Source organism: Streptomyces gobiensis, from assembly GCF_021216675.1.
Classification (GTDB): Bacteria; Actinomycetota; Actinomycetes; order Streptomycetales; family Streptomycetaceae; genus Streptomyces; species Streptomyces gobiensis.
The window spans coordinates 5386331-5501114 of record NZ_CP086120.1; the positions used below are offsets into that span (position 1 = coordinate 5386331).

The following is a 114784-nucleotide window of genomic DNA, read 5'->3' on the forward strand; positions in this document are numbered from 1 at the left end:
ATACGGTCCGTAGGCCTACGGACCGTATGCGCCGCCAGACTAACGGCCACCGGTCAACACCGGCTGAACAGCTCGCATCGCGATGGTGCGAAACTGCTGTCCCGGCGGGGTGAGGCAGGAAATTTTCTGTGTGACACATCTCTAAACCGGAGGATTTCCCGATGCTGGCCTTGAGTAAGGGAACGTCATATGCCTACGGTGTCGATACGCGACGTTCTCCCGTGGAGGGACAGTGATGACGGAGACCTTTTCGCCTGCGACAAACAAGGGCGGTGTTCTTCCCGCCGAGCCGGTGGTGTCTCACCCTGCCTGGAGTGAGCTCAAGGACGCCGTGGAGAAGATCCGGCCCTGGCAGTCCAAGGACGGCTCGATCGACCTAGAGGCCGAGGACGCGCCCACCCGGGACACCGTCGAGGCCGAGGTTGACCGTGTCATCGCCGCCATCGAGCGGATCGCTCCGCTGCTGCCGTACAACGACGCGTACCACCGGGCGCTCGTAGGTGACCTCCGCCGCTGGGCCGAGGGAGGCTTCGCCGTCCCCGACTTCCTGGACTCGCTGCTCGTCTTCCAGCCCGCTCAGCAGCGCGTCGACGGCCGCCAGCATCTGGTCGTCTTCCCGATGTACACCCAGAACGGCAACCCGGACCGCAACCTTGAGGCCGTCGTGCTGCGGATGGTCTGGCCCGACTGGCTCGCCGACCTGGAGCGCACCCGCTACGACAACCCGCTGTTCCTCGGCATCACCTTCGAGGACTTCACCAGCGGCTACGACACCAACTCCGCCGTGCTCTTCCCGGAGACCATCGCCGTACGCGAGGCGCCCGAGCGGTTCACCTGGGGAGGCATCTTCTGCGACCGCGAGGCCGCCCGCTTCCGCCGTGTCATCGATGCCGCCTGCGAGGTCACCAGCCTCGAACTCCCCGAGGAGGCCAAGGGCCTCCTCACCGACCAGGAGCGTGCCCAGCAGACCTTCGTCCTGTGGGACATGGTCCACGACCGCACCCACAGCCACGGTGATCTGCCCTTTGACCCCTTCATGATCAAACAGCGCCAGCCCTTCTGGATGTACGGGCTGGAGGAGCTGCGCTGTGACCTGACCGCCTTCCACGAGGCCGTCCAGCTGGAGGCCGACGGCTTCCCGCAGGGCCGCGATGTCCAGTACGCCGTCATACTGGAACGCCTCTTCCGCTTCCCTGTCACCGGCGAACGCAACCGCAACTACGACGGCCTCGGCGGCCAGCTCCTCTTCGCGTATCTGCACCAGAACGACGCGCTGCGCTGGCGGGACAACAAGCTCAGCATCGACTGGGACCGCGCCCGCGAGGTCACCGTACGGCTGCGCGAGGAGATCGAGACCCTCTACCGGGAGGGAATCGACCGGCCCAAGCTCGTGCACTGGCTCAAGGCCTACGAGCTGGTCTCCGCCTATCTCGCCCCGCACCCCGGATCGACCTGGGCCAAGGGCCCGGAGGCGCTGGATCTGAGCCTGCCACCGCGCAAACTCGTGGACGCGGTGCACCCGGATGAGTTTCCGCTGAGCATGTTCTACGAGGCACTTGCGAGGAAACTCCGTGGAGTGATCGCCTCCACCAAGGGCATCACCGCCGACAGCGCCGCACTCGCGGCGGCATGAGCATCAGAAAAGAGGAGGCGAGGAGCATGAGTACTGCGACCCCGGGCAACGGAAACGGCGGACCGCTCGAAGGTGCGGTAGTGGCCGTGGCCGGTGCGGGCGGGCCCGCCGGACACGCGGCGCTGCTGCGTCTCGCCGAGGCGGGTGCCGTCGTGGTGGGATGCGACTCCGACCCCGAGCGGCTGGCGCAGGGCGTGGACGCCGCGCGGGACGCCCACGGTGGGGCCACCGTCATCGGTGACACCGTTGATCTGCTCAACCTGGAGGAGACCCGGGAATGGGCTCAGCGGACCGAGAAGGAGTTCGGCCGCGTCGACGGACTGGTGCACCTGGTGGGCGGCTGGCGCGGCTCGGCGACCTTCGCCGAAACCGACCTCGCCGACTGGGATGTCCTGGAGAAACTGCTGATCCGGACCGTTCAGCACACCTCGCTGGCCTTCGAAGGCCCCCTGAACCGCAGTGGCAACGGCCGCTTTCTGCTGATCAGCGCCGCAGGCGCGAGCAAGCCCACCGCGCCCAACGCCGCCTACGCCGCCGCCAAGTCCGCCGCCGAGGCCTGGACCCTGGCGCTGGCCGACGCCTTCCGGAAGACCGGGGGCGAGGAAGGTCCGCACGCCGCGGCTGCCATCTTGATTGTGAAGGCGCTGGTGCACGACGCGATGCGGGCCGAGCGACCCAACGCCAAGTTCGCGGGCTTCACGGATGTCAAGGAGCTGGCCGAGGCCATCATTGGGACATGGAGCAAGCCCACCCAGGAAGTGAACGGAAACCGACTGTGGCTCACACCCCAGCCGTAAGGACCGACGCCCAGCGCCATCACGACCCTGAGGTGCGCGGCTTCGCCAGCGATAACTACGCGGGCGCGCACCCGGAGATCCTGGCCGCCCTCGCGCTGGCCAACGGCGGCCACCAGACCGCCTACGGCGGTGATGAGTACACCGAACATCTGCAGCAGGTCATACGCCGGCACTTCGGGGCGCGTGCCCAGGCCTTCCCGGTGTTCAACGGCACCGGCGCCAACGTCGTCGCCCTCCAGTCGGTCACGGACCGCTGGGGGGCGGTGATCGCCGCCGATACCGCCCACATCCATGTCGATGAGTGCGGCGCCCCCGAACGGGTGGGCGGACTGAAACTGCTCACCGTGCCCACCGAGGACGGCAAGCTCACCCCCGAGCTCATCGACCGGGAGGCCTACGGCTGGGACGACGAACACCGCGCCATGCCCCAGGTCGTCTCCATCGCCCAGAACACCGAGCTGGGCACCCTCTACACCCCCGACGAGATCCGGGCCATCTGCGAGCACGCCCATGAGCGCGGCATGGTGGTACACCTCGACGGCGCACGGATCGCCAACGCCGCGGCCGCCCTCGATGTGCCGATGCGCGCCTTCACCAACGTGGTGGGCGTGGACATCCTGTCGCTGGGCGGCACCAAGAACGGCGCGCTCTTCGGCGAGGCGGTCGTCGTCCTCAACCCGGACGCGGTACGGGCGATGAAGCATCTGCGCAAGCTGTCCATGCAGCTCGCTTCCAAGATGCGCTTTGTCTCCGTACAGCTTGAAGCGCTGCTCGCGGGCGATCTGTGGCTGCGCAACGCACGGCACGCCAACGCCATGGCCGCTCGGCTCGCCGAGGGCGTACGCGCCGTGGACGGTGTGGAGATTCTTCACCCCGTCCAGGCCAACGCGGTCTTCGCCCGGCTCCCGCACGATGTCAGTGAACGTCTCCAGAAGCGCTACCGCTTCTACTTCTGGGATGAAGCCGCAGGCGATGTCCGCTGGATGTGCTCCTTCGATACGACCGAGGATGACGTGGACGGCTTCCTGGCGGCCCTCCGGCAGGAGATAGCCAAGTAGCCAGGCGGGCGGCGGCGTTAGTCTTGCGGCACGCCTTGGCGCCGCTCGGCGCGGGGGCCGGGACAACGGGGAGAGGATGCTGTGACTGTACGGACGCGGGCTGAACGGGACGCCACCACAGTCGAGATGGTCTACGCCTTCGTGAGCGCTATCGTGCTGGCGGGTCTCGCCGCCCTCCTCGTGGCCGCCCCCGCGCTGTTCGCCGCTGCCCCGGGCCCCTGGCTCTCGGCCGCGCCATGGGTAGCGTGGGCCGTGTTCCTCACTCGGGTGCCGTATGTGCTGCTCCGCTGGCAGCGGCGGCAGCCCAGCCAGCCGGGGCGGGGGCGGTGAGCGGGGACACCACCGGACTGCGGGCGGCGGAGAACTGCGGCTGGGCGGGATGACGAGGGGTTTACGGCCACCGAGGTCCCGGACGACGCGAAGCCCGAGCTGTGCTGCGCGCCTGTCTGCGCCGCTGGAGGGCCGAGGTCGCCAGGGCTTCAAGGACGACGGCATTGGCCTGGATGCCACCTGAGCAGTGGCGCGCGGTCGCGCACCACTATCCCGTCTTCGCGTATCCCGTCTTCACGGCCGACTTCCGTCAGTAACCGTTACCGCGGCCGGTCCAGGGCCTCCAGCGACCGCCGGGCCATCGGGTGGCTCCGCACGATCTCGGCCAGGGTCGTCGACCCACGGGTGATCTTCGCAAAGGCGTTCCAGGCCGGACGGAAGCCGGTGAGCGCCGCGTGCAGCAGCCCGGGACGGCGGGAGAAGACCGTGAGCATCCGACGGCCGACCCCCATCTCCACTCCCAGCCCGGCCTTGATGGCGAAGGCGTAGTTGAGCGCCTGCCGACGGGCGTCGACCGCGTCGTGCGACTCGGCCATCCGGACCGCCCACTCGCCTGCCAGCCGTCCGGAGCGCAGCGCGAAGGAGATGCCCTCCCGGGTCCAGGGCTCGAGCAGCCCGGCCGCGTCACCGCACACCAGCACCCGGCCCCGGGACAGCGGGGAGTCATCGGCGCGGCAGCGGGTCAGATGGCCGGAGGAGACGCTGGGTTCAAAGCCAGCCAGGCCCAACCGCGCGGTGAAGTCCTCCAGATAGCGCTTGGTGGCCGCGCCGTCGCCCCGCGCGGAGATCACGCCGACGGTCAGGGTGTCGCCCTTGGGGAACACCCAGCCGTAGGAGCCGGGCAGTGGACCCCAGTCGATCAGTACCCGGCCCGCCCAGTCCTCAGCGACGGTGGACGGCACCGGGATCTCGGCCTCCAGGCCCAGATCCACCTGCTCCATCTTCACCCCGACATGAGCTCCTATCCGGCTGGCGCTGCCATCCGCGCCGACCACCGCCCGCGCCAGCAGCGTCTCCCCGCTGGAGAGCACGATCGCGACGGTACGCCGGTCGGGCACGGCCGGACCGTGCTGCTCAACCCGGGAGACAGTCGCGCCGGTACGCAACTCGGCACCGGCCTTCTGGGCCGCCTCGACCAGTCCCTGGTCAAACTCCGAGCGGTCGATCAGCCCGAAGAGCGTATGTCTGGAACGGCGTGTACGGGACAGCTTGCCGTCCAGCGAGAAGGTCACCGCATGCACCCGCTCCCGCAACGGGAGTTCGAAGCCGGGCGGCAGCGCGTCCCGGGAGGGTCCGATGATGCCGCCGCCACACGTCTTGTAGCGCGGCAGCTCCGCCTTCTCCAGCAGCAGTACCCGGCGGCCCGCGACCGCCGCGGCGTGGGCGGCGGACGCCCCGGCCGGGCCCGCGCCCACTACGGCCACATCCCAGACCACGCTGGACCCGGCTCCGCTGCCGTCGGCTGCGCCTGCGGTGTTCTCGCTGCTCACGATCTGTTTCTGCTCCCGCTCGACCGACCGCTTCTGGTTACCGCGGCATCCTACGACCCACGGCCGCACACCTTCCCTGTGGGAGGATCGGCAGCGTTCGCCCTGCGTCCCGTAATCCCGTACGTCCGGACATAACGCAGCACACCCAAGGAGCGTTCCCCCATGGCGCACAGAGCACTGGCGGCCACCGTCGCGTCGCTGATGCCACAGGCCCGCACCGAGCTGGCCGAGCTGGTCCGCTATCAGTCGGTGGCGGATCCCGAGCAGTTCCCCAGGAGCGAGTGCGAGGCTGCCGCCAGCTGGGTCGCCGACGCGCTGCGTGCCGAGGGCTGCACGGATGTCGCTGTGCTGGACACCCCGGACGGCACCCAGTCCGTCTACGGCTCTCTCCCCGGCCCGGCCGGTGCGCCGACCGTCCTGCTCTACGCCCACTACGATGTCCAGCCGCCACTGGATGAGCAGGCCTGGCTCTCCCCGCCGTTCGAGCTGACCGAGCGGGACGGCCGCTGGTACGGCCGTGGCACCGCCGACTGCAAGGGCGGTCTGATCATGCATCTGATCGCGCTGCGCGCGCTCAGGGCGAACGGCGGCGTCCCGGTCAGCGTCAAGGTGATCGTCGAAGGATCGGAGGAGCAGGGCACCGGAGGTCTGGAGCGGTACGCGGAGGCACACCCGGAGCTGCTGGCCGCCGACACCGCCGTCATCGGCGACTCCGGCAACTTCCGGGCCGGACTGCCAACCGTCACCGCCATCCTGCGCGGTCTGGTGGTCCTGCGGATCCAGGTGGACACCCTCGAAGGCAACCTGCACTCCGGCCAGTTCGGCGGCGCCGCACCGGACGCTCTCGCGGCCCTCATCCGGACTCTCGACTCGCTGCGCGCCGAGGACGGTTCGACCGCCGTGGACGGGCTGGCCGCCGACGCGTCCTGGGACGGGCTGCAGTATCCGGAGGACGACTTCCGGCAGGACGCCAAGGTCCTCGACGGTGTGCGGCTGACCGGCTCCGGCACGATCGCCGACCGCATCTGGGCCCGTCCTTCCGTCACGGTGCTCGGCATCGACTGCCCGCCGGTCGTCGGCGCCACTCCATCGGTACAGGCCAGCGCCCGGGCGCTGGTCAGCCTGCGGGTGCCGCCGGGCCTGGAAGCGGGCGAGGCCAGCAAGCTGCTCACCGCCCACCTGGAGGCTCACACTCCCTGGGGCGCCCACGTCGCCGTGGAACCGGTGGGCCAGGGCCAGCCGTTCCGCGCGGACACCGGCAGCCCGGCGTACACGGCGATGGCCGAGGCCATGCGGGAGGCGTATGACGGCGCCGAGATGGCCATCGCCGGGCAGGGCGGCTCGATACCGCTGTGCAACACGCTTGCCGCGCTCTATCCGGAGGCGGAGATCCTGCTCACCGGGCTCAGCGAGCCGCAGGCGCAGATCCACGCGGTGAACGAGAGCGTTTCCCCGGAGGAACTGGAACGAATGTCGCTCACCGAAGCGCTGTTCCTGCAGAAGTACGCCAACAGCTGGTGATTTACCCCAACCCCACCCCTTCCCGAAACTGGGGGCTGACGCCCCCAGACCCCACCCGCGTTGTGGGCACTCTCCCCCAGCTAACGCTGGGAGGTGCCCCCAGCCCCGCGAGGGGCGTGGGCCCGCCCTGCTACGCAACCATCCACCCGCACCAGCCACGACGCTCCGGCCCACCCCGGGGCGGAGCTCGCGACGCTTGGTGGGCACAACCCCGGCCACCGGCCCGCACCGGGCCACCCCCGGGGCCCCGGGGCGAAGCCCCGGTTTCCGGGAAGGTGGGGGCACCTCCCAGCGGTAGCTGGGGGAGGGATACGGGGATACCCACCCCCGGCACGGGTGGTCGCGCTGGACCTGGCCCAGCACCGGGGCACCCTGCCCGCACCCCTTGAGCCGTGGGTCATGGGAGCCCCACCGGGGCGCCCGCCTCAAGGTTGAGCGGGCGCCCCCACGCACGCGCCCGCAACGCCCACCGCAGCCGCTCCAACCGCACCGGCGGCAAGAGATCCGCGGCCTCGTCCTCCCGCACAAAGCGCCAGTCCCGCAGCTCCGCCCCCGGCAGCAGCATCTCCCGGGCGGCCTCCCCAGCGAGCCGGCCGCCGTCAAAGAGCAGCCGCAACCCGCCGAAGCCGGGTGGCCGGGGAGGCTCCCAGTCCACCACCAGCAGCCGTGGTTCGCTCTCCAGCCGCAGCCCCAACTCCTCAGCGACCTCCCGCAATCCGGCCCGGGCGGGCGGCTCGCCGGGTTCGACGATTCCGCCGGGGAATTCCCAGCCGGGCTTGTACGTGGGGTCCACGAGAAGCACCCGGTCTTCCTCGTCGAACAGCAGCACCCCGGCCGCCACGGTCTCGGCGGTCGGCTCAGGAGTCTGTACGATGTCGCACGCACCTACACCCTCCCGGACGCCCTCGGCGACTGTCTCGGCGGTCTCCCGCGGGGTGAGACCGGTGGTGTCGACGGTGTACGCGTCAGCGGTCAGCCAGGGCAGCGCGTCCGCGTACGGCTTGAGGTGGCTCAGACACCAGGTTCGCGTCGATTCGCCGTCCACCGCGGCCCGTTCGTCTATCCGGGCGCGGAGGATCGTTTCGTCCGCGTCAAGCAGAAAATGCCGGACTGGGATCCGCCGGGCGGCCAGTGCTCCGAAGATCTCATCCCGGTACCCCTGGCTCAGCAGGGTCATGGGAGTGACCAGCGGCCCCGGCACCTCGGTGAGGAGAGCCGCCGCGGTGTCCACGACCAGCCGCCGCCAGGACGGCAGTTCCTGGAAGTCGTCGATCTGTCCAAGCCGTTCCTTGGGCAGCATCTTCCGCAGCCCCGAGCCGACCAGCTCTGGGTCGTACAGGGTGCTGTCGGGGAGCAGTTGCACGAGTTCCTGAGCCGCAGTGGTCTTGCCGGCGCCGAAGGCGCCGTTCAGCCAGACGATCACGGTTCCCCCTCTTCCGTCGCCCCCCGTTCAGTGCCCGGTACACCCTGCCACGGAAACGCGCCGGGCTCAGCGGTGCATGCGCCGGGCGTGCGCGATGCCGGGGGTGGTCAACGGCGCACCGTGGTCAGGGCGCGGCAGGCAACCGCCGCCCCAACCAGCCCCGCGTCCGTGCCGATCCGGGCCGGGACGACCTCCAGACCGCGTACGAAGGACAAGGTGGCGTAGTCGTCCAGGGCTTGGCGCAACGGGGCGAAAAGCACGTCACCCGCCTGTGCCACGCCCCCGCCGAGCACCGCGATATCGATCTCAACGAGCGCCGCGGTGGCGGCGATCGCGGCCGCCAGGGCGCGGGCGGCCCGTGCGAAGGAGGCCCGGGCCGCTGGATCGCCCGACCGGGCCGCGGCGGCGACCGCGGCGGCGCTGGTGTCGGAGTCCGGAGCAGGACGCCAGCCAGCCGCGAGCGCACGACGGGCGATATTGGGCCCGCTGGCGATACGTTCGACGCAGCCGCGCCCTCCGCAGGGGCATCGGTCTCCGTCCAGCTCGACGCTCATATGGCCAATGTGGCCCGCGTTGCCCGTCGGCCCCGTCAGTGGTCGCCCGCCGAGAACGAGCCCGCCGCCCACTCCGGTGGAGACCACCATGCACAGGGCGTTGTCATGGCCGCGCGCGGCACCCTGTGCGTGCTCGGCGGCGGTCATCGCCACCCCGTCGCCCACCAGGGTGACCGGGAGCTCCCCGACGCTCCGCCGCACACCCTCGACCAGGGGGAAGTCGCGCCAGCCCGGGATGTTGACCGGGCTGACGGTGCCCCGTCGGGAGTCAACCGGTCCGGCGCTGCCGATCCCCAGGGCGGCGACCTCCCGCCACCGCACCCCGGCGCGCAGCTCTTCCAGGACCTCGGAGACGGCGCGCAGCACCCTCTCCCCGGACTCCTGGGAGGGGGTGGGCCGCTCAGCCCGCAGACACAGCTCGCCGCCGCCGTCCACCAGGGCCCCAGCGATCTTGGTGCCCCCGATATCCAGGGCGGCGACGAGATCGGTGTCCATGGCGGCCAAGTTTCACCCGGGCCGACAACGTTGTCCAGCTTCCCCTGGCCAGGCCGTCCAGGCCGTATGCTCGGCTGCGACAGCCGCACCGACGCAGGACGGGACCGCAGCGGCCGCTACCGCACGCCCCGCCGACGCAGCCCAGGGCCGCTACGGAAACCGCCCCACCGCGTCACACCGGACACCGAACGCCGGGTCACGGACGCGATCACCGTGCTGGGCTTCCGCCGTAATGACAGCGCCCGGGTGCTGCGCAAGGGCCGCACCGCGGCCATCGGCTTGGTCCTGGAAGATCTCGCTGACCCTTTCTACGGACCGCTGGGCCGGGCCGTGGAAGAGGTCGCCCGGGCCCATGGGGCGCTGCTCATCAATGGCTCCAGCGCCGAGGATCCAGCGCGGGAACGGGAGTTGGCGCTCGCCTTCTGCGCCCGCCGGGTAGGAAGCTGCGTCTTGCTTGATTGGCCATGCTTGGTCATTGCGGGATAAGTTGCCGGGATGGATCAAGAGATGGTTTCGGCGACACGGGCAGCCAGGATTCTGGGTGTGTCGACGCGGACGCTGCGCAGGTATACGGCTTCTGGGGTGCTGGCGGACCGCAGGTCGCCGGGTGGCAAGCGCATCTTCTCCGTGGTGGAGCTGGAAGCGCTTCGCAGCGAGAAGGGCCAGCTGCCCGATGTCGAAGGCGTGGTCATCTACGGTCGTGTGTCCTCGCAGCGCCAGCGCGTCGAGGGAGACCTTGACCGGCAGATGGCCCGGTTGCGGGAGGCCGCAGGCGGCCGACCAGTGGTCGGCGAGTTCTTCGATGTCGCCTCGGGGCTGTCGGACCAGCGCCGCGGGCTGCACCGAGCGTTGACGTTGTGCCAGCGGCCGGAGGTGTCGGTGCTGCTGGTCGAGCACGAGGAACGCCTGGCCCGGTTCGGGGCCGGCGTCATACGAGACGTCATGCTGCCGGCGTTCGGTGTCGCCCTGGAGGTCGCCGGGGTGGATGAGAATCTGGACGCTTCGCAGGAGTCGGAGCTGGCCAAGGACATGCTGGCGGTCGTCACTTCGTTCTCCGGCAGGTTGTACGGGCAGCGGTCCGCGAAAGCGCGGGCGCTCACCAGGTGCGTCAAGTCCGCTATTGTTCAGCCGGATTTGTAGGACTTGCTTGGTCAACGGGTAGTAGTGTGGTCTTGAGTTGAGAGGAGGCCAGCGAGTGGCGCGTAAGAAACGTGGAAAGCGTCTGCGTGTCCTGGCTGACCCATTCACCGTCTCGGCCCCGTCCGGTGCCCGCATACGGGACCGACTCCACGTCAGTGACGCTGATGCTGAGGTACTTGAGCTGGTCGGCCAGCACCTCGGTCACCATCAGCGGGCTGATCTCGCCCGTCGTGTCGGGATCGGCAAGGTCCCGGCGAAAGACAACCAGCGCACCGAGCGGAAACGCGAGCTGACCAAGCAGTCCTCTTCGCGTATGGCGGGGGCGATGACCCGCGCCTCGGAGGACCAATACCAACTCTCGCTGCGGTGCCTGTACGACGAGGCGTCGAACCTGCGGCGGGCGATCCGCACCATCACGCGCCGCCTGGCGGTGCCGTGCGGCAGGAAGAAGGGCAAGGTCCGCGGATGCAAGGACCAGGCCGAGGTTCCAGAAGCAGCGCCGTGTGCAGGCCCTCAAAGCCCGGCTCGCCCGCGTCGAGCAGCGCATCCAGGACGGTCGGCCAAGCATTGTGGTCGGCGGCCGTCGCCTGGCGAAGACCCGGCACAACCTGGCAGACGCCCAGCTCACCGAGCAGCAGTGGCGCGAACGCTGGGACGCGGCCCGCCTGTTCCTCACCGCCGACGGCGAGTCCGGGGCGCCGCACGGGAACTACACCATCTGCGTCGACCCGAACGACGGGTCGGTGACGATCGTGCTGCCCGAGCCGCTGCGGCACCTGGCGAACGCCCCGCGTGGCCGGTACCGGCTGGTCTGCACGGTGCAGTTCTCGCACCGCCGTGCGGAGTGGCTCGACCGCGTGGGCGCGAACCGGGCCGTCCGCTACGACATCGTGTACGACCCTGAGCGTGGGCGCTGGTACCTGGATGCGTCCTGGTCCGGGGATAAGGCCGTCCTGCCGACGCCGGAGGAAATCCGAGAGTTCGGTGAGCGCCTGATTGGCGTCGATCTCAACGCTGATCACCCCGCCGGTCACCGTGGTCGCCAAGGACGCCGCGCGGCTGGGGCAGCAGGCCGCCAAGCTGCTCTTCCGGCGGCTGGACGGTGCCGAGGACGCGCCACGGCGGCTGGTGTTGCCCACCAGGCTGATACCGCGCGGCTCCGGTGAGCTGCCGCCGCACCGCTGATCAGCAGACGGGCAGGCCGGGGACAGGGGCGTCATTGTCCCCGCCCTTGATGTAGACATCGCTGACGTACACGTTCTGGTTACCGCTGTCGTCGTCGGTCCGCGCCCACCAGACATTGGTCCACTCGCCATAGGTCTCGCGGTAGGACAGCTTCTTCTGGCAGTAGAAGTAGTTGGTGCCCGCGTAGAGCGTGCCTGCCTTCTGATGCGCGGCGTCATAGGAGTCGGCGGTGCGCCATACCTCGCAGTTGTACTTGCCGCCGCCGATGGCGGTGCAGGAGGGCTTGGGCGAGCTGCCGCCTGATGATCCGCCGCCGCTGCCGCCGCTTGTGGTGGTGCCGCCGGAGTCAGAACCCGAGGAGCCACCGCTGCCGTTGCTCCCCCCGGCGGTGTCCCCGGACTCCCCACCGGTGTCACCGTCACTGCCGTCTCCGCCATCGTCACCACCGCCACCGCTGTTGTCCTCACCGCTGGTGGAGCCCGCCGCTACGGCCGGGACCTGGCTCGGCGAGGTGAGGTCCTCAACGGGAGACGTCGTGGGCCGGTCGGGACGGTCGGCCGTGCCCGTGCCGCCCTCCGGCCGCCCCTTCGGGGCAGAGCTTTCTTCGTCGGTGGATGAGGACCCGGCCGCCGCCTCGGTCCTGCCGTCGCCGCCGGTACGGCCGACCACGGCATAGGTCACGCCCGCCCCGACAAGGAGCACGGCGGCGACAGCGGCTGCCACCAGCACCTTGCTGCGGCGCCCGGCCGGGCGGGCGGGTATGGAGCCACGGCCGGCATCCTGTCCGGGTGGCGGTACGGGTGGCGGTACGGGGGGCCCGAAGGCACCCTGCGGCGGGCGTCCACCGGCGTCCCGGACGGTTGGCTCATACGGCACCGCGGCGGCCGGGGCACGGCGGCCGGTCCGCAGCGTGGCGTTGCCGGGGGCGTCCTCCGCCACGACCGCGGCCAGCAGCGCGGCCGCGCGTTCGGCGTCGGGGCGGCGCGCCGGATCCTTGTGCATCAGCTCCCGCAGCACCGGCCCCAGCGCCCCGGCCCGGCGCGGCTCCGGCAGCGGCTCCACGACGATCGCGTTGAGCGTCGACCAGGTGGAGGTCCGGCGGAACGGTGATACGCCCTCAACGGCCGCGTAGAGCGTGGCACCGAGCGCCCAGACATCCGAGGCCGGGCCCGGCTCCTCGCCCCGGGCCCGCTCCGGGGCCAGGTAGTCCAGCGAGCCGACCAGCTCGCCACTGCGGGTGAGCCGGGTGTCGGGGCTGTCGCTGGTCTCCTCCATGGTGGCGATGCCGAAGTCGGTCAGTACCACCCGGCCGCCGTCCTCCAGCAGGATGTTGCCGGGCTTGACGTCCCGGTGCAGCACTCCGGCGCGGTGCGCGGCGGCGAGCGCGTCCAGCACCTTGGCGCCTATAGCGACGGCCTCGGCCGGGCCGAGGGCGCCACGCTGCCGCAGGACATCGTCCAGCGATGGCCCGTCGACCAGCTCCATGACGATGACCGGGCGGCCCTCGTGCTCGGTGACATCGTGTACGGCGATGACCCCGGGGTGCCGGACCCGGGCGGCGGCCCGTGCCTCGCGCTGCATCCGTCGCTGCCTGTCGGCGAGTTCGGGACCGGTGGCGTTGCTGAAGGTACGCAGCTCCTTGACCGCTACCTCGCGTCCGAGAACCTCATCCACGGCCCGGCAGACCACGCCCATACCGCCACGTCCGAGCTGGCCGACCACCCGGTACCGTCCCGCCAGCAGCCTGCCGCTGTCCTCCGGACCGTGCTTCCCCGTTGTCGCCACCGCTGGATCCCCTTGTCGCGTCCGTGTGGACGCGAGCTTACGGGGCGGCGACGGTCAGGGCGGAGCGGCGGGGGGCCGCGAAGCCGTCCAGATCGGCGCGGGTGAGGCCGGTGAGATGGGCTACCTCGGCGTTGTCGAGGGCGCCGCAGTCCAGGCCGCGCAGCAGATAGCCGCTGAGCGCCTTGGCGGTGGCGGGCTCGTCCATCACATCGCCGCCGGCCTGGTTGGCGTAGGCGGCCAGCCGGGCGGCCGCCTGCTCGTAGCCCTCCCGGTAGAAGGCGTACACGGCGGCGTAGCGAGTGGGCAGATGGCCGGGGTGCATATCCCAGCCCTGGTAGTAGGCGCGGGACAGGGAGCGCCGCACCAGGCGGTGGTGGAGCCGCCACGCCTCATGTACCTGGGCGGTGGGTCCCACCGGGAGGACATTGGTGGAGCCGTCGGAGAGCCGGACACCGGTCCCCGCGGCGGCGACCTGCATCACGGCCTTGGCGTGGTCAGCGGCCGGGTGGTCCATGGACTGGTAGGCGGCGCTGACTCCGCAGCAGGCGCTGTAGTCGAAGGTGCCGTAGTGCAGTCCGGTGGCGCGGCCCTCGGCCGCGCCAATCATCCGGGCCACGGTGGCCCGGCCGTCGGCGCCGAGGATGGACTGGCTGGTCTCGATCTGGATCTCAAAGCCGATACGGCCGGGCCTGAGGCCCCGGGCCTTCTCGAACTGCTCGCACAGCCGCACCATCGCGGTGACCTGCTCGGCGTAGGTGACTTTGGGGAGGGTCAGGACAAGCCCCCCGGGCAGCTCACCGGCTTCCATCAAGCCGGTGAGGAAGATGTCCAGGGTGCGGATGCCACGGTCCCGGACGGGGGCCTCCATGCACTTGAGCCGGATGCCCAGATAAGGCGGCACCCTGGCCGGGTCGCCGTCCGCGAAGGCCTCGGTCACCAGCGTGGCGGCGCGGGCCGCGGCGGCGTCCTCCTCGGCGTCGGGGCGGTTGCCGTAGCCGTCCTCGAAGTCGATGCGCAGGTCTTCAATGGGCTCGCGCTGCAGTTTGGCCCGTACCCGCTCATGGACCGGACCGGCCAGCTCGTCGTCCAGACCGAGGGCGCCCGCCAGCGCACCGGCGTCCGGAGCGTGCTCATCGAGCAGTGCGAGGGCCTGATCGCCCCAGGAGCGCACGGTGCCGGCGGTGAAGACATCAGCGGGGACGTACACGGTGTGCACCGGCTGCCGGGTGCCCGGGTCGCCCGGGTAGCGGCGCTCCAGCTCGGCGTCGACGGCTGCCAGCGAGGCCCCGATCTCCTCCCGTACGGAGCTCTCGAAGGTGGTCGCGACCGTCTCGCCCTGCGTCATCAGCACTCCCTGCAATCAACAAAACGTTGAAGTTGTCTCTGGGTGGACGCTAAACCTCCGCTGACCTGCGCGTCAACACCCTCAGCCCCGGAAGCCCAGCCCCCAGGCGAGTCCCAGACCCAGCGGCACGGCCAGGACACACAGCCGCAGCAGCATGTCCCCGGCCCGTGCTCCGACCCGTCCCCCGGGCCACTCAATGCGCCGTACCGCGCTCGGCTGCTCCCCGGGCAGCGGGCTGCCGGTGGCGGCCGCGGCGGTACGGGCGAGCAGCAGCGCGGCCCGGCCGGTCGGCGACAACCCGGGCGCTCCTGCGGCACCGGGCTTGTCCGGAACGGAGCCCGGTCGGTGGTCCCGGACGCCGAGCCGGTCGAGATACGGCTGCCAGCGTTCCTCCCAGAGCCCGGTCAGCGGCTCGTCCTGGTCGGGCTCCCGCTCCTCGCGCGCCCGGTCGGCGGCGGCCTGCCTGGCCAGATCCGTACGGAGCCCGTCGGCTACCGCGCCGGGGTCCAGGCCGGCGAGCGACCCGACGGTCAGCCCGTCGTAGCGGGAGGGCCAGGCCCGTACCCGGTCAAGGCCGAGGGCCACATCGCAGGGGGCGGGGACGGCGACCCCGGTGAACTCCAGCTCCAGCCGCCGGGCGCTGGCCAGCCCGGCCGCCGCCCAGGCCCGCACATCGTCGGCGGTCACCGTCAGTTCGGCGGGGATACGGCCGGGGTGCGGGGTCAGCGAGGGCACGGCCGTCCCGAGCGAGTCCGCCAGCTCCGAGAGCAGTTCGTGCCGGGACCGCCCGGTATCCCGGGCGTCGCTGTCGCCGGTGTCCTCCGCCGCGCGGGGCTCGGCGCCGCTCAGTACGGCGGCGGTGCGCTCGTCGTGCAGCACCAGCTGTGGCCCTGCGGCCCGTTCCCCGGCCGAGCCGGCGCCTTCGTCCGGAATCGCGCCGACGCCGATGGCCGCCAGCGCCTCGGGCTCCCGGTCCGCCGCGACCAGCAGCGCCCGGGCGGAACGTATCGCCGCCGCCGACCGCGTGGCACCGAGCAGCCGCACTCCGGGAGCCTCGATATCCACGCGCAGGGCCGGGCCGTCAACGTCCGCCTTCGCCGCGGGTCCCGCGGGACCCGCGGGAAACACTGCCGTGGCCCGGCCGGGCGCCAGAACGAGCCAGCCGCCGCCTTCGGGCCGGGTACCACGCCTGCGCAGCGGCCGCGCCAGCAGGCTGAGCAGAAGAATTGCCACGCTGCCGCCGGCGACCCAGTCCAGCGGGATGCCGGTGGCCCAGTGGAGCACGCCCAGGAGAACAAGCGCGAACACAAGACGTGCTCCCGTACCGGGGAGTCCCGACTCCGGCTTGCCCCACAGCCGGGCTCCCTCGGGCAGCCACACGTACATCCTGTTGTCAACTCCTCGGCGCTGAAGGGCCGGAGCTTGCAGCTCGTGTCCGTCGATGTCGCCAATGACTCAGCGTCATCCACGCCTGCGGCCGCTTCGTGCCTTCTTCGGCTCCCGAACTGCTCCGCAGCGTAGTGACGGCGTTTCGTGCCGTCCAATCGGAGGAAACCCCGCGCCAACGGCCGGGGCCGGACATGCGCGCATGTCCGGCCCCGGCCGCTGATGAGCCTGTCGAGAAACCAACTCGGTCAGCCCTTACGGGTCTTGACCTCCTCGGTGAGCTGCGGGACGACCTCGAAGAGGTCACCGACGACGCCGTAGTCGACCAGGTCGAAGATCGGGGCCTCGGCGTCCTTGTTGATGGCCACGATCGTCTTCGAGGTCTGCATACCGGCGCGGTGCTGGATCGCGCCGGAGATGCCCGCCGCGATGTAGAGCTGCGGCGAGACGGTCTTGCCGGTCTGGCCGACCTGGCTGGTGTGCGGGTACCAGCCGGCGTCCACCGCGGCGCGGGAGGCACCGACGGCCGCGCCGAGCGAGTCGGCCAGGGCCTCGATGAGGGGGAAGTTCTCGGCGCCGTTGATGCCACGGCCGGCGGAGACCACGATGGCGGCCTCGGTCAGCTCGGGACGGCCGGTCGACTCACGCGGGGTGCGGGAGACGACCTTGGTGCCGGTGGACTTCGCACCGAAGGACACCGCGAGCTGCTCCACGGTCCCGGCGGCCGGGGCGGCCTCGGGGGCGGCGGAGTTGGGCTTCACGGTGATGACCGGGGTGCCCTTGGAGACCCGGGACTTGGTGGTGAAGGCGGCCGCGAAGACCGACTGGGTCGCCACCGGGCCCTCGTCACCGGCCTCCAGGTCGGTGGCGTCGGTGATGATGCCGGAGCCGATACGGACCGCGAGCCGGGCCGCGATCTCCTTGCCCTCAGCGGAGGACGGGAGAAGGACGGCGGCCGGGGACACGGCGTCATAGGCGGCCTGGAGCGCGTCCACCTTCGGCACGACGAGGTAGTCGGCGAACTCGGGCGCGTCGGCGGCCAGTACCTTGACCGCGCCATGCTCAGCGAGTACCGGGGCGGCCGTGTCGGCACCGGTACCCAGGTGCACGGCGACCGGGTCACCGATGCGGCGGGCCAGGGTCAGCAGTTCGAGGGTCGGCTTGTGGACGGCGCCGTCCACGTGGTCGACGTAGACAAGGACTTCAGCCATGGGAATGCTCCTGCGGGGAAAGTGCGGGCTAGGGGGAGGGCTCGGGCTCAGATGAACTTCTGGCCCGCGAGGAACTCGGCGAGCTGCTTGCCGCCCTCGCCCTCGTCCTTGACGACGGTGCCCGCGGTACGGGCCGGGCGCGCCGTCGCCTCGTCGACCTTGGTCCAGGCGCCCTCGAGGCCGACCTCGTCCGCCTCGATGTCCAGGTCGTCCAGATCCAGGGACTCCACCGGCTTCTTCTTGGCGGCCATGATGCCCTTGAACGACGGGTAGCGGGCCTCGCCGGACTGGTCGGTCACGGAGACGACGGCCGGGAGGGCGGCTTCCAGCTGCTCGGTGGCGGTGTCGCCGTCGCGGCGGCCGGTCACTGTTCCGTTGGCGCCACCCTCGACCGAGACCTCCGACAGCAGCGTCACCTGCGGCACACCCAGCCGCTCGGAGAGGATCGCCGGGAGCACACCCATGGTGCCGTCGGTGGAGGCCATACCGCAGATGACGAGGTCGTAGCCGGTCTTCTCAATGGCCTTGGCGAGCACCAGCGAGGTGCCCATGACATCAGTGCCGTGCAGATCGTCGTCCTCGACGTGCACGGCCTTGTCGGCGCCCATGGACAACGCCTTGCGCAGCGCGTCCTTGGCGTCCTCGGGACCGACGGTGAGTACGGTGATCTCCGCGTCGTCGGCATCGTCGGCGATCTGCAGCGCCTGCTCGACGGCGTACTCGTCGAGCTCCGACAGCAGGCCGTCCACCGCGTCACGGTCAGTGGTCAGGTCCTCGGCGAAGTGCCGGTCGCCGGTGGCGTCGGGCACGTACTTCACACAGACAACGATCCTCAAGCTCACGCCGGCTCTCCTACTGCATCGTCATTACGGGTGCTGCCTTGTGCAGGCAGCATAGGCGCCTGTTGGGGCGGATTCCGGTCGGGTGAACCGGCTCTCCGTACAGTTTATTACTCGCCAGTACACCCAGTGGCTTCCCGGTAATCAAGGCCGGTGAACTGTGACCTTGCCAACGCGGGTCACCTGGGACAACTCAATCACGCAGGGCGTTGAAGCGCCCCTGGTGGTACAGCAGCGGACGGCCCGGTCCGGCGGGGTCGCCCACCGTGACCTCGGCCAGCACCACCCGGTGGTCACCGGCGGGCACCCGGGCCACGACCCGGCAGACCAGCCAGGCCAGCACCCCCTCCAGCACCGGCACACCACACGGCCCCGGGTGCCAGCGAGTGGGCGGGGCGAAGCGGTCGGCACCGCTACGGGCGAACGTGTCGGCCAGCTCCCGCTGGTGCTCACCCAGGATGTGTACGCCCACATGCGTGGCCTCGGAGACCACCGGCCAGCTGGAGGAGCCGGTGCCGATACCGAAAGAGAGCAGTGGCGGATCGGCGGCCACGGAGGTGAGGGAGGTCGCGGTGAAGCCGACGGGCCGACCACCGCCGCTGGCGGTGATCACGGCGACCCCGGCGGCGTGCTGCCGGAAAGCGGCGCGCAACAGATCCGGACCGGTGTCTATGACACCGGCGGCCTGCTCCGCGCTTGGCGCGCTCGTACCACTCACTGAAGGATTCTCACTGAAGGATTCGGTGACCGCATAACGTCACCGTGACGATACTCGCTGAGTACCGTCAAGTGCGCCCGGGCCGATGCGATCTCGGTCACGATCGCGGTCACGCGACGCTCACCCCGTGTCTCAGCCTGCATCTCACATGGCATCTCACATGGCTTCGCCGAGCGCGGCGATGACATCGGCCTTACGCGGCTGCCCGCTCGCGCGCCGGACGATCACTCCGTCCGCGTCCAGCACCAGCACGGTGGGCGTACGCATGATCCCCAGCTCCCGCACCAGCTCAAGACGTGCCTCGGCGTCCACCTCCACATGGGCTACGCCCCCGACCATGCCGGAGATCTCCTGAAGGATCCGCCGGGTGGCCCGGCACGGCTGGCAGAAGGCGCTGGAGAACTGCACCAGCGTGGCCCGCTCGCCCAGCCGGTCGGCTCCGATCGCCCCGGCGTTCAGCCGTGCCCGCTGGTCCCGCTCGCGCACCCGCATCCTTCCGTCGCGCCGTCGATGCCACAGCCCGAAGGCGCTCGCCGCAGCGAGCACCACCACGCACATCACCAGTCCGGTCATCGGTGAGTTCAGCGACCGGCGGTCTGGAAAGATTCCCGGGTATGGAAATCGACGCACGAGGACCGAGGTTCGCGGCGGCCGTGACGACGGTGGTGCTGGCCGTGGTGCTCATCACCGGTGGTGCCGCCTCCGGGACGGCAAGGACCGGAGCGGGCTGGCTGCTGGCCGCGCAGGCACTGGTGTTCGCGATGGGCGTGGTGTTCGGAGTGCAGCGTTCGCCCTACGGGGTGCTCTTCCGTACGGTCGTACGCCCCCGACTGGGCCCGGCGCGGGAGACCGAGGACGCCGCGCCGCCCCGCTTCGCGCAGGCGGTGGGGCTGGTGTTCGCCCTGATCGGAGTGGTGGGCTACCTGGCGGGACCGCTGTGGCTGGGACTTGTGGCGACCGCCTGCGCGCTGGCGGCGGCGTTTTTGAACGCCGTCTTTGGTTACTGCCTGGGGTGTGAGATGTATCTGCTGCTGCGGCGCGCCGGGGGAGCGACCGGGCAATGACGTGACAAGGATCTCCTACCATCGGGGGTAGCCGGGTAAGTTACGCAGACGTAGGTTCAACAGATGCCCACCCGCCGGGAGAACCCTCCCTAGGCAGCCTCAAGAAGGGTCCCCGATATGGCAGAGCTCGTGTACCCGCCGGTCATCGGCGCCGCCCGTACCTTGTTCAAGGCGCTCGATCTGCGATTCGATATCGCGGGCACCGAGAACATCCCACGGCGCGGTGGTGCCGTGCTGGTCAGCAACCACATCGGCTATCTCGACTTTGTGTTCGCGGGGTTCGCCGCCCGGCCCGCCAAACGGCTGGTGCGTTTCATGGCGAAGGAATCGGTCTTCCGTCACAAGGTGTCGGGGCCGCTGATGCGTGCGATGAAACACATTCCGGTGGACCGGGGCGCGGGCGTGGAGGCTTACAAGCACGCCCTGAAGGCGCTGCGCTCGGGGGAGATCATCGGGGTCTTCCCGGAGGCGACGATCTCCCAGTCCTTCACCCTGAAGAACTTCAAGAGCGGCGCCGCGCGGATGGCACAGGAAGCGGGAGTCCCGCTGCTGCCGGTGGCGCTGTGGGGTACTCAGCGGCTGTGGACCAAGGGCCACAAGCGGGACTTCGGCCGTAACCACTTCCCGATCACCATCCGGGTCGGCGAGCAGCTGTCGGCTGATCCGGCGGAGTCCGCGGTGAGCGTCACCGAGCGGCTGCGGGAGCGGGTTCATGAGCTGCTGGAGGCCGCGCAGCGTGCGTATCCGGCGAAGCCGAAGGGCCCCGAGGACTCCTGGTGGCTCCCGGCCCATCTGGGCGGCACGGCCCCCGCCCCGGCCCGAGCCAACTCCTGACGGCGGTGGGCTAGGGGGTGTCTGGTGGGTCTCCGTGGAGGGAGGAGCTGGGGGCACCTCCCAGCGGTAGCTGGGGGAGTCTGGTGCGTGCGATCGCAAGGCGGAGGAGGAAGCCAACCTGGTTGGTTGGCGACCGACGACAACGCGGCTGGGGGCACCTCCCAGACGAAGTCTGGGGGAGTGCGTGCCAGACGCCGCGACGCCGCGGAGACCCACCAGACACCCCCTAATCCTTGGCGGGCTTGCGCCGGACGTACAGCTGTTTGCGTACGCGCGCGACCACCGTTGCGTCCGGCGAAGTGACCGTGGACTCAAACCACGGCAGCGCCTTCGAACCGTCCGCCGTCGCCGAACGGATCTCCTCCAGACGGTCCTCGGTCAGCTTGAACTCGGCGAACACATCGCCCCGGCCGGGCGATACGAAGTCGATCTCACCCGTTTTGTCCCAGACGATGTACTCCTTGCCCAATGAATTGACCACGAGCAGCGCCCAGAAGGGGTCGTTCATCGAGAAGAGCGAGCCACCGAAGTGGGTGCCGAAGTAGTTGCGGTTGAGGCGGCTCAGCCGCAGTCGCACCCGGGCGCTGCTCCAGTCCTCGGCGATATCGAGCACCCGGATACCGGCGAAGCGGTACGGCGGCCACCAGTTCATGGCGCGGCGCAGGGTTTTCGGACTCATCCGGCGTGGCATACGGCGAAGCTACCACGCTTGTTACTCGCAGGTAACCCATGGCCAGGTAACCCATGGCCGTCTCAGATCGCTGAAGTGGTCCGCCAGAGCTCCGCGAGAGCCGGGTCGCCCTCGGTGGTGAGCCCGCTCTCATAGGGCATCCGGTTCCACAGCGCGAGGTACAGCACCTCGGCCGGACCGCTGATCTCGCAGTCCGCCGGTTCCCCGGCGCCCCGGGTGACCTCCGGCGGCTCTGTGGTGATCCGTACGGTCCAGGTCTGCTCCGCGCCCATATCCGTGGCGCGTACCCGCAGCACCTGTGGCCGTTCACTGCGCACCCGGCTCCGCTTCCGGGTGTGGAAGCCCACAAGCAGTTCATCGATACCGTCGGCCGCCACTATGGGATCCACGGGGGAGAGCGCTTGCCCCTCGGCCAGCTCGGCGTCGATGCGGTGGAGCGTAGTCTCATGTGTCTGCCGACGGGCCCAGAAGGTGCGGGGCGAGGGGGAGCCATGCAGAAAGGTCCAGCACCGCAGGTCCTCGGGTGCGGCCGTGAGCCGGTCCACCAGCCGCTGATGCCCGTCCCGGAACCAGGCTCCCAACTCCTCGTCCGGCACGGTCTCCTCACCGAACGGAGCCGCCTCCATAAGCCGCTCGACGACAAAGCGCGTGGCCCAGCGGTGGACCAGCCCCTGGTGGCGCACCAGATCCCGGACCTGCCAGTCGGGGCAGGACGGTACCTCGGCGTCGAACCCGGCCTCCTCGGCCGCGGCGATCAGAGACTGGCCCTCGCGACTGAGAGCGGTGATGAAATCAGCGGTCTCCATGACCCGGATTGTGCCAGTCCCGACTCGCCCCCTGGCTTTGTTTATAGCGGACACAAAGCAAGAATAGAGGGGTGACCCAGATTCGTACCAGGCCGGACAGGGGCCGAAGTGTGCTCGGGCCCGCGCTGGAACTCGTGCACACGGGCCGTGCGCCGACCCGCGCCGTGCTCACCGCCGAGCTCGGTGTGACGCGGGCGACCGCGGGCGCCGTCGCCGCCGAGCTGCAGGCGCTCGGCCTCATCACCGTCGACTCCCGGCCCACGATCGCCGCCGGCACCCAGGGCCGTCCCTCCCACCGGCTGGCCATCGACCCCGAAGGGCCGGTCGTACTCGCCGCCCAGGTGCACTCCGACGGCTTCCGCGCCGCGCTCGTCGGGCTCGGCGGCCGAATCGTCGCCACCGCGCCCGGCTGCGGAACCGTCGCCGCCGACCCGGCCCAAGTCCTCGGCGAAGTCGTCGAAACCGGCGCACAGCTGCTGCGGGACACCGGTCGCCGCTGTGTCGGTGCCGGGCTCGCGGTGCCGTCCGCCGTAGCCGAGCCCGAGGGCACCGCCCTCAACCCCCTCCACCTCGCCTGGCCCGTGGGAGCCCCCGTCCGTGAGGTCTTCACCCAGCGCCTGGCCGACGCGGCCATCCCCGGGCCCGCACCGGACCGTATCGCCACTGGCTTCGCCGCCAACGATGTCAACCTCGGCGCGCTCGCCGAGCATCGCCATGGCGCGGGCCGAGGAGCCCAGCATCTGCTCTGTGTCGCCACCGGCCACCGGGGCGTCGGCGGCGCCCTCGTACTCGACGGCCGGTTGCACACCGGAAGCTCGGGACTGGCCCTGGAGGTCGGCCATCTCACCGTCGACCCGCAGGGACGGCCCTGCCACTGCGGCAGCCGTGGCTGTCTGGATGTGGAGACGGACCCCCTCGCGCTGCTGGAAGCGGCCGGGCGTGACCCGGGCCCGGAGGTCTCCTTGCTGGACCAGGCCCGGGACATGCTCCGCAAGGAGTACGCCATCGATGAAGCGGTGCGCTCAGCCGCCCATTTCCTCATCGACCGGCTCGGACTGGGACTCGCCGGGCTGGTGAACATCCTCAACCCGGACCGCATCATCCTCGGTGGCCTCCACCGTGAGCTGCTGCTGGCCGATGAGGAGCGGCTGCGCGCCGTTGTCGCGGACCGCAGCCTGTGGGGGCGCAGCGGGGGAGTGCCGGTGCTGGCCTGCGCCCTGGACCACAACAGCCTGGTCGGCGCGGCCGAGTTGGCGTGGCAGCCGGTGCTGGACGATCCGCTGCTGCTGCAGGAAGACTGACCTGTATGCACGTACGCCACGGCCGCACCGGTGATCTGCCACTGTGTCAGGACATCGAACGGGCAGCCGGAGCGGCCTTCCGTGACCTGGGCATGGAGGCGATCGCTGACGATGAGCCGCCCACGCTCGATGTCCTGGACGGCTACCGGCGGGCCGGGCGCCTGTGGGTGGCCGCCGACGACCTCACCGACCGGCCGCTGGCCTGTCTGCTGGCCGCCCGGGTCGACGGCTGCACCCACATCGAGCAGCTGTCAGTGCACCCGGACAGCGCCCGGCGCGGCATCGGCCGGGCGCTGCTCGGCCACGCGGCGGCGGCCGAGGGCGGACGGCCGCTGACGCTCACCACCTTCAGCGAGGTGCCCTGGAACGCCCCGTACTACGAGCGCATCGGCTTCCGTCGGCTCGCGGAGAGCGAACTGACGCCAGGACTCAAGAAGATCCAGGCGGCCGAGACCGAGCTGGGGCTCCACCGGTGGCCGCGGGTGTGTATGCGGCGCGCGGGCTGACGTCGTCTGGCGCGCGGTCAGAGGAAGCGGCGCAGCACCCGGTTGAACTCCTCCGGGCGCTCGACACCGGGCAGATGGGCGCAGTCCTCGATCACTTCCAGAACCGCGCCCGGCACCCGGTCCCGGATGAACTCGGCGTCCCTGACCGGCGTATAGGTGTCCTCACGCCCGACGACGACCAGCGTCGGCACCGTGATGGATGTCAGCAGCCCGGTGTAGTCGGGCCGTTCCGCCCGCGCCCGCAGCGCGGCGGCCGCGCCCTCGGGCGGTGCGGCCAGCATCATCGCCCGTACCCGGGCAGTGGCTTCGGTGTGCCGGGGTGCGACCATCTTGCCGATGGCCTCGGCGGTGTAGCCGCCCAGCCCCTCACGCAGCAGCCGGTCGGCCAGCTCGTGGCGCCACCGCTTCCCGGCCTCGGACTCCGCGTACACCGATGTATCGGAGAGGATGAGCGCGCGCACCCGCTGTGGGAAGAGGCGGTAGAACTCCAGGGTGATCTGACCCCCCATCGATACCCCGCCGATGGTGGCCGTCGGCTCGCCCAGATGATCCAGCAGCGCCGCGATATCCTCCGCGAAGAGCGACCATGGCATCGTTCCCGGCAGCACGCCACTGTGCCCGTACCCCCGCAGATCCGGCACGATCACCCGGTACCCGGCCGTGGCGAACTCCTCGAGCTGCGGCGCCCAGAGTGACCGGTCGAAGGGGTGCCCGTGCACCAGCACCAGGGGCTCCCCGCTGCCCTCGTCCTCGTAGGCGATCTCTATTCCGTTGACTGACGCTGAACTGGCCATCGGGAGAGACTAGATCACAGCCCCGGCCCGCGTAGCCTCGTGGACATGATTCCTGCCGAGATCGCCGAGAGCCCCTACGTCAGCCTTGTCACCTTCCGCCGTGACGGCAGCGCTGTGCCCACCCCCGTCTGGGCCGTGGAGGACGCCGGTGAGCTGCTGGTGTGGACCCGGGACGACTCCGGGAAGGTCAAACGGCTGCGCCGGGACAGCAGGGTGACCATCACGCCCTGTGATGTCCGGGGGCGGCACAAGGAGAACGCCGTGACCGTGACGGGGAGCGGCCGACTCATGGACGGGGAAGGGGAGCTGGCCCGGGTGCGCAAGGCGATGCGGCGCAAATACGGCTGGCGGTTCCGGATCGCCGATTCCGGCGGGGCGCTGATCAGAGGCGGCAAGCGGCCGCATATGGGGGTCGCGGTCAGCCTCTGAGCCGGGTACTCCCCGGAGCACGAGAAGCCGCTGGCCGTACGATCAGCCAGGCAGGGCCCGTGCCGGATCCGGGCAGGGTTCGCGCAGTGGGGTGACCGGCGCCGCCACCGGGAGGGTGAACCAGACCACCTTCCCCTCGCCGCCCCGCTGGGCCCGCATTCCCCAGCTCTCACTGACCGCTGCCACCAGGGCCAGGCCACGGCCGCTGGTAGCCAGCGTGGTTGCCGAGCGGACTTCGGGCAGCCGGGGGTCATGGTCGCGCACAGAGACCGTCAACCGGTCCCACAGCAGCACTATTTCCACCGTGCAGTGCTTGTCGGGGCCGGTATGGCGGTGGACATTGGCCAGCAGCTCGGTGATGCCGAGCGCGGCCGTGTCGATCAGCGGGTCCAGATGCCAGTAGCGGAGCTGGGCGGAGACGATGCGGCGTACCTGGCCGATGCGTGACGGCAGTGCCTGGAACTCGACCGCACAGTGCCGACTGGGGTTGGGGCGACTGATCACGACTGCGACTCCCTGGGGCCGGGGCGGCGTGCGTGGAAGGAGGATCCGCCGGAGCAGTGATCCTTAAGTATCAGCGTGATTCAGCTCATATAATTGCGCAAATCGGACGGTGTTCAAGGGTGCACGATGCGTCGCTGTGTGGCAATCTTGGCCGCCCGCTCCCGCGCCTCCCGCACCGCCGCGAGCAGTCGTTCCCGGCTCGGGGCGGCCAGCCGCAGCGCGTAGTGGGTGCCGTTGATCGTCGCCATCGCCCGGTCCCGGGCGGCGTACCAGGGGCTGCTGACCCGCACCTGCTCCACCGGCGCGCTGTCGATCTCCCGGCCATAGCTGGTCAGGAGAACCAGCCGGCCATCGCGGACGAGTACCTGACCACCTCGGGTGAGTGAGCGCAGCCACCGCCCGATCCGCACCCCGGTCGCGTCGAACTCAGGCTCCACCATGGCGCACCGCCTTCCACCCGTGTCGCTGCTCCGCAGCCATCCATGCTTCGCAGTCTGCCCGCGAACCGGCCGGTAGGCCAGGGTCCGCTTATGATCGCCGGGTGAGCATCACCGAGCAGGCAGAAAACAACGGCTCAGGCACGGGGCCGGGCACCGCGATGGCCACCGTCGATGTGGACCGTACCGAGCCTGCCTACCGCGACTGGCTCAAAGAAGCGGTACGCAAGGTCCAGGCCGATGCCAACCGCAGTGCCGACACCCATCTGCTGCTCTTCCCGCTGCCCGAGCGCTGGGGCATCGACCTATATCTCAAAGATGAGTCCACACACCCCACCGGCAGCCTTAAGCACCGGCTGGCCCGGTCGCTCTTCCTCTATGGGCTGTGCAACGGCTGGATCCGCCCCGGCAAGCCGGTCATCGAGGCGTCCAGCGGCTCCACTGCCGTCTCCGAGGCCTACTTCGCCAAGCTGATCGGGGTGCCGTTCATCGCGGTGATGCCACGCACCACCAGCAGCGAGAAGACCCGGCTCATCGAGTTCCACGGCGGCCGGTGCCATCTGGTGGACGACCCGCAGACGGTGTACGAGGTCTCCGCCGCCCTGGCCGCGGAGACCGGCGGACACTATATGGACCAGTTCACTTACGCCGAGCGGGCCACCGACTGGCGTGGCAACAACAACATCGCCGAGTCGATCTACGAGCAGCTGCGGCTGGAGCGCTACCCCGAACCCGCCTGGATTGTGGCGGCCGCGGGTACCGGCGGCACCTCGGCGACCATCGCCCGGTATGTCCACTACATGCAGTACGACACCCGGATCTGTGTGCCCGACCCGGAGAACTCCTGCTTCTTCGACGGCTGGGTCAGGGGCGACCCGGGCGCGGTGAGCGACTGCGGATCCCGGATCGAGGGCATCGGGCGGCCCCGGATGGAGCCGAGCTTCGTGCCCGGTGCCATCGACCGGATGATGAAGGTCCCGGACGCGGCGAGCGTCGCGGCGGTACGGGCGCTGGAGGCCGCCATCGGCCGCAGGGCGGGCGGCTCCACCGGCACCGGGCTGTGGAGCGCGCTGAAGATTGTCGCGGAGATGGTCGCAGGCGGCCGTACGGGCTCGGTCGTCACCCTGATCTGCGACCCGGGCGACCGCTATCTCGACAAGTACTACTCGGACGCGTGGCTGGCGGAGCAGGGGCTGGACATCGCACCGTACTCGGCGGCCATCGAGACCTTCCTGCGGACCGGCGCCTGGCCGGACTAGCCGAACTAGCCGGAGCAGCAGGACGAGCAGGATCAGCCCTGCCCCGCGCCGGGGGAGTTCGGGCTGCGGCCGTAGGCCGCTGGCGCCCCGTCAGTTATCGCTGTCAGACAGCGCGGCAGACCCGGCGGCGGTGGTGGCCGGCGCCACCACCAGCTCGGCCACCCGGTCCTCGATCTCCGCGCGGTCCTCGGCGGTCAGACCCTCATCGGTGATCAGTGTGTCGACCTCCGACAGCGCGGCAAACGAACTGAGGCCCACCGTTCGCCATTTGGTGTGATCGGCGACCACCACGACGCGCCGGGCGGAGCGGATGAAGTGCCGATTGGTCTCCGCCTCCGCCAGATTGGGTGTCGAAAGCCCGGCTTCCACCGAGATGCCATGCACCCCCAGAAAGAGCACATCGAAGTGGAGCGAACTGATCGCGGAGTCCGCCACCGGACCCACCAGCGAATCCGAGGGGGTGCGCACCCCGCCGGTGAGCACCACCGTCGCGGCCCCCGGCGGCGTCCCCGCGCAGTGGAAGACATCGGCGACCCGCACCGAGTTCGTCACCACGGTCAGATGGGGCACCCCGAGCAGCCGCGCCGCCAGCGCATGCGTTGTGGTGCCACCGGAGAGTGCGACCGCGCTGCCCGGCACGGCCAGCGGGGCCGCCGCACGGGCGATGTCCTCCTTCGCGGAAAGCTCCAGGGCCGACTTCGCCTCAAACCCGGGCTCATGGCTGCTCGCCGCCGCCACCGGCACCGCGCCGCCGTGCACCTTCTCCACAACGCCTTGCCGGGCGAGGGCGTCCAGATCCCGGCGCACCGTCATATCGGAGACACGCAGCCTGCGGGTGAGCTCATTGACCCGTACCCCGCCCCGGCGCCGTACCTCTTCCAGGATGAGCGCGCGCCGCTGCTCCGCCAGGAGATTCTGGTTGTCCGTCACCTCGTCCTCCATTCTCCGCGCGCGGCCGCCGGTCGGGCACATCCTCGCACGGGCTCCGGTGACGGTGACTGTCCCGGCAACCGTCACGATTTCGCTTCGCATTCAACGCACAGGGCTGTGCCGGGCCCGGTGCGGCCACGATGCTGGGAGGTAGACACTGTTGGACTTCGGGGGATCTGAACATGTCTGACGTATCCGGGACAGCAGAACCGACTCCACCACCGTGCGGAAAGGAGCAACGGCTCCAACCAGCGCTGGAACTCCTGGTGCACGGGGTCGGTGGCACCACACCGAAGGACATGCTCGGCGACCCCCACACCGTCCGGGTCACCGGGGACAACACCGCGGGCATCCACCGGCGAGCGGCGGACGCCGAGGCCGAGGAGCAGCGACAGAAGTCCGCCGGGCGGCCCGTCCCGGAGGCGTACTGCTGGTCCAACCTCACCTCCGGGAACGGCGCCCGTGCCCTGTGGCTCATCCTGCTGCCGTTCATGATCGCCAACCTCGCGCACTGGATGCGCCCCGCCGCGCCGCGGAACCATCCCGCCCAGCGGATCTACTCCGTACTGGTCCGGCTCGTCGCCCTCTCGCTGACCGTGGTGCTCACCGCCGCCGCCTGCGAGATCGCGCTCGACCTCGTCGCGTGGCAGTGCGCGGGATCGGCCCGCTGTGCACAGGACAGGTCCTGGCTCTCCTTCCTCGCCGCCGACGCGGGTGGCTGGTGGAGCCTGCCCGGGCGCCGACTGGCCGTCGCCGCGCTGCTGCCGGCCGCACTGACGGGTCTGCTGTGGTGGCTCTCGCACCGCACCTGGAGCGCGTACGAGTCGGCCTCACCGCCCCCGCGCACCCCCGGCCCGGCGCACGCCCTGCCGGAGGAGGAGACCCCGCCGCTCAGCCTGCCCGGCTTCTGGTACGGCCGACGGCTGGTTTCCCGGCTGCGCGCCGCGCACACCGCCGCCGGGCTCCTCACCATCGCCACGGCACTCCGGTTCGCCGCCGCGCAGTATGACGACCGGCCGGGTGGCAGCGCCCAGCTCGCCGCTCTCGGCTGGCTGCTGGGTCTGCTCTGTGTGGCCGACTGGGCATGGGTGCTCTGGGTGGTGATCCGCCGTGGCCGTACCGAGGCCGAGGCCGACGAGAAGCTGGACCGGCTGGCCACGCAGGGACTGCCCTGGGGGACGCTGGCTCTGCTGCTGCTGATCGTGGTGCACACCGCCTGGGACAGGCCCGGCTGGGAATCCACCGCCCAACTCCCCGGCACCGAGGTCTTCGCGGTGAGCGCTCTCACCCAGGGCGTGCTGATCGCCGCCATCGCCATGGCCGCCCTGGTGCTTCATCGCCGGGCGCCCGCCGGTCACCGCAGTGCGATGTACGGGCTCGGCGGTGCGGCCGTCGCCCTGCTGGCGTGCGCGCTGGGCGGGGTACTCTCCGGTGGGCTCGCACAGCGCGTCGCCGAAGGTCTGGGCCCCCGCTCCTCCGAGGGCGGGAGCGAGGGGCCGATCGCCGGACCCCCGGTCCTGCTCACCTGGCAGGCGGCGGTGATCCCCGTCCTTGTCATGGTCGTCGCGCTCTTCGCGGTGGTCTCGGCGGTACGGGTGTGGCGGGCGCGGGCGCGCCTCGCGCCCGGCATCGTGGAGTCCTACCCAGGAGAGAACGAAGAGGTCAAGACCCGCAGCACCCGCATCGCGGGCACCATCGCCCGGGCCCGGCTCACCGACTCCGCCCCCGTGCTCATCGGCGCGATCACGCTGCTGACCCTGCTCCTTGGCGCGGGCGCCGTCCTCGGCGCCACCCTCTCCGGACAGACCCCGGGCGAGGCCGCCCGTGGCGCTGCCGCCCCGCTGCCCGCCCTGGGCGCACTGGCCCAGGGAATCGGCTCCTGGCTGATGGGGGCTCTGGTCATAGTGTTCATCGCCATGGGCCGCCGGGCCTACCGCGATCCCAGTGCCCGCCGCACCGTGGGGATCCTGTGGGATGTGGGCACCTTCTGGCCGCGCGCCGCCCACCCCTTCGCCCCGCCCTGCTACGCGGAGCGGGCCGTGCCGGACCTCAGCTGGCGGATGGGCACCTGGACCGAGCTCACCGGCGGACGGATCGTCATCTCCGGCCACTCCCAGGGGAGTGTGCTGGCCGCCGCGGCGGTCTGGCAGCTCGACCCGGCGACCCGCAGCCGGGTGGCACTGCTCACCTACGGCTCCCCGCTGGAGCGGCTGTACGGACGCTGGTTCCCCACCTGCTTCGGGCCGACCGCGCTGCGCGCGCTGCATCGGGAGGTGAGCTGCTGGCGTAATCTGTGGCGGCTGACCGACCCGATCGGCGGTCCCGTCAAGGTGGGTGGGAGCCCCGGTCCGGAGGTGGACTGCGGTCCGCTCAAGGACCCGCTGCGCTACGGCCGTACGCTGCGCCACCCGCTGCCCGCACCCATCCTCGGGCACGGCGACTACCAGGCCGACCCGGTCTTCGACCAGGAGCGAGGCGGCCTGCTGGCCCGGTTGAGTACCTGGACCGTGACCGAGCCGTACACCACGCCGGTGACCAGGACGCCCGTAACCCGGGAAGCACCACGGATTCCACCCAGCCGGCGGCCGGAGCCAACGCACCCGCCCTGGCTCTCTCCCGGTGGCGACACCCCGGGGCGCGCCGAATGGCCGACCGTTCTCGCCCTTGGGTTTGTCGCGCTGGTCGCCCTGGTCGCGGCAGGGCTCACCGCGCCCGGGGCGGTCGAGGCGGTTAACCAGCCCAGTGGCATGGCCCTTTCGGATGTCGCGCGGATCGCCGCGTTCCTCGGGGCCGCCGGACTGGCGCTGGCTACCGGCATCGCAGCGGTGATCAAAGCCACTGCCCCGCTGACCCGGGCGCGTGGGCGTCTGCTCCGGACCCGCGGTGGCCTCGCCTCCGCCGCGCCGGAGGCCGCACCCGCGTCCGAAGGAACCACCTCAGCAGGAACCAAGCCCGAAGGGACAATTCCGGGTCAGGGCAGCCCGGGAAGGTCCTCGGCGTAGAGCAGGGTCAGCTCCTCGGTACTGGGGTCAGGCAGCTGTGCGACCCGTCCCGCATGGCGCTCGACCATCGCCTCGAACGTCTGCCGGGCCGTGCGGCCGTTGCCGAAGGACGGACCCTTCGGCAACGCCGTGAAGTGCTTCAGCAGCGCTTCCGCGGTGCCCTCGCCGAGGTGGTACTCCTGCTCCTGGGCCTGCTGTTCCACAATCCGGAGCAGCTCCTCCGGCTCGTAGTCGCCGAAGGTGATGGTGCGGGAGAAGCGGGAGGCGACTCCGGGATTGACGGCGAGGAAGCGCTCCATCTCCGCGGTGTAGCCCGCGACGATGACCACCACGGCCTCACGATGGTCCTCCATCAGCTTCACCAGGGTGTCGATCGCCTCCCGGCCGAAGTCCCGCCCGGAGTCCTCGGGGGAGAGCGCGTAGGCCTCATCGATGAACAGCACCCCGCCGCGCGCCCGGTCGAACGCCTCCTGGGTACGGATCGCCGTTGAGCCAATGTGCTCACCGACCAGATCGACCCGGGACACCTCCACCAGGTGGCCCTTCTCCAGCACGCCGAGAGAGTGCAGAATCTCGCCGTACAGCCGGGCGACCGTGGTCTTGCCGGTGCCAGGAGAACCGGTGAAGACCAGATGACGGCGCACCGAGGCGGCCTTGAGCCCCGCCTGCTGACGCCGCCGGCCTACCTCGATCATGTCGGTCAGCGCCCTTACCTCACGCTTGACGCTCTCCAGACCGACCAGGGTGTCAAGCTCGGCGAGCACATCGCGCGACGGGCGCGCGGGCTCCGGCTCCGGCGGCCCGGCGGTGGTCGTGGACGGTTGTTCCGGAACGGCCGTCAGCAGGCCCGGAGTCTGTACGGCCGCTGCCCTGGCGGGCTCCGGGGCGGACACCGCAGCCGTCTCATCACCGCTGCAGTCCTGGACGACCGGGCCGTCCTCCGCGAACTCGTATCCGCCACGGGCACAGCGCTCCGTACGGCACCGGGTGAGCGTCGTACGACAGCCGTCGATCACATGGAAGCCATAACCGCGCGAGCCGGTCACCCGGCAGCCGGTGAAGGTACCGCGCCCCTCCGCCGACACATAGAAGCCCGCCTCGGCCGGGCCGGTGACCGTGCACCGCTCGACCACCGGGTCGGCGCCCTTGGTGACGATGACGCCGGTGGCGGCCCCGTCGATGGTGCAGCCCGCCAGGGTGCCGCCGCTGCCGTGGTCGCGGAACCAGGCACCGGTCGCCGCCTCCCGGATCCGGCAGTCGTCCAGCTGGACCGTACCGCCGTCGCTCACCGACACCGCGGTGCCCCGCACCTGGGCCAGATCGCTGTCGACGACATCCGCCCGTGATCCCCGGTCCAGTACGAAGATGGCGTCCGGCACCTCGTGCACCCGGCAGGTGTCCAGCACCGCGGTCGCGCCGTCGCTCACCCAGACGGCCGGGTAGTCGCCCGTACTCTCCTGGATCTCGCAGCGGTTGGCGTCCACCCGGGTGCCCGGGTCCCACACCGACAGACCATTGCGGCCGAAGCGGCGCACCGTGGAGCGGGTCAGCGTCAGCACCGAACGGGACCGCAGGTCCACCGCGTTCTCCGGGATGTCATGGATGGCGCAGTCCGCGAGCGTGAGCACCGCGTCGGTGTCCAGGGTGACACCGTCGGCGGACGTACGGTGCACCTGACAGTCGGTGAGATGTCCGGAGGCGCGGGCGGCGATCTGCACCCCGGCGCCCTTGATCTCGTAGATCTCGCAGCCCACCGCCTCCACGGCGCTGCCCTCGCCGGTCAGCGAGAGACCCGCGCCCGAGGCGTGGTGGACCCGGCACCGTTCAAGCCGTGGGTGGGCACCGTCGCGCACCGCGATCCCCGACTGCCCGGCCGCCACCACCTCGCACTCCTCAAAGAGCCCGCCCGCGCCACCGGACACACTGACGCCGTGGCCGGCCGGATTGTCCACGGTGCAGTGCCGCACGGTCGGCCGGGCACCATCGCGCACCTCGATGCCCGCGGCGGAGCGGGTCATCACCCGCAGCCCCGACAGCTCCGGCGCACAGTTCTCCACCAGCAGCGCGGGCGCCGCCGAGTCCTGCCCCTCAATCTGCATATCCCGCACGATCGCGGAAGCACGGACGGTCAGCGGCACGCCGTCGGCCGGGGTGATACGGACCGAACCGGCGCTCGGACGCTCCGGGCCGCGCAGCGTGACGGCGCGCTCGATGACCAGATTCTCGCGATAGGTGCCGGGGGCGACGGTCAGTACATCGCCATCCCCGGCTGCTTCGAGCGCCGCGGCGAGTGAGTCGTAGTCTCCTGAGCGGCCTCCTGTGCGGCGCCGCCACCGCGGTGTGCTGGTGTGCGTCACCTGGACCGAGCCCTGAGCCATGGACTGTCTTGCCCCAACCTCGTGCGATATGCGTGCTTAACTGACTGTGCCGCCAGGCCTGCTGACGGCACCACCGTAGCGTGTACGGACCGATTGGATGACCAGTCCGAGCTCGCCGAAAGCACGGCCGGGCAGCCGACGGGGCATTCAACTGGACGCGTCGGTACGGCCCCAGTCCGGCCCGACCCGCGCCCACTCCCGCTCCCAGCGCTCGTACCGCCGCCGCAGCAGCTGCCGCAGGGCCAGCCGCCGCCCCGCCTCCGTCGCCGCGGCTGCGGCCATCGCGGCGACCAGGCCCGCCAGGGCGGCGTGCGAGGCGGCGGTCCTGGCCTCCATCGGACGGGCGACGATCCGCCCCCGTGCGTCGGTCCACAGACGGAAGCGGTCACCGGGGCGGGCGGCGCGCTGGGTGCCGACGGGAGCCGTATGGCTGGTACCGTCCACGGCGGTCCAGGAGGCGATGACCCGGTACCGGGCGGTATGTTCCCAGTCCGCCTCCGGGTCAGCCGACCACCGGGGCAGGGTCCGCTGCACGGTGGCCCACACCTGGTGCCGGTGCTCATGCTGATCCCGCACCGTACGCAGCAGCGCGCGATGCGCCGCGTCACCCCCCGCCGCGCCCGTCAGCGGAGCACCGACGGCGATGGCCAGCGCGGCGGTCAAGGCCAGCCAGGACTCCGCGCGGTCGCTGCGACGGCACAGCGGATTGCGCCGCCAGCGCCACAGCCCAGCGATCGCCCGGAACACCGCGCACCCCCTATCCGCACGCTCTCCTGGTCATTGACTGCCTCGAGTCGCGCGTGGTGAATGCACGACGGGAGCCAGGAGAGATCGATGTCACGAGAACCGTACTGGGCAAGAACGCCGTTGTCCTCTGTATGCGCCCTGTCGAACGGAGCGCGCCGCGTGTGCCCCCGTGCACCAGCGGTGCATCCATGAGCTATCGGTTGCTCAGGGTGACACATCTTGGCTGCTGGTCACGGAATGTGGGCAAGGTTGTGAGGCGGGCGGCGCGATACCCGGGTGTCGGGCGGTGCATTCGCCAGCCTTCCGTCTCTTTTGAGTGATTGCGGGCGATTGCCGGGCGTGGCTACTTTCTTCCCGTACGGCAGGTGAATTCGCCGTGCTGGCCTGGAGATTGGCGGTGTCTTACATGACGACTTCGGTCGAAACGAATTCTGGCGACAACAACACTCATCCACAGCTCAGCCTTGCGACGGCAGCCGCCCGACAACTGGCGACCACGACCAAGACACCCCCGCAGATGCAGGGGATTTCCTCCCGATGGCTGCTCAAGGTCCTGCCCTGGGTGCAGGTGTCGGGCGGTACGTTCCGGGTGAACCGTCGTATGCGACATACCCTCGGTGACGGACGAGTGGAATTCATGTCGACGGGAGCCGAGGTCCAGGTGATCCCGGCGGAGCTGGGCGAGCTCGCCCTGCTGCGCGGCTATGCGGATTCCGAGGTGCTGCAGGAGCTCGCGGGCCGTTTCGTCCAACGCGACTTCGGACCCGGTGAGGTGATCGTCGAGTCCGGGCAGCCTGCCGAGCAGGTGGTGCTGATCGCCCACGGCAAGCTCCAGAAGGTGGGGGCCGGCTTCTACGATGGCGAGGCGACCCTGGGCGTCCTCGCCGACGGCGACTATCTCGGTGACCGCCAGCTCGCCGAGGAATCCCCTGGCACCTGGGACTTCACCCTGCGGTCGTTGACCAGCGGTACGGTGCTCACGCTCGACCGGCAGGCGTTCGAGGAGACGGCCGAGCGCGCCGGGAGTCTGCGGGAGCATGTGGCGGCGTTCCGCATCGCCATCCCCGGACAGCGCAACGAGGAGGGCGAGGCCGCGATCGAGCTGGCCGCCGGCCATCATGGCGAGCCCGACCTGCCGGGCACGTTCGTCGACTACGACAGCGCGCCGCGTGAGTATGAGCTGAGTGTGGCGCAGACCGTGCTGCGGGTGCACAGCCGGGTAGCCGACCTCTACAACGAGCCGATGAATCAGGTTGAGGAGCAGCTGCGGCTCACCATTGAGGCGCTGCGTGAGCGCCAGGAAAACGTGATGATGAACAGCCGCGAGTTCGGACTGCTGCACAACGCCGATCTGAAGCAGCGGCTGCACACCCGCACCGGCCCGCCCACCCCCGATGACATGGATGAGCTGCTGGCCCTCGTCTGGAAGGAACCCAGCGTCATCCTCGCTCACCCGAAGGCCATCGCCGCCTTCGGCCGGGAGTGCAGCAGCCGGGGGCTGTATCCGGCCAGCATCGACTTCCAGGGCCACGCGGTGCCCTCCTGGCGTGGCGTGCCGGTCCTCCCGTGCAACAAGATCCCGGTCAGCGAGACCGGGATGAGCTCCATCCTGGCCATGCGGACCGGGGAGAAGCTGCAGGGTGTTGTCGGCCTGCACCGGACCGGGATCCCCGATGAGTACCAGCCCAGCCTCTCGGTCCGCTTCATGGGCATCAATGAGAAGGCGATCATCTCCTATCTGGTCAGCGCCTACTTTTCGGCGGCCGTCCTGGTGCCCGACGCCCTGGGGATTCTCGAGGACGTCGAGATCGGACACTGAGAATGGCGCAGCCGCTTCAACTGCCAAATTTCTATATGCCGAATCCGCCTCGGCTCAACCCCGGGGTCGAGGCGGCCCGGGCCCATACCAAGGAGTGGGCCCGGGGTATGGGCATGCTGGACGCTCAGGATGCGCCTGGCGGCTCATCCGTGTGGTCGGAGAACGCCTTCGACGCCATGGATTTCGCGGGCCTCAGTGCTTATACGCACCCCGACGCCCCGGGGCCCAGGCTGGATGTCATCACCGACTGGTACGTCTGGGTCTTCTATTTCGACGATCACTTTCTGGACAACTACAAACGCACCGGTGACACGGCAGCGGCCAGGGAATATCTTGACCGGCTGCCCCAGTTCATGCCGCTGGACGGTGTGACCGAACCCCCGGAACCGGAGAACGGCGTCGAGCGTGGGCTGTGGGATCTGTGGCAGCGCACCGTGCCCGTGATGTCGGCCGACTGGCGGGTCCGCTTCTTCGAGTACAACCGGCACCTGCTGATGGAGTCCATGCGGGAGCTGTCCAATATCAACGCGGGCCGGGTGCCCAACCCCATCGACTACATCGAGATGCGCCGCAAGGTCGGCGGCGCCCCGTGGTCCTCCGCGCTGGTGGAGTACTCCCTCGGCGCCGAGGTGCCGGACCGTATCGCGGCCACCCGTCCCATGCAGGTCCTGCTCGCCACCTTCTCCGACTCCGTCCACCTCTGCAACGACATCTTCTCCTATCAACGTGAAACCGGGTCAGAAGGGGAGATCAACAACTGCGTCAAGGTCTTGGAGACCTTCTTCGGCTGGCCGACGCAGCGCGCCGCCGATATCGCCAATGAGGTGCTGACCTCCCGGCTGCACCAGTTCGAGAACACCACTCTCACCGAACTCCCTCCGCTCTTCGAGGAACAGGGTCTGGGCCCGGCCGAGCGCGCCGAGGTGCTGGGCTATGTCAAGGGCTTGCAGGACTGGCTCTCCGGCGGGCTCGAGTGGCACAAGCAGTCCAGCCGCTATATGAACAGCGGTGCCCGGACCTCTACCCTCGGTGACTATCTGCTGAGTATGGGTCCCACGGGGCTTGGCACGGCCGCCGCACGGCTCTTCGGCTGGGCGGTTCCCAAGGTAACTAGCACCTTCACCACCCCCGCGCTCCCCATGCCCTATACGACCCGGTGCAGCCCGCATCTGGACGCCGCCCGGAGCCACACCCGGGCCTGGGCACGGGAGCTGGGACTGACCGGCACCCTGCCCGGCTGGGACGAAAGGAGCTTCCAGGCCGCCGACCATGCGCTGTTCGCGGCGCTCACCCACCCGGACGCCCAGGGCGCGGAGCTGGATCTGATCGCCGACTGGCATATCTGGGGCTGGTACTTCGACGACTTCTTCGTCGAGGTCTTCAAACGCTCCCGGAATCCCGCCGGAGCCAGGGCCTTTATGGAACGGCTGGCTGCCTTTATGCCACCCGATCCCGCCGGGACACCGCCCCCGGCCAACCCGGCCGAGGCCGCGCTCGCCAATCTGTGGGCCCGCTCCGCGCCCGGCATGGCGCCAGAGCTGCGCAGGGAATTCCCGGGCCACGTACTGGAGTTCACCGGCAGCTGGCTGTGGGAGCTGCACAACCTTGTCCAGGACCGGGTGCCCGATCCGGTCGACTACATCGAGATGCGCCGCCGCACCGGCGGCGCCCGCTTCTCGCTCGCCCTGCTGCGGCACGCACTCGGGACGGACATCCCAGAGCGCGTCTGGGAGTCGGACCCCATGCGCGAACTGGGCGTGACCTTCGCCGATATCGGTCCACTGCGCAATGACATCCACTCCTACGCAAAGGAGATCGAGCATGAGGGGGAGAACAGCAACGGAGTCCTGATCATCCAGCGCTTTCTGGACTGTGGCCTCCAGGAGGCCGCCGACACCCTCGCGGCCCTGGCAACCGCCCGCCTCGACCAGTTCGAGCACACCGTCACCACCGGTCTCCCCGCCCTCTTCGAGGAGACCGAAGCCGACACCGCCACCCGCGAGAACGTCATGGACTACGTCCGGGCGCTCCGGGAGTGGATGGCCGGGGACCACCAGTGGTCGCTGGTCACCGGCCGCTATCGCACCACCGCCCGACCCGCCAGCCTGCTGACCTCCGGCAGCTGTCCGCCGCTGTCCCCCGGCCCCCACGGGCTGGGCACCTCGGCCGCCCGCATCACCCGCACCGTTCAGGAACGGAAGGCCCGCACCTTATGACGACCCCCGTGACCCCCGTGACTTCCGCGAACACAGCACCCACCAGCCTTGACACCACCGCGGCCCGGCAGCTGGCCACCACCACCAAGACACCGCCGCAGATGCAGGGCATTTCCTCGCGATGGCTGCTGAGGATTCTCCCCTGGGAACAGGTCACGGCCGGTACGTACCGGGTCAACCGGCGGCTCACCCATACGGTGGGCAATGGCCGGGTGGAGTTCGTCAGCACCGGTTCCGAGGTCCGGGTGATTCCGGCGCAGCTCACCGAGCTGCCCGCGCTGCACGGCTTTGAGGGCAACGAGGTTCTGCAGACGCTCGCCGGGCGGTGTGTACAGCGGGAGTACGCCCCCGGCGATCTTCTTGTGGAAATCGGCCGCCCCGTCGACGAAGTGCTCCTGATCGCCCATGGGAAGATCAATAAGCTGGGTGCCGCTGAGTATGACGGTGAGACCAACCTCGGCGTCCTCGCCGATGGCGAGTGGGCGGGTGACGAGGCGCTGGCCACCGGGCCCGGCGACTGGGACTACACCCTCAAGGCCGTCACCCGATGCACTGTCCTGACGCTGCCCGTGTCCGAATTCCAGGCCGTGGCCGAGCAGTCGGCGGAGCTCCGCGCCCATATCGACAGCCTGCTCTCCCGCCCCCAGCCCCGGCAGAACAGGCGCGGTGAAGCCGAGATCGAGCTGGCCTCGGGCCACCATGGCGAGCCGGAGCTGCCGGGCGCCTTCGTGGACTACGACACCACGCCGCGCGAGTATGAGCTGAGTGTGGCGCAGACCGTGCTGCGGGTGCACAGCCGGGTAGCCGACCTCTACAACGAGCCGATGAACCAGGTTGAGGAGCAGCTGCGGCTCACCATTGAGGCGTTGCGCGAGCGCCAGGAGCACGAGCTCCTCAACAACACCGAGTTCGGGCTGCTGCACAACGCCGATCTGAAGCAGCGGCTGCACACCCGCACCGGCCCGCCCACCCCCGATGACCTTGATGAGCTGATCTCCCGGCGCCGCAAGACACAGTTTCTGCTCGCCCATCCGCGTACGATCGCCGCGTTCGGCCGGGAGTGCAGCAAGCGCGGCATCTACTCGCCCGAAACCGTGCTGCACGGCACCGCCGTGCGCAGCTGGCGTGGCATCCCCCTGCTGCCCTGCAACAAGATCCCGGTCTCCCGGACCAACACCAGCTCGGTCCTCGCGATGCGCGTCGGCCAGAAGGATGAGGGTGTAGTCGGCCTTCACCAGACGGGGATTCCCGATGAGTACGAGCCGAGTCTGAACGTCCGCTTCATGGGGATCAACGAGAAGGCGGTCATCTCCTACCTGGTCAGCGTCTACTTCTCGGCGGCCGTGCTGGTCCCGGACGCGCTCGGCGTGCTGGAGGACGTAGAGATCTGAGCAAGCGGCTCCCGCGCGCCCGTCACCCCGGCCAGGTCCACTCGGTGACCTCTGGCAGGTCGATGCCGTGTTCACGGATGTGGTCGTGGTGGCGGGCGCGTACATCGGCCATCCTCTGCCGTACCCCGGCGGCGCGTGCCGCGAGTCCCGGGACCCTGTCGATCACATCCATGACCAGCCGATAGCGGTCCAGATCATTGCGGACGACCATATCGAAGGGCGTAGTGGTGGCCCCCATCTCCCGGTAGCCGCGTACATGCAGCCGCTCGTGCGCCGCACGTCCATGGGTGAGCCGGTGGATCAGCCATGGGTAGCCGTGATAGGCGAACACCACCGGCCGGTCCGGCGTGAAGGCGGCGCTGAACTCCGCCTCCGTCATCCCGTGCGGATGAGCCGTGCGCGGCATCAGCCGGGTCAGGTCGACCACGTTCACCACCCGCACCGCCAGCTCCGGCAGATGGGTGCGCAGCAGCGCGGCAGCGGCCAGCACCTCCTGGGTGGGCACATCCCCGGCGCAGGCCAGCACCACATCGGGCTCCCTGTCAGCCACCTCCGTACCGGCCCATTCCCAGATACCGGCGCCACGCGCACAGTGCGCGCGGGCCTCGGGCAGGCCGAGCCAGTCAGAGCAGAGCTGCTTCCCAGCGACGATCACATTCAACACATCACGGGTGCGCAGCACATGGTCGGCCACACACAGCAGGGTGTTCGCATCCGGCGGCAGATAGACCCGCACCACATCCGGGCTCTTGTTCAGCACATGGTCGACGAAGCCGGGATCCTGGTGTGAGAAGCCGTTGTGATCCTGCCGCCACACATGCGAGGTCAGCAGATAGTTGAGCCCCGCGACAGGCGCCCGCCAATCGACCGTACGAGCGCTCTGCAGCCACTTGGCATGCTGTGTGGCCATGCTGGCGACGATATGGGCGAACGCCTCGTAGGACGCGAACATCCCGTGCCGCCCGGTCAGTACATAACCCTCCAGCCAGCCCTGGCACATATGTTCCGACAGCACCTCCATCACCCGGCCGTGCCGGCCCAGATGCTCATCGGTGCTGACGGTGTCGGCCTGCCAGGCCCGCGGGGTGGCGTCGTACACCTCCTGGAGATGGTTGGAGTCGATCTCATCGGGCGCCATCACCCGGAAGTCGCGGCGCTCCCCGCTGGCGGCCAGCACCCGGCGCAGCAGCCCGCCGAGCACCCGCGTCGGCTCGTGGGCGGATGCCCCGGGTTTGTCGACCAGGACAGCGAACGGCGCCAGCTCGGGCAGCGGCAGCGAGTGCCGCAGCCGCCCGCCGTTGGCATGCGCGCTGGCACCCAGCCGCAGATCGCCGCGCGGCACACAGGCCAGCACATCGGGCAGCGGTCGGCCCTGGGCGTCGAACAGCTCCCTGGGCCTGTACGAGTGCAACCACCCTGCCAGCTGCCGCAGCCGCTCGGGGTTCTCCCGGACGCCGGACAGGGGGATCTGATGGGCGCGCCAGGTGTTCTCGACCGCCACCCCGTCGACCGTGTCCGGGCCGGTCCACCCCTTGGGTGTGCGGAGCACGATCATCGGCCAGTGAGGGCGCGGTCCGTCGCCGTTCCCCCGTGCTGTGTGCTGGACCTCGGCGATCCGGTCCAGTGCCTGGTCCAGGGCCGCTGCCAGCGCCCGGTGCACCTGCGCCGGCTCGGTGCCGGGTTCGGCGGTGACATACAGCGGATCGTGGCCGTAGCCCCGCAGCAGGGCATCCAGCTCACTCTCCGGCAACCGGGACAGCACCGTAGGGCCTGCGATCTTGTAGCCGTTGAGGTGCAGCACGGGCAGCACCGCGCCGTCATGCAGGGGGTCAAGGAACTTGTTGGCGTGCCAGGACGCGGCGAGCGGGCCGGTCTCCGCCTCGCCGTCGCCGATGACACAGACGGCCAGCAGCCCCGGGTTGTCGAAGGCGGCGCCATAGGCGTGCGCCAGCGAATGGCCGAGCTCCCCGCCCTCCTGGAGCGAGCCGGGCACCTCGGGCCCCGTATGGCTGCCCACCCCGCCCGGCCGGGAGAACTCCCGGAAGAGCCGTGCCATCCCGGCCTCATTCCGTCCGGCGTCCGGGTTCACCTCACCGTAGGAGCCCTCCAGCCAGGCCCCGGCCAGTACTGCCGGGGCGCCGTGGCCCGGTCCCCAGACACAGACGGCGGCCTGCTCACGGGCACTGATCACCCGGTTGAGATGGGTGTAGACGAGGCTCAGCCCAGGACAGGTCCCCCAGTGTCCGAGCAGCCGTGGCTTGATGTGCTCGGGGCGCAGCTCCTCGCGCAGCAGCGGATTCCCGGCGAGAAAGAGCTGGCCCGCGGCCAGATAATTCAGTGCTCGCCAGTGCGCATCGAGCTGCCCGCACTCGTGTTCGGTGAGAGAATGGTGTGCCTCCATGGGCCCTCCAGCGAATGGCAGCGGCGCATATCCGGCCGGGTCCCCAGCGGGCGGCCGGGCACACCTAGGGACAGCTCTCCAAGGCAAGGAGACAGACCGATGCGCACCATGACCGGACTGCTTGGAGCCCTCTCGTCAGAGCACGCCGAACGGCTGCGGGCCCTCGGCCGGGAGGTGTCCTTTCCCGCCGGTGTCCGGATCTTCGAGGAGGGCTATCGGGCCGACCGCTTCTGGATCATCCGCACCGGCTCGGTCACCCTTGACCAGCGTGTGCCGGGCCGCAGCGCCCAGGCCGTCGAGACCATCGGCCATGGCGAGCTGCTGGGCTGGTCCTGGCTGTTCCGGCCCTATATCTGGCATCTGGGCGCCGAGACCGGCAGCCCCGTGCGCGCCCTCGAGTTCGACGCCGCGGAAGTGCGGCGGATGTGCGAGGACGACCATGAGCTGGGCTACGCGCTCGCGCTCGCCGTCGGAGAGATCATCTCCCATCGGCTGCAGCGCTCCCGTACCCGGCTGCTCGACGCGTACGGGCCGCACGGCTACTCCGACCGGCTGTGACAGCGAGGTGATCGCCGGGCACTGACCGTTGCCGGGGCGCCGCCGCTGCAGCACGATGTTCCCGTGCTGAATCCATGGCTGGCACTGGAGGCGGGCGCGGACCCGGCTGAGCGGGCCGGAGCGGTCCGCCGTGCCCATGAGGACTTTCTGGCGGAAGGCACCATCAGTGCGCCGGTGCGCGATGTGGTCGCCGACTCCTGGCGGCGGTGCGCCGGTGCCCGCGTGGAACCGGACGGGACGGCCCGTATCGAGCTGGCCGACGCCGAGCTGGCCGCCTACCGCGCCGCACATCCGTTGGCCCGGGCCATGCCGCTCTTCCGGGAACTGCTGGGCACCATCGCCGACGACGGCGCCCATCTGCTGTCCGTCTGTGATGAGCAGGGCCGGATGCTGTGGGTCGAGGGCCACCCCCAGGTGCGGCAGCGCGCCGAGCGGATGAACTTCGTCGCCGGAGCCCGCTGGGCCGAGGCCTGCACCGGCACCAACGCCCCCGGTACCGCGCTCGCCGTCGACCACGCCGTGCAGATCTTCGCCGCCGAACACTACTGCCACCCTGTGCAGTCCTGGACCTGCGCCGCCGCACCGGTGCACGACCCCCGCACCCGACGGTTGATCGGCGCCGTCGACATCACCGGTGGTGACCATCTCGCCGCGCCACAGAGCCTCGCCCTCGTCCAGGCGACCGCCCGCGCCGCCGAGGCCCACCTCGCCGAGCTGGCCGGGCTGGTTCCCGGGCCACGCGCGTACCACCTGGAAGCGCTCGGCCGCGACGAGGCACTTCTCCATACGGGCCACGGCGCGCCGCGGCGGCTGGGGCGGCGGCACAGCGAGATCCTGATGCTGCTCGCCGCCCACCCCGACGGCCTCACCGGTGACCGGCTGGGCCTGGAGCTCTACGGCGAACGCGAGGTCCATCCCGTTACGCTCCGTGCCGAACTCTCCCGGCTGCGCCAGCTGCTGGGAGAGCTGCTCGGCTCCCGCCCGTACCGGCTGCGTACCCCCATCGGCACTGATCACGGCACCGTCAGCGACGCACTGCGCTCCGGTGATCTCGCCGCCGCGGTGGCCGCCTACCGTGGACCGCTGCTGCCGCTGTCCGAGGCCCCCGGCATCATCCGGCTCCGCGGCCAGCTGGCGGACCGGCTCCGGCAGCGGCTGCTCAGCCGCCGAGAGGTGGGCCCACTGGAGAGCTGGGTGCGCACCTCATGGGGCGAGGACGACCTGGCGGCCTGGGAGGCGCTGCTCACCGCACTGCCGTCGGCCGAGCGCGCCGTCCCGGCCGCCCGCATACACGCCCTGCGCGCCAACTACGGGCTGGGGCCCGCAACGTATCCGCAACGTTTGCCCGGCTAGCGTCCCCGGCACCAACCACACCAGGGCGACAGAAGGTAGGCAGCATGAGCCGCTACGCCGCACCCGGCACCGATGGCGCCATCGTCAGCTTCCAGTCCCGCTACGACCACTGGATAGGCGGCGGCTATGTAGCTCCCCAGCGGGGCGGATACTTTGAGAACCCCACCCCGGTCACCGGGCAGCCTTTTACGGAGATCGCCCGTGGCACCGCTGAGGATGTCGAGCGCGCCCTCGACGCGGCCCATCAGGCCGCTCCCGGCTGGGGCCGTACGCCGGCCGCCGAGCGTGCCGAAATCCTGAACAGGATCGCCGACCGGATGCAGGAGCATCTGGAACAGCTCGCCGTCGCCGAGAGCTGGGAGAACGGCAAGCCCATACGGGAGGCCCTGGCCGCTGATATCCCGCTCGCCATCGACCACTTCCGCTACTTCGCGGGGGTCATCCGTGCCCAGGAGGGCTCGCTCTCCGAGATCGACGCGGACACCGTCGCCTACCACTTCCATGAGCCGCTGGGCGTGGTCGGGCAGATCATCCCGTGGAACTTTCCCCTGGTGATGGCGGCGTGGAAGCTCGCACCCGCGCTGGCCGCTGGGAACACCGTCGTCCTCAAGCCCGCCGAGCAGACCCCGGCCTCCATCCACTACTGGCTGAGCATCGTCGCCGATCTGCTGCCGCCCGGCGTCGTCAATGTCGTCAACGGCTTCGGATTCGAGGCCGGAAAGCCGCTGGCGAGCAGCCCACGGGTGGCCAAGGTCTCCTTCACCGGAGAGACCACCACCGGGCGGCTGATCATGCAGTACGTCTCGGAGAACCTGAAGCCCGTCACCCTGGAGCTCGGCGGCAAGAGCCCCAACATCTTCTTCGATGATGTCTCGGCGCACAGCGATGACTTCTACGACAAGGCGCTGGAGGGCTTCACCATGTTCGCCCTCAACCAGGGCGAGGTCTGCACCTGTCCCTCCCGCGCCCTCATCCAGCGGGGCCACTACGGCGACTTCCTGGAGGCCGCCATCGCCCGCACCGAACAGATCGTCCAGGGCCACCCGCTGGACACCGACACCATGATCGGCGCGCAGGCCTCCAACGATCAGCTGGAGAAGATCCTCTCTTATCTGGACATCGGTCAGCAGGAGGGTGCCAAGGTGCTCACCGGCGGCGCCCGCGCCGACCTCGGCGGTGAACTCGCGGGTGGTTACTACGTGCAGCCCACCATCCTGGAGGGCGGCAACCATATGCGGGTCTTCCAGGAGGAGATCTTCGGCCCGGTGGTCGCCGTCACCGGTTTCGCGGGCTACGCCGACGCCATCGAGATCGCCAATGACACCCTCTATGGCCTGGGCGCGGGTGTCTGGACCCGGGACACCAACACCGCCTACCGCGCCGGACGCGCCATCCAGGCGGGCCGGGTATGGACCAACTGCTACCACGCCTACCCGGCGCATGCCGCATTCGGTGGCTATAAACAGTCAGGCATCGGCCGTGAGAACCACAAGATGATGCTCGACCACTACCAGCAGACAAAGAACCTGCTGGTGAGCTACGCCCCGCAGAAGCTCGGCTTCTTCTAGAAGGCACCATCAGGCACCATCAGGCACCTACCTGGGAGGCATGGTGTCCCGCGTCGACCTGACCCCCGCCGCCGCCGGGCTGCTGCGTGAACTGACCCAGCGGCACGGTCCACTGATGTTCCACCAGTCCGGCGGCTGCTGTGACGGCAGCTCGCCCATGTGTTACCCGCTGGGCGAGTTCCGCACCGGCGACAGTGATGTGCTGCTCGGTGAGCTGACCGTGACCGGGATCGCGGACCCGGTGCCCTTCTGGATCTCCGCCAGCCAGTACGCGTACTGGAGCCATACCCACCTCACCGTGGATGTGGTTCCAGGGCGCGGCAGCGGGTTCTCCGTGGAAGCGCCGGAAGGGGTGCGCTTTCTGATCCGCTCCCGACTGCTGGACGGTTAACCCTCGGTGAGCCCAGCTCGACCTCTTCCCCGCGTCAGGGCACACCAGTCGCCGGGCCGGACACTCGCGCCGTGTCAGGCCCGGTGCCGCGCCCCGCTCAGTAGCCGGGATAGGGGTGCTGACGGCCGTAGGGGTCGTCATACGTCCCTGGCGTTGGCCCCGGCATCTGCCGGGGCGGGGCGGCCTGCGGCGCGACCGGACGCATCTGCGGCGGCTGTTGCTGGTGCGGCGCCGGATATCCGTAACCGCGCGGCGCGGGGGCCTGCTGAGGGATATACGGAGCCGGCGCCTGCTGCAGCGGGGCGGACTGCGGCATGGCAGCCGGATAGCCGCGGGGCGGAGTGTGATGGGAGGGCCCGGCGGGCAGCGCGGGGAGCGCCGCCGGCAGGGCCGGGAGCTGGCTTCCGGTGTCGTACGCGGACGGGACACGGATCGGCGCGATCTGCGGGGTGCCCCGCTCGGCCACCAGGCTGTCGTAGATCGGGGTGTCAGCAAATGAGGGCGCAGCGTAGTAGCCACCGCCATAGGTGCTGCGGGGGGAGGTCATACTCCATAAGTTAAGCGGAAGATGTGCTGTATGAGGAGCCCGGTAAGAGGGTCTTTTCGTGGGCTCGGGGTGACTGTGCATCCCTAATGCGAGCGAACCTGGCAAAAACGGTCGCGTATAGCCGTCAGGGTGCTGTAAAGGGCGCGTACCGCGAAGGTGAACATCAGCCCTCGCTCTGAGTTGGCATAGGTTGAGGGCCTGACGAGCAGGAAAGTGCGCAGACCCGCACGGTCATCCCAAGGGGGAGTAGCAGCATGACGATGCGTAAAGGTACGAATGTCCCGATCCAGGCGGCCGCCGTACGGGTCGAGCTGGGCTGGAGCTCCGGATCCGGAACGCCGGACGTGGACGCGTCGGCTCTGCTGCTCGCTGCCGGCAAGGTTCGCTCGGACGGGGACCTCGTCTTCTACAACCAGCCCCAGCACGCTTCCGGGGCGGTGCGCTACGAGGGCAAGAGCCCCGCGGGCGCCGCCGTGACCGACACGCTCGCCGTGGACCTCGCTGCGGTTGAGCCCGCCATTGAGACCGTCGTCATCGCCGCCTCCGCCGATGGCGGCACCTTCGGCCAGGTGCCCGGACTGTATGTACGCGTCCTGGACTCCGCCAGCGGCGCCGAGCTGGCGCGCTTCGAGAGCCAGGACGCCTCCTCCGAGACGGCTTTTGTCCTCGGTGAGCTCTACCGGCGGCAGGGCGGCTGGAAGTTCCGCGCCGTCGGGCAGGGCTACGCCAGCGGACTGGCGGGTCTGGCCACCGACTTCGGTATCAGTGTGGAGGAGCCGCAGCCCGCGGCTCCGGCAGCGGCTCCCACGCCGCCCGCTCCCGCCCAGCCCCCGGCCCCGCCGGCGCGGCTGACCAAGGTGACGCTCACGAAGGAGGCGCCGTCGGTATCGCTCACCAAACAGGGCGGCACCTCCGGAGCGATGCGGGTCAATCTCAACTGGCAGGTGCGCAAGCAGTTCAAGGGCTGGGGGCAGAAGCTCGGCCGCGCCATGGCCATGCACTCCGATCTCGACCTGGATCTGCATGCCCTTTTTGAGCTGACCGATGGCCGTATGGGCGTGATCCAGGCGCTCGGCGACACCTACGGTTCGCTGCACCAGCCGCCGTACATCCACCTCGACGGCGATGACCGCACCGGTGCGGCCGCCACCGGTGAGAACCTCACCATCAACCTCGACCACGCCCAGGAATTCCGGCGGATTCTCGTCTTTGTCACCATCTACGAAGGCGCCCGCAGCTTCGCCAACCTCAACGCGACGGTCACCCTGCAGCCACAGCACGGCGCCCCGATTGACTTCTCCCTGGATGAGTGCACCGTTCCCTCCACCGCCTGTGCGCTGGTGCTGATCACCAACCAGGGTGGCGAGCTCGTCGTCCAGCGCGAGGCCCGCTATCTGGTTCCCGAGCCCGGCGTCAGCCCGCAGCGCACCATGGACTACGCCTACGACTGGGGCCTGCCGTGGACTCCGGGGCGCAAGTGACCGGCCGGGCGCCGCCGCGGCCCCTTCCGGCCGCACCGGTCCCGGCCTGTGCCGCGAGCTCACATCACGCCCGCGTACTCTTACCTCCGTGAAAATCGCGCTCGTCGACTCCGGAATCGGACTGCTCGCTGCCGCGGCCGCGGTGCGGCGGCTGCGGCCCGACGCCGACCTGGTGCTTTCCTGCGACCCGGACAGCATGCCGTGGGGGCCGCGTACCACCGAGGACATCACCGCACACGCGCTGGCCTGTGCCCGGGCCGCCGCCGAGTATGAGCCCGGGGCACTGATCGTCGCCTGCAACACCGCCTCGGTGCACGCGCTGCCCGTGCTGCGCGCCGAACTCGAACCCGGGCTGCCGGTGATCGGGACCGTACCGGCCGTCAAACCGGCGGTGGCCTCCGGTGGACCGGTCGCCGTCTGGGCCACCCCGGCCACCACCGGCAGCCCCTACCAGCGTCGGCTGATCGATGACTTCGCCAACGGGATCGCGGTCACCGAGGTGCCCTGCCACGGTCTCGCCGACGCCATCGAACACGCCGACGAGGCCGCCATCGATGTCGCTGTCGCCGCCGCGGCCGCGCTCACCCCGCGCGGAGTGCGCGCGGTCGTGCTCGGCTGTACGCACTATGAGCTTGTCGCCGAGCGCATCCGCGCCGCCGTGCACGCCCCCGGCGAGCCGGAACCCGTCCTGCACGGCTCAGCCGGGGCGGTCGCCGCGCAGGCGCTGCGCCGGATCGGCGCCACCCCGGCCGCCGTGAGCACTGCCAAGTCCATCGGGGGCGAGTCCATCGGGGAACTGGCGGTGCTGCACAGCGGCCGCCGGGTCGAGCTGACCGCAGCGGCCCTCGGCTACGCCGAGGGGCGGCTGCTCGCCACTCCGAGCCCGGCCGCCTGAGTTGGCTCACGACTTTTCCGGGCGCTGCGCGGTGGCGATCCCGGCCAGCAGGCCGGCGCCCATGGTGACCTGGTTGAAGCTCAGCGCGTTCCCCGCACACGCCAGCACGGCCAGCGCCGTCAGGGCGGCGGCCGCCGTGAGCACGACCGGGGTCGGCCTGGGGGAGCGGGCACAGGCGAGCAGCAGCCAGCCGTAGGCCCCGGCCAGCAGCAGCACACCCGGTACCCCCTGTTCGGCGGCGAGCTGCAAGAGCGCCGAGTGCGGCTTCCCGTCCGCATCCGCGGACCCGGACGCCGTTGGGCTTGCCTCCCCGAACCGGTCCGGACCGGCCCCGGTCACCGGATGCTCGGCGGCGATGGTGACCGCGTCCCGCCACAGCCCGGCACGGTGCTGGGTCAGCTGCCCCTCCAGCACGGCCGTGAGTCCCGGCGGCAGCGCCCGCTCCGCCACCGCCCAGGTGATCCCCGCGACGGTCATGGTGGCCAGCAGCAGCGCGACCAGAACGGGGAGCCGACGCCGCGCCCACCCGGCCGCCAGTGAGCACAGCAGCACAGCCACCGCGGCGGCACACCCCGCGATCGACCCCAGCAGCAGCGCGCTCACCGCGATCCCGGCGGCTAACAGCCACAGCGCCAGCCGGCGAAGGCGCGCCGTGGTCGCCCAGGCGGCGCAGCAGGCCGCACCCGCGGCGAGCGCCAGCAGCGCGGCCGTCTCCCCGGACCGGCCCGGCGGCGCCGTCACCGCCGAACCCGGCAGCGCCTGTACGGAGGTGAGCGCCAGCCCCAGCCCGGCGAGCGCGGCCACCGTGGCGGTGGCGGCGGGGAGCAGCGAACCGCTGATCCGCCCAACGGCGTAACCGGCCGCGACCGCCAGCACCGCGAGCAGTATTCCCTCCGGGCGGGCCTCCCGGCCGAATGAGGTGACCAGCGCCCAGGCCGCGCAGCCGCCCAGCACGATGGCACCACTGAGATCAGGGAGGGCACCGCTCTCTCGCCCCGCGGATGTGTGCAACGGTGACGCCATCCCCTGTACCCCCGTACACCTAACCCCCCGTACACCCTAAGGGCTGGACGGCCGTTGTGGACGGGTCACGCAGGGAGGGTGTGTGGCTGGCTGTCCGGAGATCACCGCGCCGGGCACGTACGCTCACCGTATGGCGACTCCCGACTTTATCCGTGAGCTGCGCGCCGGCATCGGCCACCAGCTCCTCTTTCTGCCCGGTGTCACCGCGATCGTCTTTGATGACCAGGGACGGGTCTTGCTCGGCCGACGGTCCGACACCGACCGCTGGGCGGTCATCGGGGGCATCCCGGAACCGGGTGAGCAGCCCGCCGAGACCGCGGTGCGGGAGGTGTACGAGGAGACCGCCGTGCGCTGTGTACCGGAGCGGGTGGTGATGGTGGAGACCCGGGAGCAGATCGAGTATGTCAATGGCGATATCTGCCAGTTCATGGACGTCACCCTGCGCTGCCGGGCGGTCGGCGGCGAAGCGCGGGTCAATGACGATGAGTCGCTGGAGGTTGGCTGGTTCGAGCCGGACGCCCTGCCCCCACTGGAGGAGTTCGGGCTGACCCGGATCAAGCTCGCGGCCGGGGACGCGCCAACCTGGTTCGCGCCCGTCGGCCCGTCCGAAGAACGCTGACCAGCCGGGCATCTCACAACTTGCGGTAGCTGTACGCCTCCTCAGCCGCCGCCGCTACAGCGGTGGCATCCATTCCAGTGGCGGCGGTGACCACCGCCGCCACCGCGCCCTCCACGAAGGGGGCGTCCACCAGCCGGGTGTCGGTGGGCAGTTCATCTGCCTCCGCCAGCAGCGCCTGCACGGTCAGCACCGCGCTGCCCAGATCCGCCAGGACCACGATCCCTGAGCCCTGGTCAGCGCGGTGGGCCGCCTCGATGATCAGCTCTGCGCTGGTGCCCATACCGCCGTCCTCGGTGCCACCGGCGGCGGTCACCGGGCCGGTCGCCCCGCCAGCCGCCAGTCCGGTGGCCAGCCGGGCCACGGACTCGGCAACCTCCCTGCTGTGCGAGACCAGCACCACGCCGACCAGCTTCCCGTTCTCACTCATCCGTCCGTCTCCGGCACAGCAGTCGCCACAGCACTCGGCACAGCGTTCACAACGTGCTCCTCTCTCAGCTGCCCCAGCGCAGCGCCGCCGTGCGCACCGGCGCGTCCCACAGTCGCAGCAGCTCCTCGTCCACCTGGCACAGCGTCACCGAGCAGCCCGCCATATCGAGTGAGGTGACGTAGTTGCCGACGAGCGTACGGGCCACCGGCACGCCCCGCTCGCTCAGCACGCGGTGCACCTCCGCGTTGAAGCCGTACAGCTCCAGCAGCGGGGTGCCGCCCATGCCGTTGACCAGTGCCAGCACCGGGCCATCGGGGTGCAGATCGGCCAGCAGCGCGTCCACCGTGAAGTCGGCGATCTCGCCAGAGGTCATCATCGCCCGCCGCTCCCGGCCCGGCTCGCCATGGATGCCGATGCCGAGCTCCAGCTCACCGGGCGGCAGATCGAAGGTGGGGCCGCCCTTGGCGGGGGTGGTGCAGGCGCTCAGCGCCACCCCGAAGCTACGGCAGGACTCCGACACCCGGCGGGCGATCGCCTCCACCCGCTCCAGCGGCGCGCCCTCCTCGGCGGCCGCGCCCGCCAGCTTCTCCACGAACAGCGTGCCGCCCGTGCCACGGCGCCCGGCGGTATAGAGGCTGTCGGTGACGGCCACATCGTCCTGCACCAGCACCTTGCCGACCTGTACGCCCTCGTCCTCGGCCAGCTCCGCGGCCATCTCAAAGTTGAGTGCGTCGCCGGTGTAGTTCTTCACGATGAACAGCACGCCCCTGCCGCTGTCCACGGCGGCCGCCGCCCGTGCCATCTGGTCCGGCACGGGGGAGGTGAACACCTCGCCGGGGCAGGCCGCGTCCAGCATCCCAGGCCCCACGAAGCCACCGTGCAGTGGTTCATGTCCCGAACCACCGCCGGAGATGAGACCCACCTTGTCCAGCACCGGAGCGTCGCGGCGCACGATCACCCGGTTCTCGACATCGACCGTCAGCTCCGGGTGGGCCGCGGCCATCCCGCGCAGCGCGTCAGCCACCACGCTCTCCGGCACATTGATCAATTGCTTCATCAGGGGCTCCTGTCCTGACACTCACCGGCACTGCCACTTCATTCACCGTCACTTTCGCAGCTCACCGCCGCCGGTGGAACGATGACGCCCCGGCCCTTCCCGATGGGTGAAACGCGTTCTACTCTGTGCGCCGCCGCAGGACTGTGTTGTTGACCGCCACCCAAGGAGCGGCCGTGCACCTCGAATACACCCCCGAACAGCAGCGGTTGCGCGCCGAGCTGCGCACATACTTCACCGAGCTGATGCCCGACAACGCCCATGCTGGGTACAGCGACCCCCTGGAGCAGAAGCGGTTCTACCGGGACACGGTGCGCCGCCTGGGCCACGATGGCTGGCTGGGCGTCGGCTGGCCCAGCGTGTACGGCGGCCGGGGGATGACCCCCATGGAACAGTTCATCTTCTTCGACGAGGCAGCCCAGGCGGGGGTCCCGCTCCCGCTGATGGCGCTGAACACCGTCGGACCGACGATCATGCAGTTCGGCACCGATGAGCAGAAGGCGTACTTCCTGCCCCGGATCCTCTCCGGCGAGATCGACTTCGCCATCGGCTACAGCGAGCCCGACGCGGGCACCGACCTGGCCTCGCTGAAGACCCGGGCGGTACGGGAGGGCGACGAGGACAGCGGGACCTACACGGTCAACGGCCAGAAGATCTGGACCACCAACGGCGACACCGCCGACTGGGTCTGGCTCGCGGTGCGCACCGATCCGGAGGCGCCACCGCACAAGGGCATCTCCATCCTGCTCGTGCCGACCAGCGACCCCGGCTACTCCTGCACCGTCATCAACACCCTCGCCTCGCACGACACCACCGCCAGCTACTACGAGAACATCCGCGTCCCCGCCGCCCGCCGAGTCGGCCCGGAGAACCAGGGCTGGCGCCTGATCACCACTCAGCTCAACCATGAACGGGTCACCCTCGCCGCGCACGGCACCATGGCCATTCGGGCCCTGCACAACGTCCAGCGCTGGGCCGCCGACACCAAACTCACCGACGGCCGCCGGGTCATCGACCTCGGCTGGGTGCGCCAGCGCCTGGCCCGGACCCACACCAAGCTGGCGGCCATGAAGCTGCTGAACTGGCAGATGGTGGACGCCCTGCAGAAGGGCACGCTCACCCCGCAGGACGCCTCCGCCGTCAAGGTCTACGGCTCCGAGGCCCGCCGTGCCGCCTACGCCTGGCTGATGGAGATCACCGGCGCGGCGGGCCCGCTCAAGGGGGGCTCCGCGGGGGCCGTGCTCCACGGCGAACTGGAACGCGGTTACCGCAGCGCCGTCATCTTCACCTTCGGCGGCGGCAACAACGAGATCCAGCGCGAGATCATCTCCTGGATAGGCCTGGGCATGCCCCGCGTCCGCCGCTGACGGGGTGGGGGTGACGGCGCCGCACAGCGGTGTGGAGCGCGCGAACGCTGATCTGAGCGGCGGTCCATGTTACGAAGGAGCATGCCAGCCCGCTCCCATTATGACGTTGTGATCATCGGTGGCGGCCATAACGGCCTGGTCGCCGCCGCATATCTGGCACGCGCCGGCCGCACCGTGCTCCTCCTGGAACGCCTCGGCCACACCGGCGGCGCCGCCGTCTCCAGCCGCGCCTTCCCGGGTGTCGACGCCCGGCTCTCCCGGTATTCGTACCTGGTCAGTCTGTTGCCGCAGCGCATCCTGGATGACTTGGGACTGCGCTTCACGGTACGTCAACGGACCGTGTCCTCCTATACGCCGGTGGACCGCGGGGGCCGGGTCACCGGCCTGCTGGTGAGCGGGGACACGGCCCGTACCCGGGCGGCGTTCGCCCGTCTTACCGGATCCGACCAGGAGTTCGATGCCTGGCAGCGCTTCTACGCTATGACCCGGCGCGCGGCGGGCCGGATCTTTCCCACGCTGACCGAGCCGCTGCCCACCCGCGCCGAGCTCCGTGCCCGGCTTGACGACGAGGAGGCCTGGCAGACGCTGTTCGAACGGCCCATCGGCGAGACGATCGAGGAGCGGTTCGCCGACGACCTCGTCCGGGGCGTCGTCCTCACCGACGCACTGATCGGCACCTTCTCGCACGCGCATGACCCTTCGCTGCGGCAGAACCGCTGCTTCCTCTACCACGTGATCGGTGGTGGCACCGGAGACTGGGATGTGCCCGTGGGCGGTATGGGCGCGCTCACGGACGCACTCGCCACTACGGCCCGTAGCGCGGGCGCCGAGCTCGCCACCGGCCATGAGGCCACCGCTGTCGCTACGGACGGCGCCGCCGCCGAGGTCAGCTACCGCACCGCGGACACCGAATCCACGGTTGCCGCCCGCCATGTCCTGGTGGGCGCCGCACCTCACGTCCTGGCCGGGCTGCTGGGCGAGGATCCGCCGCCGGAGGCCGAGGGAGCCCAGCTCAAGGTCAATATGCTGCTGCGGCGGCTGCCCCGGCTGAAGGACCGCTCCGTCGATCCCAGGGAGGCCTTCGCGGGGACCTTTCATATCGCCGAGGCATACGGCGCCCTGGAGACCGCGTACCAGCAGGCAGCCGCCGGTCAGCTGCCGCAGGCCCCGCCCGCGGAGATCTACTGCCACTCCCTCACTGACCCCACCGTCCTCGGAACTCAGCTGGCCCGTGAGGGTTTCCAGACCCTTACGCTCTTCGGCCTGCACACACCCGCCCGGCTCTTCGCGGCGGACAACGCCAGCGTGCGGGACGCCCTCTGCGGAGCAGCACTCGCCCAGCTTGACGCCTGCCTTGCCGAGCCGATCGCTGACTGTCTGGCCCAGGACGCTGACGGGCGCCCCTGTATCGAGGCGAAGACCCCGCTCGATCTGGAACGCGAACTACGGCTTCCCGGCGGCCATATCTTCCACCGTGATCTCGCCTTCCCGTATGCCGACGAGACCACCGGGCGCTGGGGCGTGCGGACCGCTTACGCCAATGTGCTGCTGTGCGGGGCGGGCGCGGTACGAGGCGGCGGCGTGAGCGGTATCCCGGGACACAACGCCGCGATGGCCGTCCTGGAGGAGGGCCAGGGGAAGGAGCAACGGCAAAGAAACTGACACTGCATCAGAAAATCTCTTCCCTCGGCGGCCCGGCTGGGGCATCCTGCGCCTCATGCAGACGGAGCTGAGCAAGAGGCTGGGCATAGCGCATGCCATCTTTGGCTTCACACCCTTTCCCGCTGTGGCCGCGGCGATCACCCGGGCCGGCGGGCTCGGGGTGCTCGGCGCGGTGCGGTACACCGCTGGTGAGGAGCTGGCACGCGACCTCGACTGGATGCAGAAGCACACCGACGGTCTGCCGTACGGCCTCGATGTCGTCATGCCCGCCAAGAAGGTCGAAGATGTGACAGAGACCGACGTCGAGGCGATGATCCCCGAGGGGCACCGCCGGTTCGTCAGGGACACCCTCGCCAAGCACGGCGTCCCCGACCTCCCCGAGGGGGAGGCCTCCGGCTGGCGGATCACGGGCTGGATGGAGCAGGTCGCCCGCTCACAGCTCGATGTCGCCTTCGACTATCCGGTCAGACTGCTCGCCAACGCCCTGGGCTCCCCGCCCGCCGATGTCATCGAACGGGCCCACCAGCACGACATCCTCGTCGCCGCGCTGGCGGGCAGCGCCCGGCACGCGGGCCACCACAAGGACGCGGGGATCGATATCGTCGTCGCCCAGGGCTACGAGGCGGGCGGCCACACAGGCGAGATCGCCTCCATGGTGCTCACCCCTGAAGTCGTACGGGCCGTGGATCCGCTGCCCGTCCTCGCCGCGGGCGGCATCGGCAGCGGCGAGCAGATCGCCGCGGGCCTCGCGCTCGGCGCCCAGGGTGCCTGGCTCGGCTCCATCTGGCTTACCACGCTGGAGGCTGACCTCCACTCCCGAAAGCTCACCCAGAAGCTGCTGGCCGCGGGCTCCGGTGACACCGTGCGCTCCCGTGCGCTGACCGGCAAGCCCGCCCGTCAGTTGCGCACCGAGTGGACCGACGCCTGGGAGGACGCCGGAAGTCCTGGAGCGTTGCCGATGCCGCTCCAGGGACTGCTGGTCGCCGAGGCCAACTCCCGTATCCAGCAGTACGAGGTCGAGCCGCTGCTGGGCACACCGGTGGGACAGATCGTCGGCGCCATGAACTCCGAGCGCAGCGTGCAAGCCGTCTTCGACGACCTGACCCGTGGCTTCGAGCGGGCCATCGACCGCGTCAACCGCATCGCCGGACGGCAGTGAGGAGGCCATCCACCGTGTCCCAACCACCCAATGGCTTCTGGGCGCAGGCCCAGCAGGACCCCGAGCGGGTTGTCCTCATCGCCCCCGACGGCGCGCGGTGGACGGCCGCCCGGCTGCACGCGGAGTGCAACCGCATGGTGCACGGCCTGCGCGCCGCGGGGCTCCGGCCCGGTGACGCCTTCGCCGTGGTCCTGCCGAACGGCGTGGAGTTCTTCACCGCCTATCTCGCCGCGGCTCAGGCGGGCTTCTATGTGGTGCCCGTCAACCACCATCTCATCGGCCCCGAGATCGCCTGGATCGTCGCCGACTCCGGCGCCAAGGTCCTGCTCGCCCACCAGCGCTACGGCGACGCGGCACGGGCGGCCGCCGACGAGGCCGGACTGCCCGATACGCACCGCTACGCGGTCGGTGACGCGGCCGGATTCCGCCCCTACGCCGAGCTGCTGACCGGGCAGCCGGACGGTCCGCCCGCCGACCGGACCAGTGGCTGGGTCATGAACTACACCTCCGGCACCACCGGCCGCCCCCGCGGTATCCGCCGCCCGCTGTCCGGCACCCCACCGGAGGAGACATACCTGGGCGGTTTTCTCGCCATCTTCGGCATCAAGCCCTTCGACAACAACGTCCACCTGGTCTGTTCGCCCCTTTACCACACGGCCGTGCTCCAGTTCGCCGCCGCCTCACTGCACATCGGCCACCGGCTGGTGCTGATGGACAAGTGGACGCCCGAGGAGATGCTGCGGCTCATCGACAACCACCGCTGCACCCACACGCATATGGTCCCCACCCAGTTCCACCGGCTGCTGGCCCTGCCGGCACAGATACGGAGCAGGTACGACGTCTCCTCCATGCGGCACGCCATCCATGGCGCCGCGCCCTGCCCGGATCACATCAAACGGGCGATGATCGACTGGTGGGGCCACTGCGTGGAGGAGTACTACGCGGCGAGCGAGGGCGGCGGCGCCTTCGCCACGGCGGAGGACTGGCTCAAGAAACCCGGCACGGTCGGCAAGTCCTGGCCCATCAGTGAGCTGGCCATCTTCGACGACGACGGCAACCGGCTCCCGCCCGGTGAACTCGGCACGGTCTATATGAAGATGAGCACCGGCGGCTTCGCTTATCACAAGGATGAGGGCAAGACACGGAAGAACCGGATCGGGGAGTACTTCACCGTCGGTGATCTCGGCTATCTCGACGAGGACGGCTATCTCTTCCTCCGCGACCGCAAGATCGACATGATTATCTCGGGTGGCGTCAATATCTACCCCGCTGAGATCGAAGCGGCACTGCTGACCCACCCAGCTGTCGCTGACGCGGCCGCCTTCGGTATCCCGCACGATGACTGGGGCGAAGAGGTCAAGGCCGTGGTCGAACCGGCCGAGGGGCATGTGCCGGGGCCGGAGCTGGCCCAGGCGATCCTCGCCCGGTGTGCGGAGCGGCTCGCGGGCTACAAGCGCCCACGGTCGGTTGACTTCATCGAGGTCATGCCGCGTGACCCCAACGGCAAGCTCTATAAGCGGCGCCTGCGCGAACCCTACTGGGCCGGCCACCAGCGGCCGGTGTGACCCCCGGGCCTCCCTGTGCCGGGCGCGGCCCGGGGGTGGGGTTCCCCATTCCCGCCCCTTCCCGGGGCTTCGCCCCGGACCCCGGGTTTGCCGGTGCGGCCCGGTGGGCGCGCCCCCACCCCTCCTTGACGGCCCGGGCGATCTCCGCGGCGGCGTCCCGGCCCGTACGGTTCAGCGAGCGGCGCAACCGCACCAGCTGCACAGCGGCCAGCTCCCGCGTGTCAGCAGCTCTCCGGCGCCGAGTGAAAGGCGGCCGTCCCGGACAACACCGCTAGCCGGCCGCCTCGGCCACCGACTTCGCCCAGCGGTAGTCCGCCTTGCCGCTGGGGGAGCGCTGGATGGCGTCGCTGAAGACGACCGTACGCGGCACCTTGTACCCCGCCAGCCGGGTACGGCAGTGGCGCTGGACGGCGTCCGCCGACAGCGGCGCCGCGCTGTCCCGGAGCTGTATCACGGCCGCTACCCTGCTGCCCCACCGTTCGTCCGGGACTCCGGCGACGAGCGCGTCATAGATATCGGGATGGGCCTTGAGCGCCTGCTCGACCTCCTCCGGGAAAACCTTCTCGCCACCGGTGTTGATGCACTGCGAACCACGTCCCAGCACGGTGACGATGCCCTCCTCGTCGACGGTGGCCATATCGCCGAGCAGTACCCATCGTGCGCCGTCGGCCTCGAAGAAGGTCCCGGCGGTCTTCTCGGGGTCGTTGTAGTAGCCCAGCGGGACATGCCCGCGCAGAGCGATACGGCCCACCGCACCGGGCTCGACCGGCTGGTGCGTTACGGGGTCGACCACGGCCGTACCGGCGTTGATACTGATCCGGAAGCCCTTCTCGGGACCGGAGTCCGCGGTCGCTGTGCCATTGAAACCGGACTCGGAGGAGCCGAAGTTGTTCAGCAGCATGGCGTTCGGGACCAGCTCGGTGAACTGTGCGCGCACTGTGTCGGAGAGGATCGCACCGGAGCTGGAGACGCTGAACAGCGAGGAGCAGTCGGTGTCCTTCAGCGGTCCGGACAGCAAGTCGACCAGTGGCCGCATCATCGCGTCGCCGACCAGCGAGAGGCTGGTGACCTTCTCCCGCTCGATGGTGCGCAGCACCTCCTGAGGGACGTACTTACGGTGGATGACCACCTTCTGGCCGAAGTTGAAGGCGATAAAGGCGGTCAGTGTCGAGGTGCCGTGCATAAGCGGCGGGGTGGGGAAGAAGACCAGCCCATCGCCGCCCGCGGCGACCCGCTCGGCTAGTTCTTCGGGCCGGGAGACCGGCTCACCGGTCGGTGCGCCGCCGCCCAGTCCGGCGAAGAACAGATCTTCCGAGCGCCACATGACGCCCTTGGGCATACCGGTGGTCCCGCCGGTATAGATGATGAACTGGTCGTCTCCCGAGCGTCTGCCGAAGCCCCGCCCGGGAGATCCGGAGGCCTCCGCGTCCGGGAAAGCGACTGGCGCGATACGCGGTTCAGTGGCGCCCTCGGGCGCCGCGCCGACCCGTATGAGGTGGCGCAGCCGGTCGGTGTGCGGCAGCGTGGCGGCGACCCGGGCGGTGAACTCGGCATCGAAGACCAGGGCGGCCAGATCCGCGTCCCGGTAGAGATAGACCAGCTCTTCTTCCACATAGCGGTAGTTCACATTGACCGGCACCGCGCGGATCTTCAGACAGGCGAGCGCTGACTGCAGATACTCGATGCCGTTGTAGAGATGCAGCCCCACATGCTCACCGGGTGCGATGCCGTGGTGGGCCAGGTGGTGGGCGAGCCGGTTCGCGGCCGCGTCCAGTTCACCGTAGGTCAGGCGGCGCTCCGCGCCCGTGCCGGGATGGTCGATGTACACCAGCGCCTCACGGTCGGGGACCGTATCGACGATCGACTCAAACAGATCGGCCAGGTTGTACTCCACGGCGCTCCTCCTGCCCCGATGTCCCCACTGTCCTGTGTCCCTGCTGCCCTGTGTCCCTGCTGGTTGGGCTTGGCGGTCATCAGAGCACCGACCGGGACAGGTGGGAAGAGCCGCGCAGAAGAAAACTGACTACCTGTCAGAAAACCCTTGAACTCCCTCCCCGCCTACTGCAACCTGTTCCAGGTCTGGAGAGGGAGGATTCATGGGCGGGACCGAACATCTCACCGTGGAGCGCGTGGGAGCGACACTCGTGCTCACGCTGAACCGGCCGGAGGCGAAGAACGCGCTCTCGCTGCCCATGCTGGTCGGGCTCTACGACGGCTGGCTGCAGGCCGACGCGGACGACGAGGTCCGTTCCATCGTACTGACCGGCGCGGGCGGTACCTTCTGCGCGGGCATGGACCTCAAGGCGCTGGCGGGTGACGGAAAACTGGCCGGAGAGCGCTACCGCGACCGGATGAAGGCCGACCCCGATCTGCACTGGAAGGCCATGCTGCGCCACCACCGCCCCCGTAAACCGGTGATCGCAGCCGTCGAGGGCCACTGTGTCGCGGGCGGCACCGAGATCCTGCAGGGCACCGACATCCGGGTAGCGGGGGACAGCGCCGTCTTCGGGCTGTTCGAGGTCAGACGCGGGCTGTTCCCCATCGGCGGCTCCACCGTACGGTTACAGCGGCAGATCCCCCGTACCCACGCACTGGAGATGCTGCTCACCGGACGCCCCTACGGCGCGGCCGAGGCGATGAGGATCGGGCTGATCGGCCATGTCGTCCCGGACGGCGGCGCTCTGGAGAACGCCCTGGAGATCGCCGGGCGGATCAACGACTGCGGGCCACTGGCCGTGGAGGCCATCAAGGCGTCCGTGTACGAGACCGCCCAGATGACCGAGGAAGACGGGCTCAAGGCGGAACTCGAACGCGGCTGGCCGATCTTCGCCACCGACGACGCCAAGGCCGGCGCACGGGCCTTCGCCGAGAAGCGCGCGCCTGTCTACCGGCGGTCCTGAACCCGCACCCGAAGGAGTCCCATGCCAGACATCCTCAGCGCACCGCTCGTTGTCGAGTTCCCCTTCACCCGCTCCCTCGGCCCCGTGCAGAGCGCCTTCCTCACCGGCCTGCGCGAGCGCACCGTGCTCGGCGTACGGACCAGCGACGGCAGCGTGCTGGTGCCGCCCGTCGAGTACGACCCCAAGACCGCCGAAGAGATACGGGACCTGGTGGAGGTCGCTCCCACCGGCACCGTCACCACCTGGGCCTGGAACCCCGCACCCCGCCGGGGCCAGCCGCTGGCCACCCCGTTCGCCTGGGTACTGGTCAGGCTCGACGGCGCCGACAGCGCCCTGCTGCACGCCCTGGACGCACCCGGCCCCGACGCCGTACGGACGGGGATGGCAGTCCGTATCCGCTGGGCGGCGGAGCGCACCGGAGCGATCACCGATATCGCCTGCTTCGAGCCCGGCGAGGGCCAGCCCGACACCCGGGCGCGGCCACACAGCGGGCAGTTCGCGGAGGCGGTCACCGGCATCACCGCACCCGCCCGGCTCGACTACACCTACAGCCCCGGCCGTGCCCAGACCCGCTATCTGGACGCGCTCGCCGGCCACCGGACCATCGGCGAGCGCTGCCCCGCCTGCCGCAAGGTCTATGTCCCGCCGCGCGGCGCCTGCCCCACCTGCGGGGTGCCCACGGACGAACAGACCGAGGTGGGGCCGAAGGGCACCGTCACCACCTTCTGCATCGTCAACATCAAAGCGAAGAATCTCGATATCGAGGTCCCCTACGTCTACGCCCATATCGCCCTCGACGGTGCCGACCTCGCCCTGCACGGCCGGATCGCGGGCATCCCGGCGGACAAGGTGCGGATGGGGCTGCGGGTGGAGCCCGTCTGGGCCGAGGACGGCCGCTACCCCGACCACTACCGCCCCACCGGCGAGCCCGATGCCGACTACGACAGCTACAAGGAGCTGCTGTGACGCGTGACCAGCGGTACCCACGGGAGATCGCCATCGTCGCCTTCGCACAGACGGACCACACCCGGTCCTCGGCCGAGCTGTCCGAGGTCGAGATGCTGATGCCGGTCCTGCGGCAGGTACTGGGCCAGACCGGCCTTCATACAGGGGAGATCGACTTCACCTGCTCCGGCTCCAGCGACTACCTGGCGGGCCGTGCCTTCTCCTTCACCATGGCACTCGACGGGGTCGGCGCCTGGCCGCCGATCTCCGAGTCCCATGTGGAGATGGACGGCGCCTGGGCGCTCTACGAGGCCTGGGTGAAGATCCTCACCGGTGAGGCCGAGACCGCCCTCGTCTACGCCTTCGGCAAGTCCTCGCCCGGCGAGCTGCGGGACGTCCTCTCCCGTCAACTCGATCCCTACTATGTCGCCCCGCTGTGGCCCGACTCCGTCGCGCTCGCCGCGCTGCAGGCGCGCACCCTCATCGACGCCGGGGAAACCGATGAGCGGGCCCTCGCCGGGATCGCCGCCCGCAGCCGCACCGCCGCCCAGGACAACCCGCACGCCCAGCTACGCGGCTCCGCCGCACCGGACGTGCTCCTCGAGGCGGACCACCTGGTCCAGCCCCTCCGCATCCACGACACCCCGCCCGTCAGCGACGGCGCCGCGGCCGTCGTCCTCGCCGCCGGGGACACCGCTCGCAGGCTCACCGACCGCCCCGCCTGGATCCTTGGCCTGGACCACCGCATCGAGGCCCACAGCCTGGGCGTGCGCGACCTCACCGACTCCCCGTCCACCCGGCTCGCCGCCGAACGCGCCGGACTCTTCGAGACCGGTGTCGACACCGCTGAACTGCACGCCCCCTTCACCGCCCAGGAAATCGTGCTGCGCAAGGCGCTACGGCTCGACGACACCGTCCGGATCAACCCCTCCGGCGGCGCGCTCGCCGCCAACCCGGTGATGGCCGCCGGTCTCATCCGGCTCGGCGAGGCCGCCGCCCGGATCAGCCGTGGCGACTCCGACCGGGCCGTCGCCCATGCCACCTCGGGCCCCTGTCTGCAGCAGAATCTGGTCGCCGTGCTGGAAGGAGAGGCCCAGTGAGCAGCGCGCACAAGGAACCGGTGGCCGTCACAGGAATCGGCCAGACCAAGCACGCGGCCGCACGGCGCGATGTCTCCATCGCCGGACTGGTCCGGGAAGCCGCCCAGCGCGCCCTGGACGACGCCGAGCTGAGCTGGACGGACATCGACGCCGTCGTCATCGGCAAGGCCCCCGACTTCTTCGAGGGCGTGATGATGCCGGAGCTCTATCTGGCCGACGCGCTCGGTGCTGTCGGCAAGCCGATGCTGCGCGTGCACACCGCGGGCTCCGTCGGTGGCTCCACCACCCTGGTCGCCACGAGTCTGGTCGCCGCCCGGGTCCACCGCACCGTTCTCACCGTTGCCTTCGAGAAGCAGTCCGAGTCCAACGCGATGTGGGGCCTCTCGCTGCCCATCCCCTTCCAGCAGCCGCTGCTGGCCGGCGCGGGCGGTTTCTTCGCCCCGCATATCCGGGCCTATACGCGCCGCACCGGAGCCCCCGACACCATCGGTTCGCTCGTCGCGTACAAGGACCGGCGGAACGCCCTGAAGAACCCCTACGCCCACCTGCATGAGTGGGACATCACCCTGGAGAAGGTGCGGTCCGCACCGATGCTGTGGGACCCCATCCGCTACTCGGAGACCTGTCCGTCCTCGGACGGCGCCTGCGCGATGGTCCTCACCGATACCCGGGGTGCCGCCCGCTCCCCGCGGCCCCCCGCCTGGGTACACGGCGGGGCGATGCGCAGCGAACCGACCCTCTTCGCGGGCAAGGACGCCGTCTCCCCGCAGGCCGGGAAGGACTGCGCCGCCGATGTCTACCGGCAGGCCGGAATCACCGACCCACGCCGGGAGATTGATGCCGTCGAAATGTACGTCCCGTTCTCCTGGTACGAGCCGATGTGGCTGGAGAACCTTGGCTTCGCCACCGAGGGCGAGGGCTGGAAACTCACCGAGTCGGGCGTCACCGAACTCGACGGCGATCTCCCGGTCAACCCTTCGGGCGGCGTTCTCTCCAGCAACCCCATCGGGGCTTCCGGCATGATCCGCTTCGCGGAGGCAGCCCTCCAGGTCCGCGGCGAAGCAGGCGAGCACCAGGTCGACGGCGCCCGCAAGGCGCTGGGCCACGCCTATGGTGGCGGCTCTCAGTTCTTCTCCATGTGGCTCGTAGGAGCAGACCGGCCCAGCGCCTGAGGCGCCCTCGTTCGCGGCCTGTCCGGCGCCGTCATCGGTGGCTAGGCTGAGCCGGGACGACGAACCGGGAGGAGCACGGACGTGGCCGAGAGCACCACCACCGAACAGCCGCAGCTCGATCTGACCAGCGCTCAGTGGCAGTCGAGCAGTCAGGGATCAGGCCAGGTCCAGATCGCCTTTGTCGAGGGCTATATCGCCATGCGCAACGGCCGCAATCCCGACGGCCCCGCGCTGATCTTCCCACCCGGTGAGTGGCGCGCCTTCGTCCTGGGCGCCCGCGACGGCGAATTCGACCTGACCTAGCCCAAGCGTTGTGGGCACCCTCCCCAGGCCCGGCGGCACACGGTCGATACCCGCTTTCCATAGATTCACCGTCTCCGTCATAGGCTGGTGATCATGGCAGGTGAGCGTGATCTGGCGAAGCTACTCAGTGGTATGCGGCCCGATCTGAACCCAGGCCCCTATGTGTTCACCACGGTGACCGGGGAGCCGCCCGCAGGGGTGAACCCGGTGGTGACCGTCGCGGAGAGCGAGGGGCTGACCCTGGTCGTGCCCAAGGAGGAGGCGGATGCGGCGGGGCTCGACTACGGCTATGTGGCGGGCTGGATCACGCTGCGTGTGCACTCCGCGCTGGAGGCGGTAGGGCTGACCGCGGCCGTGGCCGCCGAACTGGCCGAGGCCGGACTGAGCTGCAATGTCGTGGCGGGATACCACCACGATCACCTCTTCGTGCCCTACGAAAGGGCGTCCGTGGCCATCGCGGTGCTGGAAGACCTGGCGGGGAAATCGCGCTAGCGGTCCGCGTACCATGGCGACATGTCCTTCCTCCGCCGCCGTAGCGCCGCCACGCCCACCGGGCCGGACTTCGACGTCCTCGCGATGGACCCTGGTGACTGGCCGGGCAATCTCGGGGCCGGACTGCTGCCCGCCCCTGACGGGAGCTGTCAGGGGGTGTTCCTGCGCTATGACCTGTTCGGCGGCCGCGGCCCGGCGATGATTATCGGCAATCTGCCGGAGGGCTCCCCGGCCCGCGAGGTGGCGGAGGGCCAGGTGCCGTTCGAGGTGGCGCAGCTGCTGGTGGCGCTGGACCATGATGAGCCGGTGACCGTCACCGAGACCGAGGACAGTCCGGTCATGCAGGATGGCAATCTGCTGATCGTGCGGCGCGTCAAGTGCTCGGAGAGCCGGATCTCCTGCGTCCAGTTCGACCGCAGCGACGGCGTTCTGGTCACCATCGCCAGCTGGGACCGGCCGATCACCGATGACCTCTATCAGCTGCTTAAGCCGCTGCCGGCCGAGATGTTCCAGCAGTAACGGCCCAGCGGCTCCAGCGGCGAGTGGGCTGTTCCTAGGAGCGCAGCACATCCACATCGGCGGCCTTCACAAAGGCCGTCCGGTGCCCGAGCTGAATCTGGTAGTAGTCCTCGCCGCGGACCACCACATGGTTCGCTGGGTCGAAGGTCCGCGCGTAGTAGTACTCACTCGGCGTCTTCAGTCCCAGCACATACCGCTGGCCCGCCTGCACCCGGTACGGCAGCGGCGAGACCTGCTGCACTGGCACGCCCGCTGGGTAGGCGCTCTTCTCCGGGTAGGCGCGGCCGTAGACGGGAATCGACGTCCGGCCCTGCTTCGGTGTGACCACCTGGCCGCTGGCACTCACCGCGGTCGGCTGGCCCGCCGGGTTGTGGAACCACGCCTTCGTACCGAGATACCAGATGGCGGTCCAGTCGCCCGCGCGTTCGGCTACCGCGTACTGCTGTCCGGTGGAGGCACGGGCGCCGGTGTCATTGACCCCAGTCGTCGACGGGCTGCCGTCCGGCCGCAGCCCGATGTCCTTGATCAGCGGCGCGTCCTTGTCCGGCGCGGTGTGCAGGCGGACCGCACCGGAGCCGTGCGGCGGGCAGGGATTGCCAGAGTTGTCACAGCGGGTGTACACCGGCCGGTGTTTGCCGTAGTCCGGACGGATGGTCAGCATGCCGCTGTCCGGGCCTCCGGTGGCGTGGAAGGGGGCGCCCAGCAAGGTGAAGTAGCGCTGCCAGTCCCAGTAAGGGCCCGGGTCGGTGTGCATCCCGGGGATGTTGGCCGTGGTGACGCCGGGGACATTGTCGTGCCCGATGATGTGCTGCCGGTCCAGCGGGATGTTGTGCTTCTTCGCCAGATGCCTCACCAGCCGCGCCGAGGTGCGGTACATCGCCTCCGTGTACCAGGCGTCAGGCTGGGCGAGGAAACCTTCGTGCTCCAGACCGATGGACTTGGCGTTGACGAACCAGTTGCCCGCGTGCCACCCCACATCCTTGGTCGGCACATGCTGGGCGATATGCCCGTCGGAGGAACGCAGCGTGTAGTGCCAGGAGACATAGGTCGGGTCCTGCACCAGCTTCAGCGCACCTTCCCAGTATCCCTCGACATCGTGCACCACGATGTAGTCCACTTTCTGGGACCTCGGCCGGTCCGCCTTGTCGTGGTTGCCGTAGTCGTCGTTGCCGTCCTCGTCCTGATACTCCTGATACGGAGCGGGGACCGACTCGCAGGACACGCTCTTCGGGCACTCGACACCCCTGGCGCCGCCGGTCTTCAGCCCGAGCAGACCCAGCTGGCCGCTGTCCGGCCGCACCTCAGGGAGGCTCGCCAGCGCGACTCGCTGCCCGGCGTCCGTGGTGCGCCGCTCGCCGTCGCGGATCACCCCGAAGACCTCATCGGCGAAGACAGCGGCCGTATCGGCCCGGTCCGCGCCGGAGTAGCGGGCCACCGCGCCGTACCAGTGGGCCGGGTCCTCGCTCAGCGGCAGCCCCAGCTCCCGCTGGGCCTGCGCCAGCAGAGCCGCGCCGCCGCGCACATTGGCCGCGGGGTCGCTGCGCAGCTGCTCGGCGGAGAGCCCGCTCAGCTTCGCCGCCCGCTCCAGGGTGCGCAGCCGGACGGGCAGTTGACCGGTGTCGGGCACCGCCGCTCGGGGCGACAGAGCCCGTCGACCGGTGTCGCCGCGTGGATCCTCCGCGCCGTCGTCATGATGCCGGGAGCGGGCCAGCGCGGTGCGGGCATCGGTGAGATGCATAGGCCCGTAGCCGCCCGAGACACTGGGCGCCCCGCCGTGCCCGTCCCAGCGGGACTGCAGATACGAGACGCCCAACAGCACGCTCTCCGGTACCTTATGGCGCTCGGCGGCCGCTGCGAACGCTTCCTGGAGAGTGCCGGGCCGCTGTTGCCCGGCGGTGGCGGGAGGGCCCGCTGAGACCAGCGGGAGCAGCAGCGCCGCAGTGGCGACGACGACGGCGGCACGCAGACGGCTGGTGCGTCTGGTCGGTTTGGTGGGGCTGTGGACGTTTCCTCGCAATGCAGCCTCCTCGGGGAGCGGGCCATGGTGTGCGCGGCGCGTCGCTCACATCAACTGCATCAGAGGTATCCGCTGCCCGACGTTCCGTCAATCACCCACGCCCTTAGGGAAAGTCGCACGTCAAAGCCCGTGCGGGAGCCTTTCCCCGCACGGGCTCCATGGCCTGCGCAGCGTCACCGGTCTGGACCGGTGACGCTCCCTCAACGGGTACCGACCGCCGCCCGTACCGCACGGCGGGCCATGGACCAGTCGTCGTGCAGCCGACGCAGCAGCAGCCGCTGCTCCTCACCGGAGGCCAGCGCGCTGGTACGCTCCGCGCCGGTTACCGGTGCGGGAGCGGGGTCCCGCATGGTGCGCTGTACTGCCGTCTCACAGGTGCGGATCTCACGCGTGAGGACGAGCATCAGATTCACCAGAAAGGCATCCCGCGCCGCTGGTCCCGAGACCTGGGCCAACTGGCTGATCTGCCGCCGCGCCACCGGTGAGTCACCGAGCACGGACCACAGCGTCGCCAGATCGTACCCGGGCAGATACCAGCCCGTGTGCTCCCAGTCGACCAGCACCGGGCCGGTTGGCGACAGCAGCACATTGGAGAGCAGCGCGTCCCCATGGCAGAACTGCCAGGAGGGCCCCGGCTGGCCACCCCGGTTCGCCACCCCGTGCAGCAGCTTCTGCAGGTCGCCCATATCGCGGTCGGTCAACAGACCCAGCTCATGGAAGCGGGACAGCCGGGCACCGTAGTCGAGTGGGTGATCGAACATCCCCCCCGGAGGCCGCCAGGAGTTGAGCCGTGACACAGCGCCCAGCAGCGCCCGCAGATCCGTCCGCTGAGGGGGATCCACCGGATGCCTTTGCAGCGCCGCCGGACGGCCTGGCATCCGCTCGATCACCAGGGTGCAGTTGTCCGGATCGGCTGCGATGAGCCGGGGCACCCGCACGGGTGGGCGGTGGCGCACAAAGGCGCGGTAGGCGGCTATTTCATGCCGGAACCGCTCGGCCCACGCGGGGGAGTGGTCCAGTAAACACTTGGCCACCGCTGGGCTGCGGCCGATGGTGCCGACGAGGAGCACTGAGCGTCCACTGCGGCGCAGGATCTGCACCGGGTGAAAGTCCGGGCAGATGCGGTGGACCGAGGTGATGGCCGCGCGTAGCCGCGTGCCCTGTGGGCCGGACAGATCGAGTCTCCCGCTGATGGGTTGCTGCCCACCGGAGACGCCGGGTCCTCCCCCAGTCCTCGGGGTACCTCCCGGCCCGCCAGGGCTGGGGGAGGCCGGGGAGGCGCCCCCAGCCCAGCGCGGCCGGTCAGGAGAGACACTGCCCGGGTAGTGCTGGGGGGGCCGGGGCCGGGTCGGGGCGGACACGGGGGATGTTGCGTGATACATGGGCGAGCCAGATCCCTTCGTGCGCCGACAAGTCGCTGCGCGCCCCCGGCCCGGCCAACGGCCAGTGCACCCTGGGGAATGCCGGCGGCCGCCTGGATGGTGACCGGGCCGGGGTGGCGCGTTCCTACATGACACCCCCATGCGGGTGGCACACCATCTGGCGGACCCTGGCGAACCCTGGCGAATACTCGCAGCCCCCATGGGAGGCAGTTACTGTCAACTCAGCCGAGAACCTGGGGGCTTGACGTGAACAAAGGACCCAACACCCGCCTGTCGGATCTGTTCGGCCTCGCCGGCTGGTCCAAAGGTGAGCTCGCCCGGCTGGTGAACCGGCACGCGGCGGCCATGGGCCACCCGCAGCTGGCGACCGATACCTCGCGGGTACGGCGCTGGATCGACATGGGGGAGACCCCGCGTGATCCGGTGCCCAAGGTGCTGGCCTCACTGTTCACCGAGCGACTCGGCCGTGTCGTGACCATCGAGGACCTCGGGTTCGGCAGGCCAGGCCCATCAGGGAAGCGGCAGTCCGTTGACGGACTGCCGTGGGCGCCTGGACATACCGCCTCGGTCCTCACCGAATTCACGGGAATGGACCTCATGCTCAACCGACGCGGCTTGGTGGGCGCGGGTGCCGCGCTCGCCGCAGGCTCAGCACTCAGCAACTCACTGCACGACTGGCTCCAGACCGACCCGGCCCCGGACGCCCTGGGCGGGCTCGGGCCCGAACACCAGCTCACCGCCGACACCGCCGCCTTTGACCGCTACGAGGCGGCTCCCGTCGGCTCTGAGGAGATCGAGGCGCTGGAGCGCGCGGTCGAGGTCTTCCGCGCCTGGGACGCGTCCCGTGGTGGCGGCTTGCAGCGCAAGGCCGTGGTGGGACAGCTCAACGAGGTGGGCGGCATGCTCGCCTACCAGCACCCGGACCATCTGCGGCGGCGGCTGTGGGGCGTCGCGGCGAATCTCGCCGTGCTCGCCGGGTGGATGTCACACGATGTGGGCCTGGAGCCCACTGCCCAGAAGTACTTCGTGATCGCCGCCCATGCGGCCCGGGAGGGCGGCGACCGGCCACGCGCCGGTGAGGCGCTCTCCCGTGCGGCCCGGCAGATGGTCCATCTGGGAAGGCCGGATGACGCCCTGGACCTGATGAAGCTTGCCCAGTCCGGATCCGGGGTACAGACCTTGCCGCGTACGCGCGCCATGTTTCACACCATTGAGGCCTGGGCGCAGGCGTCGATGGGGCGGGGCCAGGCGATGCGGCGCACCCTGGGCGAGGCGGAGGAGCTGTTCGTCTCCGACAAGGGCGATGTGCCGCCACCGAGCTGGATGCAGCTCTTCAACGAGGCGGATCTGCACGGTATGGAGGGCCTCGCGTACCGTACGCTCGCCGAGCATGACCCCGCGGCCGCCACCATCGCGGAGCAGCACGCCAAGAAGGCGCTGGCGCTGCGCGAGGACGGCCGACAGCGCTCGCAGATCTTCGATCACATCTCCATCGCCTCAGCCTGCTTTATCGCGGATGACCCGGAACAGGCAGACCGCTACGCCCGGCTGGCCTTGCTCTCCATCGGGGACAACTCCTCGCACCGCACCTGGGACCGGCTGCGCGAGATGTACCGGCTCACCGGACAGTACGCCGGATACGCGAAGATCGAAGATCTGCGCGAAGAGATCCAGGAGGCCCTGCCGAAGGCCCCGAAGGCCGCCAAGGGCTCGGGAAAGGGCTCGGGGAAGGGTTCGAGGCTGAAGGGCCCGGGCAGCCTGAACATCTAGATATCCAGCAAACCTCTACCGGGCAGCGGGCTGCTGACGACTGAGCCGTAACGTTCTGCGCTGTGACGGGCTGCCGGAGATTACGCGCACACCCGGGCCACCAGGGCGCAAGCGTCGTCCTCGCGCTCCGTGTCACCGAACTCCTCGATCACGGCGCGCACGCATTCCCGTGCGGTGCGGGCCGCGGCGAAGCGCGGTGCGAGACCGAGCAACCGCGTCGCGCCCGACTGCTCCTCGGCATCAACGTCGGCGCTGCGCGGCGCCAGCCCGTCCGTGTGCAGCACGAGCAGATCGCCCGGCAGCAACTGCTCGGTGCGTTCGCCGTACACGGCCCCGCTGGTGGCGCCCAGCAGAACGCCCTCGGGCAGCGGCAGCGGGCGTCCGGCGCCGGAGCGGTAGAGCAGCGGCGCGGGGTGCCCGGCCTGGGCCCACGTCAGGGTGCGGGTGCGCGGCTCGTAGTGGCAGCACAGGGCGCTGCCCAGCGCGGGCTGTACCGCGGCGTCCAGCAGTTGGTTGAGGTGCCCCATCAGCGCGCCCGGCATAACGCCCGCTACGGCCATGCCCCGCACCGCACCGAGCAGCATCGCCATACCCGAGGTGGCCTCTACCCCATGACCGGTGAGGTCCCCAACGGTCAGCAGCGTGCCACCGTCGGGCAGTTCCAGGGCGTCGTACCAGTCACCGCCGATCAGGGCACTGGTCGCCGACGGCAGATAGTGCGCGGCCAGGTCCAGGGTCCCGGTGGTACGGGCGTCGCCGTGCGGGAACCGCAGGGAGCCGCGCCACGGCGGCAGCACGGCCTCCTGCAGCTCGACCGCGAGCCGGTGCTCTGTCCGCGCGATGTGCCGCTGGTGCTGGAGCGAGTCACGGGTCTCGCGCACCGCGCGCTCACTGCGGCGGAGCTCGCTGACATCACGAAGCACCGCCCACATGGACACGGTGCTGCCATCGCTGCCGAGCACCGGCTCAGCCACCATATGCAGCGTGCGTACGGAGCTGTCCTGGCGCACAATGCGGAATTCGCCATCGATCGGCTTGCCGTCGACCAGGCAGTCGGTGACCGCCTCCATCATCCAGAGCTGGTCATCGGGGAAGAGCCAGGTCGGCAGTTCGTCCAGGGAGAGCGGACCCTCCCCGCTCGTACGGTCGAAGATCGTATAAAGCTCCGATGACCACTCCACCTCATCGGTGAGAAGATTCCACTCGGCGCTTCCAGCCCGGCAGGGTGCCGCTCGCTCGGCCTCCGGCGGGGCGACCGGGACAGGGGCATAGGCCACCGTACTCGGCTCGGGCGGCAGGCCGTCCCGCAGCTGGTCCAGTTGCTGGCCGACATCGTCGAGTTGGTGCACGGCGAGATCGCACAGCGCACGCTGCCAGCGTCGCTGCGGGTCGGCCACCACATCGTCGTCCTCGGGCGCGGCGACCCGCCGGACCGCGTCAACTCCGCCGCGCAGCCTGCGGGTCTGTGAGATGAGGGTGTCCAAGGTGCCGCGTTCGGCCGCTGGAGCGGCGGGACGGTCCGCGGGGAGGTGGGAGGGCATCGCGTACTCCGATACGGGCGGTCTCCGGAACCCACGATCTGTCCGACCGATCCTCGCGGGCTCGTGACGATTGGCATGCCCAGCTGGCATCTCGTTGAACCCACCACGTAGATGTCCTACGAGGTTGATCCTCTGTATCGCAGCTGACGTGCCATCCGCCGCTCGCTGATCGACGATGATCGGTGGGCAGACCCTGGCGCCGGCCGGGAGGGGCCGGTAATGACTCTTGCACAGCCAGCGACGGTCCGTAAGAGATTTGGCAACACCCGATATGGTGGTGCTTCCGGCATATGTCAAAGGCTTGTGAATGAGGCTCTGTGAAGCGCCGCCTCCAAGGCCGCCTCTCAGACGGCCGGTTGGAGCCTGGTCATGATGAGGCGCTGCCGCGGCCGCGACGCATGAGCTGGTAGATGCCCGCGTAGACAAGGCCCAGGAGCAGGCCGTAGACCAAGTGGCCGGCGAGGCTCTTCCACGCCACCTCGTTCACGTCGAAGACCGGCATGCCGAGCCTGGCGGGCATCAGCCACAGCCCCCCGATCACCCACCAGATCGCGCCGTAGACCAGGCCGAGCGCGGACGCGGGGAGCACTCGGGCGGCGCGGTGGGATGCGAGAAGAAGGCCGAAGATGATGCCGAAGATCACAGAGATGATCAGGTGGATCACCCAGGCGACGCCGATGGAGTCACTTTCGACCAGCATCGCGATCATGGGCATCATGTCCATGATCTGCATCATGATGCCGAAGGCGATACCGCCGACCAGCCCGCCGACCGCACCGAACATGGCGCGGGCCGGCATGGCCGCGGTGCCGCGGGAGGATGCGTGTGCGGTGGTCATTGGTTGTGCCCTTCTGTGGGGGGTGCTATGTATCGGACGCTAGGACCGCTGTCGCGGGCGGGTATGTGAGGGTGCTTACATACGGAGAGGTAGATCACCTGACCATCGGGTGGTCTGCTCGGCGACCAGCGCCGGGCCGGTCTCAGAACGTAATGATCTGGTGCCCCTGGCTGACGAGCAGCCGGATGCTCGGGTGCCCTTCGTATTCGTCCAGCAGATGTACATGGGCCTGACGTGCGCCCTGCTCGGCGTCGAACGCCTTGGCGCAGAACCCGCAGGCTCCGGCGACCACATCCGAGACCGCCTGGTAGGCAGCGTGCGCGACGTGCCCGGAATCGGTGAGAGCCTCCGGCCACTTCGTCGCCGCACCGTCAAAGATCACTTTGATCTCGTCACCGGCTTCCTTGAACTCCTTGGCGGCGACCAGCGCATTTGTGACTCTCCCGAGGTCGGCGTGGCTCTCGGTATCGGCGAGTACGAGGATGGCGACCTTGCTCATGGAAGTCCTCCCAGCTCGCGGTGGGACGCCGGAACGCCGCTTGGGTACCCCGCGCCGGGCCGCCTATGCGCCGCTACGGGGACGCCCTGCCATCATTCGCGGTGAGGCGGGCGACGCCATCCCCGAGGGCGGCGTCCGGGCAGCAGTCTTCCGCTCCGGCGTCGCCGCGAAGGCGACGGAACCGGCAGCGCAGTGTGTGGGCGATGGCGATGAGCACGAGCCCTGCGCCCACGCTGATCAGCCAGGGATTGCCCAGCGCGGCACCCGCCGCGCCCAGGGCACCGCCAGACAGGAGCAGTGGGCCCGCGCAGCACAGCACCATCAGCGATCCCGCGTTCACGGCGGCCAGTCTGCCGCCACGGGAGGCGGGCTCATGGGGTGCGGGCATCGGAGCTCAGCCGGGCCGCGTCGTTCACTGGGGAGTCACCGGCTTCTTCTCGCGGGTGCCTTCGATGCTGACGCCCCGGCCGAAGGCGACGTGGTCCTTGATCCGTCGGGCCAGCGGGCTGGGATGCGGGTAGTACCAGGCGGCGTCGGGGTTGACCTCGCCGCCGCCGGTGAGGATGTAGTAGCGGGCCATGCCCTTCCAGAAGCACAGGGTTCTGGTGGGGCTGTCGGCGAAGTACTCGCGGTTCAGCGACTCGGGCGGGAAGTAGTGATTGCCCTCGACGAGCCTCGTGCGGGGTGCCTCGGCGAGTACGACGCCATTCCAGATCGCGCGCATCATGTGCGGTTCATCTCCTGTCGGTTGGTTCGGTGCGGGTGGGTGGCTCATGGGCGGAGCCCCGAGTGGGACTGGGTCATGGCGTATGGCCGCTGTGGAGACCGGGTGGTGTTGCCAAGTGGTCGGCGAAACGGCGCAGCCGGACCGAGGCCAACGAGGCTGGGGCGTGCTGGAGGCCATGCCGCAGGGAGGTCTTGATCAGGCGCAGCGTTTCGGCGCGACCGCTGCAACTCCAGCAGCGACCCAGATGGGTGGCCACCTGGGTGCGATGAGCGCCGGTGAGCTCGCCGTCCACATAGGCCTCGACATCACGGCGTAGCCGCAGATGGCGGACTTTCTCCCGGCACGCCGCCCACAAGCGCAGCTGTGGAGTGATCACCCTTGTCATACATCGGAAACCCGTCCACCAGGCCGGAGCATTCCGGGGGAATGCCTGACCGTGCTCCAGGGTTCCCCTGCGGCGCGAAACAGCGGCGGATCCGGCCCCGAGGAGGAGTCGGCTGCTGGCGGCTTCCGGGCCGGTGGCGGCCACGTACCGAGAGATCAAGACCGCTCTGACCCAGCGCCCGGACGGGGCCGCACCGCAGGTGACCGCAGAGTAAGGGAGTGACATCAAGAGGATGGACCCGAGGGGGAAGACCGGGGGCAAGACCGGGGGGCGGCCGCCCCCGGCGGCGCTGCGGGCGGCGGCCTGGGTGATGCGCTGTCTGGGCGGCTGCTGGCCCCCCGGTGAGCAGGAGGCCGCCGAGCTGGCCGCGCGGCTGGAACAGCGCCTGCTTGCACCCGGCCAGCTGGCCTTCGGGCAGGGCCGGATCCCGGAGGGGGTGTGGATTGTCCGCAGCGGCACGCTGGAGCTGGTCTCGGGTACCGGTCGGCACCGGGTGGTGGTCGGGGTCGTGCAGCCCTGCGGTGTCGTGGGGGATGTGCCGCTGCTGCTGGGCCGTCCGGCGGTGTGTACGGTCCGCGCGCTGACGGATGTTCAGGCCGGGTTCCTGCCCGCCACAGCGTTCCACGCCGTGCTGGAGTCCAGCCCCGCACTGGCGAGGGCCTGGCTGAGCGGGCTGGCCAGGCGGCATGCCGGGGCGCAGGAGTCGCTGGCCCAGAGCGTGGGCGGCACCGCCGAGCGCCGGGTCGCCCGGTTGCTGCTGCGTGAGGCTCGTGATGGCACCGTCGCCTGCTCGCAGGGCACGCTGGCGGCGATGCTCGGGCTGCGCCGCCCCACCCTCAACCGGGTTCTGAAGGACTTCGAGCGTGCGGGACTGCTGCGGGTGGGCTACCGGCAGGTCGAGTTGCTGGCCACCGACCAGCTTCAGCGCCGGGCCGGGGACAGCGGATGAGTAGGAATGTACCCATCCGGTCAGTGGGTTTCCCCGGGGATACGCGTGACAGACGCGATGCTCAGCGAGAGGAAGTCATCCATGCCGAGGATTCCGGTTCACACCATCGACAGCGCCCCCGAAGCGAGCCAGGAAACGCTCAGGGTGCTGGAGAAGCAGTTCGGCAAGGTGCTCAATATCCATGGCGAGATGGCCCATTCGCCCGTCACCCTGGCGGTCAACGCGGCGATGAACGCGGCCATCGCCGAGCATGGCACCTTCGACGCACGCACCCGCGAGGCGATCGCACTGGCCGTCGGCGCGGTGGACGACTGCGCGTACTGCCAGGCCGCACACACCCTCGCTGCCCAGGGTGCCGGACTCACCGAGGCACAGACGGTGGCGATCCGCCGCGGTGCTGTCGACTTCGACCCGAAACTGGACGCCCTGCTCGCGGTCGTACGGGAGATCGCCGGGGAGGTCGGCGAGGTCTCCGACGCCACCTGGGACGCGGCGCTCGGCGCGGGATGGACGGACGCTGAGCTTACCGAGGCATTCGCCCATGTCGCTGCCAACCTCTACACCAACTACTTCAACCACCTCGCCCGCACCGATCTTGAGTTCCCTGCCGCGCCCCCGCTCCAGCGCTGACACGCATCAGCCCCATGGGCCGCCGTCTCACCACTAGGCCGTTTCCTTCGGATCATCTGATCGTTGGTTGATGTGTGTCGTTGACTGATGCCCAGTGGGCACGGATCGAGCCGTTGTTGCCGGACCGGACTCCGAAGCGGGGCGGACGGTGGCGTGATCACCGCCAGGTGATCGACGCGATCGCGTTCAAGTACCGCACCGGGACACCGTGGATGGACCTGCCCGAGCACTTCGGGTCGTGGAAGGGCGCCCACAACCGCCTGCGGAAGTGGGCCGCCGACGGCACCTGGGAGAAGGTCTTCACCGCCCTGCTCGCCCAGGCCGACGCCGAAGGCGACCTCGACTGGGTCGTCGCGGTCGACTCCACCATCGTCCGAGCCCACCAGCACGCCGCCGGGGCCCGTCAAAAGGGGCCCCGGCCGGCGAGCCGGACGACCATGCCCTCGGACGCTCCCGCGGCGGACTGACCACCAAGATCCACCTCGCCGCGGACAGCCACTGCCGGCCCCTGGCCTTCGTCATCACGCCTGGCCAGGCAGGTGACGCACCCGCATTCCCCGAGGTCATGGCCCGCTTACGGGTGCCCCGGCCAATCGGCCGGCCCAGGATCACGCCGGACGTGATCCTGGCCGACAAGGCCTACTCGTCCCGCGCGATCCGGACCCATCTCCGTCGGCGCGGGATCCGGGCCGTGATCCCGCAGCCCGCCGACCAGGCCGCCAACCGCAAACGCCGCGGCAGCCGCGGCGGCAGACCACCAGCCTTCGACCGCGACGCCTACAAGCGGCGCAACACGGTCGAGCGCTGCATCAACAGACTCAAGCAGTGGCGCGGCCTGGCCACCCGCTACGACAAGACCGCCACCATCTACCTCGCCGGACTCCACCTCGCCGCCATCTTCATCTGGTCAGCGAGGTGATCCAAAAGAAACGGCCTAGGTGTATTGATCATGAGCGTTGTTGACACTCGTGGGTCTTGATCATGGCGAAGACCTCCGGTGTGGTGGAGCTGTCTAGGACTGCACCGCACGGAGGTCTTCGTGTCCCACCGTAATGCCCGACTGACTGTTCATGGCAGGCGGCTGCTGGTCGAACGTGTGTGTTCGGGCCGTCCGGTCGCGCATGTCGCGGCGGAGATGGGCGTCTCCCGCATGACAGCCCACAAGTGGGTGCGCCGCTGGCGGAACGAGGGGGAGCCAGGCCTGCATGACCGTTCCAGCCGCCCGCACACCACCCCGCACCGCACAGCACCAGCCATGGAAGCGCGGGTGCGTGAGCTGCGCACGACCCGCAAGCTCGGCCCGGCCCGCATCGGCCCGATCCTTGGCCTGCCCGCCTCCACCGTGCATCGCGTCCTCGCCCGCCACGGCCTGCACCGGCTGTCCTTCCTGGACCGGCCCACCGGGCAGGTCATCCGCCGCTACGAACGCGACCGGCCCGGCGAACTGATCCACGTGGACGTCAAGAAACTCGGCCGGATCCCCGACGGCGGCGGCTGGCGGATCCACGGCCGTAAAGACAGCCGACTGACCAAGACCGGCGCCGGCTACGACTACATCCACTCCGCCGTCGACGACCACACCCGCCTGGCCTACAGCGAGGTCCACACCGACGAGAAAGCCGCTACCTGCGCAGAGTTCCTCCGGCGAGCCGCCGCCCATTTCGCCGGGATGGGCATCCGCCGCATCGAACGGGTCCTTACCGACAACGCCTGGTCCTACCGCAAGAGCAGCCTGTGGAAGCAGGCCCTGACCGACCTCGGCGCAGTCGGCAAGCTCACCCGCGCCTACCGGCCACAGACCAACGGCAAGGTCGAACGCTTCAACCGCACCCTGCTCGACGAGTGGGCCTACCTACGGCCCTACACCAGCAACGCCGATCGAACAGCGAGCCTCGAAGGCTTCCTGCACACCTACAACTACCATCGCTGCCACACCGCACTGGCAGGCCAGCCACCCATCAGCCGCGTCAACAACCCTGCGGGTCAATACACCTAGGGGCTGTCTCCCCGGAGACCGAGGAGACAGCCCCTAGGTGAGCACATCCGGCTTGCCCTCGCTCCGCGGGTGCTCGTCGACCATGGTGCCCCAGACGATCAGACGGTATGTCGAGGTGAATTCCGGGGTGCAGGTGGTCAAAGTGATGTAGCGGCCCGGCTTGGTGAAGCCCGACTCCTGGGGCACCGGGCTGACCACATCGACATTCGACGGGGAGGTCGAAGGGAGCCGGTTGGTCATCTCGTACGTGTAGTAGGTGCTCTGCGTCTCGATGACGATCTTGTCGCCCGCCACCAGCTTGTTGATGTAGCGGAACGGCTCCCCATGGGTATTGCGGTGCCCGGCCACCGCGAAGTTGCCCTGCTCGTCCCAGGGCATTGCCGTCTTCAGACCGGATTCCTCGTCGTAATGCCCGACCATGCCCCGGTCCAGCACCGCGGGTTTGTCGATGCCCTCGGCGATGGGGACCCTGATGTCCAGTTTGGGTATGTACATAATCGCGAAGCCCTGGCCGGGAGAGAAAGCCTCGGCCTTGAGCGGTTTCTCCTTGCCGCCCGACTCCCACTCCTTCTCCAGACTGCTGGCCGCTCCGCTGGCCTGCTGGTTGGCCTGTACGTTCGTCCACCAGAGCTGGTAAGTGACGAAGAGGAGCAGCACCACGCCCGTGGTGATGAACAGCTCACCGACGACGTTGCTGACGAAGGCCGAGACGCTCTCCTTGCGCGTCCTCGCGGCCCGCGCCGCTGCCGCCCTGCGCCGTGCCGCCCGGCCTTCGACGGGCGTCCGGGTGACCTGGCGCAGCACGACGGTCTCGTCGTCGAAGACCAGCAGCGGCTCGTGGGCGGGGGTACGAGCGGCTGCCACTCGTACCCCGCCCGCAGCCTCGTCCTTTTCGGGGGCTCCACGCACCGGACACGTCCCTTCCGCAGGCTCGGTCAGGAACAGAAACCCGTCTGCCTTCACCAGACTTCCGTTCTGGTTGCTCCGATTACGACTCGGCCTTCACAGGGATCGAGCGGGAGAGCGGTGTGCCGACGGTGCGTACGGAGTCGACAGTGCCCTCATCGAGGATGCCTTTGGACAGCAGATCGAACTCCTGGGAGATGCCGTCGATATCGGACTTCAAGAATTCGATCGCGGCCTGGGCCCACCTCATACCTGCGAGATCGCGAACGCGTACGCGATGGCTCGCCCGGCGAGTACCAGGTGTTCCTGCTGCAGATCTCGGTCGAGGAACCCCAGATCCAAGTGGTGGGCCGCGACACCAGCGGCCGTGAGCGGCCAGCTCGCAAGAAAGCCGCTCAGCGGCATGCCGCCGCGCCTGGCCAGGCAGAACTCGGTGAGCTGCTGGCTGAGCAGATCGTTCGTGCCATCGAAGATGGTGAAGACTCTGGCGTCCAGGAAAGCCAGGTCTCATCCTTGATGAACACCACGTCGTAGCACCAGACCAGCGGCCCCGGAGGATTCCGTTGCGCCCGGCGAGCTGTTCGCGGAGTGCAGCCTTCAGCGGTAGTCGGGGTTGGGGTAGTCGAAGCGGCAGCCCGCTTCCCAGGCGGCGCGCTGGTTGCCGTGGGCTGGAATGCCGCCGGAGCGCTTGAGAAGGGCCGCCAGGTGCAGCAGGTTCCAGGTCATAAAGGCGGTGTTGCGGTTGGTGAAGTCGTTGTCCGGACCGCCGGAACCGGGGTCGAGGTAGGAGGGTCCGGGCCCTGCTTCGCCGAGCCAGGCGGCATCGGCCTGCGGTGGGATGGTGTAGCCCAGGTGCTGGAGGGAGTAGAGGATGTTCATGGCGCAGTGCTTGGCGCCATCCTCGTTACCAGTGATCAGACAGCCGCCAACGCGGCCGTAATAGGCATACTGGCCAGCGTCGTTGAGGATGGCGGAGCAGCCGTAGAGCCGTTCGGTGACCTGCTTCATCACCGAGCTGTTATCGCCCAGCCAAATGGGACCCGCCAGGATGAGCATATCGGCGGCCATGACTTTCTCGTACAGAGCGGGCCACGCATCGCTCTCCCATCCGTGCTCGGTCATATCCGGGTAGACCCCGGGGGCGATGTCCTGGTCGACGGCCCGGATCAGCTCGGTGGTCACTCCGTGGGCGTCCATGATCGCGCGACTGCGGTCGATCAGCCCCTGGGTGTGGCTCAGCTCCGGGGAGCGCTTGAGAGTGCAGTTGATGTACAGGGCGCGCAGATCGGTGAACTGCCAGGACTGCTCCGCGGTGTTGTCCGCCACTGCCGTCCTCCTCTCGTTCGACGTAGACGTGCGATCGGCATTGCGGCTCACAGCGGTGAGGAGAGACTGGTTTGGGGAATGCCGACCAGGAGGGTGAGAACGTAGGTGAGTGGGCTGCCGGTGTCCAGGCCGATGTCCTCAGGGCGTTCGGGCTCGGGGTCGGCGCGCAGGCAGATCGCTGCCGGGCCGGTGCCGGTGACGGTGTAGTCGAAGGTCTGCAGGTTGTCGTAGACGTCGATACGGCCTTCGCTGGGAAGTTCGCCGGGGGTGCCCTGGTTGGTGACGTTGGCGCGCATGGGGAGGAGCCGGGCGGCGCCGGTGGGGTGGCAGCGCGGTCCGGTGTAGGGCTTCCACCGTGCGGGGCCGCCGGGGAGCTGGATCTGGACGCGGGCGCCGGAGGGGACGGTCTGGGGGAGCCAGGTGCCGTTCCACCACCACAGGTCGTCACGGTGCTGCTGGGTGAAGAGATACGGCTCGTCGGCCGGAACAAGGGGGGTGACGGCGGTGGTTGCCTGGGCGGCGGGCATGAAGAGCAGCGCTGCGGTGGTCAGGGCAGCGGCGGCCAGCCGGGTTGGTGGCTTCATCGCAGGCTCCCCTCGGGGGAGATGAGGAGGTTGCCCATCATGCCGTTGTCCTCATGCGGAAGGATGTGGCAGTGGAAGACGGTTTTGCCCGTGGTGTCGGGCCGGAAGTAGGTTCGTAGCGTGAACTCGCCGCCCGGCGGCAGCCGGAAGGTGTCCCACCAGATGCGGGGATCGGTCTGCCAGGAGGTATCACCGGTGGGGATGCCCTGGACATCGATGACCTGGAACGGGTTGACGTGGATGTGCAGCGGGTGCTGGAAGACGTCCTCGTTGACGATCCGCCACTCCTCGACCGTGCCCGCTTCGACTTCCTGGTCGATGCGGTCCAGGTCATAGAGCTTGTCGTCGATGAGGAAGCGCACCCCGGCGCCATGCTTGCCGGAGATGTCGCCGGAGAAGGTCAGGGTGCGTCGGCGGGCGACGGGCAAGTCGGGCATCCGGGGCGGTTCTACCAGCTGCCTGGGGATACGGCCCGACGCGGGGGAGCCGGTGACGTGCAGGGTGCCCAGTTCCAGGTCGGGGCGGGTGCCGCCGGGGTGGCCCTGGTCGTAGCCGCGGGCATAGACGCGATACGTCCCGGGCTGGCCGCCGCGGAGGATGAACTCGGCGCGGTTGGCCGAGGAGAGCATGATCGATTTAACCGGCCGGGTGTGGCCGAAGGGGATGCCGTCCTGGCCGATCTGGTGCAGGGTGTGGCCTTCGATGTGCAGCCACATATTCCGGTGCGGGGCGGAGTTGAGCACACGCCAGCGCTGGGTCTCTCCGGGGCGGATGGCGGCGACGGGCCGCAGCTGGCCGTTGAGCAGCGACAGCATCCGGGTCGGGACGGCCGGGATGGTGGTGAAGGGGTTGTGGCCGCCGGTGGGCAGCACGACGGCGGTGGGGTTCTCGCCGTTGCCGTCGATGCGGAGCATGGAGATGACCACGGTGCGCTCGCGCATCTCGGCGATCTCGGGGACCTCGTCGATATCCCCTTCGACGACCATCGGTCCGGCCAGACCGGACCAGGCCTGGTGGGTGGTGGAACCGTGGTGGTGCGGGTGGTACCAGTGCAGTCCGGCCGGATGGTCGTCGGGGATGTCGTACTCGTACTGATGGCTGCCGAGGGGGTCGACGCGGACGAAGACATTGTCGGCGCTGCCGGTGGGCGACACCTGAAGGCCGTGAGTGTGCAGGTTGGTGGCGACGAACTGCTGGACGATGGTGTGGCCCTCGGTCATGTTGTGGGCGGCTTCGGGGATACAGCCCAGCAGGCCGTGGCCCGTGCTGTGGTCGTGTCCGGTGCCGTCCTGAGCCTTGTCGGCGCACAGCGGTGGCAAGGCGTTGAGCGGCAGCCCGCTGGGCAGCATCCGGTTGCGCAGCAGGATCCGTACCCGGTCGCCGGGCCTGAAGCGCAGCAGTTCGCCGGGGAGCTGTCCGTTGTACGTATCCAGATGGAGTTGCCGCCCGCCCACCACCGGCCGGGCCGCGGCCAGGGTCAGGGTGTGCTCCAGCAGCCCGCCCCGGCTGCGCACCTCCGGCAGATCCCGCAACGGCGCCCCCTCGTCCGTCAGTGCCGGTGCCTGCTCACCACCGCGTGAGGCATACGCCCAGCCCCCGATCCCCAGCAGCGCGGTACCGGCTCCCACCCCGCCCAGCCCGCGCAGCATCCGCCGTCGCGACATATCCATCTGATGGTCCATTCGGCACGGTTCCGTATCCGTCGGTGCTCCCATATGACGGGAAGGGGAACCCCATACGGCGGAACGCATTTCCCTCTCGCGGCCAGGTTCACCCGCTCGGGGCAGTGCCGAAGAAACAGGGAAGGTCCGCCCTCGCTCACCGGGTTCCCAGGGGCCGGTCGTCATCTCGTCGTGACCGTCCCCCGACATAGCGAGGGCCAGCGCCATGGCACTTCGTATCCGGAAAGGCTTCCGATGCCCGTAGTCCGCCGCCGTACCGCCCAGACCGACTTCGCAGCCGTTGCCGTGCTCGCCGCCACGTCACTGCTGGCCGCAGGATGCGCTGGCACCGACGAGCCGAAGGCCACGGACGGCCCCGGCCCGGCTGTCTCCTCAGCCGTCGCAGCCGACCGCAGCACCCCGCCCCCGGGGGCGCTGCGCGAGGAGCTGGACTTCACGACCGCCACGCTGGAGGGAAAAGCGTTCGAGGGTGCCTCGCTGGCGGGCAAGGACGCTGTGCTGTGGTTCTGGACTCCCTGGTGCGGTACGTGCCGGGCGGAGGCGCCCACCATCGCCAGAACGGCCGCCAAGTGGGGTGACAGGGTCACCTTTGTCGGGGTGCCGGGCAAGGCCCGCACCGCCCAGATGAAGCAGTTCGTCACCAATACCGGGCTTGGCGGCATCGTGCACGCCGTCGACACCGACGGCTCACTGTGGTTTCGCTTCGGCGTAGCCGCCCAGCCCGCCGTCGCGTTCCTCAACGACAGCGGAAAAATCGAGATCGTCCCCGGCACCATCGGCGCCACCGAACTCGGCGACCGAGTCGAGCGGCTGACCCTCAAGTGACGCTCCCGCGCAGCCGGAGTTCAGCGGAATGATCAATTCCCGGTAGGCTGCGCCCTCGCCCCTGCCCGTCTCCACAGGGTTAGACCGGCGGCCATCGGCAAGAATGCCGGTCGACGGAAATCCCGTTGCCAGCCGCATACCCGTACCGGATGCTGACCCTTATGTACGCCGAATACGTCGATCCAGACATAGCGCCCAGCGGTACGCTGCTCGGCCTCCTGCAGCGAGGCCGCGGTGACGGCACGCTGCACGCTCTGGCGGCGCCGCGCCCTGAGGCGCTCGCCGCGCTTCGTCACTGCTTGCTCCATGATCCACGGCGCGACTGGCAGGTTGAGCACCGCTCGCTCTACTACGCGCGGCTGCATATGGAGCTGGACGCCGGATTCGACGAGATCGAGCAGCACCTCTTCAACGCCGAGGACCAGCTGGACACCGGTGAGGAGCGCACCGGCCTCGCCCTGTCCGTCCTCGGCCATCTCGCCTCCTACGGCGATACGGGCGCCCTGCGGCTGCTGCGCCGCTACGCCGAGCATGGCGCGAACTGGCAATGGGCCCTGGACGAGCTCGCCGTCCGGGACGACGATGCCGGACTGCGGCAGCTCGGCCCCGCCATCCTGGCCCGCTTCCCCCAGACCCCACAGGGGGACTCCGAACTGGCTACCGCCCTGCGTGAGGTCTTCGAACCGCGTCCCTGGCGGCTGTGGGCGCAGGACCCGGCCCACCCGGGGCAGTACGAACGCCTGCGGCGCGCGCGGGAGCAGCACTCTTTCGACCGCTGGCAACGCCAGTTGCACTCGGCCGGGCCACGCCCCGGATGGAGCGTGCGCGAGGTGCTCAGCTGGGCCCAGGGCCCCCTCGCCCCCGGCACCGCGGACACCGCCCAGGCCCAGCAGCAGCGGGAGGCCGCCGCCGCCCGCTGTCTGGCCGCTGTCGCCGGCCCCGAGGACCGTGCCGATCTGCTCGCCGCCGCGCGCGGCGGCCCCGACGCATCCCGCGCCGCCGCCCTGCGGTACCTCGCTGAGCGCGCCGATCCTGCGGCCCTTGACCTCATCGAAGCCGCCTTCGCCGGTGCTCCCAGCCCCGTAGCCGAAGCCGCGCAGGCCGCCTTTGCCCGGATGCGCAGCATCGCCGCCCTGGAGCGCGCCCGGCAGTGGGTTCGCCGCGAGGACGGCCTGGGCGCTGAAGCGGCCGCCATGCTCGCCTGCCGTGGCGGCTATCAGGACGCCGACGCCGTGCTGGCCGCGCTGCGCCGTACGGTCCGTGCCGAGGGACCCGGCTCCGACGCCCTGTGCCCGCTGGTCGACGGCGTCGGACGGCTCACGGTCGGCTGCGCCGCCCCGGTGCTGCGGCATATCTACCGTGAGACGGCCTCCTCTCAGCTGCGCGGCCGCACCGCCCGGGCGCTGGCCGCCACCGATCCCTCCTTCGCCGGGTCCTTCGCGATCGAGTGCCTCTGGGACTGCGAGGAGAGCACCCGCGAGATCGCCGCCCGCTACGCCACCACCGGTGATGACCGTGTCGTAGCACGGCTGCGGCGGCTCGCCGCCGACCCGGCCGAGGAGGCCGGGGTACAGAGCGCGGTCCGCGTCAGACTCAGCCCCGGACCGGGCCCGGGCGCAGGGCACACACCTGGCACGATGGCCGGATGAGCGGACGCTGGGAATTCTGGATCGACCGTGGCGGCACGTTCACCGATGTGGTGGGCAAGCGCCCGGACGGACAGCTGGTCACGGAGAAACTGCTCTCGCACGACCCCGGCCGGTACCGCGACGCCGCCGTCGCGGGCATCCGCCGGCTGCTGGGGACCGGCCCTGATGAGCCGGTGCCCGCCGACCGTATCGACGTGGTCAAGATGGGCACCACCGTCGCCACCAACGCGCTGCTGGAACGCACCGGAGAGCCCACCGTCCTGGTCACCACCGCCGGTTTCCGGGACGCTCTGCGGATCGCCTACCAGAACCGGCCCCGGCTCTTCGACCGGCATATCGTGCTGCCCGAGGCGCTCTATGAGCGGGTCGTCGAGGTGCCCGAACGGGTTGGTGCCCACGGCGAGCCGGTACACCCCGTCGACCTGCGTACCACCGAGGAGCTGCTGCGCGCCGTCCACCGGGACGGCATCCGCTCCGCCGCCATCGTCCTGCTGCACAGCTACCGGCACCCCGCCCACGAGGAGGAAGTCGCTCACCTCGCCCGGGAGATCGGCTTCACCCAGGTGAGCTGCTCACACGAGGTCAGTCCGCTGATCAAGCTGGTGCCACGCGGCGACACCACCGTCGTGGACGCCTATCTCTCCCCGGTGCTGCGCCGCTATGTGGAGGACGTCGCCGGGGAACTCCAGCATGTGCGGCTGATGTTTATGCAGTCCGGCGGCGGACTGCGCGAGGCCACTCACTTCCGCGGCAAGGACGCGGTGCTCTCCGGCCCCGCCGGCGGCGTGGTCGGCATGGCCCGCAGCTGCGCCGAGGTCGGCCACCATCAGGTCATCGGCTTCGACATGGGCGGCACCTCCACCGATGTCTCGCACTACGCGGGCGAGCTGGAGCGGACGTTCGACAGCCAGGTGGCCGGAGTACGGATGCGCGCCCCGATGATGGACATCCACACCGTCGCCGCCGGCGGCGGGTCCGTCCTGCATTTCGACGGTGCCCGCTACCGGGTCGGGCCCGACTCGGCCGGAGCCGTGCCCGGACCGGCCTGCTACCGGCGCGGTGGGCCGCTGGCCGTCACCGACGCCAACGTGATGCTCGGCCGGGTGCAGCCGGAACACTTTCCCCGTGTTTTCGGAGCCTCCGGCGACCTGCCGCTGGACACCGGCACCGTGCGCAAGCGCTTCACCGCCCTGGCCGAGGAGATCGCCCGGGCCACCGGTGACGACCGCAGCCCCGAGGAGGTCGCTGAGGGTTTTCTCGAGATCGCCGTCCTCAATATGGCCAACGCGGTCAAGAAGATCTCCGTGCAACGCGGCCACGACATCACCCGCTACGCGCTGGCCAGCTTCGGCGGCGCGGGTGGCCAGCACACCTGTGCGGTCGCCGACGCGCTGGGCATCGACACGGTCATCGTGCCGCCGCTGGCCGGGGTCCTCTCCGCCTATGGCATCGGCGTCGCCGATGCCACCGCCCTGCGCGAACAGTCCATCGAGACCGAGCTCACCGACACCGCCATGGGCCGGATCCGGGCCGTCAGCGCCCAGCTGGCCGAACGCACCCGCGCCGAACTGCACGCCGACGGCATCCCCGACGCCGCCATCCGCACCACCGCCCGCGTCCACCTCCGGTATGCGGGCACCGACGCGGCAGTGCCCGTGGCTCTCGATGAAGCAGCCCTGATGAGGGCGGAGTTCGCCCGCGTCCACCGCGCCCGCTATGGCTTCACCATGGATAAGCCGCTGGTCGCAGCCACCGCGGTGGTTGAGGCGGTCGGCCAGAGCGGGCACCGTACACCCCACACCGCCGCCGCCCCGCCCCCGGGCAGCGGACAGCCGCGCCCGGCCGACCGGGTGCGGCTGTACACCGAAGGCCGGTGGCAGGACACCGCGCTCTACCGCCGTACGGAGCTGCGCCCCGGCGACACCGTCCGCGGCCCGGCGATCATCGCCGAGGCCGACGCCACCACCGTCGTCGACTCCGGCTGGCAGGCGAGCGCCGACGAGCGCGGCCATCTGCTGCTCACCCGGACGCGGCCCCGGCCGGCCACCAGCGCGGTCGGCACGGATGTCGACCCGGTCAAGCTGGAGGTTTTCAACAATCTCTTTATGTCCATCGCCGAACAGATGGGCGTCCGTCTGGAGAGCACCGCACACTCCGTCAACATCAAGGAGCGGCTGGACTTCTCCTGCGCCCTCTTCGACAACGAGGGCAACCTCATCGCCAACGCTCCCCATATGCCCGTACATCTGGGCTCCATGGGCGAGTCCATTAAAGAGGTGCTGCGCCGTAACGAAGGCGCCGTACGGCCCGGTGATGTCTACGCCATCAACGATCCCTACCACGGTGGCACCCATCTGCCCGATATCACCGTGGTCACCCCGGTCTTCTCGCAGGACGGCCGGGAGCTCCTCTTCCTGGTCGCTTCCCGCGGCCACCACGCCGAGATCGGCGGTCTGACGCCGGGCTCCATGCCCGCCTTCAGCCACACCGTTCATGAGGAGGGTGTCCTCTTCGACAACTGGTTGCTGGTACACGACGGCCGACTACGTGAGGCGGAGACCCGCGAGCTGCTCACCTCCGCGCCCTACCCCTCACGTAACCCCGAGGCGAACCTCGCCGACCTGCGCGCCCAGATCGCGGCCAACGAGAAGGGGATCGCCGAAGTCCACCGGATGATTGAGCAGTTCGGGCTGGAGGTCGTCCAGGCCTATATGCGGCATGTGCGCAACAACGCCGAGGAGTCAGTGCGCCGTACCATCACCTCCCTCACCGACGGCTCATACCGGTACGAGACCGACAGCGGGGCCGTCATCCAGCTCACCGTCACGGTCGACCGCGAAAGCCGCAGCGCTGTCCTGGACTTCACCGGCACCTCGCCACAGCGCGAGGACAACTTCAACGCGCCCAGCTCGGTGGTGATGGCGGCGGTGCTCTATGTCTTCCGCACCCTGGTGGCCGACGACATCCCGCTGAACAGCGGTTGCCTCACGCCTTTGCGGGTCCGGATCCCCGAAGGCTCGATGCTCGCCCCCACCTACCCGGCCGCCACCGTCGCGGGCAACGTGGAGACCTCGCAGGCTGTCACCGGCGCCCTCTACGCGGCGCTCGGTGTGCAGGCCGAGGGCTCCGGCACCATGAACAACATCACCTTCGGCAACGACCGGGTGCAGTACTACGAGACCGTGGCCAGCGGCTCCGGCGCGGGCGACGGCTTCCCCGGTGCGGACGCCGTACAGACGCATATGACCAACTCGCGGCTCACCGACCCCGAGGTGCTGGAATGGCGCTATCCCGTGCGGGTCGAGGACTTCTCCGTACGCCGGGGCAGTGGCGGCCGGGGCCGCTGGCGGGGCGGCGATGGAGTGGTCCGGCGTATCCGCTTCCTGGAGCCGATGACCATCGCGCTGCTCACCGGCCACCGCCGGGTGCCGCCCTACGGGATGGCGGGCGGCCAGCCCGGCGCGCTGGGCCGCAACGCGATCGAGCGTGCGGACGGCAGGGTCACCCGCCTGGACGGTGTCGCCGCGGCGGAGGCCGGGGCCGGTGATGTGCTGGTGATCGAGACGCCAGGCGGCGGTGGTTACGGGGCGTAGCTGTGCCCTTTCCGCTGACGGTGGCCCGCCGCCGAGCGTACGGTGCGGCAGGCCACCGCGCGGCTGCCGTCGGGTGCGGGTTGAATGGAAGCCATACCGCTGCGATGTCCCGGAGCGAGGGAGGAACGTGAGCGCGACGACGCACCCCCGTCCGTATCCGCGCTGTACCTGGCTGGCCCAGCGACCTCTCGGTCAGACCTGAGGGAAGGAGGGGCCGGTATGGACGGGGCCGGTAGGGACGCGGACGGCAGGGACGGCGGTGGCCTCCCGCACCTGGAGGGTGGGTCGGACCGGGACGGCGTCACCGCCGCGCCAGGGGGACTTCTCGACCTGCTCCGGGTCTCCGCCTTCGTGCTGGACGCCACGGGGCGGATCGTGCTCTGGAGCCCCGAGGCCGAGCGGCTGTTCGGATATACCGCGCAAGAGGCCCTGGGCTCCTACGCCGGCCGGCTGCTGGTCGCAGAGCGGCATCTGTCGCTGGTCAAGGATCTGTTCGCCCGGGTCATGGCGGGGGCGAGGTGGTCGGGGGTCTTCCCCATCCAGTGCAGGGACGGCTCGATGCGCCCCATGGAGTTCCGCAATATGCGGCTGCGCGATGTGGACGGCGAGGTGTACGCCCTGGGCCTGGCCGCCGACGCGAAGACCGTACGGCAGCTGGAAACGGACCTGGCCATGTCGAACAGCCTGGTCAACCAGTCCCCGATCGGGATGGCACTGTTCGACACCGATCTGCGCTGGCTCCGTATCAACCCGGCCCTGGAACGTATGAACGGTCTGCCCGCCGAGGCCATGCTGGGCCGCAAGCTCGCCGACGTACTGCCCACGGTGGATGTGCAGGCCGTCGAGAGGGCGCTGCAGCACGTCATGGAGACCGGTGAGCCGCTGCTGGACCAGCAGACCATCGGCCGGACCGCCGCCGACCCGGAACAGGACCACGTCTGGTCGGTCTCCTACTACCGGATCGACGACCCGCGAGGACATCCGCTGGGCATGGCCGCCTCCGCCATCGACGTCACCGAACGCCATCGGGCGGCCGCCGAGGTGGCCGAGGCGCGCGAACGGCTCGCGGTCATCGCCGACGCCGGGTTCCGCATCGGCACCACCCTGGATCTGCAGCAGACAGCCCGGGAACTGGCCGAGGTCGCCGTTCCCCGGCTCGCCGACTTCGCTGCTGTGGATGTACTGGACTCGGTGCTCAGCGGGGAGGTCGCCATGGCGGTGCAGTCCGACGGCTCCGCCCGGTTCCGGGCCCTCGCGGTGGCCGCGGCAGACGAGACGGACGCCACCCGTGCCGCCGACCGTGTCGGCGAGCTGGCGTCATACGGCCCCTCACGGGTGATCACGCAGAGCGTCAGAGAAGCGCGGCCGATTCTGCTGCCCGAGGTGAGCGCTTCGATGATGCGGCGCATCGCGAAGGATGAGGAGTCCGCCGCCATGCTCGAGGACGAGGGCGTGCACTCCTATCTCGCCGCCCCGCTGATCGCACGCGGCGATGTGCTGGGCACGGTCAGCCTCTACCGCACCCGCAATCCACGGCCGTTTGACGATCAGGACCTCACACTCGCCGCCGAACTGGCCGCGCGCGCCGCCATCTGTGTGGACAACGCGCGCCTGTACAGCCGTGAACGCAACGCCGCCCTCACTCTCCAGCGCAGTCTGCTCCCCGACCGGCCACCGGACTACGAGGGCATCGACATCGCTTCCCGCTACCGGCCCGCCGTCAGCGAGGTCGGTGGGGACTGGTTCGACGTACTTCCCCTCAAGGACAACAAGCTTGGACTGATCGTCGGCGATGTGATGGGCAAGGGAGTACACGCCGCGGCGATCATGGGCCAGCTTCGCACCGCCACCCGGGCCTTTGCCCGGCTCGATCTGCCACCCGCTGAACTGCTGCGCCATCTGGACGACATTCTGGCTGCCCTCGGTGACTCGATCGCCACCTGCCTCTACGCGGTCTGCGATCCGGTGCACGGCTGGTGCGAGCTGTCCAGCGCCGGGCATCTCCCCCCGATCCTGGTTCATCCGGACGGCCGGTCCGAACTCGTCGACATCCCCAACGCCGTGCCGCTCGGGGTAGGCGGGATCCCCTTCAGCACCGAGCGGCGGGAGCTGGCCGAAGACACCACGCTGGCCCTGTTCACGGACGGACTGGTGGAGGAACGGCGTGCCCCCATCGATGAGGGCCTGGACGCCCTGCTCCTGCTCCTGGCGGGTGAGCCCCGCCCGCTGGAGGAGACCTGCGATACGGTGCTGGCCGCTCTGCACCGGATGCCGCAGGACGATGTCGCCCTCCTCCTCGCGCGCCGGGCCTCGTCCCGGTAGTGGAACACCACCGCGGGGGTACCCGGTGCGCCATGCGGATCAAGGGACGGACAGCCGTCGTCACCGGGGCCTCCGGAGGCATTGGCAGGGCCACCGCACATGCCCTGGCCGCCCGTGGGGCCAAGGTCGTGGTGACCGCGCGGCGCCCCGAAGCGCTGGCAGCCGTGGTGGCCGAGTGCCAGGCCAGAGGCGCCGAAGCGCTGGCCGTGCCGGCCGACATCACCGACGCCCAGGCGGTGGCGGAGGTGGCCCGCACCGCCGCGGAGCGGTTCGGCGCACTCGACATCTGGATCAACTGCGCCGCGGTGACGGCGTTCGGGCCGTTCGACGCGACCCCACTGGAAATCCACCGGCGCGTGCTCGATGTCAATGTGATGGGGTACGTCCACGGCGCCCACGCCGCCCTGCCGTATCTGCGGCAGCGCCCCAACGCCGTGCTGGTCAATGTCTCCTCGGTGGTGGGAGTGGTGGCACAGCCCTACACCACGGCATACACCATGTCGAAATTCGCCAACCGCGCACTGGGCGCGAGCCTCCGCCAGGAGCTGCGGTTGGAGAACGCGGGGCACATCAAGGTGTGCTCGGTGCTGCCCGCCTCCATTGACACCCCGATCTTCCAGCAGGCGGCGAACTACACCGGCCGCCGGGTGCGGCCTATGCCCCCGGTGTACCGCCCGCAGTGGGCGGCCCGCACGGTGGTCCAGGTGATCCGGCTGCCGCGCCATGAGGTGATCTCCGGCCCGGCCGGGCGGCCGCTGGTGCTGGCGAGCAAGGTGGCGGGCGCGTGGGTCGAGCGTCGGCTGGCCGTCATCGTGGACCGGAAGCATCTGTCCCGCACCGAGGCGGCCGCCTTGGGCGAGGGCAATCTGTACGAGCCCACTCCCGGCCGTGGTGCGGTGACCGGCGGCTGGCGGGCGCGCCGCCGCGGGCGCTGAGTCAGCGGCCATCCACCCAGCGCACACCCGGATACTCATCCGCCCCCGCCAGGAACTCATCCAGCTTCTTCAGCGTGAGCGGCTCCGGCATCGGCCTGCGTTCCGGGAGCTTCCGCAGGGCTTTGTCGTACAGCGTGTACTGGGCGAGGTCACGCGGGTGGTCCTCGGCGCGCAGCCCGGCGAACCGGCCACTGCGCCGCGCCTTCGCCAGCAGCCGTCGCCACTCACCGACGGTGGGCAGCCCCACAGCCTCCACGCCGTTCTGGAACAGCGTCAGCAGAATCTCGTCAAAGGGCTCGTGCCCTTCCAGGTAGCTCTCCAGGCCCCGGTACGACCCCTCCGTATTGAAGGTCATCCAGAAGGGCACCGAGCCGGTGCGCAGCACCCACCAGGGCTCCATCACGATGAAGGACTCCACATAGAGCCGGCTGGCCGGGAACCCGCGCTGGGAGTACCACCAGCGGTACAGGTCGGCGACGAGCGGACTCGGCGACTCCGGCTGCTCGAACACCAACCGCCGGACCCGGTAGCCGTGTTCCCTGGCGAAGCGCTCGATATCGGCGCGCAGAGCTGGCTCAAAGCCCCACTCGGCCTCCGGGGCGGTACGGTCCGGTTCTGGGCCGTACCAGCGGCGCACCGGCGAGCCGTAGCGCTCCAGATACTCCGCCACGCGCTCGCTGCCGTGGTGGAACTCCTCCTCGGTGGCGCCGCCGATCGCGCCGTGCTGGAAGACATAACGGGAGCCGAGAGCCGTGGTGCCCCAGGTGCTGGTGCATTCGGCGATCACGATCGTGCCGCCGGGCGCGAGGCGTTCGGTGAGGAAGCGCTCGTACCCCGCGCCCAGCGTCCGCCGCTTGATGCGGAAGTAGGTCAGCGCCCGGACCATCAGCCGGTCCTGGTTGGCATCGTGCATATGGTGCAGCTGCACATCCGGGTTGCCACGCAGCAGCGCGCGGCCCGGCTCGATGGCCTTGATCATCGCGCCCGCGGGATCGTCCGGGTGGACCCGCTGCCGTACCGGGATCAAGAAGGTCTGCGGCAGCCAGGGAATGCCGAGCGCGGTCCACAGATGGGTGAGGGCCCCACTGGCCGACCCGATGGCCACCGCCGGATAGTGACGCTGCGGGTACTCCTCGGAGATCCACCGGGAGATGTCCTCGGTGTCGACACGGCTCATCCGCCGCGGGCTGACCGTCTCCAGGGCGCCGCTGCCGATGAAGACCTTCTCACGCAGCCTGGCGGGAAGCATCCGGGTGGCCCGGACCAGCGGCTTGAGCGCCGTCGACTCGCCCAGGGCGGGGAAGGGCTCACCGCGCAGAAAAGCGGCGTTGGCCCGGAGCATGGCCGAGGCGGAGTCGAAGCCTGCCAGGAAACGCGGAATGGTCATGCCGGGCCTCCCAGCGCTGCCGACTCACGGCTACAGGTTGTGTATCTTGCAGGTCTCCTGCGGTGGGCTGGGACAAACCTGCTCACTTCGGGAGTGTCCGGTCAGCCTGTTCAGCCTGTTCAGCCTGGTCAGGTTGATCAGTCGTCGTGTGAGGGAATGCCAAACGGACGGGCCAGGGGCGCGCCCCAGTCCCGCCACGCCGGACAGGGCAGGCCGGGGCGCCCGTCCAGGAAGCGGTTGACCTCGTTGTAGAAGCCCGGCCGGATGGGCAGATAGGGATGCGGCACCCGCAGCGGGCAGGCGTTGCGCTCGACCGGGAGCCGCCAGCCGCCCGGCATGAGCGGCAGATCGGTGGCCGATGTGGCGCTGAACGACCGCACCCGTTCCGGCAGCGGCTCGGCGAGGATCGACGACGCTGTGCCAGGGGTGCCGAGAAGTTCCAGTGCCGCGGGCGCGTCGGGATCGAAGTGGAAGTCGACCAGGTCGGCCAGCGGAGCGAGCAGCCGCAGCAGGTCGCTGCCGACCTTGCCCTGCCCGTCCCGGTCGGCGGGCTGGTAGCCCACCGGACTCTCCGGGAACGGGCCGACGAGCAGCAGGACATCCACCTCGGGCGCCCTGCCCTGTGCCACGGCCTGCCAGGCCACCCACACGGCGTGGGAATGGCCCGCCACCACCAGCGGGCGCGGCAGCTCGCGCACCTGCTCGGAGAAGATCTCCACCTGCTCGGCCATGGGGCGCTGGGTGTCCCGGGGCACATAGGGGGCTCCCGTCCTGATCGGGCAGGCCGCCACGCCGCACGGCTGCCCGTCGCCGACTCCCGCATAGGAGAAGTAGAACGTCCGTTCGCAGCTGTACCCCAGTCTGCCGGTCTCCGTCTCGAAGATCGCACCTCGCCCGGACGCGGAGTTGATACCGGACATCAGCAGAATCGACCCGGACCGTCCCGCCGCGTCCGGTCCTTTGCCCGCCCCGCCACGGGTCGCGGTGAACACCGTGGCGATGACCACGAACGCCACCGCCGCGGCCGACAGCCGCAGCAACGGCCGCCCACTCGGTGGCCGGGCCAGCAGGAGGATCGTGATGCCGGTGGCCAGCGCGGAAACGGGCACCAGGAACAGCGTCAGCCCCGGGCGGAGATCCGCGAGCGCGCTGAGCAGGATCAGCACGATCGCGTAGGGCACGACCACCTCCACTCGCAGCCCCCGCCGCCATGCCCGCCCGGCCGATGTCCGCAGCCGCGCCGAGCCCTGCCAGGGCACGGGGGCGCTGATGAACCAGACCAGCGCCAAGAGTCCAGCCGCCGCCCAGAACAGCCGTGAGTACAGCAGCGTCTGGGACATAAAGCCCATCTGAGCCGCCAGCAGCAGCGGCAACCCCGTGATCCCGTAGAAGAGCGCCGCAAACCGGACCCGGCGCCATGTCAGCCCACCGAGCAGCACGCCCAGCACAGCCACCCGGACGGTGAGGACGAGGGCCAGTACGGCGGTGAACTCCGGGACCGACCGCGCACGCGCCAGCAGCACCCGCAGATCGGTGAACAGATCCGCGGGCGGCAGCGCCACGAAGTGCACCAGACCAGGCCAGCGTGGCAGCACCCCGGTCAGCGCGAGAGCGGGTACGGCGACAGCAAGGACGGCTAGCGGCCACAGCCGCGACCCGTTCCGCTCGCCGAACGCCTTGCTCAGCCGTCGGCGCGACAGGGTCGGGAAGCCCATTGGATGGATGTACCAGCTTTAGGGCACCGCGAACCAGCATGGCGTACTCCGTGCCGTTTCGGCCGATGTCAGCCCCAGCATTTAATGTGTGCGTCGTGACTGCGCAAGCCCCGGCGATGAGTTCGCCCACCGCCGCTGACCAGCTCTCCGGCTCCGCCCGGCCCGCGCCGGGCCCGGCCGCCGACGAGGGCCTGGCCCGGCGCCTTCGTGCGCTGGCCTGCACCGCACCGCTGCACGACCTGGATGCCCGTAAGGCGAATCTGGCGGGAGAGTACAGCGGGTACGCGATGGCGGAGGTGGCGCTCGCCGCGATCGATCTGGTCACGCTGCAGATGGACTTCGACACCGGCGCCGACCACGAGGAGATCGTCACCCGGCTGCTGCCCCGGGTCGCCGCCCAGGCCCCCCGGCGCCCCGCCGCCGAGCATGAGCGGGTCGCCCGCTGGGTCCTGGAGAGCCTGATCAATGTCGGCAGCGTCGACCGGGGCTTCCGCGCCGTCTACGGCACCTTCGGGCCGGACGGCGAGTACATCCGGCGTGACTATGACTTCAAGCTGATCGAGGAGGTGCCCGGGCCCGGTGGCGGCGTCTATCTGCGGACCACCGATGAAGCGGTCAATGTCCTGGTCGGCGCCCTCGATACGGATGTCACCAGCGCACAGATCGCCGCCGAGGTGAAGCTTGAGGTGCTGGTCAGCCGAGGACGGCTGGCCGACGCTCAGCTCGCCGCGGAGCAGGCCCGCTACCGCACCGTGCAGTACGCCGAAACGCTCCGTAAGACACTCGACGCCACCCGGCGCAATGTCCGCGCCGTCGACTGGCTCCAGACCGCGCCGGACATGATCGCTGAAGCCCTGGACCATGTCGCCGACCGGTACCGGCACGAGAACGCCATCCTGACCAATATCCGCCGCGCCCGCGACGAGGCAGCCGACGACAAGCACCCCGGTCACAAGCTGCGCGCCGCCGAACTCGTCGATATCGTCAAGGACTGCATCCGCCGCCACACCCAGCTCCAGTCCCGCCTCCTCGAGGCCGGGCCGCTCTTCCGCGCCGAACAGGACCGGCAGGCCTTCGCCCCGCCCGCCGCCCGCGCCGGCCTCGATCTGTACGGCCAGCTCCTGGCCCCCCTGCTTCCGGAGCCCGTTGAGCGGGCCACCCGGGTCACCGACGCCTTCTTCGCCCGGGGTACCGGACTGCGCACTCCCGGCGCCGTACGGGCGGGTGACCTCATCGAGCTGCTGCTCACCCCGCCCGCACCACGCGAGCATCTGGGCGCCGAGATGCCCGAGCCCGATCTGGTCGCCACGCCCGACGACAGCCGCTTCAGCGAGGAACAGCTGGCCGCCGCCACGGAACTGCTGGAACTGCCCCCGGACGCACCGCGCAGACTGTCCGGCCTGCTCGCCGAGGCCCGCCGCCGCGATCCCGAACTGCCCTATCTGGTCGCCCTGCTGGCGGTGCACGCCGCCAGTCCACCGGTCGGCACCGCCTACCGACAAGGCGAACAGCGGCTCCTGTTCGCCGTTGACGACGGCATCGAGCTGGACGACCCCGACTTCGGCGGCGCCGACCTCATCGTCGGCACCGCCATGCTCGACGCGGCCGGAATGGCCGCCGAACGATCCGAGGTGGCCTCATGACCATCTCGCACCACCGAGGAGCGCCCGCCGTGAGCGAGTACGGCACCGAGCCCGCACCGGACAGCACCCAGGAGCGGCCCGCCGCCATCACCCCCGCTGACGCGGCCGACGCCGCCCGACTGGTCTCCTTCGGCCTGCAGCCCAAGCTCTCGCCCGCCCGGGACACCGAATACGCCGAGCTGCTGCGGCGGTACCGCGAGGAGCCCGCCTTCGCCCGGCTCGCCGACGCCGTCGCCACCGGGCTCGGCCTGATCGTGCTGGAGGTCTCCACCCGCGCCGGGATGGCACTGGCCGCCGCCGAGGACTCCGTCTTCGCGGTCCGTATGGGCGACTACGCCCGCCGTGCCACCGCCGACTCCGCCGACCGGTTTCTGCACGGACTCGCCCATCTCGCGGTCGCCGCCATGGCCTTCCCCCGTCCTGAAGACCTTGCCGATGACGGCTATATCGGCCGCATCACCGTCAACGGCGTGGACACCTTCGTCCGGCAGGCCTGCCGGCGGCTGGCCGAACGCGCCGAGGAGCAGGGCGAGAACACGGACCCGGCCACCAGCGCACCAGGGCTTGAGGCCGCCTGGCGGGTGTACTCCCGGCGCAGTGCCACCGGCGCCACCAAGGACGCCCGGCGGCTGGCCGGATCCACCACCGGCATCGTGGGCAAGGCGGTCGCCTTCCTGGTCGACTCCGGTTTTCTGCAGCGCACCGGCGATGACGCCGGAGGCACGTACCGCACCACCGCCCGCTACCAGTTGCAGGTCCGCGATATGGCGGGCAGCGCCGCCATGGCCGAGCTGCTGGAGCTGGGCATCGTCCCTGTCAACGACGGAAGCGGCACCCTGCTGCCACCCGCCGGAGCCGATGACCTCGACCTGGCCGACGGCGCAGGGCTGCCCTTCTTCGAAACCCAGCACAGCCACTCCTGACCCGTCCCTCTGGCCTCCCTGTCCTTCCTGTCCTTACGTCCCGCGCAACCAGTCCGCACCCAACGAGAGTCCGCCTCCATGTACGAGCTGTCCCGGATCCGTCTCTACTCCATCGGGCCCGCCGGTGCGCGCTACGCCGACACCGTGCTGGACCTGCGCGGAGTCGGCGACCCGGTGCCCAGCCCCGCCCCCGCCCAGGCGGACTTCTTCGAGGACGAGCCGGTCGGCCCACCGCGCCGTCCCGCCCCGGCCGGGGTGCTGTTCCTGGAGAACGGCGGCGGCAAGTCCGTCCTGCTCAAGCTGATCTTCTCGGTGATGCTGCCCGGACACCGCAACACCCTGGGCGGAGCCAGCTCCGGAGTACTGCGAAAGTTCCTGCTCGCTGATGACTGCGGCCATGTCGCCCTGGAATGGCAGCACACCCTCACCGGCGAGACCGTCGTCGTCGGCAAGGTCAGCGAATGGCGCGGACGGCAAGTCTCCAGCGACCCACGGAAGTTCGCCGAGGCCTGGTACTCCTTCCGGCCCGGCCCCGGTATGAGCCTGGACTCCCTTCCGGTGGCTGAGTCCACCGCGATGCGCCCCGCCGCCGAGGGCGCCTCCGCCGCGCGCGGCCGCCGCCGCACCATGAAGGGCTTCCGCGACGTCCTCACCGAGACCGGCAAGGCCTATCCCAACCTCGATGTCGTCTGGGAAGAGATCCACGACCGCTGGAAGGAGCACCTCGGCGAGCTCGGCCTCGACCCCGAACTCTTCCGCTACCAGCGCGAGATGAACGCCGACGAGGGCGAGGCCGCGGGCCTGTTCGCCGTCAAGAACGACGCCGACTTCACCGATCTGCTCCTGCGCGCCGTTACCGACACCCGCGACACCGACGGCCTCGCCGACCTGGTGCATGGCTTCGCCCATAAACTCGGCCGCCGCGCCGAACTCACCGCCGAACGCGACTTCACCGCGGGCTCCCTCGATCTGCTCACCCGGATCGCCGAAGCGGCGGGGCACCGTGACCGGGCCCGCACCGTGCACACCGCAGCCGAGCAGCGCACCCGCACCCTCGCCCACCGGCTCGCCGCCCGAGGCGGCCAGGAGCGGGGCCGCGCCGCCGAACTGGCCCAGCGGGTGGCCGAGGCCGCCCACACCGTCACCGAGGCCGACCGCACCCGGGGCCGGGCCGACCTGATCGCTGCCGAACTCGCCTACCGGCACGCCTGCCTGGCGCTCACCGCCGCGGAGAAGGCCGCCACCGCACAGCGCCGCGAGCTCTCCGACGCCCGCACCCTGCACGCCGCATGGCAGGCCGCCGAAACGGTGCTGCGGCACCGCGCCGCCGCCGACCGCTCAGCCAGGGTCGCCACCGCCATCCGGGAGGCCGAGCGGGACGCCGCCCCCGCGCTCGCCGCCCGCGCCAAGGCCGCCGCCGAACTCGTACGCGCCCTGCACGCAGCCGCCGAGGACGGCGAACGGGCCGCCGGGGCCGAGGAAGAACGCTCCAGCGCACTGCAGAACGCCGCCGAGACCGCACACCGCGACGCCACCACCGCCGCCACCGAGGCCCAGCGCGCCCGCAGCGAGGCCGGGCATCTGCGCCAGCGTCTGGCCGAGGTCGAGCAGGAGACCGCCGAAGCCGTACGCGCCGGCTGGCTGGATGACTCCGCACCCGACGCCGACCCGGCCCGCGCCGCGCTCGCCGCCAGCGACGCCGAGAAAGCAGCGACCGCCGCCTGGGACGCCGCCCGCGAAGCCGCCCGCCGCACCGCCGAACGCGACCGGGAGACGGCGGCCGAGCTGACCCGCGCGGAACTCGCCGCCGCACGCGCGGCCGACGCGGCGCGCGCCACGGAAGCCGCGTACGAGGCCGAGCGGAACACCGCCGAGGCGCTGGGCGCGGAGCCCCGGCTGGCCGAACTGCTGGGGCTGCCGGAAGCCGCCACCGCAGCCGGCACGCTGAGCGCCGAGGAGCTCGACCGGAACGCCGACGCGCTGCGCGACCTGCTCGATGAGCGTGTCGCCACCGCCGAGCGGCAACTCTTCGAGCTCCGTACGGCCGCCGCCGATGACTCCCGCATCCTTGCGGCCCTCGGCGACGGCGGACTGCTGCCGCCGGGCCCCGATGTGCTCACCGCCGTGGAGTATCTGGGTGAGCACGGCATCCCCGCGCTGCCCGGCTGGCGCTATCTCGCCCAGGCCGTCGACCCCGCCGACCACGCCGCCGTGCTCGCGGCCCGCCCGGAGCTCGTCGACGGCGTGATCATCACCGACCCCGACAGCCACACCCGCGCCCGCGACGTGCTGGCGAACGCCGCCCTGCTCCCGCGCTCCGCCGTCGCCGTCGGCACCGCCGCCGCACTGCTCGCTCCCACGCCCGCCGGCGCCGGGGAGGACACCGCTGTGTTCCTGGTGCCGCCGAACCCGGCCATGCATGACGAGGGCGCCGCCGACGGTGAGCGGCAGGCGCTGCGTGAGCGCGCCACCGCCCGCGATGAGGAGATCCGCGCGCTGGCCGCCCGGCTCGCCGCCGACCGCTCCCTCGCCGCCCGGCTCACCTCCTGGCGCAGCGGCTGCCCCACCGGCCGACTGGCCGAGCTTGCGGCCGCCGCCGAGACCGCCCGGGACGCCGCCGACACCGCAGTCGACCAGCACACCGATGCGGCCGCCGCCCGCGCTGAAGCCCAGACGGCCGCCGCCGAAGCGGCCCGAATCCGCGATGAGCGGCAGGAAGCCGCCCAGCGCGCCCGCCGCTGCGCCGACGCCCTCGCCGGACTCGCCTTCCGGCTCCGCGAACGCAACACGTGGCAGGTCCGGCTGCGGGAGCTGGCCGCCGAGGCGGCCGAGTCCGATGCCCGCGCGGCCGAGTTCCTCGAACAGGCCCGCGCCGCCGATGAGGACCGGCGCGCCGCCCAGCGCGCCGCCGACGACGCCCGCCGTACCGCCCGCGCCCTACGGGCCGAGCGTGCCGAGATCGCCGGAGCCCCCGACGAGATCCCCGATGCCGGAGCCGAACGCCCCGACAAGCCCACCGCTTCGCTCCCCGCCCTCCGTGAGGCCTACCGCGCCGCCTCCCAGCTCTATGAGAAGGTCGGCGTCGGCGCCGACCTGCGCGCCGAACAGGCCCGCGCCGAAGGCGACGAGAGCGCGGCGCTGGCCGAGCTGAACCGGCTCACCAACAAGGTCCGCAGCCGCGCCGCCCAGCTCCTGGAGACCGCCGACGGCGCCGACGGCCCCTCCCGGCAGGGCGCGGCGGCGCGCGCCGAGGCCCTGGTGCAGATGCTGGAGTCCCGTGCCTCGGCCGCCAGTGAGCAACTGGGCCGACTGCGCGGCGAGGCTGAACGCCTCGCCCCCGGGAACGGCCAAGCGCACACCGAACTCCCCGAGGGCCAGGTGCCCGCCGACGCCGAGCAGGCCCAGACCCTTCTGCGGGACGCCACCGCCGAGCTCGCCGCACAGGGCGACGCCCTGGAAACAGCCCGTACCGCCCATGAGGAGCTGCTGCGTGCCCACCGCGCCGCCGAGGACGCAGCGGGGGCCTTCGACGAGACCGCGGCACTCCTACGCGATCTGCTGCGGGACCCGCAGCATGCCGAAGAAGAGACGGGCACCCTGCCCGAGCCCTACCCGGGCAGCCCCGCCGAGGCCCGGCAGGAAGCCGCGGAGTCCCGTCGCTCACTGCGCGGGTGTGCGGCCGACCTCTCGGCCGCCGAGACCGCGGTGCGGGAGGCAAGCGATGTCCTCGTACGGCATGCCAACTCCACCCGCTACGAGCAGGTCCGCACCCCCGCCCGGCAGCAAATCCGGGAGCTGCCCGCCGCCGCGCTGCCCGAGCACGCCACCGCCTGGGCCGAGGCCTTCGCGCCCCGGTTGCGTGTGCTCACCGATGAGCTGGCACAGCTGGAGCGCAACCGCGACAGCATCGTCGACCGGCTCCGCGGCCTGGTGGAGTCCTCCCTGGCGACCCTTCGCTCCGCCCAGCGGCTGTCCCGGCTCCCCGAGGGCCTGGGGGAGTGGTCGGGGCAGGAGTTCCTGCGGATCCGCTTCGACGACCCCGACCAGGCCACCCTCAGCGAACGGCTGGGTGAGGTCATCGACGAGGCCACCCGCTCGGCCGTCCGCAAAAACAGTGACCTGCGCCGGGACGGCATGACCCTGCTGCTGCGCGGCGTGCATGCCGCACTCCAGCCGCGCGGTGTCGCCGTCGAGATCCTCAAGCCCGACGCGGTGCTCCGGGCCGAGCGGGTCCCGGTCGGGCAGATGGGCGATGTCTTCTCCGGCGGACAGCTGCTCACCGCCGCCATCGCCCTGTACTGCACGATGGCGGCACTGCGCAGCAACGACCGGGGCCGCGACAAGCACCGGCACGCGGGCACGCTCTTCCTGGACAACCCCATCGGCCGCGCCAACGCCACGTATCTGCTGGAGCTCCAGCGAGCGGTCGCCGACGCCCTGGGCGTACAGCTTCTCTACACCACCGGCCTCTTCGACACCACGGCACTCGCCGAGTTCCCGCTCGTCATCCGGCTGCGCAACGACGCCGACCTGCGCGCCGGCCTGAAGTACATCAGCGTGGAAGAGCACCTACGCCCCGGCCTCCCCCAGCAGCGCCCCGACCCCGACCCCATCCACGGCGAAATCACCACCACCCGCCTGTACCGCCGCCCCGAGTAACCAGTTGTGGCCACCCCCAGCCCCGCGAGGGGCGTGGGCCCCGCCCTGCTACGCAACCACCCACCCACACCAGCCACGACGCTCCGGCCCACCCCGCCACGGAGCTCGCGACGCCTGGTGGGCACAACACCCGGCCACCCTCCCGCACCGGCGAAACCGGGGCCCCGGGGCAGAGCCCCGGTTTCCGGTAAGGGGAGGGAATTGGGGAAACCCACCCACGGCACCCTGGAGCGGGCGGAGCCCCGCCACGCGGCGGAGCCGCATATCGGTACAGCCGGGAAGGTGGGGGCACCTCCCAGCGGTAGCTGGGGGAGGGCGCAGGGGAAACCCACCGCTCTACACCGCGAGATGCTCCGCCACCCACCGATGAAAGTCACCCAGATGGTGCTCGCTGGGAACCAGCACACCCCCGGACCGATACGCCCGCGACCCCATAGCCGGCTGCGTACGCTCACACGCCGCGAAATCCTGCACGTTCACCCGGTGAAACAGCTCCACGGACCTGGACAGATCCACCCCGGACTCCACCACCTCAGGCGCGTACAGCCAGTCGCACTCCACCACCGTACGGTCGACGGCCAGCGGAAACATCCGGTGGACAATGACATGGTCGGGCACCAGATTGAGGAAGACCTGCGGCCTGACCGTGATCGCGTAATAGCGCCGGTCCTGTTCCTCCGCGATCCCCTCGATACGGCCGAAGCCCGCGCCGCCGTCCACCGTGAACCCCTCGGCCTGCTCGGCGAACGCCGCGCCATGGCCCACGTAGTACTGCGCGGCGACGCCATCAGCGAACTCCGGGAGCACCTCGGTCAGTTCGGGATGGATGGTCGCGCAGTGGTAGCACTCCATGAAGTTCTCAATGACCAGCTTCCAGTTGGCCCGGACGTCGTAGCTGATCCGCCTGCCCAGGGCGAGACCCTCGGCCCCATAGCGCTCCACCGCCGCCGTGTCACCGAGTCGCTCGGCGACCGCGGCGACGACCGTCTTCTCGAAGGAAGGCGGGTCCTCGGCCAGGCACACCCAGACGTACCCCAGCCATTCCCGCAGCGACACCGGCACCAGCCCGCGCTCAGCCCGGTCCACATCGGGCATCCGCCGCAGATTGGGCGCGGCCACCAGACGGCCGTCCAGGTCATAGGTCCAGGCATGGTACGGACACCGCAGCCCCCGCCGCACCTCGCCGGACTCCTCGGTGCACAGCTGCGCCCCGCGGTGGCGGCAGACATTGAGGAAGGCACGGAGCTCGCCACAACGGTTACGGGTGACCAGCACGCTCTCCCGGCCGATCCGCACGGTGCGAAACGCGCCGGGCCCGGTCAGATCGGCGCTGCGCACCGCACCGCACCACATCGACTCGAAGATATGTTCCTGCTCTTGACGGAAGACCTCCGGATCGGTGTACCAGTGGCCGGGGAGCGTGGCGATAAGGCTGGTGGAAGGTGAGGACTCAGCGGCCGTGGACATCAGCGGTCTCCTCAGACGGGTGCGGGCATCGGACGGCGTGGATCGAACAGCGCAATGGGGTGATCGGTGCGGCCGGTCAGCGCGAGATCGGCAAGGATCTCCCCGACGACGGGCACAAACTTGAAGCCGTGCCCGGAGAAGCCGCAGGCGACGGTGACGGCGTCTGAGTACGCCGGATGCCGAGCGATCACAAAGTGCTGATCCGGCGTGGTGCTGTACATACAGGTGGCTGCCCGCAGAAAGGTGCCGGGCAGGGTGGGCAGCCGGCCGGCCAGCTGCCCGGCCATCGCGGCGATCTCCTCGGGGTACACGGTGCGGTCGATGGTCTCCGGGGTGCACACGGTGCCCTTCCGGAAGAACGCGACCTTCGCTCCGCCGCCCGGACCGTCGATCGCCGGGAAGCCGTAGATCTGCACTCCCTGCTCGTCCTCCCATACGTAGATGGGGTGCTGACCGGGTTCGTACGGCCGGGTGCCGCCATCGGGCTCGAACCAGTACATGATCTGCCGCTCGATGGTGACCGTCACTCCGAGACCGGCGAGCAGCCGGGGAGCCCAGGCCCCGGGGCAGATCACCAACTGCCCGGCGGTGTACACGTTCTCAGTGGTGTGGACGCGTACACCCCGGCCGCCCGCAAGCGCTTCCCAGCGGGTCACGGGCTCCTCGTAGTGCAGCTCGGCGCCGCCCCGCGTGGCGAGCTGGAGCTGTGCGGCGACGGTGAACTCGGGGCGGAGCAGACCGGCCCGTGCCTCGTAGAGCGCCACCTCGTCCTCGGCCGGTGTCAGGGTCGGAAAGCGCTTGCGGATCTCCTTGGCGTCCAGCAACTCGTGCGGCAGATCCCACTGCCGGGCCGTACGCAGACTCCCGGAGACAGCGACGCTGCCGGGCCGGCCGATCATCACACCACCGCACAGTGTGGCGATCCTGCGGCCGCTGTCCCGCTCCAGCCGCTCGTACAGCTCGTACGACCGCAGCAGCAACGGCACATAGTCCGGTCCCTCGAAGTACGACTGGCGGGTGATGCGGGAGCCGCCGTGGCTGGAGCCGCGGTGGTGTACCGGGCCGAACTTCTCCAGTCCCAGCACCCGGGCGCCCCGGGCGGCGAGCTGGTGGGCGGCGGCGCTTCCCATGCCGCCGAGCCCGAGCACGATCACGTCATGGGTAACGGGGGCCATAGGGGTCCTCCAAGGAGCTCAGCACCGACAGCGCTTACGTGAGGATGTGCTCCATCCGGGGGTCGAAGAGGGGTTCGGTGGCGACGGTCGCGGGGACCTTCTCGCCGAAGTACTCGATATGCACCGCGGTACCGGGCACGGCGGCCCTCGCGGGCAGCCAGGCGTAGGCGATGGCGCGGCCGACCGTGTAGCCGTAAGCGGCGCTGGTGACATAGCCCTTGGGTACGCCGTCCACGTACACCGGCTCCTTGCCCATGACCATGGCGGCCGGGTCGTCCAGGGTGAGGCAGGCCAGCCTGCGCGCCGCCGTCTTCTCGCCCAGCCCCTCAAGGGCCGCGCGCCCCATGAAGTCGCCCTTGTCCATACGGACGGCGAAACCAAGTCCGGCCTCGTACGGGTTGTGCTCGGTGGTCATATCGGCGCCCCACGCGCGGTACCCCTTCTCCAGCCGCAGGCTGTTGAAGGCGGAGCGCCCGCCCGCGACCACCCCGTACGGCTGACCGGCCTCCCACAGGGTGTCCCACAGCCGCAGGCCCAGATCGGCACTGGTGTACAGCTCCCAGCCCAGCTCGCCCACGTAGGACAGCCGCATCGCGGTCACCGGCACACAGCCGATGAACGCCCGCCTTGCCTTGAAGTAGCCCAGGCCCCGGTGGGAGAAGTCCTCGCGGGTCAGCGGCTGGACGAGAGCGCGGGCGAGCGGCCCCCATACCCCTACGCAGCAGGTGCCCGGCGTGATGTCAGTTACGCGTACATCGTCGGGTGCGTGCCGCAGCAGCCAGTCCAGATCGAGCTCGCTGTTGCACCCCACCTGGAAGGCGTCCGGTGCCAGCCGTGCGACCGTCAGATCGCTGCGCACCCCGCCGGAGGGGTTCAGAAGCAGGGTGTAGGTGACCGAACCAGGCCTCTTCGCCAGCTGGTTGGTGGTCATGCGCTGCAGGAAGTCCAGTGCGCCCGGCCCCGTCACCGACAGCCGCTTGAGCGGGGTCATGTCGTACAGGGCGACCCGCTCCCGGGTGGCCCTGGCCTCGGCGGCGGCGATGGGCGACCAGTAGCGGGCCGACCAGCTGTCGCGCTCCGGCAGCTCCAGCCCGGCGGCGAGCGGGGCGTTGGACTCGTACCAGTGCGGTCGCTCCCAGCCCGCCCCCTCCAGGAAGTACGCGCCCAGCTCCCGCTGGCGGCTGAAGAAGGGGCTCACCCGCAGTGGTCGCGGCTGCTCCATCGGCTGCAGGGGATGGATGACGTCATAGACCTCGACAAAGTTCTGTGCGCCACGCTCGGCGATATAGGAAGGAGAACGCTGTGCCTCCTCGAAGCGTCGTACATCGCACGCGTGGATATCGGCGGCGGGCTCCCCCGTGGTCAGCCACTCGGCCACCGCCTTGCCCACCCCGGCGGAGTGGGTGACCCACACCGCCTCCGCGAGCCAGAAGCCGCGCAGCTCACGGGATTCGCCGAGCACCGGCATACCGTCGGGCGTAAAGGAGAAGACGCCGTTGAAGCCCTCCTCGATGCGGCCCTGCGCCAGGGCAGGCAGCAGGCCGACCGCGTCCTGCCAGCTGGGGGCGAAATCCTCCGGGGTGAAGGGCAGCGCGGACGGCATCACGGGGGCGTCGTCGTAGGCGGACACGGTGAACGGATCGACAGGCATGGGCCGATGGGCATAGGAGCCCATGCCGATACGGATGTTTCCCGCCTCGCTGTGCTCGCGGAAGTACAGATCCCGGTCCTGAAAGCGCAGAATCGGGCGGCCCGCCACGCTCCCCGTCGGCACGGTCAGCGGTGCCGTCCTGGCGTACTGATGCGCTACCGGCAGCAGCGGCACCGTCACCCCGGCCATCGCGCCGATCACCGGGCCCCAGAAACCGGCCGCGCAGACGACGATGTCGGCGCCGAAGGTGCCCCGGTCGGTGACGACGCCCGTGACCCGCCCGCCGTCCCGCTCAATGGCGGTGACGGTGTGCCGCTCCAGGAACCGCGCACCGCGTGCCGTCGCCCGCCGGGCCTGGGCACGGCAGGCGGGCAGCGCACGGGCCAGCCCGTCACCGGGGGTGTGGAACCCGCCGAGTATCCGGCCCGCGTCCAGCATCGGCCACAGCTCGGCGCACCGCTGCGGGGTGAGCAGTTCTCCTCGTACGCCCCAGGAGGCGGCCAGCCCCGCCTTACGGTGCAGTTCGGCCCAGCGCTCCTCGCTGGTGGCGATCTCCAGGCCGCCGACCGGCTGGAAGCAGGGCTCGCCGTCCTCCAGCAGGGCGGTGAACTTCCGTACGGTGTACGCGGCGAACTCGGTCAGTGTCTTGCAGGGGTTGGTCTGGAAGACCAGACCCGGGGCGTGTGAGGTCGAGCCCCCCGGCGACTTCAGGGGCCCCTGCTCCAGCACCGTCACCCGCGTCCAGCCACGCGCGGTGAGCTCATCGGCCAGCGAGCAGCCGACGACTCCGGCCCCGATGATGACCACCCGTGGATTCACAGGATCACCACCGAACGCAGCACGTCACCCCGCTGCATCTTGGTGAACGCGGCCTCCACCTCATCCAGCGAGAGGGTCTCGCTGACGAAGGCGTCCAGATCGAGCTTGCGCCGGAGATGGAGGTCGATGAGGACCGGGAAGTCACGGCTGGGCAGACAGTCCCCGTACCAGGAGGACTTGAGGGACCCGCCGCGGGAGAACAGATCGATCAGGGGCAGGTCGATACGCATATCCGGTTCGGGCACCCCGACCTGCACCAGCACCCCGGCGTGATCACGCATATAGAAGGCCTGCCGGTAGGTCTCGGGGCGGCCGACAGCGTCGATGACCACATCGGCGCCGTAGCCGCCGGTGAGGCCACGGACCGCCTCGATGGGGTCCGTACCCAGGGAGTGAACGGTGTCCGTGGCGCCGAAGCGGATGGCGGCATCCAGCTTGGCGTCATCGATGTCGATCGCGATGACCCGGCGGGCACCGGCCAGCGAGGCCCCGGCGATCGCCGCGTTGCCCACGCCACCGCAGCCGATGACGGCCACGGTGTCACCGTTGCCGACGCCGCCGGTGTGCACGGCGGCGCCGTAACCGGCCATCACTCCGCAGCCGATCAGGCTGGCCGCCTCCGGGCGGGCCGACGGGTCGACCTTGATGGCCTGGCCTGCGGCGACCAGGGTCCGTTCGGCGAAGGCGCCGATGCCCAGGGCCGCGCTGAGCGGGGTGCCGTCCAGCAGCGTTATCGGCTGGGCGGCATTACGGCTGTTGAAGCAGTACCAGGGGCGGCCCCGGCGGCAGGAGCGGCAGGTACCGCAGGGCGCCCGCCAGGCCAGGACCACAAAGTCGCCCGGCAGTGGCTCGGTGACCTCGGGGCCCACGGCCGTGACCACGCCCGCCGCCTCATGGCCGAGGAGGAAAGGAAAGCCGTCATGGACGGCGCCCTCCCGGTAGTGCAGGTCCGTATGGCACACCCCACAGGCCTGAACGTCGATCAGAACTTCACCGGGGCCTGGGTCGGGGACAAGGACGGGCAGCACCTCGACGGGTGCGCCCTTCTTGACGGCGACAACGGCGCGGGATTCTTGCGGCATGTCTCACTCCTCAGCAGCTTCCTGCGCACAGGGGTTGGCTGTTGGTAAGGCCGGGAGTTGCGTATGACGCTCTGCATTGCGCTATGGGCAAATCATCGGAGCCATGCCGGACGTCCGTCAAGCGGCAGCGGAAAACCGGCGCCAAAGCCGCGACGGCGGAGTGTTCCAGGGGGACTTCAGCCTGCGTACCCCATCCTGCGGGACAGCTCTTCGGCGGCCTTGGCGGAGCGCTCGGCCAGCTCGGGAAGACGGCCACGGGCCATCCGGTACGCGGGCCCGGAAACCCCGATCGCCCCGATCACGGCGCCGTCGTGCAGCCGTACCGGAGCGGCCACCGCGTTCAGACCGATCTCCAACTCCTCGTAGGCGTAGGCGAAGCCGCGCTCCGCCGCCGTCTGCAGCTGCGACCGGACATCGGCCGCCGTGGTGATGGTGTGCTCCGTGAACCGTGCGAGCTTCCGGCTCAGCAGCCCGTCCTGCCGCTCCTTGGGCAGATGGGCCAGCAGCACCTTGCCGCTCGCGGTGGCGTGCAACGGGGTGCGCCGCCCCAGCCAGTTGTACGCGGTGACCGCCGCGGCGCCGCGTGCCTGCATGATGTTCACCGCGGCGTCCGCGTCGAGCACGGCGATGTTCGCGGTCTCCCCGGTGTCACCGGCGAGCGACCGGCACACCGGTGCGCCCTCCTGCGAGATATCGAGCCGGTTGGCCGCCGCGCCCGCCAACCTGAGCACGCCCGCACCGAGGTAGTACTTGCCCCGCTCGCGCTCCTGGTCGACCAAGCCGCGGTTCTCCAGCACGCCCAGCAGCCGGAACGCGGTCGACTTATGGACACCCAGCTCATCGGCGATCTCCGTTACCCCGGCCTCGCCCAGCCTGGCGAGGATCTCCAGGACGCTCACCGCCCGGTCCACCGACTGCACTGACCCGGTGGCCCCTCGCCGCTCCTCGGTCTGTTCCTCAGTCGTGTCTGCCATGGGTCTGAAGCTCACCACCAGGCGGCCCTGCGGGCCTAGTCTCCGGGGACCCCTTGACGTCCGGTTCCCCGATCCGGATTCTGTTGCGCATCGCGCTACGCGATGCGTTATTGAGAACGCCATCATACTGATCAGCCTGAGGGGGACCAGTGATTCCCGTCTGCCACATCGATGACCTGCCGGAAGGCGAGGCCATCCGTATCGACACCGCCCCGCCCATCGCCGTGTTCAACGCGGACGGCGACTTCTACGCCATCGACGACACCTGTACCCACCAGGACGCATCACTCTCCGACGGCTGGCTGGAGGGGTGCCTGATCGAATGCCCGCTGCACGCCGCCGCGTTCGATGTACGTACCGGAGTGCCCACCTGTCTGCCGGCCCGCAAGCCGGTACGCACTCACCAAATCACGGTCGTGGACGGGATGATCTACGTCAGCCCCGCGGTGGAAGAGGGCGCCGTCGCCTGACGCGTCCTCTCCTCCGTGCCCTCGCTCCCGCGCCGCCCCGGCCGTGAGCGTCATCGCTCCGTGCGGCGCTGCCCCCGGGCCCGCGCCGCGCTGCTGGGAGTGGACACCACCCCATGCCGCTGGATCCACACCTGCCGGGTCACCCACACGTCCAGCACCGCCCAGGTCGCCACCACCGTACTGGCCACCGTGAACAGCAGCGCCGGGAACGCGAACCACACACCGGCGAGCGAGCACAACACCGCAACCGTCAACTGCACCAGTGTCAGCGCGACGATGATGACCGCGCGTACCGCGGCGGCACGCACGGGATCCGGCAGCCGTGGCTTGGCGTACATGCGACCTTCACTCCCCGTCTCCAGAATGGACCAAGCGCTGCCCAACAGACACGTGTCCTGTGCCACACGGGTGGACTAATTGTCCATCCATCAGTGGAAACATCCCGATCAGGCTCTCTCGACAGTCCGTTCTCTGTCTCGGACGCATCTACGAGTTCTGCGAGGGCAGTAGTAGGCTCGCGCCGTTTGCTGAGGAACTGCTGAGGGAACGCCCCCGCGCGGCGGCGTTGACGGAGGGGAGGCCATGCGCTTTCGCGGGAATACGATCCGCCGGAAGATCGTGGCGCTGTTGCTGGTGCCCCTGGTGGCACTCACCTCCATCTGGGCCTTCGCCACCGTCATCACCAGCCGTGAGGCCAGACAACTCCTGAATGTCGCCCACATCGTGGACAAGATCGGCTACCCGGCTGAGGAGACAGTTCAGGCCATTCAGCGCGAACGCCGCCAAGCGCTGATCTACCGTGCTGACCCGCGCCGCTCCGACGCGCTCACCGAGCTGCACCAGCAACAGCGCGCCACCGACAAGGTGGTGAACCGCATACGCGTCAACGCGGGAGATGTCCGCGGTGAACTGCCCCAGGACTCCCAGAAGCGGCTCGACACCCTCCTGGAAGAGCTGGACGGGCTGGAGTCCCTGCGCGCCAAGGTCGAGCGCAACACTGTCTCCCGCGCGGACGCGTTCGCCGCGTACAACGCCGTCGTGGATCCCAGCTACGAACTGCTGGGCACTCTGAATGCCCTGGAGAACGTCCGGCTCGACAAGGAGGCCCGCGCCCTCGTCGCCGTCTCCCGGGCCCGTGAGCTGGTCTCCCGGGAGGACGCACTGATGGCCGCCGCCCTCGCCGCGGGCCGGATGACCAAGAAGGAGCTGCGCGAGTTCTCCGACCGGGTCGCCGAACGGAACATCATCTACAGCACCAACCTCCAGATGCTGCCCGACGAGGACCGGCTGACCTTCGAGGACTACTGGGACGGCGCCGACGGACGGACCTTGAAGTCCTTTGAGGACGCCGTGGTCGACGCGGGCGCGGGCGGCGCCGTCAAGGCCGTCAACGCCGAGCGCTGGGACGCCGCCACCAGCACGGTCCTGGACGACCTGGAGCAGATGGACCGAGCGGCAGCCGAGCGCTACACGGAGCGGGTCGAGCCCGCGGCCCTGTCGGTGCTCCTCAAGGCGGGTATCGCCGGAGTCCTCGGCTTCCTGGCCGTACTGGCCTCCGTCGTCGTCTCATTCCGTATCGGCCGGGGCCTCGTCCGCGACCTCGGCACGCTGCGCAGAGAGGCACACGAGGCCTCCGGTGTCCGGCTGCCCAGCGTGATGCGCCGTCTTGCCGCGGGGGAGCACGTCGATGTGGAAACCGAGGCACCCCGCCTGGAGTACGGTCCGGATGAGATGGGCCAGGTAGGTCAGGCTCTCAACACTCTGCAGCGGGCCGCCATCGAGGCCGCCGTCAAACAGGCCGATATGCGCCGTGGTGTCTCCGAGGTCTTCGTCAACCTCGCCCGCCGCAACCAGGTGCTTCTGCACCGCCAGCTCACCCTCCTGGACACCATGGAGCGGCGCACCGAGGATCCCGAGGAGCTCGCCGATCTCTTCCGGCTCGACCATATGACGACCCGGATGCGCCGCCATGCCGAGGGCCTGGTCATCCTCTCCGGCGCCGCCCCCTCCCGGCAGTGGCGCAAGCCGGTCCAGCTGATGGATGTCGTACGGGCCGCCGTCGCCGAGGTCGAGGACTATGAGCGCATCGAGGTGCGGCGGCTGCCGAGGCTCGCCGTCGATGGCCCGGCGGTGGCCGACCTCACCCACCTCATCGCCGAACTCCTGGAGAACGCCACCGTCTTCTCGCCGCCGCACACCGCGGTGCAGGTGCTCGGCGCACGCGTCGCCAACGGCTTCACGCTGGAGATCCACGACCGCGGTCTCGGGATGGCCCCGGAGATGCTGCTGGAAGCCAATCTCCGGCTCGCCGAAACCCCGGAGTTCGAGCTCTCCGACACCGACCGGCTCGGTCTGTTCGTCGTCTCCCGGCTCGCCCAGCGGCAGGGCGTACGCATCTCCCTGCAGCCGTCCCCCTACGGCGGCACCACCGCCGTGGTCCTCATCCCGGGCTCTGTGCTCACCGAGGTGAGCGGCGCCGGAAGGGACGCCCTCGAACGCGGCAGGGACGAGGACACCGGCAGTCATGGACTGGGCGCGCTCGCCCGGATGCCGGTCTCCCTGCCGGAGCGGGAGACGCCCGTCCCCCTCGGTCTGGGCGGCAAGCCGGGCGGGTCCGCGGGCCCCCGGCCCAAGGGCGGGCCCATCGAGCTGGAAAGCGCGCTCGACGACTTCGATGAGACCGAGGACAGCGTCGGCAGCCTCTTCCGCGATCTGCAGAGCCGGCACAGCCGCCATGACACCGGCCCCACGCCGGAACAGCACCAGCAGGCCCATGACGATCCCGAGGCGGACAGCGGACTCCAGCCCGCACACCACGACGGCCCGGTCCCGCTGCCCCGGCGGCGACCCGGCGCCGCGAACGGCCCGGTCCTGGTGTCCGACCATGGCCGCCCGGTCGGCAATGACCGCGGAGAGCACCGGGGCGCAGCCGACCGCCGCGAGCGGGATGAGGAGCCGCAGCGTCCCACGACGGTGGGCGGCCTGCCCCGCCGGGTACGGCAGGCCAGCCTCGCACCCCAGCTCAAGACGGCGGACCGGGACACCGGGGACGACGGCCCCGAAGAGGGGCCCCGGAGCCCGGTAGCAGCCCGTGCTCCGGAGCCGCCCGAGGAACGGGATGCCGATGAGGTACGCAGCCGGATGGCCTCCCTGCAGCGGGGCTGGCAGCGAGGCCGGGAGCAGAACGACAGAACCACACCGGAGGGGGACGGTCGATGACCGCACCACGAGCCACACCCCACAGCACCGCTTCGAAGGGAGGCGGTGAGCTGAACTGGCTGCTGGATGAGTTGGTTGAGCGCGTCGGCAGCATCCGCAAGGCGCTCGTCCTGTCCGGCGACGGACTTGCCAGAGGCGTTTCGAAGGACCTCACCCGGGAGGACAGTGAGCACCTCGCGGCGGTGGCCTCCGGATTCCACAGCCTCGCCAAGGGAGTCGGCCGCCACTTCGAGGCGGGCGGTGTCCGGCAGACCGTCGTTGAGCTGGAAGAGGCCTTTCTGTTCGTCACCGCGGCGGGCGACGGCAGCTGCCTCGCGGTCCTTGCGGACGCCGAGTCGGATGTCGGGCTGGTCGCCTATGAGATGACACTGCTCGTCAGGCGGGTCGGCGCACACCTTGGTACCGCGCCCCGCGCAGACCACCCTGGCGGAGGGTGAAGGTCCGCGCATGACGGAGCGATGGTTCGATGACGCGGCCGGGCCCGTGGTGCGGCCCTACGCGATGACGCGTGGCCGCACCCGCGGCGCCGTGGGCGTCCAACTCGACCTGATCGCACTGGTGATCGCGGAATCGGCCGGTGACGCCGATGATGTGCACGCCGACCGTACTCTCGCCCCGGAGCACATCGATATCGTCACCCGGTGCCGGCAGGCACCCCAGTCGGTCGCGGAGCTCGCGGCCGACCTCGATCTGCCGGTGGGGGTTGTCCGCGTACTCATCGGTGATCTCATCGACGCGGACCTGGTCCGTGTCAGCCGCCCCGTACCCCCGGCCGAGCTGCCGGACGAGAGCATCCTACGAGAGGTAATCAATGGTCTTCGGGCGCTCTAAGCGAGGCTGCGAAGAGGCCGCCGCCGACCCGGTGACGCTCAAGGTCCTGGTGGCGGGCGGCTTCGGGGTAGGCAAGACCACCTTCGTGGGGGCGGTCAGCGAGATCAAACCGCTACGTACCGAGGAAGCCCTGACCGAGGCGAGCCGCCCGTTCGACAGCACCGACGGTGTGGAGGCGAAGTCCACCACGACCGTCGCCATGGACTTCGGGCGGATCACCCTCAGCGACTCCCTGGTGCTCTACCTCTTCGGCACCCCGGGGCAGGACCGCTTCTGGTTTCTCTGGGATGAGCTTGCCCAGGGCGCCCTCGGCGCGGCCGTGCTCGTCGACACCCGCCGCCTGGAGGAGTGCTTCGCCGCCATCGACTACTTCGAACGGCGCGCCATTCCCTTCACCGTGGCCGTCAACTGTTTCGACGGTGCCGACCGCTACCCGATTGAGACGGTCCGTGCGGCTCTCGACCTCGACGAGCGGGTGCCGGTGATGCTCTGTGACGCCCGCCGCCGGGAATCCGCCCGCGATGTCCTGGTCTCCGTAGTAGAACACGCCATGCGCACCGCCGCCTCCCACCACCACCCCGCCACCGCCACCTCTTCTTAACGGCGGCCGCCCCTTCTTAACGGCGTCCTCGCACCGCTCGGCCCTGGCGGGCCTCCCGGGCTTCGGACGCCTGCGCCGGACTCCGTCCGTCGG

The 114784-nt window shown here is 70.1% G+C and carries 97 protein-coding genes and 4 pseudogenes; 55 read left to right on the forward strand and 46 right to left on the reverse strand.

Annotated elements, in window-relative coordinates:
• Window positions 1-235 precede the first annotated feature (235 nt).
• The 4 genes from test1122_RS25130 to test1122_RS25145 all read left to right on the forward strand — a co-directional run bounded on the left by test1122_RS25130 (window position 236) and on the right by test1122_RS25145 (window position 3818).
• On the forward strand, window positions 236-1633 hold the full coding sequence (locus test1122_RS25130) for a DUF6421 family protein (protein ID WP_232271451.1): 1398 nt from the start codon (window positions 236-238) through the stop codon (window positions 1631-1633).
• The gene (locus test1122_RS25135; protein ID WP_232271452.1) at window positions 1630-2430 is read left to right on the forward strand and encodes an SDR family NAD(P)-dependent oxidoreductase; all 801 of its coding nucleotides are present in this window, start codon (window positions 1630-1632) and stop codon (window positions 2428-2430) included. Before test1122_RS25130 ends, test1122_RS25135 begins: the two co-directional genes overlap by 4 nt.
• Window positions 2409-3488, forward strand: coding sequence for a threonine aldolase family protein (locus test1122_RS25140; protein ID WP_232271453.1), 1080 nt, complete (start codon window positions 2409-2411; stop codon window positions 3486-3488). Before test1122_RS25135 ends, test1122_RS25140 begins: the two co-directional genes overlap by 22 nt.
• 81 nt (window positions 3489-3569) lie before the next feature.
• Window positions 3570-3818 carry a DUF6332 family protein gene (locus test1122_RS25145; RefSeq protein ID WP_232271454.1) on the forward strand — a complete coding sequence of 83 codons (249 nt, stop codon included), beginning with the start codon at window positions 3570-3572 and terminating at the stop codon, window positions 3816-3818.
• A 260-nt stretch (window positions 3819-4078) separates the two neighbouring features.
• On the opposite strand, the gene test1122_RS25150 is transcribed toward test1122_RS25145, so the two are convergent.
• The gene (locus test1122_RS25150; RefSeq protein ID WP_232271455.1) at window positions 4079-5308 is read right to left on the reverse strand and encodes a geranylgeranyl reductase family protein; all 1230 of its coding nucleotides are present in this window, start codon (window positions 5306-5308) and stop codon (window positions 4079-4081) included.
• Window positions 5309-5470: 162 nt separating this feature from the next.
• Here test1122_RS25150 and test1122_RS25155 point away from each other — a divergent pair, with 162 nt between their 5' ends.
• A complete protein-coding gene (locus tag test1122_RS25155; RefSeq protein ID WP_232271456.1) occupies window positions 5471-6829 on the forward strand; it encodes a dipeptidase in 1359 nt (452 codons plus the stop codon).
• A 397-nt stretch (window positions 6830-7226) separates the two neighbouring features.
• Here test1122_RS25155 and test1122_RS25160 read toward each other — a convergent pair whose 3' ends face one another.
• Together test1122_RS25160 and test1122_RS25165 are read right to left on the reverse strand one after the other, a co-directional pair.
• Window positions 7227-8252 (reverse strand): NUDIX hydrolase, encoded by a 1026-nt coding sequence (locus tag test1122_RS25160; protein ID WP_232271457.1) that lies wholly within the window; start codon window positions 8250-8252, stop codon window positions 7227-7229.
• 107 nt (window positions 8253-8359) lie between these two features.
• Window positions 8360-9301: an ROK family protein gene (locus test1122_RS25165; protein ID WP_232271458.1), complete on the reverse strand. Its 942-nt coding sequence runs from the start codon at window positions 9299-9301 to the stop codon at window positions 8360-8362.
• Between the two features lie 171 nt (window positions 9302-9472).
• On the opposite strand from test1122_RS25165, the pseudogene test1122_RS25170 reads away from it, so the two are divergent.
• Both test1122_RS25170 and test1122_RS25175 read left to right on the forward strand, forming a co-directional pair.
• Window positions 9473-9757 (forward strand): annotated as a pseudogene (locus tag test1122_RS25170) (LacI family transcriptional regulator); the annotation flags it as partial.
• 51 nt (window positions 9758-9808) lie between these two features.
• A complete protein-coding gene (locus test1122_RS25175; RefSeq protein ID WP_277879916.1) occupies window positions 9809-10441 on the forward strand; it encodes an IS607 family transposase in 633 nt (210 codons plus the stop codon).
• A gap of 413 nt (window positions 10442-10854) precedes the next feature.
• On the opposite strand, the gene test1122_RS25180 is transcribed toward test1122_RS25175, so the two are convergent.
• Window positions 10855-11145: a hypothetical protein gene (locus test1122_RS25180; RefSeq protein WP_232271460.1), complete on the reverse strand. Its 291-nt coding sequence runs from the start codon at window positions 11143-11145 to the stop codon at window positions 10855-10857.
• A 319-nt stretch (window positions 11146-11464) separates the two neighbouring features.
• Between test1122_RS25180 and test1122_RS25185 the strand changes: the two are divergent.
• Window positions 11465-11626, forward strand: a pseudogene (locus test1122_RS25185) (substrate-binding domain-containing protein); the annotation flags it as partial.
• Here the strand turns inward: test1122_RS25185 and test1122_RS25190 are convergent.
• From test1122_RS25190 to test1122_RS25220, 7 genes are all read right to left on the reverse strand, one after another.
• On the reverse strand, window positions 11627-13411 hold the full coding sequence (locus test1122_RS25190; RefSeq protein WP_232271461.1) for a serine/threonine-protein kinase: 1785 nt from the start codon (window positions 13409-13411) through the stop codon (window positions 11627-11629).
• Window positions 13412-13448: 37 nt separating this feature from the next.
• Entirely contained in the window at window positions 13449-14756 is a 1308-nt protein-coding gene (locus test1122_RS25195; protein WP_232271462.1) for a DUF6986 family protein, read from the reverse strand.
• Between the two features lie 81 nt (window positions 14757-14837).
• Entirely contained in the window at window positions 14838-16142 is a 1305-nt protein-coding gene (locus tag test1122_RS25200) for a hypothetical protein (protein ID WP_232271463.1), read from the reverse strand.
• Between the two features lie 248 nt (window positions 16143-16390).
• Complete coding sequence (locus test1122_RS25205; protein ID WP_232271464.1) at window positions 16391-17353, reverse strand: electron transfer flavoprotein subunit alpha/FixB family protein; 963 nt, start codon at window positions 17351-17353, stop codon at window positions 16391-16393.
• Window positions 17354-17400: 47 nt separating this feature from the next.
• Window positions 17401-18195 (reverse strand): electron transfer flavoprotein subunit beta/FixA family protein, encoded by a 795-nt coding sequence (locus test1122_RS25210; RefSeq protein ID WP_232271465.1) that lies wholly within the window; start codon window positions 18193-18195, stop codon window positions 17401-17403.
• A 190-nt stretch (window positions 18196-18385) separates the two neighbouring features.
• A complete protein-coding gene (locus test1122_RS25215; RefSeq protein WP_232271466.1) occupies window positions 18386-18910 on the reverse strand; it encodes a flavin reductase family protein in 525 nt (174 codons plus the stop codon).
• A 156-nt stretch (window positions 18911-19066) separates the two neighbouring features.
• Window positions 19067-19483 (reverse strand): thioredoxin family protein, encoded by a 417-nt coding sequence (locus test1122_RS25220; protein ID WP_232271467.1) that lies wholly within the window; start codon window positions 19481-19483, stop codon window positions 19067-19069.
• 41 nt (window positions 19484-19524) lie between these two features.
• On the opposite strand from test1122_RS25220, the gene test1122_RS25225 reads away from it, so the two are divergent.
• Window positions 19525-19974 (forward strand): DUF4395 domain-containing protein, encoded by a 450-nt coding sequence (locus test1122_RS25225; RefSeq protein WP_232271468.1) that lies wholly within the window; start codon window positions 19525-19527, stop codon window positions 19972-19974.
• 117 nt (window positions 19975-20091) lie between these two features.
• Complete coding sequence (locus tag test1122_RS25230; protein WP_232271469.1) at window positions 20092-20808, forward strand: lysophospholipid acyltransferase family protein; 717 nt, start codon at window positions 20092-20094, stop codon at window positions 20806-20808.
• Between the two features lie 226 nt (window positions 20809-21034).
• Here the strand turns inward: test1122_RS25230 and test1122_RS25235 are convergent, their stop codons facing one another.
• A complete protein-coding gene (locus test1122_RS25235) occupies window positions 21035-21487 on the reverse strand; it encodes a DUF4442 domain-containing protein (RefSeq protein WP_232271470.1) in 453 nt (150 codons plus the stop codon).
• Between the two features lie 74 nt (window positions 21488-21561).
• Window positions 21562-22305 (reverse strand): maleylpyruvate isomerase family mycothiol-dependent enzyme, encoded by a 744-nt coding sequence (locus test1122_RS25240; RefSeq protein ID WP_232271471.1) that lies wholly within the window; start codon window positions 22303-22305, stop codon window positions 21562-21564.
• 71 nt (window positions 22306-22376) lie between these two features.
• Between test1122_RS25240 and test1122_RS25245 the strand changes: the two genes are divergently transcribed.
• A complete protein-coding gene (locus test1122_RS25245) occupies window positions 22377-23606 on the forward strand; it encodes an ROK family protein (RefSeq protein WP_232271472.1) in 1230 nt (409 codons plus the stop codon).
• A gap of 5 nt (window positions 23607-23611) precedes the next feature.
• Window positions 23612-24112 (forward strand): GNAT family N-acetyltransferase, encoded by a 501-nt coding sequence (locus tag test1122_RS25250; protein ID WP_232271473.1) that lies wholly within the window; start codon window positions 23612-23614, stop codon window positions 24110-24112.
• Window positions 24113-24129: 17 nt separating this feature from the next.
• Here test1122_RS25250 and test1122_RS25255 read toward each other — a convergent pair whose 3' ends face one another.
• Entirely contained in the window at window positions 24130-24906 is a 777-nt protein-coding gene (locus tag test1122_RS25255) for an alpha/beta fold hydrolase (RefSeq protein WP_232271474.1), read from the reverse strand.
• A gap of 45 nt (window positions 24907-24951) precedes the next feature.
• Between test1122_RS25255 and test1122_RS25260 the strand changes: the two genes are divergently transcribed.
• On the forward strand, window positions 24952-25335 hold the full coding sequence (locus test1122_RS25260; RefSeq protein WP_232271475.1) for a PPOX class F420-dependent oxidoreductase: 384 nt from the start codon (window positions 24952-24954) through the stop codon (window positions 25333-25335).
• Between the two features lie 42 nt (window positions 25336-25377).
• On the opposite strand, the gene test1122_RS25265 is transcribed toward test1122_RS25260, so the two are convergent.
• The gene (locus tag test1122_RS25265; RefSeq protein ID WP_232271476.1) at window positions 25378-25839 is read right to left on the reverse strand and encodes an ATP-binding protein; all 462 of its coding nucleotides are present in this window, start codon (window positions 25837-25839) and stop codon (window positions 25378-25380) included.
• 113 nt (window positions 25840-25952) lie between these two features.
• Window positions 25953-26279, reverse strand: coding sequence for a hypothetical protein (locus test1122_RS25270; protein ID WP_232271477.1), 327 nt, complete (start codon window positions 26277-26279; stop codon window positions 25953-25955).
• A gap of 158 nt (window positions 26280-26437) precedes the next feature.
• On the opposite strand from test1122_RS25270, the gene cds1 reads away from it, so the two are divergent.
• Entirely contained in the window at window positions 26438-27535 is a 1098-nt protein-coding gene (gene cds1 / locus test1122_RS25275; RefSeq protein WP_232272070.1) for an L-cysteine desulfhydrase Cds1, read from the forward strand.
• A gap of 90 nt (window positions 27536-27625) precedes the next feature.
• Here cds1 and test1122_RS25280 read toward each other — a convergent pair whose 3' ends face one another.
• Entirely contained in the window at window positions 27626-28465 is an 840-nt protein-coding gene (locus test1122_RS25280; protein ID WP_232271478.1) for a DeoR/GlpR family DNA-binding transcription regulator, read from the reverse strand.
• Between the two features lie 182 nt (window positions 28466-28647).
• Here test1122_RS25280 and test1122_RS25285 point away from each other — a divergent pair.
• Window positions 28648-30960: pseudogene (locus test1122_RS25285) on the forward strand (hypothetical protein); the annotation flags it as partial.
• Between the two features lie 476 nt (window positions 30961-31436).
• Here the strand turns inward: test1122_RS25285 and test1122_RS25290 are convergent.
• Together test1122_RS25290 and test1122_RS25295 are read right to left on the reverse strand one after the other, a co-directional pair.
• Window positions 31437-33845 carry a right-handed parallel beta-helix repeat-containing protein gene (locus test1122_RS25290; RefSeq protein WP_232271479.1) on the reverse strand — a complete coding sequence of 803 codons (2409 nt, stop codon included), beginning with the start codon at window positions 33843-33845 and terminating at the stop codon, window positions 31437-31439.
• A 147-nt stretch (window positions 33846-33992) separates the two neighbouring features.
• Window positions 33993-34592, reverse strand: a complete 600-nt coding sequence (locus test1122_RS25295) for an Rv1733c family protein (RefSeq protein ID WP_232271480.1) — start codon at window positions 34590-34592, stop codon at window positions 33993-33995.
• Between the two features lie 406 nt (window positions 34593-34998).
• Between test1122_RS25295 and test1122_RS25300 the strand changes: the two genes are divergently transcribed.
• Genes test1122_RS25300 through test1122_RS25310 form a run of 3 tightly spaced genes read left to right on the forward strand, consistent with a single transcriptional unit; the run spans window position 34999 to window position 40018 of the window.
• Entirely contained in the window at window positions 34999-36411 is a 1413-nt protein-coding gene (locus tag test1122_RS25300; protein WP_232271481.1) for a family 2B encapsulin nanocompartment shell protein, read from the forward strand.
• 35 nt (window positions 36412-36446) lie between these two features.
• On the forward strand, window positions 36447-38627 hold the full coding sequence (locus test1122_RS25305; RefSeq protein WP_232271482.1) for a terpene synthase family protein: 2181 nt from the start codon (window positions 36447-36449) through the stop codon (window positions 38625-38627).
• On the forward strand, window positions 38624-40018 hold the full coding sequence (locus tag test1122_RS25310) for a family 2B encapsulin nanocompartment shell protein (protein ID WP_232271483.1): 1395 nt from the start codon (window positions 38624-38626) through the stop codon (window positions 40016-40018). The genes test1122_RS25305 and test1122_RS25310 overlap by 4 nt, the downstream gene beginning before the upstream one ends.
• A 22-nt stretch (window positions 40019-40040) precedes the next feature.
• Here the strand turns inward: test1122_RS25310 and test1122_RS25315 are convergent, their stop codons facing one another.
• The gene (locus test1122_RS25315) at window positions 40041-42419 is read right to left on the reverse strand and encodes a phosphoketolase family protein (RefSeq protein ID WP_232271484.1); all 2379 of its coding nucleotides are present in this window, start codon (window positions 42417-42419) and stop codon (window positions 40041-40043) included.
• A gap of 108 nt (window positions 42420-42527) precedes the next feature.
• Here test1122_RS25315 and test1122_RS25320 point away from each other — a divergent pair, with 108 nt between their 5' ends.
• From test1122_RS25320 to test1122_RS25335, 4 genes are all read left to right on the forward strand, one after another.
• Complete coding sequence (locus test1122_RS25320) at window positions 42528-42977, forward strand: cyclic nucleotide-binding domain-containing protein (RefSeq protein ID WP_232272071.1); 450 nt, start codon at window positions 42528-42530, stop codon at window positions 42975-42977.
• Window positions 42978-43040: 63 nt separating this feature from the next.
• Window positions 43041-44330 carry a sigma-54-dependent transcriptional regulator family protein gene (locus tag test1122_RS25325; protein ID WP_232271485.1) on the forward strand — a complete coding sequence of 430 codons (1290 nt, stop codon included), beginning with the start codon at window positions 43041-43043 and terminating at the stop codon, window positions 44328-44330.
• 44 nt (window positions 44331-44374) lie between these two features.
• Window positions 44375-45898 carry an acetaldehyde dehydrogenase ExaC gene (gene exaC, locus test1122_RS25330; RefSeq protein WP_232271486.1) on the forward strand — a complete coding sequence of 508 codons (1524 nt, stop codon included), beginning with the start codon at window positions 44375-44377 and terminating at the stop codon, window positions 45896-45898.
• 40 nt (window positions 45899-45938) lie between these two features.
• Window positions 45939-46289 (forward strand): DUF779 domain-containing protein, encoded by a 351-nt coding sequence (locus test1122_RS25335; RefSeq protein WP_232271487.1) that lies wholly within the window; start codon window positions 45939-45941, stop codon window positions 46287-46289.
• 97 nt (window positions 46290-46386) lie between these two features.
• On the opposite strand, the gene test1122_RS25340 is transcribed toward test1122_RS25335, so the two are convergent.
• A complete protein-coding gene (locus tag test1122_RS25340; RefSeq protein WP_232271488.1) occupies window positions 46387-46836 on the reverse strand; it encodes a DUF6643 family protein in 450 nt (149 codons plus the stop codon).
• 254 nt (window positions 46837-47090) lie between these two features.
• Between test1122_RS25340 and test1122_RS25345 the strand changes: the two genes are divergently transcribed.
• Window positions 47091-48317: a TerD family protein gene (locus test1122_RS25345; protein ID WP_232271489.1), complete on the forward strand. Its 1227-nt coding sequence runs from the start codon at window positions 47091-47093 to the stop codon at window positions 48315-48317.
• An 88-nt stretch (window positions 48318-48405) separates the two neighbouring features.
• A complete protein-coding gene (locus test1122_RS25350) occupies window positions 48406-49212 on the forward strand; it encodes a glutamate racemase (RefSeq protein ID WP_232271490.1) in 807 nt (268 codons plus the stop codon).
• A 6-nt stretch (window positions 49213-49218) separates the two neighbouring features.
• On the opposite strand, the gene test1122_RS25355 is transcribed toward test1122_RS25350, so the two are convergent.
• On the reverse strand, window positions 49219-50235 hold the full coding sequence (locus test1122_RS25355; protein ID WP_232271491.1) for an O-antigen ligase family protein: 1017 nt from the start codon (window positions 50233-50235) through the stop codon (window positions 49219-49221).
• 130 nt (window positions 50236-50365) lie between these two features.
• Here test1122_RS25355 and test1122_RS25360 point away from each other — a divergent pair, with 130 nt between their 5' ends.
• Window positions 50366-50854 carry an NUDIX hydrolase gene (locus tag test1122_RS25360; RefSeq protein WP_232271492.1) on the forward strand — a complete coding sequence of 163 codons (489 nt, stop codon included), beginning with the start codon at window positions 50366-50368 and terminating at the stop codon, window positions 50852-50854.
• Window positions 50855-50867: 13 nt separating this feature from the next.
• On the opposite strand, the gene test1122_RS25365 is transcribed toward test1122_RS25360, so the two are convergent.
• Window positions 50868-51281, reverse strand: a complete 414-nt coding sequence (locus test1122_RS25365; RefSeq protein WP_232271493.1) for a PTS-dependent dihydroxyacetone kinase phosphotransferase subunit DhaM — start codon at window positions 51279-51281, stop codon at window positions 50868-50870.
• Window positions 51282-51345: 64 nt separating this feature from the next.
• On the reverse strand, window positions 51346-52338 hold the full coding sequence (gene dhaK, locus test1122_RS25370) for a dihydroxyacetone kinase subunit DhaK (RefSeq protein WP_232271494.1): 993 nt from the start codon (window positions 52336-52338) through the stop codon (window positions 51346-51348).
• Between the two features lie 173 nt (window positions 52339-52511).
• On the opposite strand from dhaK, the gene test1122_RS25375 reads away from it, so the two are divergent.
• The 4 genes from test1122_RS25375 to test1122_RS25390 all read left to right on the forward strand — a co-directional run bounded on the left by test1122_RS25375 (window position 52512) and on the right by test1122_RS25390 (window position 58088).
• Complete coding sequence (locus tag test1122_RS25375; protein WP_232271495.1) at window positions 52512-53702, forward strand: acyl-CoA dehydrogenase family protein; 1191 nt, start codon at window positions 52512-52514, stop codon at window positions 53700-53702.
• 81 nt (window positions 53703-53783) lie between these two features.
• Window positions 53784-55364, forward strand: coding sequence for a phytoene desaturase family protein (locus tag test1122_RS25380; RefSeq protein ID WP_232271496.1), 1581 nt, complete (start codon window positions 53784-53786; stop codon window positions 55362-55364).
• Between the two features lie 55 nt (window positions 55365-55419).
• Window positions 55420-56523 carry an NAD(P)H-dependent flavin oxidoreductase gene (locus test1122_RS25385; RefSeq protein ID WP_232271497.1) on the forward strand — a complete coding sequence of 368 codons (1104 nt, stop codon included), beginning with the start codon at window positions 55420-55422 and terminating at the stop codon, window positions 56521-56523.
• Window positions 56524-56537: 14 nt separating this feature from the next.
• Window positions 56538-58088, forward strand: coding sequence for an acyl-CoA synthetase (locus tag test1122_RS25390; protein WP_232271498.1), 1551 nt, complete (start codon window positions 56538-56540; stop codon window positions 58086-58088).
• Between the two features lie 271 nt (window positions 58089-58359).
• On the opposite strand, the gene test1122_RS25395 is transcribed toward test1122_RS25390, so the two are convergent.
• On the reverse strand, window positions 58360-59982 hold the full coding sequence (locus test1122_RS25395; protein WP_232271499.1) for an acyl-CoA synthetase: 1623 nt from the start codon (window positions 59980-59982) through the stop codon (window positions 58360-58362).
• A gap of 202 nt (window positions 59983-60184) precedes the next feature.
• On the opposite strand from test1122_RS25395, the gene test1122_RS25400 reads away from it, so the two are divergent.
• From test1122_RS25400 to test1122_RS25430, 7 genes are all read left to right on the forward strand, one after another.
• The gene (locus test1122_RS25400) at window positions 60185-60988 is read left to right on the forward strand and encodes a crotonase/enoyl-CoA hydratase family protein (protein WP_232271500.1); all 804 of its coding nucleotides are present in this window, start codon (window positions 60185-60187) and stop codon (window positions 60986-60988) included.
• A gap of 21 nt (window positions 60989-61009) precedes the next feature.
• Window positions 61010-61954 carry a Zn-ribbon domain-containing OB-fold protein gene (locus test1122_RS25405; protein WP_232271501.1) on the forward strand — a complete coding sequence of 315 codons (945 nt, stop codon included), beginning with the start codon at window positions 61010-61012 and terminating at the stop codon, window positions 61952-61954.
• Window positions 61951-63033, forward strand: a complete 1083-nt coding sequence (locus tag test1122_RS25410; RefSeq protein WP_232271502.1) for a thiolase domain-containing protein — start codon at window positions 61951-61953, stop codon at window positions 63031-63033. The genes test1122_RS25405 and test1122_RS25410 overlap by 4 nt, the downstream gene beginning before the upstream one ends.
• Window positions 63030-64205 (forward strand): thiolase domain-containing protein, encoded by a 1176-nt coding sequence (locus tag test1122_RS25415; protein ID WP_232271503.1) that lies wholly within the window; start codon window positions 63030-63032, stop codon window positions 64203-64205. The genes test1122_RS25410 and test1122_RS25415 overlap by 4 nt, the downstream gene beginning before the upstream one ends.
• An 81-nt stretch (window positions 64206-64286) precedes the next feature.
• The gene (locus test1122_RS25420; protein ID WP_232271504.1) at window positions 64287-64508 is read left to right on the forward strand and encodes a DUF397 domain-containing protein; all 222 of its coding nucleotides are present in this window, start codon (window positions 64287-64289) and stop codon (window positions 64506-64508) included.
• A gap of 93 nt (window positions 64509-64601) precedes the next feature.
• Window positions 64602-65000 (forward strand): ACT domain-containing protein, encoded by a 399-nt coding sequence (locus test1122_RS25425; protein WP_232271505.1) that lies wholly within the window; start codon window positions 64602-64604, stop codon window positions 64998-65000.
• A gap of 21 nt (window positions 65001-65021) precedes the next feature.
• Window positions 65022-65519, forward strand: coding sequence for a hypothetical protein (locus test1122_RS25430; protein ID WP_232271506.1), 498 nt, complete (start codon window positions 65022-65024; stop codon window positions 65517-65519).
• A 34-nt stretch (window positions 65520-65553) separates the two neighbouring features.
• Here the strand turns inward: test1122_RS25430 and test1122_RS25435 are convergent, their stop codons facing one another.
• Complete coding sequence (locus test1122_RS25435) at window positions 65554-67536, reverse strand: peptidoglycan recognition protein family protein (protein WP_232271507.1); 1983 nt, start codon at window positions 67534-67536, stop codon at window positions 65554-65556.
• A gap of 200 nt (window positions 67537-67736) precedes the next feature.
• Window positions 67737-68918 (reverse strand): aminoglycoside phosphotransferase family protein, encoded by a 1182-nt coding sequence (locus test1122_RS25440; protein ID WP_232271508.1) that lies wholly within the window; start codon window positions 68916-68918, stop codon window positions 67737-67739.
• Between the two features lie 246 nt (window positions 68919-69164).
• Here test1122_RS25440 and test1122_RS25445 point away from each other — a divergent pair, with 246 nt between their 5' ends.
• Window positions 69165-70688 carry a DNA-binding protein NsdB gene (locus test1122_RS25445; RefSeq protein WP_232271509.1) on the forward strand — a complete coding sequence of 508 codons (1524 nt, stop codon included), beginning with the start codon at window positions 69165-69167 and terminating at the stop codon, window positions 70686-70688.
• A gap of 80 nt (window positions 70689-70768) precedes the next feature.
• On the opposite strand, the gene test1122_RS25450 is transcribed toward test1122_RS25445, so the two are convergent.
• From test1122_RS25450 to test1122_RS25475, 6 genes are all read right to left on the reverse strand, one after another.
• Window positions 70769-72229, reverse strand: a complete 1461-nt coding sequence (locus test1122_RS25450; RefSeq protein WP_232271510.1) for a PP2C family protein-serine/threonine phosphatase — start codon at window positions 72227-72229, stop codon at window positions 70769-70771.
• Window positions 72230-72596: 367 nt separating this feature from the next.
• Window positions 72597-73067 carry a hypothetical protein gene (locus test1122_RS25455; RefSeq protein ID WP_232271511.1) on the reverse strand — a complete coding sequence of 157 codons (471 nt, stop codon included), beginning with the start codon at window positions 73065-73067 and terminating at the stop codon, window positions 72597-72599.
• 142 nt (window positions 73068-73209) lie between these two features.
• A complete protein-coding gene (locus tag test1122_RS25460) occupies window positions 73210-73566 on the reverse strand; it encodes a hypothetical protein (protein ID WP_232271512.1) in 357 nt (118 codons plus the stop codon).
• A gap of 73 nt (window positions 73567-73639) precedes the next feature.
• Window positions 73640-73954: a hypothetical protein gene (locus tag test1122_RS25465; RefSeq protein WP_232271513.1), complete on the reverse strand. Its 315-nt coding sequence runs from the start codon at window positions 73952-73954 to the stop codon at window positions 73640-73642.
• A gap of 24 nt (window positions 73955-73978) precedes the next feature.
• Window positions 73979-74293, reverse strand: coding sequence for a DUF427 domain-containing protein (locus test1122_RS25470; protein ID WP_232271514.1), 315 nt, complete (start codon window positions 74291-74293; stop codon window positions 73979-73981).
• A gap of 73 nt (window positions 74294-74366) precedes the next feature.
• Window positions 74367-74678: an anti-sigma factor family protein gene (locus test1122_RS25475; protein WP_232271515.1), complete on the reverse strand. Its 312-nt coding sequence runs from the start codon at window positions 74676-74678 to the stop codon at window positions 74367-74369.
• A 232-nt stretch (window positions 74679-74910) separates the two neighbouring features.
• Here test1122_RS25475 and test1122_RS25480 point away from each other — a divergent pair, with 232 nt between their 5' ends.
• The 4 genes from test1122_RS25480 (at window position 74911) to test1122_RS25495 (ending at window position 78253) form a co-directional block, all read left to right on the forward strand.
• Entirely contained in the window at window positions 74911-75627 is a 717-nt protein-coding gene (locus test1122_RS25480; RefSeq protein ID WP_232271516.1) for a Crp/Fnr family transcriptional regulator, read from the forward strand.
• Between the two features lie 81 nt (window positions 75628-75708).
• On the forward strand, window positions 75709-76257 hold the full coding sequence (locus test1122_RS25485; RefSeq protein WP_232271517.1) for a carboxymuconolactone decarboxylase family protein: 549 nt from the start codon (window positions 75709-75711) through the stop codon (window positions 76255-76257).
• Between the two features lie 74 nt (window positions 76258-76331).
• Window positions 76332-77176 (forward strand): IS5 family transposase gene (locus tag test1122_RS25490; RefSeq protein WP_422396910.1). Its coding sequence is split into 2 segments (ribosomal slippage): window positions 76332-76662 and window positions 76662-77176, totalling 846 coding nucleotides; the frame shifts between segments, so codons are not numbered across the junction.
• A 120-nt stretch (window positions 77177-77296) separates the two neighbouring features.
• Entirely contained in the window at window positions 77297-78253 is a 957-nt protein-coding gene (locus test1122_RS25495) for an IS481 family transposase (protein WP_232268212.1), read from the forward strand.
• Window positions 78254-78286: 33 nt separating this feature from the next.
• Here the strand turns inward: test1122_RS25495 and test1122_RS25500 are convergent.
• Window positions 78287-79018 (reverse strand): annotated as a pseudogene (locus tag test1122_RS25500) (class E sortase); the annotation flags it as partial.
• 223 nt (window positions 79019-79241) lie between these two features.
• On the reverse strand, window positions 79242-79409 hold the full coding sequence (locus test1122_RS25505) for a hypothetical protein (RefSeq protein WP_232271518.1): 168 nt from the start codon (window positions 79407-79409) through the stop codon (window positions 79242-79244).
• A gap of 50 nt (window positions 79410-79459) precedes the next feature.
• Here test1122_RS25505 and test1122_RS25510 point away from each other — a divergent pair, with 50 nt between their 5' ends.
• Window positions 79460-79693, forward strand: a complete 234-nt coding sequence (locus test1122_RS25510; RefSeq protein ID WP_232271519.1) for a hypothetical protein — start codon at window positions 79460-79462, stop codon at window positions 79691-79693.
• Between the two features lie 63 nt (window positions 79694-79756).
• Here test1122_RS25510 and test1122_RS25515 read toward each other — a convergent pair whose 3' ends face one another.
• From test1122_RS25515 to test1122_RS25525, 3 genes are read right to left on the reverse strand one after another with little or no spacing between them, the layout of a single operon-like run.
• Window positions 79757-80485, reverse strand: a complete 729-nt coding sequence (locus test1122_RS25515) for a flavodoxin family protein (protein WP_232271520.1) — start codon at window positions 80483-80485, stop codon at window positions 79757-79759.
• Window positions 80486-80532: 47 nt separating this feature from the next.
• Window positions 80533-81069, reverse strand: a complete 537-nt coding sequence (locus test1122_RS25520) for a hypothetical protein (RefSeq protein ID WP_232271521.1) — start codon at window positions 81067-81069, stop codon at window positions 80533-80535.
• Window positions 81066-82751: a multicopper oxidase family protein gene (locus test1122_RS25525; RefSeq protein WP_232271522.1), complete on the reverse strand. Its 1686-nt coding sequence runs from the start codon at window positions 82749-82751 to the stop codon at window positions 81066-81068. Before test1122_RS25525 ends, test1122_RS25520 begins: the two co-directional genes overlap by 4 nt.
• 234 nt (window positions 82752-82985) lie before the next feature.
• Between test1122_RS25525 and test1122_RS25530 the strand changes: the two genes are divergently transcribed.
• The 5 genes from test1122_RS25530 to test1122_RS25550 all read left to right on the forward strand — a co-directional run bounded on the left by test1122_RS25530 (window position 82986) and on the right by test1122_RS25550 (window position 92075).
• Entirely contained in the window at window positions 82986-83576 is a 591-nt protein-coding gene (locus tag test1122_RS25530; RefSeq protein ID WP_232271523.1) for a TlpA family protein disulfide reductase, read from the forward strand.
• Between the two features lie 161 nt (window positions 83577-83737).
• Window positions 83738-85225, forward strand: a complete 1488-nt coding sequence (locus test1122_RS25535) for a HEAT repeat domain-containing protein (protein WP_232272072.1) — start codon at window positions 83738-83740, stop codon at window positions 85223-85225.
• Window positions 85222-88818: a hydantoinase B/oxoprolinase family protein gene (locus test1122_RS25540; protein WP_232271524.1), complete on the forward strand. Its 3597-nt coding sequence runs from the start codon at window positions 85222-85224 to the stop codon at window positions 88816-88818. Before test1122_RS25535 ends, test1122_RS25540 begins: the two co-directional genes overlap by 4 nt.
• A 219-nt stretch (window positions 88819-89037) precedes the next feature.
• Window positions 89038-91140: a SpoIIE family protein phosphatase gene (locus test1122_RS25545; RefSeq protein WP_232271525.1), complete on the forward strand. Its 2103-nt coding sequence runs from the start codon at window positions 89038-89040 to the stop codon at window positions 91138-91140.
• Window positions 91141-91172: 32 nt separating this feature from the next.
• Window positions 91173-92075, forward strand: coding sequence for an SDR family NAD(P)-dependent oxidoreductase (locus test1122_RS25550; protein WP_232271526.1), 903 nt, complete (start codon window positions 91173-91175; stop codon window positions 92073-92075).
• A gap of 1 nt (window position 92076) precedes the next feature.
• Here the strand turns inward: test1122_RS25550 and test1122_RS25555 are convergent, their stop codons facing one another.
• Window positions 92077-93462 carry a hypothetical protein gene (locus tag test1122_RS25555; protein WP_232271527.1) on the reverse strand — a complete coding sequence of 462 codons (1386 nt, stop codon included), beginning with the start codon at window positions 93460-93462 and terminating at the stop codon, window positions 92077-92079.
• Between the two features lie 137 nt (window positions 93463-93599).
• On the reverse strand, window positions 93600-95177 hold the full coding sequence (locus test1122_RS25560) for a hypothetical protein (protein WP_232271528.1): 1578 nt from the start codon (window positions 95175-95177) through the stop codon (window positions 93600-93602).
• 116 nt (window positions 95178-95293) lie between these two features.
• Here test1122_RS25560 and test1122_RS25565 point away from each other — a divergent pair, with 116 nt between their 5' ends.
• From test1122_RS25565 to test1122_RS25575, 3 genes are all read left to right on the forward strand, one after another.
• A complete protein-coding gene (locus tag test1122_RS25565) occupies window positions 95294-96820 on the forward strand; it encodes a hypothetical protein (protein ID WP_232272073.1) in 1527 nt (508 codons plus the stop codon).
• On the forward strand, window positions 96817-97743 hold the full coding sequence (locus tag test1122_RS25570; protein ID WP_232271529.1) for a hypothetical protein: 927 nt from the start codon (window positions 96817-96819) through the stop codon (window positions 97741-97743). Before test1122_RS25565 ends, test1122_RS25570 begins: the two co-directional genes overlap by 4 nt.
• A gap of 78 nt (window positions 97744-97821) precedes the next feature.
• Window positions 97822-102402: a coiled-coil domain-containing protein gene (locus tag test1122_RS25575; protein ID WP_232271530.1), complete on the forward strand. Its 4581-nt coding sequence runs from the start codon at window positions 97822-97824 to the stop codon at window positions 102400-102402.
• A 336-nt stretch (window positions 102403-102738) separates the two neighbouring features.
• Here the strand turns inward: test1122_RS25575 and test1122_RS25580 are convergent, their stop codons facing one another.
• The 5 genes from test1122_RS25580 to test1122_RS25600 all read right to left on the reverse strand — a co-directional run bounded on the left by test1122_RS25580 (window position 102739) and on the right by test1122_RS25600 (window position 109570).
• On the reverse strand, window positions 102739-103869 hold the full coding sequence (locus test1122_RS25580) for an aromatic ring-hydroxylating oxygenase subunit alpha (protein WP_232271531.1): 1131 nt from the start codon (window positions 103867-103869) through the stop codon (window positions 102739-102741).
• Between the two features lie 11 nt (window positions 103870-103880).
• Window positions 103881-105044 (reverse strand): N-methyl-L-tryptophan oxidase, encoded by a 1164-nt coding sequence (gene solA, locus test1122_RS25585; RefSeq protein ID WP_232271532.1) that lies wholly within the window; start codon window positions 105042-105044, stop codon window positions 103881-103883.
• Between the two features lie 34 nt (window positions 105045-105078).
• Window positions 105079-107514, reverse strand: coding sequence for a GcvT family protein (locus test1122_RS25590; protein ID WP_232271533.1), 2436 nt, complete (start codon window positions 107512-107514; stop codon window positions 105079-105081).
• Complete coding sequence (locus tag test1122_RS25595) at window positions 107511-108596, reverse strand: S-(hydroxymethyl)mycothiol dehydrogenase (RefSeq protein WP_232271534.1); 1086 nt, start codon at window positions 108594-108596, stop codon at window positions 107511-107513. Before test1122_RS25595 ends, test1122_RS25590 begins: the two co-directional genes overlap by 4 nt.
• Window positions 108597-108772: 176 nt before the next feature.
• Window positions 108773-109570 (reverse strand): IclR family transcriptional regulator, encoded by a 798-nt coding sequence (locus test1122_RS25600; protein WP_232271535.1) that lies wholly within the window; start codon window positions 109568-109570, stop codon window positions 108773-108775.
• Window positions 109571-109719: 149 nt separating this feature from the next.
• Between test1122_RS25600 and test1122_RS25605 the strand changes: the two genes are divergently transcribed.
• Entirely contained in the window at window positions 109720-110040 is a 321-nt protein-coding gene (locus tag test1122_RS25605) for a bifunctional 3-phenylpropionate/cinnamic acid dioxygenase ferredoxin subunit (protein ID WP_232271536.1), read from the forward strand.
• Window positions 110041-110090: 50 nt separating this feature from the next.
• On the opposite strand, the gene test1122_RS25610 is transcribed toward test1122_RS25605, so the two are convergent.
• A complete protein-coding gene (locus tag test1122_RS25610; RefSeq protein WP_232271537.1) occupies window positions 110091-110378 on the reverse strand; it encodes a hypothetical protein in 288 nt (95 codons plus the stop codon).
• A gap of 244 nt (window positions 110379-110622) precedes the next feature.
• Between test1122_RS25610 and test1122_RS25615 the strand changes: the two genes are divergently transcribed.
• Genes test1122_RS25615 through test1122_RS25630 form a run of 4 tightly spaced genes read left to right on the forward strand, consistent with a single transcriptional unit; the run spans window position 110623 to window position 114691 of the window.
• Window positions 110623-113259, forward strand: coding sequence for a sensor histidine kinase (locus test1122_RS25615; RefSeq protein WP_232271538.1), 2637 nt, complete (start codon window positions 110623-110625; stop codon window positions 113257-113259).
• On the forward strand, window positions 113256-113696 hold the full coding sequence (locus tag test1122_RS25620; protein WP_232271539.1) for a roadblock/LC7 domain-containing protein: 441 nt from the start codon (window positions 113256-113258) through the stop codon (window positions 113694-113696). Before test1122_RS25615 ends, test1122_RS25620 begins: the two co-directional genes overlap by 4 nt.
• Window positions 113697-113706: 10 nt before the next feature.
• Window positions 113707-114090 (forward strand): DUF742 domain-containing protein, encoded by a 384-nt coding sequence (locus tag test1122_RS25625; RefSeq protein WP_232271540.1) that lies wholly within the window; start codon window positions 113707-113709, stop codon window positions 114088-114090.
• Window positions 114071-114691 (forward strand): GTP-binding protein, encoded by a 621-nt coding sequence (locus tag test1122_RS25630; protein WP_232271541.1) that lies wholly within the window; start codon window positions 114071-114073, stop codon window positions 114689-114691. The genes test1122_RS25625 and test1122_RS25630 overlap by 20 nt, the downstream gene beginning before the upstream one ends.
• The last annotated feature ends 93 nt before the right edge of the window (window positions 114692-114784 follow it).

Excerpts from the sequence above, each read along its gene's own strand:
- test1122_RS25230 (WP_232271469.1), top strand. The coding sequence starts at position 20,092 with ATGGCAGAGCTCGTGTACCCGCCGGTCATCGGCGCCGCCCGTACCTTG.
- test1122_RS25540 (WP_232271524.1), top strand. The coding sequence starts at position 85,222 with ATGAGCGGACGCTGGGAATTCTGGATCGACCGTGGCGGCACGTTCACC.
- test1122_RS25555 (WP_232271527.1), bottom strand. The coding sequence starts at position 93,462 with ATGACCATTCCGCGTTTCCTGGCAGGCTTCGACTCCGCCTCGGCCATG.
- test1122_RS25530 (WP_232271523.1), top strand. The coding sequence starts at position 82,986 with ATGCCCGTAGTCCGCCGCCGTACCGCCCAGACCGACTTCGCAGCCGTT.
- test1122_RS25625 (WP_232271540.1), top strand. The coding sequence starts at position 113,707 with ATGACGGAGCGATGGTTCGATGACGCGGCCGGGCCCGTGGTGCGGCCC.
- test1122_RS25570 (WP_232271529.1), top strand. The coding sequence starts at position 96,817 with ATGACCATCTCGCACCACCGAGGAGCGCCCGCCGTGAGCGAGTACGGC.
- test1122_RS25290 (WP_232271479.1), bottom strand. The coding sequence starts at position 33,845 with ATGGCTCAGGGCTCGGTCCAGGTGACGCACACCAGCACACCGCGGTGG.
- test1122_RS25135 (WP_232271452.1), top strand. The coding sequence starts at position 1,630 with ATGAGCATCAGAAAAGAGGAGGCGAGGAGCATGAGTACTGCGACCCCG.
- test1122_RS25505 (WP_232271518.1), bottom strand. The coding sequence starts at position 79,409 with ATGAGGTGGGCCCAGGCCGCGATCGAATTCTTGAAGTCCGATATCGAC.
- test1122_RS25405 (WP_232271501.1), top strand. The coding sequence starts at position 61,010 with ATGCCAGACATCCTCAGCGCACCGCTCGTTGTCGAGTTCCCCTTCACC.
- test1122_RS25335 (WP_232271487.1), top strand. The coding sequence starts at position 45,939 with ATGGTGTCCCGCGTCGACCTGACCCCCGCCGCCGCCGGGCTGCTGCGT.
- test1122_RS25470 (WP_232271514.1), bottom strand. The coding sequence starts at position 74,293 with ATGATGCGCGCGATCTGGAATGGCGTCGTACTCGCCGAGGCACCCCGC.
- test1122_RS25600 (WP_232271535.1), bottom strand. The coding sequence starts at position 109,570 with ATGGCAGACACGACTGAGGAACAGACCGAGGAGCGGCGAGGGGCCACC.
- test1122_RS25580 (WP_232271531.1), bottom strand. The coding sequence starts at position 103,869 with ATGTCCACGGCCGCTGAGTCCTCACCTTCCACCAGCCTTATCGCCACG.
- test1122_RS25235 (WP_232271470.1), bottom strand. The coding sequence starts at position 21,487 with ATGAGTCCGAAAACCCTGCGCCGCGCCATGAACTGGTGGCCGCCGTAC.
- test1122_RS25250 (WP_232271473.1), top strand. The coding sequence starts at position 23,612 with ATGCACGTACGCCACGGCCGCACCGGTGATCTGCCACTGTGTCAGGAC.
- test1122_RS25400 (WP_232271500.1), top strand. The coding sequence starts at position 60,185 with ATGGGCGGGACCGAACATCTCACCGTGGAGCGCGTGGGAGCGACACTC.
- test1122_RS25480 (WP_232271516.1), top strand. The coding sequence starts at position 74,911 with ATGGACCCGAGGGGGAAGACCGGGGGCAAGACCGGGGGGCGGCCGCCC.
- test1122_RS25320 (WP_232272071.1), top strand. The coding sequence starts at position 42,528 with ATGACCGGACTGCTTGGAGCCCTCTCGTCAGAGCACGCCGAACGGCTG.
- test1122_RS25545 (WP_232271525.1), top strand. The coding sequence starts at position 89,038 with ATGGACGGGGCCGGTAGGGACGCGGACGGCAGGGACGGCGGTGGCCTC.
- test1122_RS25310 (WP_232271483.1), top strand. The coding sequence starts at position 38,624 with ATGACGACCCCCGTGACCCCCGTGACTTCCGCGAACACAGCACCCACC.
- test1122_RS25485 (WP_232271517.1), top strand. The coding sequence starts at position 75,709 with ATGCCGAGGATTCCGGTTCACACCATCGACAGCGCCCCCGAAGCGAGC.
- test1122_RS25240 (WP_232271471.1), bottom strand. The coding sequence starts at position 22,305 with ATGGAGACCGCTGATTTCATCACCGCTCTCAGTCGCGAGGGCCAGTCT.
- test1122_RS25165 (WP_232271458.1), bottom strand. The coding sequence starts at position 9,301 with ATGGACACCGATCTCGTCGCCGCCCTGGATATCGGGGGCACCAAGATC.
- test1122_RS25525 (WP_232271522.1), bottom strand. The coding sequence starts at position 82,751 with ATGGACCATCAGATGGATATGTCGCGACGGCGGATGCTGCGCGGGCTG.
- test1122_RS25195 (WP_232271462.1), bottom strand. The coding sequence starts at position 14,756 with ATGACGCAGGGCGAGACGGTCGCGACCACCTTCGAGAGCTCCGTACGG.
- exaC (WP_232271486.1), top strand. The coding sequence starts at position 44,375 with ATGAGCCGCTACGCCGCACCCGGCACCGATGGCGCCATCGTCAGCTTC.
- dhaK (WP_232271494.1), bottom strand. The coding sequence starts at position 52,338 with ATGAAGCAATTGATCAATGTGCCGGAGAGCGTGGTGGCTGACGCGCTG.
- test1122_RS25620 (WP_232271539.1), top strand. The coding sequence starts at position 113,256 with ATGACCGCACCACGAGCCACACCCCACAGCACCGCTTCGAAGGGAGGC.
- test1122_RS25355 (WP_232271491.1), bottom strand. The coding sequence starts at position 50,235 with ATGGCGTCACCGTTGCACACATCCGCGGGGCGAGAGAGCGGTGCCCTC.
- test1122_RS25300 (WP_232271481.1), top strand. The coding sequence starts at position 34,999 with ATGACGACTTCGGTCGAAACGAATTCTGGCGACAACAACACTCATCCA.
- test1122_RS25465 (WP_232271513.1), bottom strand. The coding sequence starts at position 73,954 with ATGCCCGCACCCCATGAGCCCGCCTCCCGTGGCGGCAGACTGGCCGCC.
- test1122_RS25455 (WP_232271511.1), bottom strand. The coding sequence starts at position 73,067 with ATGACCACCGCACACGCATCCTCCCGCGGCACCGCGGCCATGCCGGCC.
- test1122_RS25270 (WP_232271477.1), bottom strand. The coding sequence starts at position 26,279 with ATGGTGGAGCCTGAGTTCGACGCGACCGGGGTGCGGATCGGGCGGTGG.
- test1122_RS25450 (WP_232271510.1), bottom strand. The coding sequence starts at position 72,229 with ATGCCCTCCCACCTCCCCGCGGACCGTCCCGCCGCTCCAGCGGCCGAA.
- test1122_RS25345 (WP_232271489.1), top strand. The coding sequence starts at position 47,091 with ATGACGATGCGTAAAGGTACGAATGTCCCGATCCAGGCGGCCGCCGTA.
- test1122_RS25200 (WP_232271463.1), bottom strand. The coding sequence starts at position 16,142 with ATGTACGTGTGGCTGCCCGAGGGAGCCCGGCTGTGGGGCAAGCCGGAG.
- test1122_RS25175 (WP_277879916.1), top strand. The coding sequence starts at position 9,809 with ATGGTTTCGGCGACACGGGCAGCCAGGATTCTGGGTGTGTCGACGCGG.
- test1122_RS25575 (WP_232271530.1), top strand. The coding sequence starts at position 97,822 with ATGTACGAGCTGTCCCGGATCCGTCTCTACTCCATCGGGCCCGCCGGT.
- test1122_RS25340 (WP_232271488.1), bottom strand. The coding sequence starts at position 46,836 with ATGACCTCCCCCCGCAGCACCTATGGCGGTGGCTACTACGCTGCGCCC.
- test1122_RS25595 (WP_232271534.1), bottom strand. The coding sequence starts at position 108,596 with ATGCCGCAAGAATCCCGCGCCGTTGTCGCCGTCAAGAAGGGCGCACCC.
- cds1 (WP_232272070.1), top strand. The coding sequence starts at position 26,438 with ATGGCCACCGTCGATGTGGACCGTACCGAGCCTGCCTACCGCGACTGG.
- test1122_RS25560 (WP_232271528.1), bottom strand. The coding sequence starts at position 95,177 with ATGGGCTTCCCGACCCTGTCGCGCCGACGGCTGAGCAAGGCGTTCGGC.
- test1122_RS25475 (WP_232271515.1), bottom strand. The coding sequence starts at position 74,678 with ATGACAAGGGTGATCACTCCACAGCTGCGCTTGTGGGCGGCGTGCCGG.
- test1122_RS25255 (WP_232271474.1), bottom strand. The coding sequence starts at position 24,906 with ATGGCCAGTTCAGCGTCAGTCAACGGAATAGAGATCGCCTACGAGGAC.
- test1122_RS25130 (WP_232271451.1), top strand. The coding sequence starts at position 236 with ATGACGGAGACCTTTTCGCCTGCGACAAACAAGGGCGGTGTTCTTCCC.
- test1122_RS25305 (WP_232271482.1), top strand. The coding sequence starts at position 36,447 with ATGCCGAATCCGCCTCGGCTCAACCCCGGGGTCGAGGCGGCCCGGGCC.
- test1122_RS25440 (WP_232271508.1), bottom strand. The coding sequence starts at position 68,918 with ATGTATCACGCAACATCCCCCGTGTCCGCCCCGACCCGGCCCCGGCCC.
- test1122_RS25220 (WP_232271467.1), bottom strand. The coding sequence starts at position 19,483 with ATGACCGGACTGGTGATGTGCGTGGTGGTGCTCGCTGCGGCGAGCGCC.
- test1122_RS25460 (WP_232271512.1), bottom strand. The coding sequence starts at position 73,566 with ATGAGCAAGGTCGCCATCCTCGTACTCGCCGATACCGAGAGCCACGCC.
- test1122_RS25155 (WP_232271456.1), top strand. The coding sequence starts at position 5,471 with ATGGCGCACAGAGCACTGGCGGCCACCGTCGCGTCGCTGATGCCACAG.
- test1122_RS25205 (WP_232271464.1), bottom strand. The coding sequence starts at position 17,353 with ATGGCTGAAGTCCTTGTCTACGTCGACCACGTGGACGGCGCCGTCCAC.
- test1122_RS25360 (WP_232271492.1), top strand. The coding sequence starts at position 50,366 with ATGGCGACTCCCGACTTTATCCGTGAGCTGCGCGCCGGCATCGGCCAC.
- test1122_RS25425 (WP_232271505.1), top strand. The coding sequence starts at position 64,602 with ATGGCAGGTGAGCGTGATCTGGCGAAGCTACTCAGTGGTATGCGGCCC.
- test1122_RS25385 (WP_232271497.1), top strand. The coding sequence starts at position 55,420 with ATGCAGACGGAGCTGAGCAAGAGGCTGGGCATAGCGCATGCCATCTTT.
- test1122_RS25610 (WP_232271537.1), bottom strand. The coding sequence starts at position 110,378 with ATGTACGCCAAGCCACGGCTGCCGGATCCCGTGCGTGCCGCCGCGGTA.
- test1122_RS25565 (WP_232272073.1), top strand. The coding sequence starts at position 95,294 with ATGAGTTCGCCCACCGCCGCTGACCAGCTCTCCGGCTCCGCCCGGCCC.
- test1122_RS25315 (WP_232271484.1), bottom strand. The coding sequence starts at position 42,419 with ATGGAGGCACACCATTCTCTCACCGAACACGAGTGCGGGCAGCTCGAT.
- test1122_RS25430 (WP_232271506.1), top strand. The coding sequence starts at position 65,022 with ATGTCCTTCCTCCGCCGCCGTAGCGCCGCCACGCCCACCGGGCCGGAC.
- solA (WP_232271532.1), bottom strand. The coding sequence starts at position 105,044 with ATGGCCCCCGTTACCCATGACGTGATCGTGCTCGGGCTCGGCGGCATG.
- test1122_RS25535 (WP_232272072.1), top strand. The coding sequence starts at position 83,738 with ATGTACGCCGAATACGTCGATCCAGACATAGCGCCCAGCGGTACGCTG.
- test1122_RS25260 (WP_232271475.1), top strand. The coding sequence starts at position 24,952 with ATGATTCCTGCCGAGATCGCCGAGAGCCCCTACGTCAGCCTTGTCACC.
- test1122_RS25550 (WP_232271526.1), top strand. The coding sequence starts at position 91,173 with ATGCGGATCAAGGGACGGACAGCCGTCGTCACCGGGGCCTCCGGAGGC.
- test1122_RS25365 (WP_232271493.1), bottom strand. The coding sequence starts at position 51,281 with ATGAGTGAGAACGGGAAGCTGGTCGGCGTGGTGCTGGTCTCGCACAGC.
- test1122_RS25520 (WP_232271521.1), bottom strand. The coding sequence starts at position 81,069 with ATGAAGCCACCAACCCGGCTGGCCGCCGCTGCCCTGACCACCGCAGCG.
- test1122_RS25615 (WP_232271538.1), top strand. The coding sequence starts at position 110,623 with ATGCGCTTTCGCGGGAATACGATCCGCCGGAAGATCGTGGCGCTGTTG.
- test1122_RS25225 (WP_232271468.1), top strand. The coding sequence starts at position 19,525 with ATGGAAATCGACGCACGAGGACCGAGGTTCGCGGCGGCCGTGACGACG.
- test1122_RS25380 (WP_232271496.1), top strand. The coding sequence starts at position 53,784 with ATGCCAGCCCGCTCCCATTATGACGTTGTGATCATCGGTGGCGGCCAT.
- test1122_RS25630 (WP_232271541.1), top strand. The coding sequence starts at position 114,071 with ATGGTCTTCGGGCGCTCTAAGCGAGGCTGCGAAGAGGCCGCCGCCGAC.